Source organism: Nitrospira sp., from assembly GCA_030692565.1.
In the GTDB taxonomy this organism is placed as follows: Bacteria; Nitrospirota; Nitrospiria; order Nitrospirales; family Nitrospiraceae; genus Nitrospira_D.
The window spans coordinates 1-113,884 of sequence record JAUYAO010000054.1 but is presented as its reverse complement, the minus strand read 5'-3'; the positions used below and the strand labels follow the sequence as shown (position 1 = coordinate 113,884).

The window sequence follows — 113,884 nt, the reverse complement described above, 5'->3', positions numbered from 1 at the left end:
TCGATTCCGATACATGCTCAGAAGCATGGCGTTGCTCGAATCGACATAATCGACGATTCGAACATGGGTTTTACCCTCAACCAGGCGATGGAGTCGACCTGCATATTGGACCATCCGTCCTTCGAATGACAGCGGCGTTGCCAAGACAAGCGTATCCAATTCAGGCAGATCAACCCCTTCACCAACCAATGGTGCCGTGGCTACCACGAGCAGAGGCACGCCTTGGGTCCTGATCTCACGGATTCTTTCAAACGCGAGACGTCGCTCTTTGATGGACATATCGCCATCGAGTCGAATCACCACGAGCTGCGCCAAAGATGCCTCTGCTGTCGCCAGATTTTCAATTCCCTTCGTCAGCGTATCAAGATGGTCCTTCCGGTCAGAAATCAAGAGCGGAAATTGCTTCGCTGAAAGCGCCTTCACTACGTCCGCCGCAATCCGACTATTTCTTCCGGTATCATTGACAAGACTATGCATCAAGACATGATAGGCCGGTTTCTCTCCCACTTCGCTGGGTGGACGATACCCGGTCTCAAAGATCGTGACGGTTTTTTCGAGCTTGCCTTCATCGGCAGACACAATTTCATGTCTCACCGGACCACACTGCTGAAAGAGAATTGCCTCAAGGCCATCCTTTCGATACGGCGTGGCGGTCAGACCAAGCACGTACCGTGCAGGGAGCTGCTTAAGAACTCCTTCAAATGACACGGCCGGAATATGATGACACTCATCAATGATGACATGCGAGTAGCGCAGTGCAATCTCGTGAAGGTCCCCCATTCGAGTCAGTGTCTGAAGCATCATCAGATCAAGCTTCCCGGTTGTCTTCTTTATTGTGCCTCCAAGAATCCCGACCTCCTTCGGATTGAGCCCAAGGAACTTAATCAGGCTCTCCTTCCACTGGTCGAGAAGCGGTTGGCTGTGCACCAAGACGAGCGTGGACACGTGTCGTTCGACGATCAGCGCGCAGCCCACCACCGTTTTGCCAAACCCTGGAGGAGCAACGAGTACGCCGATCTCGCTTTTTTTGAGGGCCCTGACCGCTTCCTTCTGAGATTGTGTCAGTTCTCCAGCGAATTCTACTTTGATTCGTCTCTTGGCCAGCCGCTCATCGCGCATGACGACTTGCGCGCCCGCTCCCGATAAGATGTGGGTCACCCGGTCAAGCAGGCCCCGAGGCAACAGCAGTTCATCCGGACGAAGCTCTCCAGAAAAGATGAACCGCGGATGCGGATAGGTCTGCATCCGCATTCTTTGCAACTTGTAGAACGTTGGATTGGGAAAGCTCGCCGTTTTCCTGAGTCTCCCAAGAAGCTTTCCTGGCAACCCTGTGAGAGGCACGCGAATCATGGAGCCAACGGTGAGTTCGACGGTTCCTTCGATCGTGGGCTCCGCGTGATCTCTGCTCCCGCTTTCGGCATCCATGAGCGATCGATCCGTTATCCATGCCACATCGTCAAAGGCATCGTGCCGCGTCGAGGCTTTCGGGAAGCTTGGAAGGAATCGGTCGAGCAGCCGTTGCACCTCTTGACAGTGCGGCCGTTTCACGTGCGCCAGGTATTCCCACTGGTCTTGAATGACGGAAAGCCGCTCATCCAAGAAACAACTGTTGCCCGACTCTCGGGGTGTTTTCTGTAAAGGCAGCGCAATCAGGTTGCCGAACCCACCTTTGGGCACATAATCCTGGCTGGGGAACAAGCGGTCAAATGACTTCATGCTGAGCTGGTGCCGAGCCTCAAGACAACGGGAGAGAATCAGCGTGCCCACATTGCGAGCGAGTCGAGCTGGAACTTTTCCGTCAAAGAAAATCCACGCATGAGCCCCTTGTCCAGAACGGGATCGCTCCACCGCCACTTCGATTCCAAGCCCCTGTGCACTCTCTCTGTAGACACTGACATCCTCCTGCCATCCTGAGCCGTCAAAATCGCACGCGAGAAACGCACACGAATCATCCGCATCAATCGCATACGTTCCAATCGTCAACTGGCCCTGAAGATGTGCTTGAGCCGCATCTTCATTAAGAGGGAGAAACGCCTGATTGCCGCAATCGGTGCATCTGATCGTTGGTTTCTGACAAAGAGGCTGCACCCATTCGTTGCGGCAGGCCGGAGCGTAGCCGCTCTTTCCCGACTTGGCGTTTTCCCACCGCTTTGGATAGACGCTTTCACGGCAACGAAACAGCTGCAAGAACACGGCTATCTGTTCGTCTGGAGTGATCGGGGGTGAATCTCGAAGCGGCCGACCCAATAGGGCACTGTCGATAACCTGCGTCAGCGCAGTTTCCCGATCAGCAACACTCTTGAGCTCCTTGATAGCCTGAAGAACCTCAGCCCTTTCGACATCCAGCTGCTTGAGTCGAAGCTCGAGAGCCCGGAACTGCGGCTCTGAGAATTGAGAAGCCCCTGGAGCAGTCACACTCAGGCCACCTGCTTCTTCGGCAGTTTGGGCTCAACGGCAATTTGTCCTGCCATACCAAGAACGGCGAGCAGCTTGGCAATCGACTTCAACGAAATGCCGATATCCTCAGGATCTAACAATCGTTGCACCTGAGACGGTCCTGTGCCCAACATCTTCTGCAGCGCGTTCACGCCGATGCCTTGCGCCTTCATCATCGCCCGAAGCTTCATCACGAATTGACGTTTCATCGCCACGGCAATCACCTCTGCCTTGAACGCATCATCTTGTTCATTCAACCAACCATCGAATGAACTTCCACCCGCTCCGGATGCTTTCCTGGTTTTCATATTGCCTATCTCCTCTTTCAATAGTCCTTCAACCTTCGCCGAACAAGCGCAATATTGGCTTCAAGTACTCGCTGATCCTTCACCGCTGCATGGAGAAGGACCACGACCCTGCCACCGTCGAACGTATAGAACACCCGCTACCGAACCTTGCCCACCCTCTCCCGCAGTTCAAACAGCCCCTAGCCCAGTGGGCACGCATACGGCATGGGCAGCGCGGGGCCATTCATTTGCAGCACTTGAATCGCCTGCCCAAGCTGAAGCCGCTCACTTCAATTCAAAGACTGCACCCATTCTCTGACCGGCTCAGCCCCCTGGGGCGTCCGATAAAAGATGACCTTGTACGCAGGCGCAAATTGAGACGTATCCATCTCGATTTGCATCTTAGCACGGACACTACTAATATTAGTAGTTTTCGCGCAAGTCCTGCCAAGCCTGTTGGGGGGGGACCGCCCCAAAGAGCCTTGTCATGGAAGTGAGGTTACGGTCGCGTGCGTGGGTGTGCTGGATGCTGTTGTTCACTTCCAAGAGGCCTGCAACCGTGATCGCGGTAAAGAATTCGGGCCAGCTTTGCTACCTGGTCACACCGCCGCACACCAGGGAACATACTGAGCCGATACGAAAAGAGGGGCCCTCGCCTCGAAAAAGTCGAATTAGCCCAATAAAAGTAGGGGGTTTTTCTGCCAATAGCGGTTCTGTGGAAGTGACAAAACTCCTAAGTGCTTGAAAATGGTGAGCCGGCTGGGACTCGAACCCAGGGCCCTCGCCTTAAAAGGGCGATGCTCTACCAACTGAGCTACCGGCTCACGATGCGAAATGCTGTCATCCAGCCAGGCGATTGTCAACCCCATAGAGACCAGAAGTCGCCATGCCGGCTGGCTAGGAACGTGGTCGACGGCGGGAACACTTCAGCGGATTGCGCAGGGTGACGGTTTCGGTGCGCTTGGATCCGGTCGAGATCATATCGATACGGCAATCTGCCAGTTCTTCAATGCGTGCCAGATAACGCTTGGCTTCAGCAGGAAGCTGCTTATACGTGGTCGCCCCGGTCGTCGAGGACGTCCAGCCTTTCATGCGTTGATAGACCGGCTCGCACTGCATGAGCACGTCCAGGTCTGAGGGCATTTCCTTGTAGAGAATGCCCCCGTGTCTATACCCCACGCATAATTTTAATTCCTTACAACCGTCCAGCACATCCAATTTCGTCACTGCGAGCGACGTCAAGCCGTTTACCTGGGCGGCATGACGCACCACAACCGCGTCGTACCAACCGCATCGCCGCGCGCGCCCGGTGGTCGAACCAAACTCACGCCCGCGCTCCTGAAGGCCTTGACCCACGGCGTCGGTCAACTCCGTCGGAAACGGTCCGCTTCCGACCCGAGTCGTATAGGCTTTGGCGATTCCCATCACCGCATCGATCATCGTCGGCCCCACACCAGTCCCGGTGCAGGCCCCGCCCGCGGCAGAACTGGACGACGTGACAAAGGGATAGGTTCCAAAATCGACATCCAAATGGGTACCCTGCGCCCCTTCAAACAAGACCGTCTTATCCTTGTTGATCGCCCGATTCAACAGCGTCGTCGTATCGACGATATAGCTCTTCAGGCGTTCCGCATAGCCCATGTATTGATCGAAGACCTTGTCGACCTGAAACGTCTCGACTTTATAGAGCCGCTCCAAAAACCAATTCATTTCGACGAGATTTTCTTCCAGCTTTTTTCTGAACAACGCCGGATTCAACAAATCGCCCATGCGAATCCCGACGCGGGCCATTTTATCAGCATAGGAGGGCCCGATCCCGCGACCGGTTGTGCCGATCTTGCGCGAGCCCTTTGACTGCTCGGATGCCCGATCAATGGCCTTATGGTAAGGCAGAATCATATGCGCCCGTTGGCTGACGGCAAAATTCTTCCCAAAGGCAATACCCAATGGTTGAAGCCGATCCATCTCTTCGATCAACGCACCTGGATCGACGACCACGCCGTTTCCAATGACACACGTCGTCCCGCGATAGAGAATCCCCGATGGAATCAGATGGAAAATATAGGTCCCGCGCTCGTTGATGACCGTATGTCCCGCATTCGAGCCGCCCTGATAGCGCACGACAATATTGGCATCTTTCGCCAAAATATCGACGATCTTGCCCTTACCTTCATCGCCCCATTGGGCGCCAATTATGACGAGATTTCCCATACCACCACTTCCTCTCAGCCCGTTCAATCACGAAAAAATGGCTCTGACCCGATGGGGAGATCAGAGCCGCGGGGGCCCATCGTAGGTACCGCCCATCCGTTTGTCAAGCCGATCCCCGCCTAAAACACCCAGAAAAACACCCTACCCCCACTCCAGCCACTCCTGCATCAACACCGTTCCCACCCCGGTGGGCGTCGGTTCCAGCCGTCTCCCATGTTTCGCTTTCTTGACTGGGTGGGACCTGCGTGTTAGCATGCCGGAACTTCTCGCGGAGTACGTATCTCTAGACCAACGGTGTGGGGCTGTAGCGCAGTTGGGAGCGCGCGTGAATGGCATTCACGAGGTCGCCGGTTCAATCCCGGCCAGCTCCACCAAACCAACCTTCGGTTGAACCGCGCCCTCTAGATCGTTGAATGCATTTGCGCGCGGGTCACTACTTCTCATTCATCTCTCTATCTGATTGAACAATAGCCATGCTACAAATCGAATCAGTCCATAAACAATACTCCACGAGAATTCTGCTTGAGGGCGCATCGGCACACCTTCGCCCTGGTTCCCGAGTGGGATTAGTCGGACCGAATGGGGCCGGCAAAACCACACTCTTTCGGATGATCCTCGGGGAAGAATCTCCGGACAAAGGCACCATCCGCAAACGCCCGCGGCTCCGCATCGGGTACCTGCCGCAGGAACTCGAAACGATCATCGGCAAAAATGTGCTGGATGCCACCCATCGCGATCTCTACCCAGAACATGAGGCCGAGCGGATCCTCATGGGATTGGGATTTTCGGAAATCGATTTCACCCGTCAGGTCGAAAAACTGTCCGGTGGTTATCGGATGCGGGTGGCGTTAGCCCATCTACTGCTGACCAACCCTGACGTCCTCATGCTCGACGAGCCGACCAACCACCTGGACAAACCGACCCAACGCTGGTTCGAGCAATTTCTCCTGGACTCGGAAATGACGCTGCTGCTCATCAGCCACGACACGGCGTTTCTCGATCGCGTCGTGACCCATATCTGGGATCTTCGACACCACAAGATCGAAGAATATCGCGGCAACTATACGGCCTTCCAACGACTCCGCGCGGAGCGGGATGCCCAGCGTGAGGCCGCTGCGGGACGCCAGGCGAAAGAAGTCGCACGGGTTCAAACCTTCGTGGATCGTTTCCGCTACCAGGCCAACAAAGCCAGCCAGGTTCAATCGCGCATCAAGCAGCTTGAGAAGGTCAAGATGATCGAGATCAAGCGCGATCCGAAGCGAGTGAAGTTCAAGTTCCCCCTTCCCGCGGCGAGCGGCCGGCAGGTCCTCGAGCTGGAGGGCGCGGCCAAGCGCTATGGCGAAAAAGTAGTCTATGAGCGGGTTGATTGCTCGATCGAACGCGGGCAACGCGTTGCGCTGGTGGGAGAAAACGGAGCCGGGAAAAGCACGTTGCTCAAGATGCTGGCAGGAGCGCTGGAGCCGGATAAAGGCAAGAGAACGGTCGGCCATGGCGTGACGCTGCATTACTTCGCCCAGCACCAGGCCGAGACCTTGAATCCAGAACATTCGATTCTCCAATCCCTCTCGGAAGTGTCCCATCAAGCGGAGATGAACTTCCTCCGCGGGATCGCCGGCGCCTTTCTCTTTACCGGTGACGATCAAAAAAAACCGATCAAGGCGCTGAGCGGAGGGGAACGCAACCGCGTTGCGCTTGCACGCATGCTGGTCGAGCCGGCCAACACGCTGTTACTCGATGAGCCGACCAACCATCTCGACCCGGCGTCGGTCGACATGCTCACCGATGCCCTCTCGGATTTCCCCGGCACGATCATCTTTATTTCGCACGACCCTACGTTTCTGACGAGAGTCTGCACACGCGTCATTGAGATCGAAGAAGGCAAGGCCCGCAGCTTTACCGGCGACTACGAGTATTACTTGTGGAAGAAAGCGCAGGAAATCGACTCTATTAAGGAATCAAGCGACGACTTAAAGGGAGCGGAGCGCGGGAAAAACACCGGACCAACCAGGGCCATGGCGTCGCAAGCCCCAACTAAGTCCTCAGCCGGAGATCGTCGAGATTTGAACAAGACCCAGGCTAGACTGGAAAAGCAGGTCACACGCGCTGAAGCCGAGATCGCCGAGTGTGAGTCGAAGATTAAAGCACGAGACCTTGAGCTGGCTGATCCCTCTCTCTACAAAGAGAAGTCCACCGCATGGAGCGATCTGCAGATCGAGTATGATGGGTGGAAGAAGGACCTTGTTCGACTCACCGCCCGATGGGAAACACTGTCCGCTGAACTGGAAGACGTGAAGCAGAAGCTCACGGCCTTCGCCTAGCGAAATCCAGAAAACACCATGCAGAGATTTGAACGATGGGAGGCTAAAACGGAAGGGCCTGCATCTTCAGCTACACGGAGGATCTGATCGTTTCTTCGAGGTAGTAAAAAAGCCAGCGGTTCTTGTCTTTGGTCACCAGATCATCCCACACCACCCCTGTCAAAAATCCTTTTTCCCAATCCTTTACCCAGGCGACCGTTCCCTCCAACTTTTCCTGCTGGTCGGCGCCGTCTGAGTCTAAGAATGCGAGAGACACGGTCACTCGCTCATTGATGGGGAAACGATCCTTGGTGTGCAGGCCGGCGCCGATTTTATTCACATTGTCGAGCACAGCCGTACTGGCGCGGCCACCGCTTTTGGGGGCAATGAGAGCAGAACCCACCAAGGTCGCACGGACGAACTTGCGTCGCTCGCTGGCGACCGCGGCTGCAACTGATTGCTTCGACTCTCCGCGCTTCATAGGTCCTAAGTATAACCGATTAGAAAACTTTGTAAACCACCTAAAAAACCTTATGGGCGAGGCTTCGGCCGATAGTACTGCCGTTCTTTCAAGACGTCAGGGAGATGCGCCTGATCGACCTTGGCCTGGGGATCATCATGGACGTATCGATACCCTTTCCCATATCCAATCCCCTTCATGAGCGAATTCACGGCATTCCGCAAATGCAACGGGACCCCAAGATTTCCATGGGCTTGAGCATCCTCCTTGGCCTCCAAAAAGCCGATATAGGACGCATTGTCCTTCGGTGCAGACGCCAGGTAGGTCGTCCCATGAGCGAGATTGATTTGGGCCTCTGGAAGCCCGATAAATTGCACGGCCTGAGCCACGGCATTGGCCACCAAAAGTCCCATGGGATCGGCATTTCCGACGTCCTCCGAAGCAAAAATGACCATGCGGCGTGCGATGAATTTCGGATCCTCTCCAGCCTCCAACATTCGCGCAAGCCAATAGAGCGCACCGTTCGGATCGGAATCGCGCAGGCTTTTGATGTAGGCGGAAATGACGTTGTAATGCTCCTCTCCCGCCTTGTCGTACCGGAGCGCCTGTTTATTCAGCGCGACGGTCAGCAACGCCTCGTCAATGCATCTCGTTCCGTCCGCGCCGACAGGCGCCTGCGTCACCACAAACTCGGCAGCCGTCAATAACGCGCGCGCATCGCCGTTGCCGAATGCGACCAGGCGCTGCCGCGCTCCAGGCGACAGACGGGCCTTCAACTGCCCCAGGCCAATTTCTGAATCGCTGAGCGCCCGGTCAAGAATCTGGCCCAACGCTTCGTCGGACAGCGACTTGAGCACAACCAGGATCGAGCGCGACATCAGCGGGCTGATCACTTCAAATGAGGGATTCTCCGTCGTCGCCCCAACCAAAATCACCGTACCCCGTTCGACGTGGGGAAGAAAGGCATCCTGTTGGGCTTTGTTGAAGCGATGGATTTCGTCGACGAAGAGAACCGTCTTCAGCTGCTGCAACGCGAGCCGGTGTTCGGCAGCCTTGATGATCTCGCGCAGTTCAGGAATGCCGCCCGTCACTGCTGAGAATGCCACGAAATGCGCTTTCGTGTGGCGGGCGATGAGATGAGCCAGCGTGGTCTTGCCGGATCCCGGCGGGCCCCAGAAGATCACCGATGACAGACGATCGGACTCGATGGCCTTGCGCAGCGGCCGATCCTGTCCGACGATCTCATCCTGCCCGGCAAAGTCGGCAAACTCCCGCGGGCGCATCCGTTCCGCCAGCGGGGCTTCCGCCTTCCTGCCAGACTGGGGAGCAGCGAACAAATCAGGCTCTGGATCACGCGGGGTCGGCATCGATGGCTCCTGAAAATGAGCGGATTGTATACGCCATATGCCTTGATCGCAAACGGCCCCTTGACCAGCAACACCGCCGATGCTACGAAGAGCCCAACCTCGGAGAGACTTGTGCACACAACAGTGAACGGCATCACTTTGGCTTATAGTGACTCAGGCGCCGGCGTTCCAATTGTCCTCCTGCATGCCTTTCCGCTGAACCGCACCATGTGGGCTGAGCAGGAAGCCGCCCTGTCTTCGCAGTTTCGTGTGATCACAATCGATCTGCGTGGACACGGCGAATCCGATGCGCCGCTGTGGCACTACAGCCTCGATCAGGCTGCAGATGACGTCCGTGCATTGCTGGACCATCTATTCATCACGCAAGGCCTGTTCGTGGGACTGTCGATGGGCGGCTATGTCCTCTTGGCGTTCTACCGAAAGTATGCGGACCGGGTAAAAGGAATGGTACTGGCCGATACGCGAGCGCAGGCAGACACGCCAAAAGGCAAAGCGGGGCGATTCCAGATGGCACAAATCGCCTACAAACAGGGGCCTTCTGCTATCGCCGATATCATGATCCCAAAGTTATTGAGTCCCGCAACGATTCAGTCGAAACCTGAGATTGTTCAGCGAATCCGAACGATGATCGAAGGGAACCAGATCAGCGGAATTGCGGGAGATTTGATGGCGATGGCCGAGCGACCGGACTCAGTGCCGTTTTTGAAGCAGATCACCTGCCCCACCCAGATCATCGTTGGCGAACTGGATCAGGCGACCCCGCCGGCCGATGCGAATCTCATGGCCGAGCAAATTCCCCATGCCAGGCTGGCCATCATCCCAGGAGCCGCGCACCTGGCAAACATCGAACAGCCGGGAAAGTTTACCCGTCTTATTGAAGAATTTGGCTCAGAACTGAAGAAGTAGCTGACGGTTACTCTCCCAAGATCTAGTCTGAGGCGCCGCCACCGCTGCGGCGTATGAGCTTCAAAAACTCCAGCCTGGTCTGCTGCTGGGTCCGGAACGCGCCGAGCATAGAACTGCTGACGGCGACCGTGTTCTGTTTTTCCACCCCACGCATCATCATGCACAAGTGACGGGCTTCGACAACCACGCCCACGCCATGCGCGTTGAGCTTGGTCTTGAGGGTCTCCGCAATCTGCACGGTAAGCCGTTCTTGCACTTGAAGCCGGCGCGCGAAGGTATCGACAATACGGGGAATCTTGCTGAGGCCAACCACTTTCTTGTTGGGCAAATACCCCACATGCACCTTGCCATAAAAGGGCAACAGGTGATGTTCGCACATGCTGTAGAAATCGATGTCTTTCACGATGACCATTTCATCGTACTCAATCGGAAAGAGCGCCCCGTTCAAGAGGTGGTCGATGTCACGGTGATACCCCTGCGTCATGAACGCGAGCGCCTTGGCCACGCGCTCGGGAGTCTTGAGCAATCCGTTACGGCCCGGGTTCTCCCCAAGCGCCAACAAGGTCTCGGTGACGAGTGCCTGCAGCACGCCTAGATCTGCCGGTCGTTCCGCCCCACCCTCATGCTCAACCGGCTTCCGCCGTTGGCTCGCTGCTCGCTTGGCCATAATGTCTCCCTAGGATCTCGCCGCAACCGAAGCCGACCCCGTGTATTCGAAATAATTGTCCCTCGTCTCGATGACGGCGACTTTCTTCAGTTGCCCTTCCGGAATTTCCGCGACGAGCAAATCCCAGATCAGGAGCACCAGGTTTTCCCCTGTCGTTGTCTGCGTAGCAAATCCGGGGTCCTGGTTCAGATCCCGATGATCGAATCGGCTCACAATCCGGTCGGCGACGACCCGATCAAGCGCATCGATGTCCATCGATCGCCCGTTCTGCGCGGCACCGGGACTCCCGATCGTCACAAGCACCACATAGTTATGCCCGTGCCCGTTGGGATTGTTGCACTTGCCGAAGACCACCCGGTTTTCTTCAACCGATAAATGGTCGGTGTGCAACCGATGTGCGGCGCAGAATCGATACCGCCTGGTGATGCTGCCCTGTCCCATGTCATCCACACTGAAATCGGTGAAAAAGACGAAGCCAGGATTCCCCTCACGGGCAACCCTGGCTTCGTACTATCTAAAAACTGTAGGCAGAGTGCGCGTCCTCTTCCTTCCGGTCAATCCGCTTAGGCGCTGAAGGAGCTGCCGCAGCCGCAGGTCGTCTTGGCTTGCGGATTCTTGATCGAGAATCCTGAACCCTGGACGCTGTCGACGTAATCGACTTCGGCACCCTGCAAGAGAGGAGCGCTCTGAGAATCCATGATGACCTTCACGTCACCCTTTTCAATGACGGTGTCGTCTTCGCCCATCTTGGACTCAAACGCCATCCCATATTGGTAGCCATGGCACCCGCCGCCGCGGACATAGACGCGAAGGCCGACCACGTCCTTCTCTTCCGCCATGAGCTCTCGGATCTTCTGTTCTGCAACTGCTGAAATGGTAACCATTGTCTTCCTCCTGTATCTCCAGATCCGCAACCTGCGATCCGGGTTGGCTTAGTGTAACACCTCTCTACCGAATATCAACTCCCTGCGCCTCCGATTGTATGGCTGAAGGCTCCACAAATTTAGGATCCGCAAACTTGGACTCCGGAACCCGCACGACGACATCGCCCAATACTCTCGCCTGACAGCCCAGTCGATGCCATGGTTCACTCAAGTTTTCCCGATCCAACAAATCCTGCTCGTCGAAGTCGATCTCGGACAGCTGATCACGGCCGGACTGCACCTCAACCCGGCAGGTCGTGCAGGACGCATTGCCCCCGCAATCGTGATTCAGCAAGAACCCCAACTCCTTGGCGGCATCCAGCAAGGTCAGGTTTCTGGTCACCGTGCCGCTTTTCCCTTGGGGATGGATGAAAGTCACGCGCGGCATGATCGATCCTTATACCCCCACCGGCGCCGGCTTGAACGGACAACGCCCCAACCGGAGATGCTCTTCGTACTCTTTCTGGAACAACTTCACGCTGCTCTGCACCAGGACCGCGGCACCGGTCACCAGAGTGCAGTAGCCCGTGCCCTTCACAAACCCGCAGAGCTGCAACAGGCTATCCATATCTTTTTGCGTACCCTGGCCCTCTTCGATCTTCGCCATCAATGTGGCCAGATTGTTCGTCCCCATCCGGCAAGGCGGACATTGCCCGCAGCTCTCACCCTTGAAAAAATTCGAGTATTTCAGCGTCGCCGCCACCATGCAGGTCGCATCGTCGATCACAATCGTTCCCGCACTGCCCAATCCTGTTCCAGCTTTCTTGAGCGAATCGAAGTCCATCTGCAAATCAAGCTGATCGGCCGTGACCATCGAGAAGGCCGGGCCACCGGGGAATACGGCCTTGATCTGACGACCGCCCTTGACGCCGCCACCGCACTTCTCGATCAGTTCACGGATGGTCACGCCCATCGGCATTTCATAGACCCCCGGGCGATTCACCGATCCGCTCAGCGAGAACATCATCGTACCGGGACATTTCTCCGTTCCAACCTGCGTAAACCAGGATGCGCCCTTATACAGAATCCGCGGGATGTTACAGAGCGTCTCCACATTGTTCACCAATGTCGGCTTCCCGTAGAGGCCGAAATCCGTGGGATAAAACGGTGGTTTCTGACGGGGCATGGCCGGACGGCCTTGCATCGACTCCAACATCGCGGTTTCTTCACCGGCCACATAGCTTCCGTGGCCTTCGAATACCTGCAGTTCGACGTCGTACCCCTTCCCCAGCACATTCTTCCCTACCAGCCCTCGCGCCTTGGCCTCAGCCAACGCCTTTTTCAGATTCTCCCGCTCTTCTTCGTATTCGTGGTTCACATAGATGAAGGCGGCTTTGGCTTGAACGGTATGGGCGGCAATCAGGCATCCTTCGATCAATTGGTGGGGAAGCGCCTTGAGTAAGTATCGATCCTTGAACGTTCCCGGCTCATGCTCGCCGGCATTACAGACAAAATAGTGTTCCTTCACTCGATGATTGAGAACCTTGTCCCATTTGACCCCGGTCGGGAATCCGGCGCCGCCCCGGCCTCGCAGCCCGGCCTTCTTCAATTCGGCCACGACATCGTCGGCCTTGAAGCCGTCGACACACCGCTTCCACGCCTCATAGCCTCCCACCTTGAGATATCCTTCGATCTCCCAGGGTGCGCCCTCAAGCTTCTGGACTAGACGGGGTTCAGTCGCAATGGACATAGACATTCCTTCGAAAAAATCCGCGAGTTTAGAAGCCGTACTATACGGCTGACTACGCGTCTCCGTCAAGGCAACTCATGGGGAATAGGCCTGAATCTCAAGCAGTTAGGGCAAGGGCCCTATGGTCTTGGTAGGCATGTAGGGCAATCGGGGGAGGGTACCGACAGGAGAGATCCATTTCGCCGGCCGGGCTTTCCCGGACCGGCGACTTGGCGAAAACCAAACTACTTGAGATGGCTGCCGGCCCCCATGAAAAACAGCATGGGAATCGACAACATGAAGTTCACCCGGGATGCGAGGAGGGCCGTCCTCCCCCATTGCGCCATTTCAGCCGGCGCCGGGGTCCCCTGCGCCGCCGCCGTCACCGCTGCGATGATTTTTTTCTGATTCGGCCAGATGATCGCATGGACATTGGCCATCATAATGAGACCCAGCAGTCCGCCGATTCCCAGCGCAATGGCTCCGGTGCCGCCTTTGGCGTACATGTACCCGTACAGCCCGATGCCCGCCAGCACGGTGACCGAGGCCCCGTGGCGGAACCAGTTGAGCGCCGCCGGCATGAGCTTCGGAATCACGATATTTTTCGTGGGGCCATCGAGGCTCTTGAGGAACCCGGCGTTGATCAGGTTAAAGAAATACAAGATCCCGATCCAGGTGATGCCCGCGAGGAAGTGCACCCAGCGCATAATCATCCCGATCCAATCGACTTCACCTGCGCCGACCCCGGACATGCCGAGAAACACCCCTATCAAAACGACGGCCAGCGCGAATCCCGCACCGATCGTCTGCATCGGATCTTCAAGAAATTTCATAGTTCCCTCTCCTCACACGGTTTATTATTCGACTGCACGTGATGCTGCAGCCCCTTCACAGTTGTCACGCCACCGGCACAATACCGGCACACTGACACTACGCCATCAATCGATCCACATTCGCGCACAGCTCCCGCACCGCCGTCGCAGAAGCCTCCAATGCCGCCCGCTCATCCGCCGTCAACTCGTACTCAATGACCTGCTCGGCCCCGCCTCTGCCTAACTTCACAGGCACCCCGACAATGACAGCCTTCAACCCGTATTCGCCTTCACACAGCACCGCGGATGGTAGCACCCGCTTCTGGTCCTGCATGATCGCGTCGACCATATCGACTGCTGACGCAGAGGGTGCATAGAAGGCGCTGCCGGTCTTCAGCAACCCCACAATCTCAGCCCCGCCCTCGCGCGTGCGTTTGACGATCGCATCAAGCCGGTCCTTAGGAATGAGCTCCGACACCGGCTTGCCTTTGACCGTGGTGTATCGGGGTAGCGGCACCATCGTGTCACCGTGCCCGCCCAGCACCATCGCTTCGACATCAGGTCCCGGCACATTCAATTCGTTCGCGATAAACGTGCGCATGCGCGCCGAATCGAGCACGCCGGCCATGCCGATCACCCGGGACTTGGGGAACTTGCTGACCTTCAAGGCCACATGCACCATCGCGTCCAAGGGGTTGGTCACCAGCAACAAAATTACCTCGGGCGAACGGGCGATGAGCTCTTTCACCACCGACTGCACGATCTTGGCGTTGGTGGTCAGCAGTTCGTCTCGGCTCATGCCAGGCTTCCGCGCGATCCCCGATGTGATCACCGCCACCGAAGAGCCGGCCGTTTCCTCATAGCCGTTGGTTCCGATCACGCGGGTGCTATAGCCGCACACCGGCCCGGCCTGTGCCATATCCAAAGCTTTTCCCTGCGGAACGCCTTCGACGATGTCGACAAGCACCACATCATAACGATCCCGCTCCGCCAGCCGTTGCGCCGCCGTCCCACCCACATTGCCCGCACCCACCACCGTAATCTTCGGTCGCCCCATCTTCACACCTCAGCTCCTAAGTCTTGGCCCCTTCTCTCTCCACTCCCCATGCTTCTTGACGGGTTCAATGCATCCTTCACTGCGCGCATGCACCGAGCGCCGCCCGCAACAGCTCTTCCATCCATCAATCCCGCGCGCGGGGCGCGAGCACGACGGATGCGCTGAACCCGTCAATGCTCTCCCTCGTGCTCTGTCCAACCCGCCACCTTGAAATTGATCGTGCACACAAAATTATCCCCGTCATAGAAATTGACCTTGATCTTCTTCTTGCCGTAGGTCGCCGACAGGAACGCTTCAGGATCGTCCACCAGGGCCTGATACCCGCCTGCCGGATACTCGCCCAGGTCGTGAAAGACCACGATCATCCCGACCTTGACCTCTTGACGGATCTTGACCCAACAGCGCGGATAGACCTCCCAGAATTTGGCGTCGATCATGTCCTTGGTGGGCTCCGGACGATCCTCGCCAGGAACCACCGACTGGCCGAACTTCGCCAGCCGACGGACATAGGGATATTGATGCCCCGTAAACAATTTATAGAGCCACGGCGGAACCGCGGGTCGCGCAGATGTATCGGACATAGGCCTACGTCGTCAATCGTTGATAAATTCGTGGTAACCGGGCCGGCAAAGACTCCACCCGGTCGATCACGGCAAACCGCACATCGCCATACATACGCCGAACATACGCATCGGCCTCCCGGTCGATCGTGACACAGAAGGGATCGATCCCGGCCTGACGCGCCTCACGGAGGGCGGCCTTGGTATCCTCGAGCGAATAGTCGTCTTTGTAGTCCCCGTCCAGAGGACGGCCGTCACTGACCAGGACCAGTAATTTCGTCCTGGCCTCACAGGCCCGCAGCTTGGCTGTCGCATGGCGGATAGCCGCGCCGTCACGGTTCTGCTGTCTCGGCACCAAACCGCCCAGCCGATGTGCTGTTGCCCGCCCTAAGGGCTCGTCGAACTCTTTCACAATCGAGAACTCGACCTGCGCCCGCCCCTGTCCGGAATAGGCATATACCCCGTACTGGTCCCCGACCGCCTCCAGCGCTTCGCACAGAAGTACCAGACTTTCCTTCTCGATGTCGATCACCCGCCGCCCGCTGTCGAGTTGCCGGCTGGTCGACCCGCTGACATCCACAAGAAATGCCACGGCTACATCGCGCTCTTTCTTCTCATGCCGGACGTAGATACGATCGCTGCCTTCCATGCCGGCCTGCTGCTCCGCAACCCGACGGACCAGCGCATCGATATCCAAATCCTCGCCGTCGGCCTGCGCCGCCGTACGCCGGAATGCCGGGGGACGGAGACCTTCAAAAAACCGGCGGAGCGACTTAACCGCGCTTCGATGCGTCGAGAGCGCCGCCTCGACGGCCTCATCCGACCCGGATTCAGCCGGCTGCTCCACCACCTGACACCACTGCACACGATAGTCCTGGATCGTCACATCCCATTCCGGATACCGGATCCGTTTCGCCCCATGACCGCCGGCCTCTTCCAATGGCCGTTCCTCTACCGGCAACGCGAGCAGCTCATCCACAACCGCGGGTAGCGCACGTCCGCCGCCCATCACGTCGCTCATTGTCTCATGCCGTTCACCGCCTGAACGCTGCTGGCCGCCTTGCTCCTTGGACCCACCGCCGCCGCTGGCCACACGTTCGCCGGGAGCCTGCCCCTCGGCATCTGTATCCTTTTGCCCCGGCGCCTGATCCCGCGAAATGAACTCGGGATTCATCTCTCCCCGGTACACCCAATTGGTCATCGGACGATAGGGATCGCCGGTTTCTTCGGACCCCGTCGGCCCCACGCCCATTTCTTCCGCAACTTCCTGAACCGGATCACCCTGAATCATTTCAGCCTTGGGCGCTAACAGCTCCTCCATACGGACATACACCGCATGGACCAGACGCACGGTATCCCCCGCGGACGACCCCGGCGCCAACACCGGAGCGCACATCGGCCAGAGCGACGCCACTTCTCCCTGGACCGCCCGAGGCACCGCCGATTCAACTGATTCGCCAGTCGAGAGCCGCAGGAGACAATCGACGAGCAGTTCCTTCACCGTCAGTCCGTGCGCCGGATCGCGCGGGGTCACCGCCTCGCCCGCGACACGCTGGAGATCCCGTTGAAGGCCGGGATATTCCCGCTGCAAATGGGCCTCGACCCGCGCATCCTCTAGGACAGTCCACAGATCTTGAATCAAACGCGGGTGCGGATAGAGCCGAAACAACGCAGCCAGCGACGCCGGGTACTGCGGGCCGCGCCCATACCGGTCACAGACGGCCGTCACGACATCCTGAAGCAAGTCCAGGGTGAGACGATAGGTCCCGAACTCGATATGCCCCGCCTCATGCGCCGCCATCACCAGATAGAGCCGTACATTCTCATCGTAGGACTGATATTTCCTGAGCAGCGCCGGAAGCGCGATGATCCTCCCATCGGCACTGACCGTGGCGCGAGCCGGAATATCCGTCACCGTCTCCGGCAGGGCCTGAATCTGTACGTCCGACCCGCAGAGCCCTTGCACAAATAATTTGACCGTCCTGGCGACTTGCCGCAATGGCACACCGCTTAAGGCCTGCTCTACCGACGCCAGCGCCCGCTGCGACTCCAACCCGAAATACGCCCGAGCGCCATCGATACTATAGGCGAGCACTTCCATGCCGGCTTTGAACCAGTTCTCAAATCGCGTAACCGCTTCGGCTGAAGCTCCGATCATGCACACGATCTCCGGAGCGCGCCGCAGATACGCCAGCGTCGTCGCCGCATCCCGTTCAGCAATCAATCCCCCGTACTGCACCACTTTGAGTTGCCACTCGACCGAGGACAAGGTCCGCAGTAATGCCGGCGCTTCCGCAAGCCAGGCAATCGCCGACTCCGGCGACTGTTCCGCGATCAACGCGCCGAGCGACAAGACTTTCGGGCGCAGCGCCGGCTGCTCCAAATCACCGAGGATCGCAGGGCTGGTCCGGAGAAACTCCAACGTCCCCAGATAGTCGGGGTTCCCGATCGCATTCGGCTGAATCAGCTTCATCCCGAACGCGACCCACTGTCGCACCTCACTCAACGGCAGGACCGGCGCGATGGCGGCGAGCTGCCGGATATACTCCAGCCCCACCACCACATCGACCTGCGTCAACTCCACCCCGATTTCAAGCCACGGCGGTAACTGCTCCGCGGGAATCACGTCGAGAAGCAGCGGCGCCGTCCGGAGATATTCCAAAGTCACATTGGCATCTTGTTCGGCCAGTTCGGCCCCGACCGCGAGAATCACGCTGCGGGCCGCCGGCTGGTCCACCACCCCCAGAATGCGCGGGCTTTCCTTAAAATACTTCAAGGCAGACGCACCGGAGGATTCGACCAGGACAATCCCAAGATTGAGCCAGGGCAGAACCGGCGCAAGACCGGCACGGCGCGCTAATTCGGGCAGCGCCTCGACCGCAGCGCATCCGACCTTTTCAGACACATCGGTCAGTTCCTCCAAGAGTGACAGGACCGCCGCCACCGGCTCCGGCTTGCCGCCGAGTGCGCTCAATTGAGCGACCAGCTGCTCAGCCGAGGCCTGCCCCAGGTCGCCGCTCAACCGATTGATCAACTCTGTGGTCGCGTGAGAATCCGCCATCGCCCGTTTATCCGGATTGCTGCCAATTTTGCGAAGTGGTGGATTGTAAAGGACGCCCTGGCGCTTGTAAACTGTGCGCTCACGCGCTGGCGCAAGGCTAGAGGCACGGGGCTAGAGGGAAGAAGTCCTCGCTTTTCCTCTCGCCACTAGCCTCTGGCCCCTCGCCTATCGAAAGGATTTCGGAATGGCCGAGCCCAAGCAAGAGAGCCTCGAGAAGATGTGGAAATACGTCAAGGGGTTTGCCGAAAAGAGCGGCACCGCGATGCATCCCACTCCTGCCGTCACCGAAGCCGTCGTGAAAGGGCTGGCGATGCATATCGATGAGCTGGGGAAGCCCCTCTGCCCCTGTAATTTTTACAAGGACAAGCAGGCCGAAGCCAAACTCCGCCGATGGATGTGCGCCTGCGATGAAATGCAGATCTATAAATACTGCCACTGCCTCCTGTTTGTGCGGGAAGACGGCATGCCGATTACCGAATATCTCCCAGAAGGCCATGAGGGACGGGACATCTACGGGCTCATCACCGATCCGACCCCCGGCAAAGGCCGCGCGCTAAAACACAAGGCCGCCACGACAACCGCTCCTCCCGACGAACCGGCGCCTTCAGCAAAATGACCACCGTACGACCAGCCCAGCGTCTCTCGCTCGGAGTAGCGGTGCTGTTTCTGGCCAGCGGCATCTGGCTGAGTCACGGGGCTGCCGTGGAATCGAATCCCACAGCTCCTCCGGCATTCAATGAAAAGGAATTTGCCGCCTATAAACAAAAAGGCCATGGCACATTGGCAGGCCAGGCTTTCCTCGGGGCCTCGTCAGGGAAAGCCGTCACACAGGCCGGTGTACCGGTTCATCTAATTCCTGTTACGAGATACACACGCTATTGGTTCGACCACAGCGTAAGAGCTACCACCTGTTCGTCACCGAGTGATCCGCCGACAACATCCGATGCCGTACCGGCAACGCATCAGCCCTTAACCTGTGTCCAGGCCGCCCTCCGGCAACTGGAGCAGGACAAACGCATCCTTCCCTATCTCCGCACCACCAGAGCCAATCCAACCGGCCACTTCTGGTTCACCAAAATTCCAGCCGGCCGCTATTACATCGTCAGTGTGATCGAGGGAAGTTCACAAAAAGAAGACGGACCGGCAGGAATCGCATGGCTGAATATAGATCTTGAGGCTGGAGAAAAAGCGACCAATCTCGTCGTCACCGACTGTAAATCCAGCCTGTGCTAGGAAAGATTCCCCCGCGCTATCCACGATCCTGCGTTTGCAGATATTTCTTCGCTCTTTTCACTCTCTAGATTCCGTTGGCGATTGGTTTCACTGCGCGCATTGTCCGAACACCCCAATCACTCACTATAGGCCTAGGCAGGGGGAGTTGTTTCTATTGCGCGCATCCAACGAGGGTCTTCTGAGACCGCGCGTTGGGCGAGCACGAAACAACCCCGATGCCTAGGCCTCCCCCCTCACTCCCATCCGCTGACATCGTAGCCTTTCTCAATAAGACAGTGCACGACAGAGTCGGCATAGGCCGGATCAGGATTCGCCGGTTTGTATGCGCCAGCGGCCAGTCCGGTGATGAAACCCAATCCGCCGCCGGCGGCCGCGCCGATCGCAACACCCACACCGCCTCCGATCAAGCCGGCTGAAGCCCCGCCGACCGCCCCGATGATCAATCCCAACACCCCGCCGCTGGCGATACTCCCAGAGCGGTTCACTCCGGATTTCAACCCGGCCCGTTCCGCTTTGTCCTGACAGGCTGAAATATCCTGTTCCGCCCCTTCCTTCCCGCTCAATTGCAGATGCTTGTTTGAGCGCAACACCGGCCCCGGTGCCACACAGGCCCCAAAACTCAGCAGCAGTATCACTGCAACACATGTCCGCCACAATCGATTCGACACAGCTAGCACCCTCCGATTTCTTTCTTCTCTTCTCCCTTCGCCGGATGAATCGGTGAGGTTCCGACTGCGCGCATTGTCCGAGCACATTCTGATCGTGCGCGGACAGCGAGCAAGGAACCCCACCGATTCACCCGGCCTTCTCCATCACTGCCACCCCGTCACCTCATACCCCTTCTCATGCAAGCAACGATTCACAAAATTCGTATAGGCCTCCGGCGGATGAGATGGTCCGAATGTGGCGCTGAAGATTCCCGTGAGCAATCCCCACACAGCCCCGCTTGCAGCTCCGATCGCAGAACCATGCCCGGCGGCACCGGAGATGGCTCCACCGACCGCACCGGCAGCTGCACCGATGCCCGCGCCGGCTGCCGTACTGCCGGCTACACGTCCGGCTTTTCCGCTACCCTCTTCCGCACCGGCAGACTCGGCCAATCGCTTGCAGGCTTCGATATCCTGTTCTGCAATATCTTTCCCGACAGATTGGAAATGCGGATTGGGATACAAGACCGGCTTCACGCTCGAACAAGCCGACGTCGCCACACAGAGCGCACCAACGAAAGACACCGCCCATCTGTTCATGAGGCCACGGATCCTTTCCCTGCAATCAGGCCCAATCGCGCCAGCACATCCGCCGCGTTCAGCGTTGTGCACAGCACCCGTTTGTGCCGCCCTCCGGCCCCGGCATGAATCACCAACGCGGACGGCGGCACATTGAGCTGCTTTGCGAGGAACGCAAGCAAGGCCTCGTTTGCCCTGCCATCAATCGGGGGTGCCGCGACACGAATCTTGAGGGCATCACCGTGCAGACCGACACACTCGGACTTCGACGCCTTAGATTGGACCTGAATCGTGATGATCGCGCCGCCCTTGGTATCCTGCACGATCGGATGAGTCATGCGCGTATGAAATCGTGACGGCGTGGACTAGAAAATGGCTTTGACCAGTTCGTGAATGCTGCGCTGCATATCCCCGTCGTCAGTGATAGGGCGGGCAATGGCGACATCGCAAGCCTGCTCGGGTGTGACGCCCTGCTTGATCAACGTTCCGGCATAAATCAGCAACCGAGTGCTCACGCCCTCTTCCAATCCATGGTTCTTGAGGTTGCGGACTTTGCCGCCGAGCTTCACCAGCTTCTCGGCAATCTCGCGGCTGATCCCTGATTCTCGCTCGACCACGGTGGTCTCAATGGCCGCGGAGGGATAGTCGAACTCGATCGCCATGAACCGCTGCTTGGTACTTTGCTTCAAATCCTTCAGCACGCTCTGGTAGCCGGGGTTGTAGGAAATCACGAGCATGAAATCATCGGCCGCCTCAATGATCTGGCCCTTTTTCTCGATCGGCAACACTCGTCTATCATCGCTGAGCGGATGGATGATCACGGTGGTGTCTTTCCGCGCTTCAACCACTTCATCGAGATACACAATCGCGCCATGCTTCACGCCGACCGTCAACGGGCCATCCACCCACACCGTTTCCTGGCCCTTCAACAAATAGCGCCCGACCAGATCGGATGCCGTAAGGTCTTCGTGGCAAGCGACCGTAATCAACGGTCGGCCCAACTTATGCGCCATGTGCTGCACAAACCGGGTCTTCCCGCATCCGGTCGGCCCCTTCAGCATCACCGGCATTTTGCTCTTGGCGGCAATCGTGAACAACCCGACTTCGCCACGCACTTCCGCATAGAACGGTTCCCGGTCAATGCGAAAAGCCTGAATATCGAGTTCGCGTCCTGGCTGACTCATAGCTGATCCATCCTACTGTGAAGTATTTTGGGGCACGATAAACGGAACCGAGGGGGAAGATCAAGCCAGCCACCCACCGTGCGAACAGCATGTCCGGCTAGGCGACTTTGACGCCGTCTAACACTTCGCGGACCTTCTGAACCAACACGTTCGGCGTAAACGGCTTCTGAAGAAACGCGGTGTCCCGCTTGATTCCGCCTTGCGCGAATACGGGATGATCGGGATAGCCCGACATATACAGCACTTTGATTTCCGGCCGGACCGACGTGAGTTTTTCAGCCACTTCCGGCCCGCTCATCTGCGGCATCACGACATCGGTCAGCAAGAGATGAATCGGGCCAAGATGCCGGGTGCCGGTCAGCAGGGCTTCGATGCCGTGGCGGGCCTCGAGCACCGTATAGCCATGCAGTCGCAACGTCTCATGAACCAACCCCCTTACCGCCGGCTCATCCTCGACAAGGAGAATGGTCTCGCGTCCATGCACGCGGTCGGCATTCACGGGCGCGGTTTGGCCGGTCTGCGTTGTCCCATCCACTCGCGGGAAGAAAATCTTGAACGTCGTCCCTTTGTCGATCTTGCTCTCGACCCCGATCGTGCCCCCGCTTTGCTTCACAATCCCATAGACCGTCGACAGCCCCAGTCCCGTGCCTTTCCCCTTGGCCTTGGTGGTGAAAAATGGTTCGAAGAGGTGCGACTGCGTCTCCTCGCTCATCCCCTGCCCGGTATCTTTTACGGCCAAGAGCACATAGTCGCCGGGTTCCAGCGGCATCGTCTCCCGGCGTGGGCCCTTCCCGATCGACACGTTTCGCGTTTCGACGGTCAAACGGCCTCCGGTCGGCATCGCATCGCGGGCATTCACCGCCAGATTCATCACAATCTGTTCGATCTGCCCCGGATCAGCCTTGATGGCTCCTAAACCCTGATCAAGCTCGGAACAGAGTTCAATGATATCCTCGCCCAGCAGACGCCGCAGCATCCCGTCCATATTCGTGACGATCGCGTTCAGATCGACGACTTTCGTCGCAACAAACTGGCGGCGGCTGAACGCCAGGAGTTGACTCGTCAGACCGGCCGCACGATCCGCAGCTTTTTTGACCTCTTCCATTTCACGCTTGGCCGGATCGCTGGCTGCCAAGCGACCCAAAATCAGTTCGCTGTACCCTCGAATCACCGTCAGCAGATTGTTGAAGTCATGCGCGACGCCACCGGCGAGTCGCCCCACCGCCTCCATCTTCTGCGATTGCCTGAGTTGCGCCTCGGTCTGTTGCAGCGCGTCTTCCGCCTTGGTGCGCTCTCCAAACTGGCCGATTTTAAGTCCGATGTCCGTCACCATTTTCAGCAGCTCGTCATCCGGTTCCCGCACATACCGGCTGAAGAACTCAATCACGCCCTCGATCTCGCCGGCGATGCGAATCGGGAACCCGAACCCTCCGTGCAACCCGACCTGCGCCGCCACATCGGTCCGAAGAAACTGAGGGTCGAGTGCCACATCCGCAATCCAACAAGGCTGACCGCTCGCCCAGATCCGCCCCGGCAACCCTTCCCCTGACGCAAACGACTGATGCCACGCCGCCAAGGCGAACGCGTCGCCCTGGAATGTCGGAGCCTGCCATTGATCCAGGCAGCGAAGCACACCGGTCTGCCGATCAAACCGCCAAAAAACGCCAAGATCCCACTCCAGGCTTTCGCCGACGGCTTGAACGATTTTCGGAACGGCTTCTTCCAGTGTCGAGGACTCGGACAAGACCCGAGTCACCGCATATTGCGACGCCAACCGCCGCTCGGCCTTCCGCCGATCGGTGATATCGCGAACAAATGCGCTGAAGATATAGGCTTCGCCGATCCGGGCCGGAGATACGGACAATTCCACCGGGAACTCCCGGCCATCATGATGCCGTGCCGTGATCTCGATCCGGCGATTGAGCACCGGCCCGACGCCGGTCCGGAGAAACTCCCGCAGCCCATGGTTATGCGCCTCGCGGTCGCGTTCGGGAATGACCGTCTCCGACAAGATCCGCCCCAGCACTTCGTCGCGAGACCAGCCGAAAATCGCCGTCGCCTGGGCATTCCAATCGGTGATGACGCCCGCCGCATCGATGGTGATCACCCCGTCGAGCGCGGTATCGACAATGGCACGATTGCGCTCCTGGCTCTGAAGCAGCGCGGCTTCAGCCGCACGCGCCCAGGCGCTCTCCTGTTGGGCTTGGCGATACTCCGCCCGCAGCCGCACGGTCGACCACAACAGCAACGCCAGCAGCGGGAACCAGATGACCAGCGCCGCACCGCCGACCTTCCAGAGCACGACGGAGCGTATCGGCGCCAGAATCGCGTCACGATCGATCCGCACCAGCACCGTCCAGCCCAGACCGGGAAATTCTCCATAGCCCTTCGTCACCGCGTAGCCCGTCACCACTTGCACATGCCGACGGAGATGCTCCTCGATCACATAGCCCGGCTCCCCCGCCTGACTCAGTTTTACTGAGGGCAGCCCCAGTTCAAGCAGATTGACCTTCTCTTGTAGCGGAACCTTCGAGTCGACGAAGACCTCGCCGGACTTCGCGAGCATCTGATACTCAATCGCCCCACCAAACCCTTCGCGGCGTTGCAGCGACCGGATCGTCCGTGTCGTCACATCTTCCAACACCGGCACCGCCACCCGCGTCGTGACCACCCCCAGAAACATCCCCTCAGCATCCAGAATGGGAACCGTGAAGGCCACCGTTTCCATTCCCTGATCGGCCTCATGGCTCCCAACATCTCCGACGACCGCCTGCCTGGTCTCATGGGCGGTCCGAAACCATGCGCTCTGGCTGTAATCCTGCCCGATGAGAGACGACTCGGTGGCCGCGATCATCACTCCTTGCTGATTCGTGACCCCAAGCCAGTGATACATCGGCGCATAGGCTGTCTTTACCCACATGAGGTAGCTGACCAGATACTGTCGATCCGATGATCGAAGCGCGAAGGCACGGGCCAGCATGTGCACATCGCCATAGCGCTCAAACAACAACCGGTCCAACTTGTCCGACACTTCCGCCGCCGCGAGCGTCAACTGTTCTCCCGAGGCCCAGACCAGTCGCCGTTCGACATACCGGAGCAGCACCGCCCCGATGCCGACCGCGAGGATCGTGACCAAGACGATCAGAAACGGAAGCCACCCGTAACGGCGTGAGGAACGCGCAAGTGGTGAGGCGACAGGAAAGCTCATGGCTGCAGCGGACTCGCAATCCAACTCTTGATCATGGCCACGGGATGATACGCCTGCTTGGCGGCTCTGAGACCGGGAAGACCGGCATCGTCCATGGCATTGATATACTCGGCGCCGCCGTGGTGCGCGGCGCGACAGGTCTCGCGAAACAGATACTGCGCCAGACCGGGCACGGATCGGTCGGCGACTTCGACCAGCACCGCGAACGTCTCGGGCGCAAGCCGGTAGCCAAACGTATAACCCACCACCTGATCCTCCGCACAGGCCACGGTGCCGGCAAGCCCCAGCCGATCACCCAGCGCCCAGATCAGTGCATGGGCCGCTTCGGCATCCTCCAAGAGATAGCGTCCCATTGTATCCAGCGTTCCCTCTTGCTTCTGCGAAACCCATCGACGGAACAGGTTACGGCACGCGGGCTGATCGGCCACCGTATACGGACGAAGTGTCACCGACGCTGTTCGTTCAACCCGATTGCAAAGCGCCCGTTGCGACTTATAGGAATCTCCGGCGAGCTGCACCAGCGGGTCGGTCCGGTACAGATAGTCCGGAGACTTCTCCGACCATTGCAACGTACTGCCGGCGAGACGCGCCTTCTGATGATCCGTGACGTTCTCGATCCGGCTGACTGGAGAACCATTGTTCCATCGATGCAAATCGGCTAACCCCTCCCCCACCGATGCTTCAAGCGGTTTCGGCCCAAGCGGGGGCAGCGGCATAAACCATCCATCGGGAGAATGGGCGAACAGGAAGAAAACACCGTCCCGCTCCATCCACCAATAGGGCAGTGTCGTGGCCCATATATAGTGATACACAAACGCGTAGGCCGCTAGTGCCTCATGGCCCAGGCATTCGGACCGCTCCAACGCCTGCGTCATCCGGAGCGCATCCTCCAGTAGAAGCGGGCGGAGACGCCGGTCCGGCCGATGGAGACGCACGCGGGCCGTCACCTCCGGCAATGAGGCGAGCACGACCACATCCTCTTGAAAGCGACCGATTAAACGAGGATTGCTCGCAAGAAGCCGGAGCGTGGTCTCCTGCCGAAGGAGCGCCTGAACCAGCCCGGCATGCTGGCGAATCTCTCCGGGAACCGCCTCCCGCATGAAGGGGCACTTGGTATCCCACCCGAGCTCGACCTCGGTACCAGCTTCGTTCCACATCAACGCCAACGGATAGAGCCGGCAATCGAGCGGCCGGTGGTCATAGATGCCACAGCGTGAGGTTGCGGGATCGAAGGCAGGACACAGATACCCTTCGCTCTCGGCGTCTTTGACGAGCGCAATTTGAGATCCGACGGGATCCGCAAACAACGCGGGCGACAGTCCCTGCGCCACCGCAGCCCCGATTTCATCCCGTGTAAAGTAGGGGCGAAGAAAACTGTCCGACTCAGGAAACCGGCAACAGACATCGCATTGCACACACACGGAACCGGGAACGAATTGTGGCAGTGGATCGGACAGGGTCACTCGCGAATTGGACTCCATCTGAATAAACGCCATGACGGCCCATCATACGATGGGCTCGCCCATCGAGCAAGGAACGACCACTCGACCGCACATTCCATAGCCCCTCAGAATCCCCCTCTGCAGCGATCTATCGCACAGGCAACGAACGGCCTACCAACACGAACGCCCCCTTGTCCGCCCCTGCCCCCCGTGGTAGCATCGCCAGCACACGTCCTCGACATCCGAAGCTCGCACAACACCCCACTAAGGAACAGCCCTTTGGCTCATACACCGTCACCCTGTTCGTCCCTGGCGCCGGACCTCGCCATCCGCCGCTGTGCCGACATACGCACTCAGCTGGAAACCGCCGGCCTCTTTGCCTCGGCGACCGCACCGCAGGCGACGAATTCCTGGCGTGTCAGCCCTTGCCCGCTCTTTCTCTCATCAGAGCAGATCGCCTTCGTCACCAAACTAGGCCCCCAGCTCCTGACTTTCTACCGGGCTCAAAACCGCCTCTATCTCGAAAGCGCGAAGGGGACCCAGCCGAAATGGGTCGCGCAGTATCTCGACCAAGGCAAACCCGAAGCCTTGATTACCTATAGCCGGATGAAGCGCTTTCGGGATGAGCTGCCGGCAGTGATTCGACCGGATGTGATTCCGACCCAGGACGGCATGGTCATCACCGAGCTGGACTCAGTCCCCGGCGGGATCGGTCTGACCGCCTGCCTGTCGTCCATCTATAGCGGACTCGACGACAGGCCTCTGCCGCTCATCGGCGGGCGCGACGGCATGGTGCGGGGATTCGCCACGATGTTGAAAGCGATCCAGCGAGAACGGCTCGGCTGTATCGCCATCGTCGCATCGGAAGAGGCCAAAGAATATCGGCCGGAAATGACCTGGCTGGCTGCCCGACTGCGCGAGCAGGGTGTGCACGCCTACTGCGTGGAGCCGCGGGATGTGCGATTCACGGAAGACGGATTGCGACTTCGGACGGAAACGGGGGAAAACCCCATCGCCGTGCTCTATCGCTTTTACGAGCTCTTCGATCTCTTGAACATCCCGAAAGCCGAGTTGATTCAATACGCCGCCAAAAAAGAGTTGGTGGCGGTCACCCCGCCTTATAAACCGGCTTTGGAAGAGAAGTCGGCCTTTGCCCTCCTGCACCATCCGGTGCTCCGCCCATTCTGGGAAAAGGAACTCGGCGAAGCCACCCTGCTGGACCTCACAGCCATTATGCCTCGCACCTGGCTGCTCGACCCGGCGCCGATTCCGCCGTCCGCCACGATTCCCGGATTGCGCATGGGCGACCGCGCCGTCACCAATTGGCGTGATCTCGCCGCCGCCACGCAGAAGGAACGGCATTATGTGATCAAGCCGTCGGGGTTTTCCGAACTGGCCTGGGGCAGCCGGGGCGTGTCGGTCGGACACGATCTCCCGCAGGCCGAATGGGCCGCCGCCATCGACCACGCACTCGCGTCGTTTCCGACGACGCCCTACATTCTTCAGGAATTCCACAAAGGCCGCATCTACGAACTCGACTACTGGGATCCAACGGCCAATCAGCTGATGCGGATGAACGGCCGAGCGCGCCTGTCACCCTATTATTTTGTGGCGGACGGCAAAGCCGAATTGGCCGGAATCCTGGCCACGATCTGTTCGGCGGAAAAGAAAATCATCCACGGGATGAAAGATGCCATCATGGTCCCCTGCGCCCTGCAAGAGTCGTAACTCGACATCACCTCTTTTTCCCCAAAAGCCTCATTCCACTTTCACTGATTTCCATGGTAGCCTTAGACCATCATGGCGCTGACGCTCTATCATGTCGACTGGTGTCCCGACTGCGAAGTCGTGCGGGACAAACTCTCGGAACTAGACGTCGCGTACAACGACATCGTCGTGCCGGATATCCGTCCGATGCGAAAAGTGGTTCATGAGATCTCAGGTCAGTATTATGTGCCCGTCCTGACCGACGGGAACATCGTCTTGACCGAGACACACGACATCTTGGCCCACCTCGACACTCACTATGCCAAGACATCCTCGTAGGCCTATCAAGAATCCCTACGTTCCCGCACGATCGGCGACAGGGTGTGCCCACCCTTGTCGGGAGTGGTTTCATCTCTTACACAGGAGGCCATGACGCCCGTGGAGGAATGGAGACGCATACTCGCTGAGAGCATCGTGAAGCCGAAAGATCTGGCTGACCGATTCGGACTCGACGAGAAGGAAATAGAAGCCATCGTCGGTCCGTATCCCATGCGGATCACCCCGACCGTCCTCGGGACGATGAAGGAAAAAGGCGACGCCATCTGGAAACAGGTGGTACCCGAGATCGCGGAGCTGGACGATATCGACGCGGAGGACGATCCGCTCGAGGAAGACCTGATGAGTCCGGTCCCTCACCTCGTCCACCGGTACCCCGACCGCGTGCTCCTGATGGTCACCAATCAGTGTCCGATCTACTGCCGCTTCTGCACCAGAAAACGGCTGGTGGGAAAGCCCGGCTTTCTGAAGAAGGGCGAACTGGATCGCGCCATCGCCTATTTGCGCGAACATACCGAAGTGCGGGACGTCATTCTTTCAGGCGGAGATCCCCTCCTGCTGCCCGACTATCTCCTCGAACGGATCTTTAAAGCGTTGCGGAGTATCCCGCATCTGGAATTGATTCGCATCGGCTCACGGGTCCCCGGGACCTTGCCGGAACGCATTACTCCGAAGCTGTGCGAATTGGTAAAGAAATACCACCCGATCTATATGAACCTGCACTTCAACCACCCGGACGAACTCACGCCGGCGGTGAAAGCCGCCTGCGGCATGCTCGCGGATGCCGGGGTGCCGCTCGGCGCGCAGACCGTTCTATTGAAAGGGGTCAACGATGACCCCGAGGTGATGAAGCGCCTCGTCCATCAGCTGCTCCTGGCCCGCGTCAAGCCGTACTACCTCTATCAAGCGGATCTGACCAAAGGCACCAACCATTTCCGCACGTCGGTCGAGACCGGCCTGAACATCATCAAAGCCCTTCAAGGCCACACCAGTGGAATGGCGGTCCCGCACTTCGTGATCGATGCGCCCGGCGGCGGAGGAAAAATTCCGCTCCTCCCCGGCGACTACCTGGTGCATCTGGACGAAGACGGCGCCGTGCTGCAGAATTACGAGCATAAGACGTTCCGCTATCCGCAACCGAAACAGGGCCACGGACGCGAGTTGCCGATGGTCGGTGCGCGGACCGGCTTCGACTACGAAGCAAGCGAAAACAGTTACCCCGATCGCGACGGGTTCTCTCCGTGGGGCAACAGTTGCGGGGGAGATACGGACGCGCTGTGAGCAAGACACCGACCCAGGGCATTCTGCCCTATCAGGACATCAAGCAACTGATTGCCACCGGTGCCCTCACGGCATCCCCCGCGATCGAAGACCGGCAGATTCAACCGGCCAGTCTCGACTTGCGCCTGGGGCGCAAAGCCTATCGGCTCATCAGCAGCTTTCTGCCGGAACTCTCCCCGATATCCTCCCGACTCGACGTCCTCGACTTCTATCAATCGGATCTCGTCATGTACGAGATGGATTTGACGGAGGGAGCCATCCTGGAAAAGGGGCACGTCTATCTGGTGCCGCTGCTGGAACAGCTGAAGCTCCCCAAAACCCTGCGCGCCCGGGCGAACCCGAAAAGCACGACCGGACGGCTCGACGTCTTCACCCGCGTCGTCACGGATTTGAATGCGGGCTTCGACGAAATCAGAGCCGGCTACCATGGCCCATTGTTTCTCGAAGTCGTGCCTCGCTCCTTCGCCATTAAAGTCCGAACCGGACAGTCGCTGAATCAGATCCGGTTCGTGCGCGGCGAAGCCACCGTCAGCGACGCGGCGTTGCAGACGCTGCACAGCAAATCCCCGCTGCTCTATCACAATAGCCCGACCAGGAAAGCGCTGGGGCAGCGCGAGTTCCGCGCCGAGCGCGGACTCTTCCTGCGCATCGACCTGAAGGGCGACGACCGGACAGACTCAGGCATCATCGGCTATCGGGCCAAGAAGAATAGCCACGTTATCGATCTGGCTAAAGTCGGGCACTATACCGCCGCGGATTTCTGGGAGCCGCTCTACCGCCATCGACATGACAGCCTCCTCCTGGAGCCGGAAGAGTTTTACATCCTCGCCTCCAAGGAACGCATCCGTGTGCCGGCCGGATACGCCGCTGAGATGGTCGCGTATGAAGCGGCCTGCGGAGAACTGCGCACCCACTATGCCGGATTCTTCGACCCGGGCTTCGGTTATGGAGCGAAAGGGGAAATCAAAGGAACGCAGGTGGTGCTGGAAGTCCGCCCCCACGATGTGCCGTTCCTGATCCACGACGGGCAGACCTTTTTTAAGGTTGTATATGACCGCATGCTCGACGTACCCTCTCAGCTCTACGGCACCACATTGGGGTCCTCGTATCAAGGGCAGGCGCTCACACTCAGCAAACATTTCAAAGTGTAACTATGGCACCAACAGACCTTCCGACAAAAGATCCCGCTCCGGCTTCGTCGCCGGGCCACGTGGACGGCGAGACGAGCGAGGACAAGCAACTCAGCGTCGCCGGCATGATGACCGGCACCGCCCTGATCTTCATCGGCTTTCTGAATGTCTTTTTGTCGATCAGCGGCGGATTTGAAATCAATGCCGTCCCCCTCCTGATCTACTTCGGCGGAATCGCCGTGTGGGCCAACGCGGTGATTGAGAACCCTACCTGGCGCTATAGCGTCATGATCTGCGCGATCGCGATCGGATTGGGCTTCTTTCACTACGGCGAAGTGCTCTTCTGGCACAAACAGGTCGTCTTCTGGACCACCGTCGTCGTCGTCATGTACTTCATGTTCCGAGAGCCGAAGACACCGGACAGATAAACCCCGATGATGATTTCCGTCATCATCCCCACCCTGAACGAATCTTCAACCATCGCTCGCACGCTCACCCGCACTGTCGCCTTGGGATTCGACGACATCATCGTCAGCGACGGCGGCAGCACCGACCCCACCATTCCCATGGTCCAAGCCTGTTGCGCTAGGGTGCCCGCCGTACGGCTGGTCACCGCGCCGACCGGCCGCGCCCGCCAATTGAACGAAGGCGTGAAGGCCTGCCGCAGCGACGTGATCCTGTTTCTCCATGCCGACACGGAGCTACCCCCGACTGCCAAGACCGTCATAGAGTCGGCATTGGGCAATCCCCGCTGTATCGGAGGCCGGTTCGATGTCCGTTTCGATCAACCGTCCCGCTGGGGCGCCGTCATCAGCTGGTTCATGAACCGACGCTCACGGCTCAGCGGCATCGCCACCGGCGACCAAGCCATCTTTGTCCGCCGGCAGGTGTTTGAACGGATGGGTGGATTCCCGGATATCCCGCTGATGGAAGATATCGAGTTCAGCCGGCGCTTGAAACGCTTGGGGCCGACCGCCGCGCTCACGGATCGCGTCACGACCTCGTTTCGCCGTTGGGAGAAAAACGGGCCCCTGCGCACAATTCTCTTGATGTGGACGCTGCGCTTCCTGTATTGGCTGGGAGTCAGCCCTACTCGTCTCAACCACTGGTATCGTGTAGTCCGATAAGCTATGAGCAAACCAACGCCCAAGTCGTCGCAGCCTCCGACATCCAAGCCACAACCGGCCGCCCTGGTCATCTTCGCGAAAGCACCCGTACCGGGCCAGGTCAAAACGCGCCTCTGTCCTCCGTTGACCGCTGACGAAGCCGCCACCCTGCACGGCAGCTTTGTCATCGACATGCTCGAACGCACCAAAGTCGCCACGACAAAATTGAAGTTACCCGTCGATCGTTATCTGGCTTGCGCGCCCTCATCCACACTGGTCTTCTTTCAAATCATGGAAGAACGGCACAGCGTAAAGCTGATCGATCAAGTCGGCCACGATCTGGGCGCGCGCATGCAGCAGGCGTTTGCAACCCTCTTCGGGAAGAGCTATCAACGCGTCTTCATCGTCGGCACCGACGTCCCCTCGCTGCCGCTCGATCATTATAAGCAGGCCCTGGCTCTGCTGGATGCCCACGACGTCGTCTTAGGACCGGCACTGGATGGCGGATATTATTTGATCGGCCTCAAGCAACCTAGGCCTGAACTCTTCGTCGACATTGCCTGGTCGACAGATGGTGTGCTCGCTGCGACGCAGGGGAAAGCCGCCGGTCTCGGCTTGAAGGTGGCGCTCCTGCCTTCGTGGCGCGATGTCGACACCGTCGACGATCTTCAGGCATTGATAGAAGCCAGTGCTGCAGACGCAAAGAAACCGAAAAATGAACAGGCCTTTTCAGCACGCACGGCCGGCGCGCTGCAGCATCTCGCCAAGGGCCTGCGGACGAAGACATAACCACCGCACTCACCACGGACATCGACCATGAATACACGCGTGGCACTCATCACCGGCGGAGCCAAGGGCATCGGGCGTGGGATCGCGCTCGACCTGGCTGCACAGCATTGGAAGATCGCCATCTGCTACCGCACGAGCGAAGCCGATGCGCAAAAGACCGCACTGGCCATTACGGAGCGCGGCGGACAGGCGCTGGCCATCCGCTGCGACGTGTCAGACCCGGTTGCAGCGAAGAATCTCGTGGCTCAGGTCGAACAGAAGTGGGGCCAAATTGATGTTCTCATTAACGGCGCAGGTCCCTACCATCGCGTGAATCTGTTCGAAGAAACGGTCGAGGGGTGGAACGAGATGTTCGATGGCAATCTCCATCCCATCTTCTATCTGGCCAAAGCGGTTTCGCCAGGGATGAAAGCCCGCAAATCCGGCCACATCATCAACTTCAGCATGGCCAACGCCGATCAGATGATCTCGCAGCCTGACGTCACCGCACATTACATCGCCAAGGCCGGCGTGCTCATCCTCACCCGAACGCTGGCCAAGCTGCTCGCGTCGCACGGTATCACCGTGAATGCTATCTCGCCCGGATTCATCGATTCCGGCAGCGCGCCACCGGAAGAATTGGCCGGCATGACGAAGCGCATTCCTGCCGGCTATATCGGCACCATCGACGACACCGTCGCAGCCGTGCGATACTTACTGAGTGAAGAAGCGCGCTACGTAAACGGGGCGAACATCCAGATCAGCGGGGCATGGGGGATATGAGGGGCTGAGGTGACCGGGGTAGTTTCCGTGCTCGCTGCCCGCACGCCCAAGATCAGATCATACTTTCAAATTAGAGACGGCGTTCGGTCAATGCGCGCAAGATGAAACTACCCCGATCACCTCGCTTGAGGGAAGGGAGGGAAGGGAGAATAAATGAAGACTGATCAAGAACGCGAATCCCATCATCGATTCGTCCAAGCACTCCAGCATGAGCATCTGACCTGCTCCAAGCCAGGTTGTGGCGGAGCTATGGATATCGTCGACCTCACTCCGCACAACGCTCGTATCAAGACCTATGAAGCCACGTGCGAGCGCTGCCACTTGGTCGAAAAGATTACGGGCAAGGAAGAACATCAGCCGGCGTGGGACGTGGCCTCGATTACAATGATGGCCGAAGTCCATCTCCTCCACGACCAACCCACCTGCCCCTTCGACGATACTCCCATCACGTTTATCTCCATGCCCAATCCACGACGCAAGGCCCGTTACCGCCTCGCCTGCTTTTTCTGCGGCCGCCACACTGAAATGAACTGGCCGCCACCGGAAGCAAAGGGGTAGTTCCAAGTTCTCGCAGTGTGGGCGTCAACCCTGCGCCTTTCCTTTGAGCGCCACAACCTGCCCCCGAACATGGAGCAACAGCTCCTTCATTGGCACAAATATTCTTGCCGCGCGTTTCTGTGATCCGACTTCCATCTCCCAGATCCAATTTTCATCGGGCGTCTCCCGAAATAGCTCCACCATCGGCTTTTGATTATTCAGCTGATACGGCACCTTCTCTTGGATTTCTTTCAGAATCGCATCGGGCGCCGCACCCTTTCTTTTGAGCTGCATCGCCAAGTCGCTCGTCTTCCGAGAGTCCCCGATACGAAGATCCAGTTTGGCAATCTCCCGATCAAGCAACTCCTCCTGGCACGCGACGAAACTCTTGAGATCGAGCAAATGTCCGATCTCTAGTTTCATGGTGCCAGGAAAGAGACTACCCTCTTTTTCGATGAGCGCCTCGATTCTGGCCCGATAACTCTCCAGGAAGTAGTAGATAAAGAAAAACTCTTCGGCCGGCCACCAATGCCGTCGATGGACGAGGCGCGTCAGATTTTCAACAAGCCCGACTCTGGTCAGCCGATAGCGTGGCTGGGCTTGTCCTCCCAGTTGCTTCGCAAACCCCTCCTTGACCGAACCCGCGAGATACCGCGCGATCTGCGTATTCTCGACGGCAAGGCTCGAGCCCTCCATCGCCGACTCCAACCAGTTGGAAAACAACTCAATGAGAAACCGCAGATCCTTCTGGCGAAATCCCTGAGCTGAAAACCTGGCGTGGGCCCCGATGGCGGCGGCATCAAAGAGCGCACGATGCCGTCCCAGATGTGTCTTCTTGGCCTGCTTCATCGTTTTCACTCCAGATAATGACAGTGTCACTACATTACCATCTTCCTAAGCTTGCGAATAACAAGATTGATATTGCCGATTGGCCCACATTCTGGGCGCATGAATGACACTGTCATGCAATCGTACCCCCTGGACACGTCTCCCAGCGCTAGACTCAGCGTAGACGATCACTCATTCACCAGGAGGTTCACATGCGCATCTTCAAACGCATCAACGCCACGATCCAGTCCAACTTCAACTTGTTCCTTGACCAGATCGAGAATCACGAAGCCCTGGTCACGGAAGCGATGCATGAGGTGAAAGCTGCATCGGCCCAGGCCACTGCGCGGCTCGCCCGCCTTCAGCAGGATGAGGACAAACTGGCGGCCAGATTGACGGAACTCCGCAAAGATTGCGGCGCAATGGAAAGACCGGGCCCTCCAGGCCGGCACCCAGGATGAAAGCCGCGCCCTCGAGTGCGTCCGTCGGATGACGCGAGCCAAGGAAGAAGCAGGCTCGACCGAATCCCAGCTCACCAAAGCACGGGAGCTTCGCGCCAGACTCGTCGACGACCTCCGCGGAATCCAGTCCAAGCTGGATGAACTCCAGCGGAAGAAACACACACTCGCCACGAGACAGTTCCGCGCCGAAGCGATGAAGGCCATTCAATCGGATGGGACCAGCGCGCTGGACGAGATCACCGGCATCTTCAACCGCTGGGAAACGCGGGTATCGGAAGCGGAAGGCTACGTCGCAGGACCGGCCCTGCTCACCGACGACTTCGAACTCGCCTACCGGCAGCAAGAGGACCATGAAGAGCTCCGCGCCACCTTGCTGGGATTAATGACCGAACAGAAACAGTAACCGGACATCGCCACAGGAAGGAGGACGATCATGGAACGCTGGATGGACATTCAGAAACTCGGGCAGTTACTGCGCTGGATCGGCTCGCTCTTGCTCCTGGGAGCCAGCGCGAGCTTCATGCTGGAGGGCTGGCAAGACTTCGGTTCGCAATTCCGGTACTTCCTATTTCTCGGATATCTGTTGAGCCTGGCTGGACTCGGCCTCCTCCTGGGCGCGCGCGTCAAGGAGGACAAGGGCGCCAGAACGCTCCTAGGACTGGCCGTTGCCGGCATTGCCGCCCAATGCTCGCAGCTCGGCGCGATGATCCACTCGATGGTATCCGCCGACAACGGGTCCCTGCCTGGCGCGCTCCTCTATGAAGCGGCCGGGTGGAGTCAGATTGCCCTGAACGGGGCCGCCACGCTCCTCCTCCTCGGCCCCGTGGCGTTCCTAGGCTTCTCGGCCTTGAACCGGCCGCAAGCCCGCCTGCTCACCGGAGCCTATCTGCTGGCCTGTAGCAGTCTCCTCATCCCGGTCCGTCACGGGTTGCCGGTGACGATGGTGTTGATTGCCGTCGCCACGTTGGCACTGTGGATCGATTCGCGCTTTATCGCCGGCACGACAGTAGGCGGCACCAGTGAAGGCATCATCAGCCGCTTGCTGCTGCTCCTGCCAACCGGCATTGTGGCGGCGCGGACTGCATTTTATCCGCAAGACGATGTGTTTCTCGGAGTGACAAGCATGCTCGTCGGAGCACTGCTCTTCGAGATGCTGCCACGATTGATGAAGGAAGACACGGAACGAACACGCGTTCAGGCATTCAGCACAGTCCCGATCGTGTTGGGCTGGTGCGTGATCGCGTTTCAGTACTTCCCCACCGCGTTAAATATGACCGTAGCCGGGCCACTGGTCACCCTGTTGCCCTTGAGCGTCATACTGACCGGACTCTCGCTACGGTCGTTCGGCGGGGGGAACTCGTACAGGAAAGTCGCATCACTGTTGACGTTGATTGCGTTACTCTCCCAGCTCGGCACAGAAGCGACGTTGCTCTCGTCGTTCCTGTGCGTCGCGCTCGCCACCTTCATGGTGGTGGCGGGATTCCGGTACCAGGAACGGGTAGTGTTCTCTGCCGGGATCGTCGGCTTGATCTTCAGCATGGGCTACCACTTGAAGTTCGCCATGCAGCTGTATGCCCAGAGTCCATGGGCGTTTCTCGCGGCAGCCGGAATCCTCGTCCTGTTGAGCGCGTCGTATCTGGAAAAACATGCGACCCGCATGTTCGGCCGCGTGGTGCTCTTGAGGGAGGAAATGAAAGCCTGGAGGTAGCCGACACCGCGGCGTACGAGAGACATCCTCTCACACCAAGCCGGCGGGTACTCATGCGAGCGCCCGCCGGCTTGGTGTGGTCCCGACTCCCGCTAAGGCAATGCACCTACCTCCCGAACGCCTTCTTCAGCAGCGGCTCCATCTCGCCTTTCTTTTCCATCGGATCGAGAATGTCGGTGTCCCCGTAGAACGTCCCGTCGATGAACACTTTGGGCAGCGTCGGCCAATTGGTCATCTTCGTGAGGGCTTCCCGCTTGGTCGGCTGGGAGAGCACATCGATCAGTTCATACGGGTATCCATACTTCTCAAAAAACTGCATCGTCTCCCGTGTGAATCCGCACATCGGCATGGTCTTCGTCCCCTTGCCGTAGATCAGAATCTTATGCGCTTTCACTTCCTTCTGGATCTCATCTTCTATCGGTTCGGCCATCGTATCCTCCTATGCTTCGTCTTTAGTGCGAGCCGTCAACTCCAGCGCGTGAATACGCCCATCCTTCAACGGCACATCCAGCGCCTGATAGATGAGCCGGTGCCGATCCAGAAGATTCTTCTCCCGAAACGCCTCCGACACTACTATCACCTTCAAATGGTCCATCGTCCCAGTGCGATCGGTGACCGTCACCGCCGCATCCGGCATACTCTTCCGAACGAACTCGGTCAACACTTCCGGTGTAATCATGCACGGCCTCCGTCTGTTCAGGTGAGGATACCCGAGGCCCGACAGGAAACGCAATTCGCTTAGCCGGGCGCTCATCCACACACGGAACGACACAGATCCCTGCACATACCAATGACCACCTCAGCGAATCAAATCGCATCCAGGGTGGATTGGTTTGGCTGTCTCCCAATCGGAAGTCCTGCAACTCACCAGATACCTTCGATCTCCGCGAAACATCCGAGATCGTGACTGTTTTCCCGCCACAAGCAGCAACAATCTTCACCGGTACAGTCCTTGCGGTAGAGCTGATCGAGGCCGATGACATTCGCAGGAGGGTACATGTATCTCATGATGTTCCTTTGGACCACGGTCACTCTCATCGCCGCGATCGCCTTCCTTCGGCGCATGTGGTGCCCCATGGCGATGAATGCCCCCACAATAATACCGTTACACCTGGTGCCTATGAACCAACGGTGGTGGTGGATATCCACCAGCAAAAGTCATGGCAATAGGTTGAGCGCTCGCAATTCATTCATTTGCAGAGGGTTTTCATCGCTTCATGCGCGGCATCGGGATTGCTCACTGACCACAGCAGGAGAACGACCATGAACCAGACGGCCCCAACCCATTCCATCACCCACCATCAAGGAGGCTTCCATGTCTGAATTCAAATCAGGGTTCTTTGTCGGAGGAGATGCCTGCAACGGACGAGTCCTAGTCGTGGACGACGAGCCGGACATCCGCAAAGTCGTAAAGATGACGTTGCAGAAAGCGGGCTATGACGTGCTGGAGGCCGAGAACGGCGAGAAAGCCATTGAGACCATCAATAGCGGAGAAAACCGGCTGCTGCTCGACGTAATGGTGTGCGATATCCGTATGCCGAAGGTCAACGGGATCGAAGCGATTGCGTACTTCCGGCAAAATTACCCCCGCGTGCCCCTGATCGTCCTGACCGGATTCCCCGACACCGACATGGCTACGTCGTTACTCAGGCAAGGCGTGGTCGACTATCTGGTGAAACCCGTTGAAGGAGAAAAGCTGAAAGCCTCCGTCGCCCGTGCGATGGAGCAGCGTGAACTGGCGCCCTTATGAACTCGTCAGCGCCGCAGGTATCTACGCAGGATCCGGAGGGGAGGGCCGGTGTACGGTCCTCCCCGGCCTCACGAGACAAAGATGCCCTCAACCCTATGACGACCACCCACCCCACAGACGTGACGCCCACCAAAGTCGCCATTCTGGGAGCAGGCCGGGGCGGCACCGCGCTCCTCGATCTGCTCCACCAAATTCCGGCCATCGAGATCATCGGCATCACCGATTGCAACCCCGGAGCACCCGGCCTGCAGCGGGCCCGTGAACTGCGCGTGCCGGTGGTACCCCACATCACCGAGCTCATCCAGAACCACGGCGTGCAACTGATTCTCGATGTGACCGGCGACCCCGCCTTAGGAGCAACGCTCCGCAGTCACGCCCGGCCTGATGCAGATGTGCTGAGTGGATCCGCCTCCCGCATTCTCTGGGAACTCGTTCAACATGAATCGGCCTTGCAAGCGGAATTGCTGCATGCGGAAAAGCTGGCCGGCATCGGCTCCTTTGCCGCCGGCATCGCCCACGATATCAACAACCCGTTGCAATTGATTCTGGGGCTCGCGGAAAACCTTGCCGAAGAAACGGATCTCGAAATCATCCACACACAGGCGGCGGACATTATCGCGGCCGTCAAGCGTACCACAGCCATCTGCCGCGACCTCACGGCCTACGGCCGACGCTCCGCCTCTCACAACCATAGCCTGATCCCTCTCAACAACAAACTCGATGAGGCGCTGAGGATCGCCCGCTATGCTGTCGGGTTCCATGATATCGATATCGTCAAGCAGTATACCCCCGAAGCGGCAGCCACTGGACATCCCGACGAACTGCTCCATGTCTTCGTCAACCTCATCACCAACGCCATTCAGGCCATGGAGCGCGGCGGCACGTTAACACTTCGAACGACGATTGAGCAGGATCACGTGGCGATTCAGGTCGCCGATACAGGCTGCGGCATTCCCCCGGAGCTCTTCAACGAGATCTTCGAACCATTTTTCACCACCAAACCTCCCGGGAAAGGTACCGGCCTGGGCCTGTATAATATCAAGCATGTGATTCACCAGATGCACGGCACCATTGCCGTGACCAGCGACGTCGGCATCGGCAGCACCTTTACTATCACCTTGCCACGAACAGCACAGACGTGACCCCCATGACGACACCAAGGCCGGCACGCCCGCCACACGCACCACGCGAGACCCGATGGGGACTGAAAGCCAAACTGATCCTCTCGATGCTCTTCGTCGGTATCGTCCCGCTCGTCATCGGACTGGGCATGGCCTTCTGGCAGGGGTCGCAAGAAATCCGCGACGTCAACGGCGAAAGCTTCAAGGCGCTCGCAACCGAGGCCGCCCGCAAACTCGACCTCGTCACCGCTGAAGAAGTGGCCCGCACCTCCCGCATCGCGAACGATCCCGCAATCATTCAGGAGCTGGAACGACGCCGGGACGGCGCCTCGGCATTGCCCCCAGGATTGGGAAACCTCTCCGACGCCGAACAGACCGCACATTGGGCAGCACGCGACCCCGCCATGGTCAAGGCCGTCACTGAGAATCTGACGGCCGGGCTCTTGCGTGAGTATTACTCCGGCGCCCACAGCCAACCTGATCACCTCCTGCCGCAAGTCATGCGCTCGGCCACGAAGATGCTGTTCCTGACCGATAGTCATGGCACCCTCGTCGCCTCCATGAAGGCCAAACCGGACTACCGCCATGGCGACTCTCTCTGGTGGAAGGGCGCCTTCAATAACGGAGCGGGGAAACTATTTATCGAGGACGTCCACTTCCATGCCCAGGCCGATACGTATGCGTTCACCATTTCCATCCCTGTCATGGACAGCCTCCACTACGAAGTTATCGGCGTGCTGCATCGCGTGATCGATGCCAAAGAGTTTTTCTCCCCTTCCACCCACCCCATCCGGTTCGGGAAAACCGGGCATGTGATGCTGATCGATAGCCGGGGCATCGTGATGAGCTGCCCGATCCTCCCAACCGGCGTCTCACTATCCGACCAGAGCCTGATTCCCCTCATCACTCCGCTCCAGCCCGGCTGGACCCAGGCAGCGAGCGACGGACACGGAGGCAAGACGACGTCGATCATCGGCTTCGCGCCCCTGCCGGAGACCAGCCGCGCGACGAACGGATCGCTGAGCGGCGGCTCCTGGCATACCTTTGTCTGGCAATCGTCCGATGAACTGTTTGCGCCGATCCAACATCTCTTTACCTGGATGACGGTCTTTGGCGGCATCGCCGTCGTGCTCCTCGCGGTGCTGGGCTACGTCGCCGCCAGCCGCATCGTCACGCCGGTCCGCGCGCTGCAACAGGCCGCCCAAGCGATCGGACGAGGAGAACTCCAAACCGCCATCGACATTCGCACCGGCGACGAACTGGAGGATCTGGCCGACGAATTCACCCGCATGAATACTCAACTGGAAGCCGCATTTGCCGGCTTGACCGACCAAGTGACCTTGAAAACGCAAGAAGTGGATTACCTCCGGCAGTCCACCGATCAGATCCTGGATGCGGTCCCGACGCCCATCGTCCTGGTCGATGCTGGTGAATCCGTCAACTACGTGAATCAGGCCGCTCGTGAGACCTTCCACCTCGCGCCCGACGCAACGCCGCCGCTGTCACTGTTCACCGTACTTCCGCTCGACGCCGCCAGCCAAACCAAACTCCGCCAAGAATTTTCCGGGGACGCAGCCGGGGCACCGGACGCAGCCGCACCGGTTCTAAACAAAGCCCCACGGGATCCCCTGGCTCAAGCCGACGGCAACGAGGGGGGTCGTGACCGGGCGGAGCTCCGGATTGGCTCACGGACGTATCATTATCTGTGGTTTCGCCTGCCCAGCCGCCCGGGAGAAGAACCGCACAGCGGGCTTGTGCTCCGCGACATCACCGATGACAGCCGCATGCAGGACCAACTCATTCAAGCCGAGAAATCCGGCAGCCTCGGCGTGCTGACCGCCGGCATCGGACATGAATTGAATAATCCATTGTTCGGGATCCTGGGCCTGGGAGAAGCCATTCAGGATGAAACCGATCTCACCCGCGCCCAATCGCACGCCCGCGATATCGTCGCCCAAGGGCGCCGGATGGCCGCCATCATCCGGGACTTCACCGGCATCACCGCTCGGGACACCTCAGCCCAGCGCATTCCGGTGTGCGTGGAATCCACGATCGAGCACGCGCTCGCCGCCATGCAGACCGCCGCCGATCTGACTCAGATAGCCATCCAAAAGACCTTCGCCGGAGAGACCATGGTCATGGCCATCCCCGACCAACTCCAGCAAGCCATAATGAATCTCTTGATAAATGCCGTTCAGGCGATGAAAGGGGTCGGCGCCTTGACCATCGTCACCACGCAGACAGATCAACTAGTCACAGCCAGGATCACGGACAGCGGCCCTGGGATTGCCCCGCAATACCTCGCAAGAATCTTCGACCCGTTCTTTACGACCAAAGGACAAGGGGAAGGTTCGGGATTGGGCCTGACCGTCGCCCGGCGCATCATCAGGAAATTCGGCGGAGAGTTGCGGATCGAGAGCCGCGTGGGAGAGGGCACGACCTGTCTCATCACACTGCCGAGGATCCGCAATCAGCCACCTGAGGAGGGCACATGCATCGCTTCGTCACCACGCTCGGAACCACAGCCGTCACGCTCCTAGTCGCGGGGCTCTTGCTCGCGCCCATTCCGCCGCTGGCGAAAGAACCGCCGATCCTGCCGGGCATCTCGCCGGAAAAGGTCGCAGACTATGTGCATGCCATCATCCAGGCCGACCGAACTATTTACACCACGCTCGTAGTGACCCGGATGCAGGAAAAGCACATCGTCAAGGCCACCGAACATTGGGAACAAGACAACGCCCTGCCGCTCCCCGCCCAGTTCCTGCAACACTCCGGAAAGATGGTTGCCGAAAGCGGACGGGGCATCCGTTATCGCCTCATCGGCCTTTCCCCGATTTATCAACGGAACGCCCCGGCGACGGATTTCGAACGGAATGCCCTTGTCGCGTTGACCGCACAACCGGATCGCCCCGTCACCGGCATTGTGTCGAGCGGAAAGAAACCATTCTTTCAAGCCATCTATCCGGACCGCGCGGTCTCCGCGGCCTGCGTGTCATGCCACAACAACCACCCGCTGAGCCCCAAGCGGGACTTCAAAGCGAACGACGTCATGGGAGCCATCGCCATCACGATTCCGTTGGACTAACTGCCGGAGCGGGAGATGAACCGACGCGAGGGTGCGGACGTCAGGAGGATGGAGGAGCGCTCTGTGCCACAGCGGCATCGGGAACGAAATACTCTTCTCGATAAATCTGGATCGCCGTCATGAAGAGGCTAATGATGATCGGACCGACAAACAATCCCAGCAATCCGTATAGTCCGAGACCGCCGAGCACGGAGAGCACCAGCAGCAGCACCGGAATCTGGACATCCTGCCCAATGAGCCACGGCCGGAGAAACTGATCGACCATCGAGACCACGCCGACGCCCCAGGCCAACATGCCCAGCGCTTTTCCCATGGCACCGATGGCGAAGAAATACACCACCACCGGCCCCCAGACCAAGGCCGTGCCGCCGAAAGGAATCGGCGCCAGCACGATCGTCAGCGCCGTCAGCACCATCGGGAACGGCACACTCAACACGAGATACGCCAACCCGGCCAGCACGCCCTGCACCAGCGCGGTGACCAGCATGCCCTTCACGACCGCCCGGACCGTTTGATCGAGCCGCGTGAGAATTTTCTGTTTATGCGACTCGTCCATGGGGACGAGCTCGTACAGCGAGTCCATCCAGCGTTCGCCGTCTTTGAACAGGAAAAAGAGCACCATCAGCATGATGAAAAAGTTGCTGACGAGGACCACGGCATTCTTCAGGAGATCCCCCATCTGACTCACCAAAAACTGGCTCAGCCATTTGGCTCCCGACACCACGGAGTCCTCCATCGGCACCAGTTGCCCATTGCCGCCCGACACCAACGAACGCAGCCAGCTGCCGATCACCGGTACCGCCGCCAGCCGCTCGGGTAACTGCTGAACGCCCCCGGCGACAATCCACTCATGGATAATCTGCTCCACCGCCACCGCTTCCCGCACCAAGACCACGCTCATCAAGACCACCGGAACCACCACCACCGTCAGCACGCCGACGGTCAAACAACCGGCAGACAATGTATCGCGCCCGTTCATCAGCGCCGTCAATCGGCGATGCAATGGAAACACCCAATGGGCCAGCAACGCCGCCCACAGGACCGGGAAGAGGAAGGGCTGTAAGATCAGTCCGATCTGATAGAGCAACAGCGCCAGGAGAGCGAAGAAAACGACCGTAAAAAGTTGTGGACGAGTCATACGTGGCCGGGAGAGAGATGCTTCGCTGTCACGTTGATAGCAGATTTATGAAGCGTTGTCACGGGAGCGGTGAAGACCCACAGCATTTGAGACTAGAGAGTGCAATACTGACAGGCTGCTCAAAACGGCCGTCCAGCAAGGCCGCAACGAGTGAAGAGGCGAGACGTACTCCCGTACGTTGAACCTCTGAGCGATGTGAGAACGCCGCTGGCGGACGTTTTCAGCAGCCTGTCAGAGATCCGGCTTTTTCCCCAGAACCGCGACCGGGCGATTGCGATTGCCATTCATGTCCCGAACAGCACCCGGCAACCGCGGGACATCCTCCGGCCAGGTCGTGACGCCCATGTCACTGACACCCTGAAACTTCGCGCCTTCTTCCATCGAGAAGATCGGCGCATGCACTTCACCCATGATGATACCGGTCTTGAGCAATTGCACCCGATCGCTCGCGGTAATCGTCGCCTTGATGCGCCCGCTGCTGATCAATATACCGGCCGTAATCGTTCCCTTCACCACGCCATCTTCCCCGACAATGACTTGGCCCTTGGTGTAGATATCCCCTTCCAGACGGCCATCAATACGCACCGTGCCATCAACACGAATCTCGCCCTTGAGCTCCACCCCTTTGGCCAACAACGTGATATTCCCGTCATCCATATACCCGCTCTTTTTCATAGTTGCTCCCTATTGGCGAACACTCGCCACTCAGGATACCCCAGGGGGGGAGAGGCGCCTAGCAGTTTGTCAAAACGTGGCGCAGGAGAGTCGAGCAGCGACAGGCCCTTTGCGAGCCGCTAGGATAATCCGAGCCGGTGCTTCACTCGCTCCCACAGTCCTCCGCCATGAATCTCGCAATACACGCTCGGTTCCGTCCCTTCCAGAAACACCTCCGTCACCCGCTCAGGACACTGCGCCGTCGCCAACTGGCCCGTGCGCGGGTCGATCGCTCGTGAAATGATCCCGCTCGGGATGGGAAAATCGAGAGAGTCGGCAGGAATGAGCCGGCGCGCCACGTCCACCCAGATCGGCAAGGCGGCCTGTGAGCCGGTCAGGCGAATCGCCCGTTCGTCGTCAAATCCAACCCAAACGCCGATCACCAAGTCTGGCGTATAGCCGACAAACCACGCATCGCGATACCCGTCCGTGGTGCCGGTCTTCCCGGCAACCGGACCCCGCAATCCCCAGGCTCTCGCTTTCGATCCGGTTCCCCGATCCAGCACGCCTTTCAACAGTGACGTCGCCAGGTACGCCCCCTGCGCCGACACCGCCTGATGCCGGTCCACCATCGGGCTCCAGACTGTCTCTCCGGAGTCACGGACCAGATTGGTGAGGGCGACGGGCTTCACCACCACACCCGCATTCGCCAGGCCGCCATACGCCGCCGTGATTTCGAGAAGCGAGACCGAGGCGCTCCCGAGCGCGACCGAGAGATTGTCGGGCAACGCTCCCTGAATGCCGAATCCCCGCAACAGCCGGTTGATCGATCCGATCCCCAATCGATGCGCCGTGCGCACCGCCGGCACATTCAGCGACTGTTCGAGCGCCGCCCGCACCGTGACCTGTCCATGAAACTGGCGGTCGTAGTTCTGCGGCGACCAGGGTCCGGTCCCGGACTCGAAACTCACCGGCTCATCGGCCAACATCGTCGCCGGGGTGATCCCTGTACTCCCCTCAGCGCGAGCCGCCTCAAACGCCGCAAGATACACAAAGGGTTTGAACAAGGACCCTGCCTGCCGGTGCGCCTGCGCCGCCCGATTGAATTGACTTGTACGATACTCGCGCCCCCCGACCATCGCGCGGAGATGGCCGGTTCGCGCTTCGAGCACCACGAGAGCGCCCTGCAGCGGCGTCTCGCCCTCGCGCAACGCCGGGTACTGCTGCTCCAGCTTGGCCAGCCCTTTGTGCAGAGCATCAGTCGCGAGTTGCTGCATGTACGGATCGAGCGTCGAATAGATCCGGGCGCCTTCGGGAATGCCCATCCCGGTTCCCGCCTCCACCTGCCGCAGCAGATAGTCGACAAAATACGGGGCGTCCGCCACGACATCCTCTGGCAATGACACCTGGACCGGCCGATTCACCGCCTCCTTCCACGCGTCTTCGGTCAGCACCCCCTCATCGCGCAACCGGCGGAGCACCACATTCCGGCGATGGGTCGCATGCTCCAGATTTTTTGTCGGAGAGTAGGTGTTCGGCCCCTTGATCATCCCCCCGATCAGCGCCACTTCCTCGATCGAGAGGGCATCCAGGGGTTTCCCGAAATATCGATGCGCCGCTTCCCCGATCCCGTAAATCGACACCGAGCCGGCTTGCCCGAGATAGATCTCATTGAGATAACTTTCGAGGATCTCTTCCTTGCGGTACTTCCATTCCATCACAAACGCCGCCACCACTTCGCGCAACTTTCGTCCCAGGGTCCGTTGCGGCGAATAAAACAAATTCTTGGCGAGCTGCTGGGTAATCGTGCTCCCGCCCTGCACCACACCGCCGCGCGTCACATTCGCCCACAGCGCCCGGCCAATGGCAACGGGATCGACACCATAGTGGGAAAAGAACCGCCGGTCTTCCACCGCCAAAACCGTCTTGATGACCAAAGAAGGAATCTGATTGTAGGGCACCCACTCCCGCACCTGCCGCGACCCGCCACGCATGCCGCTCAGCAAGGGCGGTTCCAAAGCCACAAACGGAAGCGACTCCCGCTCCTGCATGGACATCACATTCGTGATCACGCCGTCTTTCAGTTCCACATGCACACGCCGGGGGGGCTGATGGCTCTCCTCCTGCGCATGCAGGTACAGATCGATGACATCCTGCGACGCCAGATAGTCGCCGGGCCCCTGCACATCCGAGACAGCGCGATAACCCAGCCGATGCAACCGGTCGAACACCCCGGTCTCGACCACCGGCTCTCCCGGCTTCAGCAGATGCGGCGCACCAAAGATCAAGAGGGGTGGATGTTCATCGCTCTTGGGGAGGGCAATGGATGCAGCCAACAGGGCTCCGTAGCCCGCCACGGCGATACCCGCCGCACAGACCAAAGCCACCATTCCACCCATCAGCCATTTCAGTACGCGACCGACTCTCGGCATGCCCCATCCCTTTCCACACCCAGCATACCCGAGGCCCATTGGAGAAGCGATCACGGTCTCACGGCATAGACTTCATGCCCCCTGGGCGCGTTCTAGACCGACCTATCCCCGCTCCAGCGGCCAATCGTAGAATCTGTCGCCGTAGCGCCCCCCCCCCTTCCGAGGTAACCCTTCCTGGTCTTACGCTTTCCAGCAATCCCGGTATCCTCTTAATCAAGACAGACGTGCTTCACCCCCAACCGAGGAGACCGACCATGAGCTGTTCACGTTGCTGCGGACTGATGGTGAAAGATAATTTGATGGATTTTGACGGCACGTCCGGTCATATGTGGATGAGTGCCCTGCGCTGTATGAACTGCGGGCATGTCCATGACCCAGTCATGGAACAGAATCGTCGTAGCATACAAGCCTCGCGACCAACCCCGGTGCTGGTCGCAGTCGGAGACGAGGCCGATTATCACGACGACGAGGTGCATCTGGGAATCGAATCGATCGTGGCCCAAGCGGCCTGATCTCAGACGGGGCACCAGCTAGAAACTTGAGGAGCGGCCGTGGCATCCATTCTAGTCATCGACGACGATGAGGCATTGCGGCTCCTGCTGCGGGAGATGCTGGAGGCTGACGGCCACGCGGTCCGTGCAGCCGCCAACGGACGTGAAGGGCTGGCCCTCTATCGGGCACAGCCGGCCGATCTGGTCATTACCGATATTTTGATGCCGGAGCAGGACGGGATGGAAGTGATTCTGGAACTCACCAGGGAATTTCTCGACGCCCGCGTCATCGCCATGACCGGCGCGTCGGGGGAGCAAAACTTCCTCAGCGTCGCCAAGCTCTTCGGAGCCCGCCATATTCTGGAGAAGCCCTTTGGGGCCGATCAAATTCGCCGCCTGGTGGACTACACGCTGGCTCACTAACTTTATCTTTGCCCGCTTCGCTCTACACCTAGTAAGAGACACCCGTCCCTTGATAGACTGGAGATTGATGAGCTTGTCTGCCAGGTAGAATCCTCTCCAGACGACGACACCTGACATCTTTACCAAATCCGGATACAGATCGACGATCTATGCCACCTATTATGCTCCTGAGTTGTGAGTCCATCAGCAAGAGCTATGGCGTGAAGCCCCTCTTTTCCGACCTGTCCATCGGCCTGGCCGAGGGGGATCGGGTCGGGCTCATCGGCCCGAACGGGTCCGGGAAGTCTACCCTGCTGAAGATTCTCGCCGGCATCGAGGACCCTGACGACGGCACCCGCTCGCTGCGCCGCCACGTCCGCCTGAGTTATGTCCCGCAGGAATCCACCTTTCCTCCCGACCTCACCGTGGAAGAAGTCTTAGCGCAAACCCTGCGCGAGGAAGGACTGGACCCGCACGAAGAGAGCGGCCGCATCGCCCGCGCCTTGAGCCTGGGAGAATTCCCTGACTCCGACCAGCACGTGCGAACCCTCTCCGGCGGATGGAAGAAACGCCTGGCGATTGCCCGCTCCCTCTTGATGGAGCCGGACGTGCTGATGATGGACGAACCGACGAACCATCTGGACGTCGAGGGCATTCTCTGGCTCGAACGCCTGTTGAAATCCGAAACCCGCGCCTACCTGGTGATCAGCCACGACCGTCGCTTCCTTGAATCGGTTGCGGAACGGATGATCGAACTCAATCGAATTTATCCGCAGGGCGTCTTCGAAGCCACCGGACACTACAGCGATTTTCTGGAAGCGCGCGAGGCCAATCTCGCCGCCCAGGCGAATGAACATGCCACCCTCGCCAATAAAGTACGGCGCGAAGTCGAATGGCTTCGCCGAGGGCCGAAGGCGCGCACGACCAAAGCCAAAGCCCGTATCGACGCAGCCGGAGCCCTGATTAGCGACCTAGCGGACCGCGACGGCCGCCGTGAACTGGCCCCGGCCGGAATCGACTTCACCGCCTCCGGGCGCAAATCCAAACAATTGATCGTCGCCCAGCAGTTAGGCAAGAAACTGGGATCCCGGCAGATCGTCAAGGATCTCGAACTCATCCTTGGGCCCGGTCAACGGCTCGGCTTGCTCGGCCCGAACGGCAGCGGGAAATCCACGCTGATGAAACTGCTGGCGGGCACGTTGAAGCCCGATACCGGCACGGTCACCCGCGCCGACAAGCTCCGGATCGTCACCTTCGAGCAGCATCGCGAGTCCCTGGACCAGCAAGTATCCCTCCGCCGATCCCTCGCGCCCGCCGGCGGCGATTCCGTCATCTATCAGGATCGTTCGATCCATCTCGTCTCCTGGGCCAAGCGATTTCTCTTTCGGCCCGAACAGCTCGATCTGCCCGTGTCACGGCTCTCCGGCGGCGAACAGGCCCGGCTCTTGATAGCGCGGCTCATGTTGCAGCCGGCCGATGTGCTCATGCTGGACGAACCGACGAATGATCTGGATATCCCGACGCTCGATGTGTTGGAAGAAAATCTTCTGGAGTTTCCTGGCGCGCTGATCCTCGTGACCCATGACCGGTGGTTGCTCGATCGCGTCTCCACCATGATGCTGGCGCTGGATGGAACAGGCAACGCCGAATGGTTCGCCGACTTTGCCCAATGGGAAGCGGCCCAGGAGCGAGGGACCTCCGGCTCTCCAGGCCCCGTGCCCACTCGCGCCGCGAGCAACAACGGCCCCAAGCCGAAACAGACCCGCAAAGGGCTCTCGCATGCGGAACAAAAAGAATGGGACAAGATCGAAGGCTTGATCGTCAAAGCGGAAGCCGCCGTGACCGCTTGCCAAGCCGCCACGGAAGATCCTGCTGTCACATCCGATGCCACGATGTTGCAAGCCCGGTACACCGCGTTGGCTGAAGCCCAGACCAGCGTCGAGCGCCTCTATGCCCGCTGGACGGAACTGGAAGAGAAGCGCACGCAGGCAATGCAGCCGTCTTAGGACGGTCCTGCCGCTTGTTGCTCTGTCGTAACCGGCAGCACTTGAGGCGCCAGCGATCCTACGGCCATTCCGATTGCGGCCGCTAGCAGCCCGACCAACTGCGGCGGCCACACGGCATCGGCTGAACTGAACCCTTCGAACCCCAACCAGCTCACAAGCCCGCCCGCAATGGCGACAATCGCGCCCTGCGTTGTGGCCTTCGACCAATAGAGTCCGGCCAGCAACGGGATGAACGCGACCACGAGCGTGACCTTGTACGTGCTCACCACCAGTTTATAGATGCTGGCGTCCGACCAGAGCGCAATGGCCAACACTGCCGCGGCAAAGGCGATCAACACCGTCCGCATCATCCGCAACAACTCCGCATCGTTCAGACGGGCCACCATCGGCTTGAAGACGTTTTCACTGAGCGCCACGGACGGCGCCAGCAGCGTCGCGCTGGAACAGCTCATCACCGCCGACAAGACGGCTCCAAAGAACACGATCTGCGCCGCGATCGGCGTATGTTCCAGAATCAGCGTCGGCAAAACCAGCTGTGAGTCGGTTTCCAGCAAGGCCAGAAAGCGCGCCGGATCGACAAGCGTGGCGGCATAGGCCAGAAACATCGGGATAAAGCAGAACGCGAAGTACAACGTCCCGCCCAGAAGAGACCCGCGCACCGCCGTTGCTTCATCCTTCGCCGACGTGATCCGCTGAAACACATCCTGCTGCGGGATCGACCCGAACATCATCGTCACCCACGCACCAAGAAACGGAATCCAGGCATTGAGGCTGGCTGGCGGAAAGAAATCCAGCTTCCCGGCGGCGGCCGCATGCGCAACAACCGTCCCGACTCCTCCCGCCAGTCCGCTGACGATCGAACCGATATACAGCAGGCCGCCCATGATGACGGTGATTTGCACAAAGTCCAGAATGGCGACTGAGAACATGCCGCCGAAGGTCGTGTAGGTCAGGACGATCAAGGCCCCGGCGATCATGCCCAGAGACTGGCTGATCCCCCCTGCCGTGACCACATTCAACACCAGGCCCAGCACCTTGAACTGCGCCGCCACCCAACCAAGATAAGACGCCACGACCGCCAGCGTGCACAAGACTTCGACCGTGCGGTTATAGCGAAGACGGTAGAAGTCTCCGACGGTCAGGAGATTCATCCGGTAAAATCGCGGCGCAAAAAACAATCCGGCGAGAATGAGACAGAGGCTGGATCCAAAGGGATCGGCCACAACACCCCGAAGGCCTTCCTTCACAAAGGTCGCGGAAATGCCGAGCACGGCCTCGGCGCCGAACCAGGTGGCGAAGACCGTCGCGGTCACCACCGGCAGCGGCAGGCTCCGACCGGCTACCGCAAAATCCTTCGTATTCTGCACACGCGTGGCCGCGTAGAGACCGATCCCGACGGAACACAGCAGATAGAGCGCGACAAATCCGACCAACATGCGCGCAGGATAAAATCATCGCCGGCGGCAATCAATCGTTATTTGCGGCGTGGTCGGGAGAATCTCTCCGAGGAAGATGTGAAACTCTTCGCTACAAGGGCAAGCCCGAGGTCAACCGGCACCCCACTAAAAATAGATCGCCTTGAGGCCCGATTTGCATCGGTCGCGTCCACCGCACGTCATATACCATTGTGGAGCGCCACCAGCCCAGTTTTGCACTATGGACCTCAATCCGCTGATTTGGCCGCAGAGCTTGTCCCATCAGCAGCAACATCCCGTGCGCGCTGCGGTTTAGCGTAAACACCTGGCCCTGTTGAACTCCTGCCGCACCAGATTCACCTGGTGCGACGATTTCATATGAGCAGGAGTGACAATCCTCAATCCTGGGTTCCTCCCGACGATTGATCACCGGTGCCAGGCCTCCCTGCTCATTGACCAGTTTTCTTGAAGGGGCACGATTTTGCATAATCCGATCTTCTCTCCTTATGCCTGATGGGACACATTCATGGTGAGGAGAGCAAGGGCCGTACCGACGAGGCGTTATCCAAACATTCTGCAGCACTTCCTTGATTTTCTTGTTCCTCGAAAAGATCCTCCTCATTGATCCCTACCAAACTCGAAGGGAAAGAAGGACAGTAGACACTGGGGACAACTACGTATCCCATTCAGACTGTAGAGATAATGCCGCTGTAGCCATTCCCCTACAGTCGTACGATCGCCTCAACTGAGAACGGCCATAGACTCCCCGTCTCCTGTCGGACGTGACGAAAGACTTCCCCCGCTCACTCAGCCTATGAGACAATCCCGCCACATTCATTCACTCCATCCTTCCATTCGCACCACAAGGAGCGCACGGATCATCATGAGCCTTCATCTCTTCGCCGTCAGACGCCTTCGAATAGCGCTTACTCTCCTCTTCTTTGGATCGACCATTGCCGTAAGCGTTCCGGACATAACTCAGGCACGCAAGGAGTTGCTGACGGCTGAAGAAAAGGACCTCCTGCATCGGGCCGAACAGATCCATCTGGAGACCTTAGCCCTGAGCAGCCATGGTCCCCTTGATGCCGGCGGCATCACGAAGGCGGTTGCAACGCGGTTCGAACGATTGGGATACCGCATCGTCACCGATGGCAGTCAGCCTCATGAAGTGACCGTCAAGGTCAAGTGCGAGGAACTCAAAACCTGGGAAGGGACAGGCCGCTCCGGTGGCGACGCCGACATGGTCGACGCCGCCGTACGACTCTGGAAAGGACCCGCTTGCCAGCTCACCTATCGCTTCGGCACCCGCTCGGGCGACTGGCGGCACGAAGTCCGGACACCGTTCAATAATCCGCAAGACGCGGCACGCCAAGCGGGGCAAACCGATGCAGGAGCGTACGCAATCGCGGCGCTCACCCAGCAATTACAGACCGATCCGTTTCCCTATTTGCTCGCGGCTGATTGGGGACAGTCCGTCCGGCTGATCAAGGCCTTGGATGAGTCCGGCGCGACGGTCACGCAAAAGCAGACCGTGATCGGACTCCTGGGTCAGATGATCGCCGTGGACGCCATTCCCCGACTGACCGCAGCACTGAAAGACTCCGATCAGACTGTGGTTCAAACGGCCGCAACCGCGCTGGGAACCATCGGCCATGAAGATGGAATCCCTGCACTGCTCGCACTCTTCAACACCGGCACGCCGGACCAACATCGCGCCGCCGCCGCCGGTCTTGGCCGCCTCGCACCGTTGCATCCCAACAGCGGAATTGTGCCGACCTTCATTGCCGCTCTCCCGAACGAACCGCTCCAGACTCAGATCATCCTGGTACGCGCCTTGGGCAAGACTACCGATCGTCGCGTGCTGGCCCCGCTCCGCACACTCCACCGTTCTGTGCTGAAGCAAGCACGCTCAGACAGCAGTCCGGAGACAAAGGAGCTGCTGGCCACCCTCGGGATTGCCCTCGACGGATTCGACGGCGTGCATACGGAAGAGTAGCGCTGAGGTTAGCGTTCGTCCTGCTCGATCGCTTCGAAGAGGCTGTTGACGGGAGAGAGAACCGACTTCGGATAGAAGAACCACTTCACAACATGTCGAATGAGATAGCCGGGATGCCCCTTGGCCCCCAACAGTGTCGCGCGGCGATTCCACTCGGCAATGCGCTCCGGACGGGCCTCAGGAAGCGAGAGAAACCATTTCGACAACGCCTCGTTATCCCCTGACCGGCGAACCGCCACGAGAAACTGGGGGACCGTCAGGCCGAAGTGACGGAGAAACGCGCCGTCGATGCCAAGCCGGCTGCCGAAGGCGACTCGATAGGTCAATGGAAGCTGCTGACCGAGAAACCGTCTGGCTTTCTCGGCGAACCGCGGCAACCAGACACAGCCGGCCAGTTGGTCTTGAGGACGAGGGAGTGGCATCTTATGTAGACCTAGGAACTGTTGGCTTTTTTGATATTGCGAAACAGGCAACCAGATGATCGTTCACCATCCCGACCGCCTGCATATAGGCGTAGATGATCGTGCTCCCGACAAACCGGAAGCCGCGCTTCTTCAGGTCTTTCGACAAGGTATCGCTCACCGCATTCGTGGCGGGCACATCCTTCATCCGTTTCCACCGATTGACGATCGGCTCACCCCCAACGAATGACCAGACATAGGCATCGAACGAACCGAATTCTTTCTGCACCGCGAGAAAGGCCTGCGCGTTGGTGACCGCCGACTCAATCTTGAGGCGATTGCGGATAATGTCGGGATTTTTCATCAGAGCCGCTTTCATGCGCACCGTGAAACGGGCCACCTTCTTCGGATCGAATCCCGCAAAGGCCTTACGATACCCGGCACGCTTTTTCAGGATCGTGTCCCACGTCAGCCCCGCTTGCGCCCCTTCCAACAGCAGCATCTCAAAATGCTTCCGATCGCGATGAACCGGCCTCCCCCACTCCTGATCGTGATAACGAACCATGTGCGGCTTCTCGCCGGCCCAGCTGCAGCGGATCTTGTTGTTCATCTCGACGCTCCCTCTCCTCAGAGTCCGGTCACTTGCTTCGTCCGGTATTCGCGCCTGCGACCTTGATCGACCACTTCGGTTTCATTCGTCCGAAATCCGTGCGGGCATGGCAACGCAACGCCTGTTTGGAATCAAATACCACCGGACCTTGAGGACTCCGCCAAAATACCACCCAATGCCAATAGGCCGTTCCCCGTTCGCGATGCCACTTGATCGCGAGCAGCGCAACAGCTGGCAACGATGTCCAGGAAACAAACGGCACCTCTCCGCTTGCCGCGCGAATGCGAAAGTGCTTCATGAGATGGCGCACCGGCTGCGTCTCGGACCAGAGCCGTGGATCGTCAGCAACGATTCCCAACCGGTTTGCCGCTTGCTTGGCTTGCGCGTAGCTCACTCCCGCCAAGGTCGCCACACTGGCGATACCGCAACCGGTCCGTTCACGTTGCACCACCGGCTTCACTGCAACTCCAGTTTCAGTTTCCGTCCGCCGGAGATGCTGAACCCCTCGCGCTGATAGAACGCCAGCGTCCGGTCGAACTCCGGCAAGGGTGGAGTCGTGACTTCCAGCCGCCGCCATCCGCGTGCCTGCCCGAGCAGCCTGGCCTGTTGCAGCAATGCGGCCCCTACTCCCTGTGAACGACACGTCGGCCGGACATAGAATTCGGGAATCGTCCCGTACGCACCCTCCGTGTAGAGCGCGTAACTCTGATACAGGGCGAGAAATCCGATCGGCACGTCGCCGTCACGGGCCAGCAGTACCGCATAACAGCCGTCTCGCAACCAGACCCTTGCTCGCGCTTCCGTGTCGGCCTGATGAAAGTTGAACACCTTATCGCTGACCGCCGCCATAATCTCGTGGAGCAGCTCCCCTACCAGCGTGGCGACGATAGCTGCATCTTCCGGCTGAGCCTGCGTAATCTGAATCGGCATCCGCTACCCCACGAACTCCTGAAAGAGGGCATACCCTTCAGGCCAATCGCCGATCCCGCTGTCGGCATTAATGTGTCCGACCTCGCCGACATCGACAAACCGGCTGCCCCAGGCAGTCGCACAAGCACGGGCATGGCCGATGGACCCGAACGAATCATTCGTACTCGCCACGACCAGCGCGGGAAAGGGCAGACGGTGCATCGGCACCGGCATAAACCCTTTGGCTGTAGCAGGGAAACTGGGGCAGGCCGGTTCGGGAATCGCAACGAGGAACGCGCCCTTGACCGGCGCCCGTGACGGCCCGGCCCAATGAGCCACAAGCAAACAGGCCAGACTATGGGCGACCAAGATGGGAGGAGCCGCGCAGCGCTGCACCGCCATATCGAGCGTACGCACCCACTCCCGGCAATCCGGCGCATCCCATTGGCCCAGATCGACCCGCCGCCATGCCGGATGGCGCTCTTCCCACAAGGTCTGCCAATGCCCAGGGCCGGAATTGCCGAACCCCGGCAAGACTAATACAGGAATCTCCATCACCCCACACTCACTCGGCCTGCTTCTGGCCGGTGACGGCAACCGTTGCATAGTAGACGGCCCGGCTCTGCGGATCTTCGGCACATTCACCGTAGTGCTGAAGATCCGCCTCGCTCACGACGCCCGTCGCCAGATACTTCTCCCGCAACTGTTGGGCGGACATTGCCATCATCTTCGCCAAACCCGAGCCGCCGGCAGACACCGGCGCATCGTTCTCCATAGCCAGCTGGGAAAGTCCCCGTGCTTGCAAGAGAGGCAACAGCGTGAGTCCCAGCGCGTAATCCATCCCGCGGCTTTCGTACATGCGATGAATCGACTGATTGATGTGCCGCATCGCCGCGAGTTGCGCAGCCGTTCCGACAATGCCCCGCGAGGCAGAGAAATCCGGCTCTTCCAGCACAATCCATCCGCCCGGCTTCAGCGCGGCCAGCATCCGGGACAGGGCGATCTCATAGTCCGGCAGATGAATGAGCACATAGCGCGCATGCACGAGATCGAATGATCCCTGGGGCAACGAGGCGGTACGAATATCCCCTTGCTGAACCTCAATATGCGCCGGACGTTGCGCCGTCAAAAATTTGGTCGAGAGATCGAGCGCGACGACATGCCCCGAAGGCCCAACTCTCTCACCCATCCACTGCATCAATGAGCCGGCGCCCGGTCCCACTTCCAGGCAACGCCACCCGGTGGCAAGACCGGTCGCATACAGGCGGCGGCAACTGGCCGGATCGAACTCCCGTTCAATCGCCTGCAACCGCGTGAGTTCCAGTTGATCTTCAGCCGACGTAAAGACGTAGTCAGGTTGGCTCATATCCGGGTACCCGTACGATGTACTACTCCAGCTTCTTGAAACAGTCCGCGCCCGCCACCGCCCGCAAGCGGCGACAAGTCATCACCCGGGTCGAGCCCGGCACGTCGTTCTTGATGACCACGACGTAGGACTCGCCCCCGGTGCATTCCACATCCCAGAAGACATTTCCCTTGGCGTCCTCACCTTGAAAGAACGTGCGCGCGACAGTGCGACAGCTATGGCCGCCGCTTTCGACGAACACCGCCAGGGCTTCGCTCCGCTCTACCTCAGACATCGCCGCAAGCCGATCCTGCGCCGGATTGGCCCAGAGAGGCAGGGGCCCCGCCTCCCACGCCAGCGCGAGCAACGCCGCAAACACACGGCCACCCCGCCGCCTAAACGTCGGCCCCATGGCTAGTTTCCCCTCCAGAAGGACTTCCCACAGACCACACAAATTTCAGCGCTCGTATCGGAGCCGAGATAGAATTCTTTCTCCCGGACATCGTGCGGGCAGGGCGGATGCTCTTTCCTCGCCCAGGCCTCTCGCAACGCTTCGGCATCGTCCGCTTCCATCAATCGCCTCACGCCTTACACACTATTAAGGCCGCGCTTCACTGCCCCCTAGCAGACACTCTATGACGGTGTTCGCATCGCCGATGGGATCGGCCGTAAAGGGAGACCGGTGCTTCTGGGTGACGGTCGTCGTCAATCGTTCGGCCGCCTGCCGGACAGAGAGTGGAAACGAGAGGTCTTGTTGGATTCTGCGCAGGTGAGCCATGGCATCCCCTGACCATGATAGAGACGCCTGCTGTCTCAGCCACGCTTCGTCGGCTAACGCGACCGCCCGCCGCGCGCACACTCTGGCTTTGCCGGCGTTGCCGGAATTCCAGGCCGCGACGGCTCCGACAAGTTCTCGTGTGATGGAGATCGGCCACGCCATAGAACCTACCCGGTGAAGGCAGCAGAGAGAAGGGGGAACCGTCGCCGGCTCTCGACCGGTCTCGGCCACCACCTCGCTGCGCTACCCCATATCGCGGAGCGTATGGTCAGGATTGCGATCGCGGGCGATGGTCTTCATGACTTGGTCGCCGAAGAGCACCACCACACGCCCGCGTTGATCCTTCACCACCATAGACGCCGACGGCGCTTTGAAGGTCGCGGGATCTCCGCCCAACCAGGCACTGCATGAAAACGGAAGCGCATCCAGGACCGTTTCCACGCGATACTCGTGGCGCAGCCGGTATTGCAGCACGTCGAACTGCAGCCGGCCCACCGCCGCGACCAGCGAGTCCAGGTCATTGAGGCTCCGCATGATCTGGACCGTGCCTTCCTGCGCCATCTGCTCCATCCCCTTGTCGAAGGCTTTTCGCTTGCCGACATCGGTCGGACGAAGCCGCGCAAAGATTTCCGGCTGAAACTGCGGCAGCGGTTTGAAGTTGAATCCGCCCGTCACCGAAATCGTGTCGCCGATGGCAAAGAGCCCGGGATTGATGATGCCGATGATGTCGCCGGGATAGGCCTCTTCCACCGTGCTCCGTTCCTGCGCGACCAGACTGTGCGGGCGCGAAAGGCGCACCTCTCGATTCAATCGATGATGGGTCACCATCATGTCCCGTTCGAATCGCCCCGAACAGACCCGGAGGAACGCGGTGCTGTCCCGATGCTTGGGATTCATGTTCGCCTGCAGCTTGAACACATAGGCGCTGAAGGGAGTCTCGACCGGATCGATGGTGCATTCGCTGCCATCCTCGCGGTCGGCCAGCCGGGCGCTGGGACAAGGCGCAAGCGTCACGAAGGCGTCGAGAAAACTCTCGATCCCGAAGTTCGTGAGCGCGGACGCAAAAAACACCGGCGTCACGTCGCCGTTCAGAAACTGCTCGCGCGAAAACGGATTGCCGGCGATCTCAAGCAACTCCAGGTCGTGCTGCACGGGTTCCATGACGTCCGGAGGAACACGGCCGCTGCGTTCGAGATCGGCTAAGAGCATATTCGCCACATCGACCTTCGTCGCGCCGCCATGCGCCGTCTTGCTGAACAGCTGGACGCGATGATCGGCCCGCGTCACGATCCCGACGAAATCGCTGCCGGAGCCGATCGGCCAGTTGACCGGACTCGCGTGAATATTGAGTGCCTGCTCGACTTCTGTCATGAGGTCGAGCGGAGGGCGGCCCGGCAAGTCCATCTTATTGATCAGCGTCAGGACGGGAATCCGCCGCAAGCGGCAGACGTCGAACAACTTGCGCGTCTGCGTCTCCACGCCTTTGGCCGCATCGATAACCATGATCGCGCTGTCGGCCGCCGTCAGCGTTCGATAGGTGTCTTCGGAAAAGTCCTGGTGGCCCGGCGTATCGAGCAAATTGATGATCGCATCCTTATACGGGAACTGCATGGCCGAGGCGGTGATGGAAATGCCGCGCTCCTGCTCCATGCCCATCCAATCGGAAGCGGCGGTCTTGCCACCCTTGCGGCCGCGGACCATGCCCGCCGTCCGAATGAGCCCGGAATAGAGCAGCAGCTTTTCCGTGAGCGTCGTCTTGCCCGCGTCCGGATGGCTGATGATCGCAAAGGTCCTGCGGCGCGCCGTTGCCGCGGCCAATTCTCCCTGACGTGTCTGGTCGATAGCCATAATGGGTGCGCAGCATATCACACCGCTACCGACGGCCAACAGTCGTCGACCAGGAGAAATCGACCGCCTCGCCGCTCGCGACGGCCATGCCAACCCTGTATGATGCCGCCCATGGCCGCATCTTCTCTTCGCATCGCGTTTCTGCATCTGGCGCCGATTCCCGGCGATCTCGCCGGCAATCGACGGCTGATCGACATCGCCATCATGCAGGCAGCACAGGCGGGGGCCAACTGGATCCTGCCCCCTGAACTCGCGGTCTGTGGGTATAGCTTTGTGGATCGGATCGGTACCGACTGGATCGCGCCCCAGCCGGATGAGTGGATGATGCAGATGGGCCGCCTCGCATCGCGACTGCGGATCACGTTGTTCCTCGCTGTGCCGGAACAGGACCTTCGCACGAAGCAGTTGCACAATTCGCTGTTCGTGATCACCCCGGACGGCAGGCTCTCCGGCACTCACCGAAAGATCAACTCGCTGCGCGTGGGATCGGAAGCCTGGTCGACGCCAGGCACAGAGGCGATCCCGATTCCAGCCGCCCCGCTCGACAAAGTCGGGCTGCTCATTTGCGCCGATGCGTATTCTCCAGGCATCGCCGACAGCTTGCGCCGACAAGGCGCGCGGATGCTGGTATCCGCCGCCGCCTGGGCACCCGGCTTTCATGGCCCCAACGGCGAATGGGAGCGCTGCACGCGCGACACGGGGCTGCCGCTGTTCGTCTGCAACCGGACCGGGCCAGACCTCACCATGGATTTCACGAAAGCCGAGAGTGTCGTGGTGCAGGACGGAACGCGACGGCTTTCCATGAGCGCGGCACGCTCAACGATCTTTCTGATCGAATGGGACCTGCTCGGGCAGGACCTGGCAGCGCCGTCGTATCAACGCATCGAGCTGTAAGCGATCGGTCCGTCTCTCTTTACCGGAAGAGGGGCCGCCCATCCAACCAATACCAATCGCGGCTCCTCACCGCGGCACACGACGCTCGCCGATACCCGCGCGCAACGCTTCGACATCGAGTTCATGTTCGAGCCGATGCAACACCTCGTCGCTGATCGTCCCGTCGTTCCGCAATTGAATCAATGCGAGCCGTTCGGCGGTCAACGTGTCGTGCCGCAACTGCCTGAATCGTTCACCGGCCTCGGACGAACAGTCCGCATCGATGGGACCGGATCCGGCAAACCGCTGAAGTTGGCGGCTGTAATGAACCCTTAACCGCTCGATCTGCTCTATCCACAGGCCGTCTCCCGCCGCTAATCCGTCCAATCGTCCCAATGCGGCGGAAGCCGCCCGTTCACGTGCGAGCATTTCTTCCCGCTCAAGGCCGCGGTCCTCCTTAAGCTGTAAGGCACGGATGATCGGCGTGAGCGAAAGTCCCTGCAATACGAGCGTCGCAAGAATTACGGCGAAGCTGACCAGGATGATCTCCGCGCGAAACGGGAACGGCATTCCAGCCGCCGTCGTCACCGGCAAGGCCAGCGCGGCCGCCAGCGTGACAATCCCGCGCATCCCGGTCCAGGCTGTGACGAAAATATGCGGCCAAGGCGGCATCGGATCGCGAGCCCGCAACGTCGCGCTGATCAGGCGTGGCAACGCCGCCGCCGCCGGGACCCAGGCGAGACGCACGACAATGGCCGTCAGACTGACCGCCGCGCCGGCCGTCAAGACTGTGCCGAACCGGTCGACCGGGATGGCAGTACGCAAGGCGCCGAGTTGGAGCCCGATCAATATGAAAATGAACCCGTTCAACACGAAGATCAGCAGGTCCCACACCGCCCGCGCCTGCAGGCGCGTCACAGGAGCGACCGCCGCGCTGAAATGCTGCCGCACATGCAGCCCTCCGGCCACACAGGCCAGCACCGCCGAGGCGTGCGTCACTTCGCCCAACACCCACGCCACATAGGGAGCGAGCAATGTGATGGCGATCTCCGAGAAACTGTCGGTCGTCGCGCGGAGCGCCCAACGCGATGCCATCCCGACGGCGACCCCGATCGCCACACCCCCGACTGCAGCCAGGACAAATTGCAGGAGCGTGTCGCCCAGCACGAAACTCCCGCCGACCGCGGCCCCGACAGCCGCGCGATAGAGCACCAGTGCCGTCGCGTCGTTCACCAGGCTTTCACCTTCTAAAATCGTCACCACGCGACGGGGAATGCGCAGACGCTTCCCGATGGCGGTAGCCGACACCGCATCCGGCGGGGAAACGATGGCGCCTAAGGCAATGGCTTCCGCCCATCCGAGGCCCGGCAGCACCGCGCGGGCGACCGCCGCAACCGCCGCGGTCGTGGCCAACACCAGGCCCACCGCCAGCCATGAAATCGGACGGAGGTTCTCCTTAAACTCCCGCCAGGAGGTAAAGTAGGCCGCCGCCCAGAGGATGGGCGGAAGGAACACAAGGAAGACCAGATCAGGACTGAGCGTGACCGTGGGAATCCCCGGGATCAAGCCGAGGATCAATCCACCGATGACCAATAAGATGGGATAGGGAACGACGAGTTTCTGTGCGACGGTGGTCAACAACAGCACCACCGCCAGCAACAAGATGATTATCTCGAGCTGATGCAGACCGTCCATCGCAGGCCTTTCGCAATTTCCTGGAACGCAGGACCTGTGCGCAGGCTACTGAGGGAAGGCGGGAGAGTCAACTGAATCGGGCCGCCGCACCCACGTCTTTCGGCCGGACGCGGGTGAGGGACCGTCAGCGGAACATCGAACAGCTAGAGCGATCACGCAACTGATTGAACTTGCGAGGAGAGAAACCGCTGGAGTCTGATGGCCGCGGTGGACGTCAGATGCATGAACTCAAGTCCAAATGTATTGTCCTTTGCCCATCGAACCGTCGCCCGCTCAACCGCCAACGGAGCCACCTGTTTCGGCAAGCGCAGCAGCACCGTGACCTGATCGCCCGGATTCATCGGAGCTTCGCTCGTAACTCGGGCGCCTTTGAGCGACACATCGTACACCACGCCGAGGCCGGCCCGTTTTTTCGCAAACCAGCGCGGCCGCGCCTTCTCCGCCAACGCACAGGAAAAGGGAACCGGAACGCGCATCCGCGTATGTTCACGGATATCAAGAAACAACTCATCGGGCATCGTGGCAGACTTCATCGGGCATCCTTTCGTTCAACTCACTGTGCCGACTGTACACAACTGCGATCGGTTCGAGAACGAAATTGTATGTTTGTGCAGATTTCTACTTACCCTTTTACTGGACACACCCAGGTTGTTCTTCCTGCGCTCCTCAGGCACGATGACCCTTCCCTGAAAACTAGACCACGCCGTGCTGGAAATTCGATGCTTCCTGCAGCCCGGTTTGGGCCGCCTGTTCGACAAACTCCTGGGGCGTTAAGTCCCCAAGTGAACCATGCGGCCGGTGCTCATTGTAATCGATTCGCCACGCTTCAATCTTCTGTCGCGCATCGTGTAACGACACGAACACCTGCGCGTTCAAACATTCATCCCGAAACCGTCCATTAAAACTCTCAATCACCGCATTCTCGACGGGTTTCCCGGGCCGAATGAAATCGAGCTTCACGCCGTGCTCGTGGGCCCAGGCGTCGAGCGCCTTGGAAGTAAATTCGCTCCCATTGTCCACGGTGATCATCTGCGGGTAGCCCGTCCGTTTCGCCACCCGTTCCAGGGCCGCGACCACCTTCGTGCCGCTCAGGGTGAAATCCGGCTCGATTATTTGACTCTGCCGACTCCAGTTATCCACGACGGTCAGCGCACGAAACCGCCGCCCATCCAGCAACGTGTCCGCCACAAAGTCCATGCTCCACCGCTCATTCAGCTGCCTCGGCTGAGGCGGCACCACCCGCAGGTGACTCGCGCGCTTTCGGCGGTGAGTGAGCCGCACGGTCAACCCTTCTTCCCGGTAGATCCGGCGCACCCGCTTTGTATTCACCACCCAGCCTTCGCGGCGAAGCATGACGTGCAGACGGAGATAGCCAAAGCGCGGGCGAGCTTGGGCCAGCTCCCGCAGCCGCATGCGAATCGCCGTATCGTCCCGCCCATGGTGTCGGTAATACCACGACGCTCGATTCAACCGCAGCAGCCCACACGCTCGCCGCACGCCGATCGCGAATTGCATGGTGACGGTCCGCACCAGCGCGCGCTTGCGGGTGGGCTTCAGGCCTTTTTTGCGAGCACCTCCTGCAGGATGACCTTGTCGAGCGTCAGGTCGGCCACCAGTTGCTTGAGCTTGCTGTTCTCTGTCTCCAGCTGCCGCAACCGCCGGACCTCGGCCACGGCCATCTGTCCGTACTTCTTGCGCCACACATAGTAGGTGGCTTCGCTGATTCCCAACGACCGGGTGACCTCAGGAATCGGGGCGCCGGCATCCACCTGCCGCAACGCCGTGGCAATCTGTCCCTCAGAAAACTTGCTCTTCTTCATGGCTACCCTCCTAGTTGGAGGGCTGCAGGGTAACCGAGTTTTCTAGTTTTGGCTGGTCTAGTTTTTCGGGAGGACGTCAACGATACCGGGACTGGACATTCGCCAACACGTCAATGGGTTCGTGGCCATGCGTATACGAAGAAGCCGAGAAACGCTCCCCGCTTTTTATGTGATAGCCCATTGTCGATTTCTGGTTTGCAGAACGACTATCCAACAGAGGCAGGTATCCGGCCCTGCGACATGCCACCTGTAACCCATTGGAGCACACCATGAAATACCTCTGTCTGGTCTATGTCGAAGAGAAGATCCTCCATGCCTTGCCAAACCATGAGCGGGTCGCCCTCTCGGACGAATCGATGGCCTACTGCGACCGGTTACAGAAGGTCGGCCAGCTGCTGGCGGCCTCCCCGCTCCATCCGGTCGAAACCGCCACAACCGTGCGGGTCCGCGAGGGGAAGGCCGCGACGACCGATGGGCCGTTTGCCGAAACGAAAGAACAGCTGGGCGGCTTTCTCATGCTCGATGTGCCGGATCTGAACGACGCGATCCGCATTGCCACGCATTTCCCCGCCGCCCGTTATGGCAGCGTGGAAGTCCGTCCGATGAAGGAACTCGGCTGCGCGTAATAGGCCTCCGCCATGAGCGATGACGCAACCACACAGGTCCGCACAAAAGCCGAGGAGGTGTACCGGTCCGAGTCGCGCCGGGTCCTCGCGACGCTTATCCGGCTGCTTAAGGATTTCGATCTGGCCGAAGAAGCCCTCCACGAGGCCTTCGCGGCGGCCATGGAGCAATGGGCGCGCGACGGCATTCCCGCCAACCCCCGCGCCTGGCTCGTCTCCACCGGCCGATTTAAAGCGATTGACGGTTTACGACGGCGCGCCCGTTACGATGCCTCGCTCACCGAGCTGGCCAAAGACATGGAAGCCGCGACCGGTGAGGCAACCGAACGAGAGGAGGACGGCATTGAAGACGACCGGCTACGGTTGATCTTCACCTGCTGCCATCCGGAGCTTAAGCCCGAGGCCCAACTGGCGCTGACGTTACGTGAAGTCTGCGGGCTCACGACCGAAGAGGTTGCCCGCGCCTTTCTCTCCTCCCCAACGACGTTGGCCCAGCGGATCGTCCGCGCCAAGGCGAAAATCCGCGATGCACGGATTCCCTACGAAGTGCCTCCGCCCGCCGAACGGCCGGACCGGCTGGATTCGGTCCTGCAGGTCATCTATCTCGTCTTCAACGAGGGATATTCTGCCTCCTCCGGCGCCTCGCTCACGCGAGCCGACCTCTCGGGCGAGGCGATCCGCTTGGGCAGACTACTACTGGAACTGTTGCCGGAACCGGAAGTCATGGGCCTGCTCGCGCTGATGCTGCTGCACGAATCGCGACGCCAAGCACGTACATCTTCCGAGGGAGAGATTGTGCTTCTGGACCAGCAGGACCGGTCGCGCTGGGATCGAGCCCTGATTGCGGAAGGCATCGCACTCATTGAACGGGCGCTCACCTCGCGGCGGTTCGGCCCCTACACCCTGCAAGCGGCGATCGCCGCCGTCCATGCCGAAGCGTCGAGCGCAGCTGCAACCGATTGGGCTCAAATCGTCGCCCTCTATGACTTATTGATGCGCGCGGCCCCCTCTTCGATCATTGAGCTCAATCGTGCGGTGGCCCTGGCGATGCGGGACGGCCCCGCCGCAGGCCTCGCGCTGGTGGACACCATCCTGGCGCGTGGCGAGCTGGGGGACTACCATTTGATCCACGCCACCAGGGCCGATTTCTGCCGGCGCTTGGGGCAGGCAGCGGACGCCCGCACCTCCTACGAACGGGCCCTCGCCCTAACAAAACAGGAGCCAGAACGGCGGTTTCTTGAGAAACGGCTGGCCGAGCTGGATTAACCGGAGTGCCTCTTGTCGATTTCGGACGCCGGGAACGACTAGAAGGTGAAAGGGAGAGGAGCGGCCATGAAATACCTGTTGTTAGTGCACCACAATGAAGAATCATTCAGCAAGATGAGTGAGGAGACCCGGCAAAGCATGCTGGCCGAATCGATCCAACTCTGTCACCAGCTGCATGGGAAGGGACAATATGTGCATGCCTCGCCGCTCCAACCCGTCGCTACCGCCACGGTTGTCCAGGTGCGTGACGGGAAACGGTCGGTGACTGATGGACCGTTCATCGAAACCCGCGAGCAACTCGCCGGCTATTTCCTGGTCGACGCACAGGATTTGGACGAGGCGATCGACGTCGCAGGACGGATTCCAGGCGCACGGATCGGAGCGGTGGAAGTCCGACCGCTTCGGGAGATTACCGGACTACCGGGGGAATTATACTGAGGACCCAGGAACAGGTCCTCCTGTCGATTTCTTAAGTCTCTATCGACTATACGGTAGCCGTTCAATCCTAAAGAGGAGACACTCCCATGCGATTCATGATCCTGGTCAAAGCCACCAAAGATTCGGAAGCGGGCGTCATGCCGAGCGAACAGCTTCTGACCGAAATGGGGCAATACAACGAAGAGTTGATGAAAGCCGGATTGCTGCTGGCCGGCGATGGACTCCACCCCAGCTCAAACGGAGCGCGGGTGCAATTCTCAGGGAACAGGCGTACGGTTATCGACGGTCCGTTCGCCGAAACCAGGGAGCTGGTCGCAGGATACTGGCTCTGGCAGTGTCGCTCAAAGGAAGAGGCCATCGAGTGGGTCACACGCTGCCCGAATCCGATGCCTGGCGAAGAGTCCGAGATCGAAATCCGCCAGGTGTTCGAAGCGGAAGATTTCGGGGCTGAGTTCACCCCTGAGCTACGGGAACAAGAAGACCGGATCCGGGCGCAGGCAGCGCACAACACATAGGGGGAAGTCATGCTGAAAACCATCGCCCTGATCGCCACGACCATGATTGCCGCCATCCTCATCTATGCCGCGACGAAACCTGATACGTTCCACGTCCAGCGTTCGGCCCACATCGCCGCACCGGCCGAGAACGTCTTTGGACTCATCAGCGATCTACATCAGTGGGCCGCCTGGTCGCCCTGGGAGAAGATGGACCCGGCGATGAAGAAGACCTATAGCGGCGCCCCCCAGGGGACGGGCGCCGCGCTCGAATGGGACGGCAATGCCGATGTCGGCACGGGACGCATGGAGATCGTCAGCGCGGTTCCTTCATCGCGGGTCGTGTTCAAACTCGACTTTCTGAAACCGTTTGAAGCCCACAACCAGGCCGAATTCACCCTGGAGGGTGGAGGGACTGCCACAACCGTGACCTGGGCCATGCATGGCCCTCAACCCTTCATGATGAAGGTCATGGATGTGGTGATGGGCATGGACAAGATGGTCGGAAAAGACTTTGAAACCGGCTTGGCCAATCTGAAACAATTGGCTGAGCAATAAACCAAGGAGGCCGCCATGCGTATGCTGAATTTCGTTAGCTCAACTCTGTGTTTACTACTCACTGTCTCGCCGGCCTTGGCCAAGGACAAGAAGGCGGAGAAAAAGATGGACCAGCAGGCCATGATGGAACTCTGGCAGAAGCTGGCCCAGCCAGGCGAGCCGCACAAATTGTTTGCCACACTGGCCGGAAGCTGGACCACCACGACCAAGGAATGGATGGAACCGGGCAAGCCCCCGACGGAATCGACCGGCACGGCGGAATCGAAGATGCTGTTGGACGGGCGCTTCCACTACCAGGAGTTCAACAGCCAGATGATGGGGCAGCCCTTCTCCGGTATCGGGATCGACGGCTACGATAACGTGACCAAGAAGTACGTGACGGCCTGGATCGATACGATGGGCACCGGGATCTTCATGATGGAAGGCACGGCTAGCGCCGACGGCAAGACCATCACGCTGAAGGGCTCACACCCCGAACCGGGCGGCGGGAAAATGTCGCATCGGGCCGTTTGGAAAATTCAGGACGCCAACAACCAAACATTTGAGATGTACGGGACGCACGGCCATGGCGGCAAAGAGATGAAGTTCCTGGAGATCGTGTATACGCGGAAACCGTGATGGTGCAGCATTGAAATAGATCGGGCAACATGCTTGACTAAGTGCTCAATGCCATCACCTAGGGAGGCCTCAGATGCAACGGACGATTGGAATGTTGAGTTTGGCCCTGATGCTGACCACGCTGAGCGGCTGCAGCTATCTCTTCTATCCGCGCGCCGGGGACTACGCGACGCAGGCCAAAGGCGCCAGCGGCGTCGAGACGATGATCAATCTCACGAATATGATGGAGGCCACGGCCGCCAAAGCCAAGGGCGGCAAGGGCGTGGACAACGCATTCGACGATCTCCACAACCAGCTCCATGCGCTGATGGATTCGTTCTGCGGCGTCACCAAGGAACAGGCCAAGACCCCGGCCTACGACCTGGCATTGACCCACAAGAAGGAACTCGGCGCTGTGTTCGGGCGTCTCTGGAAGTTCAAGGATGACCAACCACAGCGTGACCAGCACCTCGATCTGCTGAGTGCCGAACTAAAAGAATTGCGGGAGACGTTGCAAACCATAAAATAATCCGACGACGGAGGCCGGTCATGACACGCTCGACGACAACAGCCGGCAGCGGGGTCGTCACCCTGCTGATCGGCACCAGGAAAGGCGCGTTTACCCTCAAGAGCGACCGGGCGAGACGCACCTGGAAAGTCTCGCCCCCCAGATTCCTCGGCCACATCATCCACCACGTCGTAGCCGATCCGCGGGACCGGCGCACGATCTTGATGGCGGCCAGTACCGGCCATCTGGGACCCACGGTGTTTCGCTCCACCGATGCCGGAAAGACGTGGAAGGAATCCGCCGCGCCGCCGGCGTTTCCCAAAGTTTCGGAGAGCGAGAAAGGCCGTGCGGTGAATCACACCTTCTGGCTCACGCCCTGCCACGCGAACGAACCGAACGCCTGGTACGCCGGCACTTCGCCGCAGGGCTTGTTCCGGTCCGACGATGGAGGCGTCACCTGGAAGCCGTTCTCCTCCATCAACGACGATCCGCAGTACCGCGAGTGGATGGGCTCCGTGCAGGACGGCACACCCGACGGCCCGAAGCTGCACTCGATCATCGTAGACCCGCGCGATCCACGACATCTCTATTTCGCCATGTCCGGCGGCGGCGTGCATGAATCCGTCGACGGCGGAAAGACCTTCGCGCCGCTGATCCAGGGGCTCGACGTAGTGGAGGGATTCAGCCCCTCTGTCGTGACCTACCACGATCCCCACTGCGTGCGGCTCTGCCCGAGCAATCCGGATCGGCTCTATCAGCAGAACCATTGCGGCATCTACCGGCTCGATCGGCCCTCGAATACCTGGGTGCGGATCGGCAAGAACATGCCGAAGAAAGTCGGTGACGTCGGATTTCCCGTGATCGCGCATCCGCACAATGCGGACCAGGCTTGGGTATTCCCGATGGATGGCGCAACGGTCTGGCCGCGTGTGAGCCCGGATGGGAAACCCGCCGCCTATGTCACGCGCAACGCCGGGAAAAGCTGGACGCGCCAGGACAAAGGCTTCCCGCGATCGAATGCCTGGTGGACGGTGAAGCGTCAGGCGATGGCCAATGATAGGCACGAGGCAGTCGGGCTGTATGTGGGCACCACGCAGGGCGAAATCTGGGCGAGCCGGAACGAGGGAACGACCTGGACCTGTATCGCGCGGCATCTGCCGGAAATCTATTCAGTGGAAGCCGCAGCACTTGGACGATGACAGTCCACATCCCCAGTGCCTTGCAGTCCTATACGGCGCAACAGAGCGAGGTTCCAGTGGAAGGCGCTACGCTCACCGAGATGCTGGCCGCGCTGGACCGCCGTTTTCCCGGCATCCGGTTTCGCATCATCACGGAGCAGGATACGATCAGGCCGCACATCAGAATCTTTGTGAACGACGTGCAGTTCCAGGACTTGTCAGCGCCCCTCAGCAAGACCGATACTGTGTACATCGTCTGCGCCCTCAGCGGCGGATAATCGCGAGAGGAGAGATTATGCCAACCCCCGACAACGCTAAGCTCATCGAAGGTCAACGTCAGGATTGGAACCGCGTCGCCGGTGGATGGGAAAAGTGGGACCGCCTGTTCGACGAACAGATGGCCTTTTTGAATCATCGACTCGTCGCCGATGCCCGGCTTCATGCAGGGATGAATGTTCTGGATCTCGGCTCCGGCACCGGCTACCCCGCCTTACTGGGCGCACAAACCGTCGGAGTGACCGGACGTGTCACCGGAATGGATCTCGCGGAACAGATGCTGGCCGCCGCGGATCGAAAGGCCGCACGCCTCAGCCTGACCAATGTCTCGTTCAAAACCGGCGACGTGACGAGTCTCCCCTTTGAACCGAACTCCTTCGACGCCATCACCAGCCGCTTTTGCCTCATGTTCCTCCCGGAGATTCCGAAGGCCGCGGCAGAAATCGCGCGGGTCCTGAAACCGGGAAGCTGGGTCGCAGCCGCTGTCTGGTCTGCCTCTGAAAAAAATCCCTCGATCGGGCTCTCGATGGCCGCCATCAAGCAAGTGATCGAGCTGCCGCCGCCGGATCCAACCGCACCGGGCATTTTCCGATTGGCCAAACCGGGCGAGCTCGCCGGGATGTTTCAGCAGGCCGGACTAGTCGATGTGACGGATCACGAGTTCCTGGCGGAGTGGTCCTATGCCTCGGCTGACGAGTATTACACCAGCCTGATGGAGATTGCCGCGCCGGTGCAAAATCTCATGGCCAAGCTGACCGACACGCAAAAGCAGGACGTGAAACAGCGCATCACCCAAGCCGCGTCCAATTACACACGCGCTGGCCGGATTGTCTTCCCGATGGCGGTGCGAATTGTCGCGGGACGCAAACCGGTCTAGAACCGCTTTCACAATCTTCCTCCCCTTTGTAAGGGGGAGGCTGGGAGGAGTAGAGTCTCCGCCTGCGGCTCCTGCACAGTCGTCCGGACATAGCCTTGGTAGCCGGCTAGCGCTTCGACCTCCCCTACCCCTCCTTACGAAGGAGGGGGCAGACAGAGCATTAAGATATCGGAAACAGAATTTTGAGGTAGAGTCTAGTCTCATGGCCAAGACGGACGGCTTCAAGGATTTCGTGCTGGACCAGTTGGCTGACCTCCGGGGCCTGACCTGTCGCGCCATGTTCGGCGGCTATGGGATCCGCTATCGCGAGATGTTCTTCGGCATCATTCACAAAGGCCGGCTGTATTTCAAAGTCACGCCGGAGACTAGCGCGTCCTACCGCGCCCTGGGAGCGAAGCCCTTCCGCGTGACCAAGTCGATGACGCTCAAAACCTACTACGAAGTGCCGGCCGACATTCTTGAGGATGCCGCGCTGCTGGCTGAGTGGGCTGAGACCGCCAGTACCGTTCAGCGCCCTCAACCGGAGCGACGACGCGCCGCGTCCAAGACCCGCAACTCCAACCCAGCTCGAACAACCCGCGCCCGTTCATAGTCGACGGATCGGGCGAGCCCATAGCCGCCGGCTTGATGGGGACTTATAATGGTCCCAATGTCAGCCGGGATCAGTTCAATATTATCCTCTTTGCGCCTTGTCCAGGCACACATGGTCCATCATGTCCTGCTCCTGACAGCCTGCGTGCTTCTATTACTCGGCAATGGATCATTGGGAGCGGAGCCATCGCCTGCCCCCCTGCTCTGGCGTACGGTTCCGACCGTCAGTCCATCCGATCAACCCCTCCCTCCGAGGAAACCGTCGATTCTTCGCGAACGAGACATCGCCTTCGATGAGCTCCTGGTGAAAACGTTGAAAGATGCCGCAGCCAGGCCGCTCCCACCGATCGCGGTCGAGCTGTTCGACCTCGGGCGGTATGAGTTGGATGTGGTGTCCACCCTCTCGCGGATCAACGATACGAGCTTCATTCGCGGGCAGCTGAAGCCTCAAGACTCCGGCGAGTTTTCCCTCGTCCTCAACGGCGCCAGCGTGACAGGCACCGTTCACCTCGGGCCGCGCGTCTTCCAAATCGAGTCGCTTGGCAACGGACGTCACCGTTTGATCGAGATCGATCCGGAGCAAGAGTCGAAAGAGTAACGAGCGTGGAACCCCGATGCTGGCATGGCCGAACAACGCCCTCCTTCTGGCCGACGCGGTTCTCTTCATACATCTCGCCTTTGTTCTCTTCGTCCTGTTCGGCGGCTTGCTGGCGCTGAAGTGGCGGAACATCATCTGGTTCCATTTGCCTGCCGCAGCCTGGGGGGCCTTCATCGAGTTCAGCGGCTGGATCTGCCCGCTGACCCCGTTGGAAAATTGGTTGCGCGAAAGGGGCGGCGGATTGGGCTATGACGGTGACTTTGTCGGACGCTATCTGCTCATGCTCCTCTACCCGGATCATCTCACCCGCACCGGACAATTCGTCCTGGGAATCGTCGTGATGACGCTCAATCTGATGGTGTATGGGTGGCTGTGGAAACGCGGCCGTCTGATGAATTCCCACAAAGGTTCATGCGACTGAAGGAGACGGTCGGGAACGCAAGCATTACGAGCCTCACCTGAATTTGGATGCCTCTCCACACTGAGATTTTCTGATTCATCTGCCGTCCAGCCCTCTTTCGCTAAAAAGAGAGGGGGCCCCAGAAATTCGGACAGTGTGCTAAGTGGTAGCCTTGCTTAACCAACGCCCCCGAAGGGGGGGCGCACCAGAGGAGCGAGGCGATGAGGCGAACAAGACGCAATCATGGGGCGGCATTCAAGGCACAGGTGGCGTTTGCCGCGGTCAAGGGCGACAAGACGCTGGCGGAATTGGCGACACAATTTAGCGTGCATCCCACCCAAATCACGGAATGGAAACAGCACTTGCTGACGCGGGCCGTGGACGTGTTTGGCGGGACGAAGGCTCCGTCGGATGTGCCAGACCTCAAGGTCCTCCACGCCAAGATCGGGCAGTTGGCGCTGGAGAATGATTGTTTAGAAGGGGCGCTCATCAAAGCGGGCTTGCGGAGCGCAAAGCGATGATCACACGCACCCACGCACTCCCGGTGATACGGCAATGCCAGCTTCTAGAGCTGGCGCGCTCGACGGCCTACACGCAGCCTCGTCCAGTCTCCGCATCGGATCTGGCGCTGATGCGCCGAATCGACGAGCGGCATCTGACCGCTCCGTTTGCCGGAGCTCGGATGTTGCGCGACCTGGTGCGGGGCGAAGGTCACAGGATTGGGCGGAAGCGAGTACGCACCCTGATGGCCCGCATGGGCATCGAAGCGCTGTACCGCCAACCCCAGACCAGCCAGCGACATCCGGCGCATCGGGTGTATCCGTATCTGCTTCGTCATCTGGCGATCACTCGCCCCAACCATGTGTGGGCGGCAGATATCACGTACCTTCCGATGGCGCGGGGCTTGGTGTATCTCTTCGCGGTCCTGGACTGGGCGAGTCGCCGCGTGTTGGCGTGGCGGCTGTCCAACACGCTGACGACCGACTTCTGCATGGAGGCGGTCCAGGAGGCCCTGGCCCGCTATGGCACGCCGACCATCTTCAACACAGACCAAGGCTGCCAGTTCACGAGCCAGGAGTTCACGGGGTTGCTGAAAGACCATGGCATCCAGATCAGCATGGACGGCACCGGCTGCTGGCGGGACAACGTGTTTGTCGAACGGCTGTGGCGGAGCGTGAAGTACGAGGAGGTCTATTTGCGGGCCTATGACAGCATCAGCGCCGCTCGTCAGGGAGTGGGGCGGTACCTGACCTTCTATAACCAGACGAGGCCGCCCCGAGCGCTTGACGGCCAGACGCCCGAAGAGGTGTACTGCGACAACCTGACGACACGGCTCACGGCCGCGTCGTCAGACCACTGCGAGGCGCCACTTAAGAAATGGAATATGCTGTCCAACCAGCTGGGGCCACCTCTCCTTATGAATCCACTTGTTTTTTGGCTTAATGCTTCCAGTAGCTTTATCGCGGCCCAGCAAGTCCTGCAATGAACCGAAATAGACGAGTGGCGTCGTGGTGGAAACTCTTGTCGGGTCGCTGTCAGAATGGCGCGAGAGGAATTGCCAGCCGTCGAAGTCCACGTGGGATTCGAGGTCCGTCTGCCACGCATCCGCCACAGCAGGCTTGAAAGTCATCACCAGCACCCGCTTGGCCTTTAGTTTCTTGGCGAGCTGATAAGTGGTGAAGGTTTTACCGAAGCGCATCTTTGCGTTCCACAAGAAACGTGGCGCGGCATTTTTATTCTCTGCCCAAATCGAATTGAAGTAGTCAAAAGTCTTTTCGACAGCCTCGGTCTGTTCCCGCCGCATCGAGAAGGTTTCGTGATGCGTTCCCGTGAACTGCTGTCCGGTGCGAAGTTCAGTAAGAACGGTCTTCACGTCCTTGACCGAGCACCGTACCCACTCCAATTCGGTGTTCTCGAATCGCTTTTTGACGAGCGCCTCGCGGACGTCGTAGTCGCTAAAGATCGTGCCGTCGTCGCGCTCGCCGGCCACATCCAGCTCAATAGTGTAGTTTTTGATGTTGGCGGTCTTGAGTTGCTCGGCGATGCGCTGCTTCACGTCGCGCGTCGTCTGCCCCACCTTAAGGAGACCCTTGTGCGCCTCGTCCGCGATGGAGTAGGCGTAGATGCGGGGCCGGGCTTCCGGCTTCGGCTCAAGGATTTCCTCGATGGACTTACTCATCGTCGTCGGAAACCGCCTCGTCGGAATCGTCGCTTGTGAGATCCATCGGACGGACTATCTTCTCGATGAAGACGATCTCACTGGCGGTGAGCGCATATTTTTCGTAGAGATCCTCGTCCGTCCACTGCCTGGTCCACTTCTGGGTCGGCACGAACGTGTAAACCTTGCGCGTTGTGTGTTGGGATGGCTTGTGCAAAAGAATAAGGAGGCGAGTCAGTCGACAGGAGAGGTAGGACAGAACGCTCTCGGCCTCGGCCTGGGAGTCAAAAGGACCAATGCAGAGATACGTCTCCGACGAGATGCTGCCTCGATCCCCGACGAATGGCGTACTGATAATTCGATGCGGATAAGTGTCCTTGTTACCGGTCCTCGGCGCAGCATAGCTTGCGAAAAGCTTCCACTTGTCGATGAGGTCAGTGCCAGTCGTGATAGAGCTGTGTGTATCCCGTACCGCCGTTCTGATAGACCAACACGTCACCGGCGCGCTTAGATGCCCTACCCTTGAACGTTGTCTCTAGCCCGAACGGCTTTCTGGAACTAACCAGTCGGTCGAAACGCCTATTGTCAGGCAGGGACAGCGATTGCGACTGTCCACTCTCGACAGCAACGACCTTCCTGAAGATCGCCAGCCCTTCATTGAAGCGGATGAACACGTCCGCACCCTCTTCGAGAAGCGGGCGAGTGGTGGTCGAATCAGGCCAGTCCTTGAAGTGGGTTGTGACTCGGCAGGGCCCAGGATTGTCCCGGTCCCAGAGGAAGTAGCAAACGCCGCCCTTGAGGCCCACCCCCGGGAAGACGTCCGACGCGCTGAGATAGTCGTCAATTGAGCGCAAGCGATCGTCGGCGAGCATAGACTCTCTGAACTCATCCAGCCCCTTCCCGCCGGCGAACCAACGGGCGGGAATGACGAGTGACAGATAGCGCGGTTCGAGCTTTTTCGCCTGTTCTACAAAGAGGTGGTAGATCGGCGCCGCGCTCTTACCGTAGCCGCCGTCGTCCAATTGGTACGGCGGGTTGCCTATGATCACGTCGAATTGCATATTGCCTCCAAACAACTTGGTCACCCAAGTCTTGATATCGTTGGTGTGAATGAACGCGTACGCATGGGTTTCAAGCTCTTCACCACGGTCCAATGCTTTCTGACTTGCGCCGCAATACGTGCACTTGCCATTTACCCACGCGTGTTTCATGCGCTCGAACCAGATGTTGCCCGCATCGCTGGCGAAGCCCTTGGCGATGGAGTGCGTGCCCTTGGCGTGCTTCGAGCAATAGACACTCCGGCGTGCAAGTAAGCTGGTGAGGTGCGTGATGCCGATGCCGAACACCTGCTTGGTCAGGATGTGATCGACGCGTTCTTGGAGATCGGGAATTTTCTTCTCCAACCCTTTGGTGAGACGGCTGGTGATCTCGCGTAGAAATACGCCGGTTTTCGTGCAGGGGTCCAGGAACTTCACCGTCTTGTCGGCCCAGATGTTCACGCCGCCGTTGTTGGCGGCCCACGTTTCGGCCAGCGTGTCCAGCATCCTGTTCGCGAGCTCCGGCGGTGTGAACACCTTGTCGTTGGAGAGGTTGGCGATGCACGTCAGCACATCCGGGTTACGGCCGCGGAGTGTGAAGGCGGCTTGCTCGCTCATGCGTGCGTCCCCAGCACGAAGCGAGCGTGTTCAATACGCAGCATCTGGTAGGGCGTCATAAACCGCACGCCCAGGCCCACGCAGGCATCGGGTATTTTGATCCGGTTAGGCGAGTTGGACGGATGTTCGTGGGTCACGATCACATGATTGCCAGCCAGCGCGTGCGCAATCAGATAGAAGTCCGCCACTTGCAGAAAGGTGTTGATAGCGGCCGGTGTGTATTGCTGCCCCGTAGCCCAGGTGCTGACCTGGGTAAACTGCGGCGCCAGTGTCGGAGGCGTTCGCCGAAAGAGCGCATCGCCGTGGTTTCTGGCCCAGTCCGACAACTCGTCCTGGCCCGCCTCGATTTCATCGGCCACTTTGTCGATGGTGAACACCGATCCCGTGTTGCCCTTGTGCACCAGCCAGTCCCAGAACGCCGGGCAGAAATCCAGACCGTAGTGCAGGTTCTTCGCGGACATGAACACATTGGCGTCCAGCAGATAGCTCACGCCGTCACTCCCAGCTCGCGCGCCGCTTCGTAGAACGTGGCCGTCTTGCGCATCCCCAGCATGCGGAAGGCATCTGGAAACGAGGTCAACCCCTCCAGCGTGCTGGATACGATGGCGCGGGCAAAGCGCTTGCTGGTGCGCGCGCCCAGGCTGTGATAGAAGTCGCCGCCACTGCTGCTGCGTTCCTTCAGCGTGCGCAGCCGCTCCTGTTCCTCCCGGTAGTGCTGCCACAGCGCAACCTGGCTAATGAAGCCTGCGTCGAACAGGCGGCGCAAGGCCACCAGCGTGCTGACCTTAAACTCGCGTGCCAACCGCTGGATTTCGTCCGGAATCGGCGCATCAGGCTGGTGCGCTGCTCGCAGCTCCGCCATGGGCATCAGCAGTTCCGCCGCGACCTGGTTGCACCAGCGCTCGGTTTGCTGCTCGGGCACCTGCCCCACCTGCGTGTCCGACACGCCCGTTGCGCCCAGCCACACATGGGCCAGCTCATGCGCCAGCGTGAACATCTGCGCGGCCTTGCTGTCAGCGCCGTTCAAGAAGACCAGCGGCGCAAGGCTGTCCGCCAGCGCGAAGCCGCGAAACTCACCCACGTCCAGCTTGCGGTGGCTGTTGCTGCCCACCACGGAACTCACCATCACCATCACCCCGGCGTCTTCGGCCTTGGCGATCAACTGGCGCAACGCATCCGCCCAGGTGGGCATTTGGCGACGCGCCTCGGCGGACAAACTCAGCGTCTCGCGCAGACGTTGTGCCACCACCTCCGGCGCTTCCTGCAACCTGGCGCTGCCGACGAATGGCAAGGCCGGCAAGCCGTGCATACGGGCATGGTTGCGGTACCACTCCTGCCGTTGCTGGCATAGGTAAAGGGTGTCCAGCAGGTTGCTGCTGGGTTCGGCGAGCGCCTCGTCGCGCAGGATGCGAAAGTCCGGCACCGGCAGTGCCAGCGCGGGCGGCTGGGGCAGAAAAAAGTAGCCGATGGCGGTGTGCGTGAGGCGCGCGAAGTCTTCCAGTTGCTTGAGCGTGGGCTGAGCTTCGCCACTGAGCCACAAGGGCCACTTGTTGAAACGTGCCACCAAGTCGCTGTCGTCAAAGCGCGCGCGTTTCGCCGCCCAGCGAAGCACAGGTATGGAAGCAGCCACCGTCGTCATGCCTCCTCCCTAGGAGATGGGGCAAGTGCCACGTGCATAAACCCGGTGGCCAGCTCGCTCACCGTCATCGGCGGGTAGATCTTGGTCGGCATAAAGATTTCATGTTTTCCGAGGTTGGCAAAGAGGTCTCCCTCCGCACTGTAGGCCGACGCCTGCGTGAGTATGTCCAAGCGAAAATCTCGCCGCTGAAACTTCCCCTTGCCGAGGTAGCCCCACTCCGCAAAGGTGATCGGCTGGCCATCGCTGGTGCGCATCGACAAGGCGTCACCGTGGATGAGGTTCTGCGAAAGCACATAGAAAGCGGCCTGATACAGGTTATCCGACTCCTCGAGATTCAGATAGTCGGCTAGGATCTCCAGCATGTTAGAGCGGCACTCGGCGATGTTATCCGCCAAGATCTCAATCCCGTAGGTACACATCAGGGCGAGAAGAGCGTAGTGCCGCTTTTCAAAGTCGGACTTTCCAAACTTGAGTTCGACGGCAGCAAGCTTGCGCTGCAGAATCCGAACGAGGAAGTTCCCGCTCCCGCACGCCGGCTCCAAGAATCGGGAGTCAATGCGCTCGGTCTCGCCCTTGACGAGATCGAGCATTGCTTCGACCATCCACGATGGCGTGAACACTTCCCCGTGGTCAGAGACGCGTTGTTTGGACTTGACTAGGCTCATGGGTAAAACCATTCGGGGCACAGATCGTAGCCGTGCGGACGACAGCGGCAAAGGCGCTCAGCAAAGCGCACGAAGATGGGGCCGAGAGTGAGGCCGGAATATTCTTGCGGCTTGAGCCAGGAGCTGGCGTGGAATTGGCCCGTGGCGTCCCAGAGGCGCTTCCTACGGGTGACCGTGGCAGTATCTTTTTCAGTGTGTGCAAGCCAACGCAAGAAGCATCTCCTTGAGGTTATTGCGGGCTAACAGTGTTTAGTCCGACCCGCATAAGAGCCGGATCCACCAATTCTGTTCGTAAACCATACGCCATGACCGTTGCTGTTTCAATGAATTGCGACTGCGGGGCTATGTATCGCTGAGGCAAATACTGGTGTCGGGAGCTATTCTCAGTGCCGCTGTCAGCTGACAATCCCACTCACCCCTTACACCGCTCTTCGCTTGGACGAACGTGTAGTCGAACGTAATTTACGAGGTCGCGAAACCTGGACTTGCAGGTTCAGCCCCAACGCACCCATGACTCTCAGAACCGTATCGAACCCCGGGCTTCGGTCGCCGGAGAGCGCCTTGTACAGGCTCTCACGCGACAGTCCTGCTTCCCGCGCTACTTTCGCCATCCCCTTGGATCGCGCGACATTGCCCAAGGCCTTGGCGATGAACGCGGCATCGCCATTGGCTTCCTCGAACGTCGCCTCCAGATACGCCGCCACATCCTCAGGCGATCTCAGATGGTCCGCCGTGTCATACCGGATTGTCGTTGTCTTCCTCATCGTCACCCCTCCAAATTCCTCGCGAGCCGGAGCGCTCGTTGAATGTCGGCCTCCTGGGTCCGTTTATCTCCACCGGCCAACAGAACGATGACCTCTTCCCCTCGCTGTATGAAATACACCCGATACCCAGGTCCGTAGTCGATCCGCATTTCCGATACGCCCTCCCCGACCGGCTTGACGTCTCCGGGATTACCGTCTGCCAGCCGCTCGACCCTGACAAGGACGCGTGCTCGCGTGCGCACATCACGCAAACCGTCCAACCACCTGGCGAACACCCGTGTTGTGCGGATCTCGAACATAACCAAATGTAGCCATACGGCTACAGCTTGTCAATCAGGACTCCTCCGAGGTGCGGTACGGCCCTGCGGTCAGTCGTTCGGCCGACTATCGACATTGACTAGGTGACAATCAGGCGTCAATCATCCCTCCCCGATCCCCCCGGCAATATACCGATTGACCCGACAAGCAAAGGATTGGTACATACAGCCATCACATACCTTCTTGCCACACCATGACGAGGCCGCCATGCCGATAGATGAAATCGAGAAAAAAGTCAGTGACCGTTACGCCAAAGCCGCCAGCACGGGCGAGCAGATGTGCTGCCCGACCAGTTATGACATGGCGAACCTCAAATCGTTCATCCCAGAAGAGGTCCTCAAGATTTCGTATGGGTGCGGTACCCCGGCCGGACTGAACACAGTGAGCGCCGGAGAGACGGTCTTGGACATCGGATCAGGCGGCGGGATCGACTGTTTCGAAGCCTCGCGGCTTGTTGGCCCGACCGGGCGAGTGATCGGCATCGACATGACCGATACGATGCTGGAGATCGCCCGCAAAAATGCGGTCGTGGTCGCCACCAATCTCGGCTATCCCGCGTCCAATGTCGAGTTCCGCAAGGGGATGGCCGACGCGATGCCGGTCACCGACGACACCATCGACCTGATTATTTCGAACTGCGTGATCAACCTGGCTCCCGACAAGCGGAAAGTCTTTCGCGAGATGTTCCGCGTGGCCAAGCCGGGCGGGCGGTTCACGATTTCCGACATCGTCGCGGACCAGCCCGTGCCGCAATACCTGGTGCATGATGCGGAGAAGTGGGGCGACTGTTTATCCGGCGCGCTGACGCTGACTGACTATATGGCCGGGATGACGGAGGCCGGTTTTGTCGGACTGCATCTGATCAAGTCGTCCCCCTGGCAGCGAATCGACGGCATTCATTTCTTCTCCGTCACCTTGACCGGCTACAAGCTTCCCGCTGAAACGGCCGTGCGCCCGGCGCGCTACGCCACGCTTCGCGGCCCCTTCAGCCGCGTGGTGGATGAACGAGGCACGCCTTACATGCGCGGGATCCCCCAGCCGCTCACTCCGGAGCTGGCCGCCCTGCTGAGCCGGCCCCCCTTCGCCGCGCTGTTCGTATTCTCCGAGGCTCCCCTGTGGCTCAACCGGGAGGATCCGCGATGGACGGCTGTGTTTCCCGAACAGGTCCCTTGCACCTGGAAAGGCGACTACGCCCTCATGGCTGGCCCGTTTCTCGAAGCACACGATGATGACCACCATGTCTTCCGCCGCGGCGAGCCGGTTGAAATCTGCTCAAAAACGCTCAAGGTCCTTGAAGCTGAAGGCTACGCGCCGCACTTTGCCATTCTCAATCGCGCCAGCCAGCCCGTGGGCGGCGATGCGGTGAATTGCGCCCCGGCTGGCGGGTGCTGCTAAAGACGATGGCGCTTACCCTCATAGGCCGTCACAACCCCCTCGCTTCGTCGACTGAGCAGCTTCGCATTCTCGACGAGACGGCCGGCGTCACTCCGTTTGCAACCCGTCTCACCGAAGCCGGGTTGCCTTCATTTCAGGCCTCCGGGATCACGGTCTTCCAAATCAACGTTGGCAAACTCTGCAATCAGACCTGCCGACATTGTCACGTGGATGCCGGGCCCGACCGCACGGAGAGCATGTCGCGGGAAACGGCGGAGCTCTGCATCGCCGCCTTGGCACAGACCGATATTCCCACCGTCGACATCACCGGCGGGGCGCCGGAACTGAATCCGAATTTTCGGTGGTTGGTCGAGCACGCCCGCGCGCTGGGACGTCATGTGATGGATCGCTGCAATTTGTCGGTGCTGCAAATCCCCTCGCAGTCCGACCTCGCGGAATTTCTCGCCGCTCACCGCGTGGAAGTGATGGCCTCCTTGCCCTACTATCGGGCGAGTCAGACCGATGCGCAGCGCGGCGAAGGCATCTTCGACAAATCCATCGATGCGCTTCGACTCTTGAACAAGCTCGGATATGGACGAGAGGGAAGCGGGCTACTGCTCAATCTGGTGCATAATCCGGTGGGCGCTTTCCTGCCGCCGAAGCAGGATGCGATCGAAGCCCAATTCAGGAAGGAACTTCGCGCCAGGCATGGCGTAGAATTCAATCACCTCTACACCATCACCAACATGCCGGTGAGCCGGTTTTTGGAATTTCTGGTCGAGAGCGGCAACTATGACGGCTACATGGCGCGACTGGCCAATGCCTTTAATCCGGCTGCCGCGACAGGAGTCATGTGCCGCTATACGCTCTCGGTAAGCTGGGACGGCAAACTCTACGACTGCGATTTCAACCAGATGCTGGAGCTGCCGGTGGATCACGGGGCGCCGGGCCACATTCGTGACTTTGATCCGGCCCTCCTCAATCAGCGACGGATCGTCACCCGCAACCATTGCTATGGCTGCACGGCCGGATCCGGCTCCTCGTGCGGCGGATCCGTAGCATCGTAATCTCACAAGAACTCTCCGCACTCCCATTTTCTCATATGAAATCACACGCGACATCCTGACGAGGCCTCAGCCTGGCGGTTGCGTCGCAGGATCCACTCTGCTAGAGTGACGTCTCGTCACGACAACCCACTATCCCCCAAAACATCTATGGTCTGGAACCCCAACGATCCCTGGAATAAAAAGAACGATAAGCTCGACGATGCGCTGAAACAGGCGCAGTCGCAGCTGCAAGGGCTCATCCCGTCCGGCGGAATGAAAGGTCTGCTGCTTGTGGGATTGCTGGTCTTTGTCGCCTGGCAGAGTGCGTTCATTGTCGCCCCGGATGAAGAAGGGGTCGTCAAACGATTCGGCATCCCCGTTCGGACGGTTGGCCCCGGTCCGCACGGCAAGATTCCCCTGATCGAATCGGTCCTGCAGCCAAAAGTTGAAAAACTTCACCGTATTGAAGTGGGATTCCGTACAGACCGGCAGGGGCGCCAGCAAATGCTGGCACAAGAAGCCTTGATGCTCACCGGCGACATGAACATCCTGGCCATTGAGTTCATCGTGCAATATAAGATTAAGGAGTCTGCGAACTATCTGTTCAGCGTCGCAGAAATCCACGAGACGATCGGCAAAGCCGCCGAGGCCGCCATGCGGGAAGTGGTCGGTAAGGGTAAGATCGACGAAGCCTTGACGACCGGCAAAGCCCAAATCCAGCAAGATACCATGGTCCTTCTCCAGTCCCTTCTCGACCAGTATCAGTGCGGCGTCCAGATCGCAGCCATCCAACTCCAGGATGTCAGTCCTCCCGAAGCCGTGGCGGCTGCGTTCAAGGATGTGACGAATGCGAAGGAAGATCGGGAGAAACTGATCAACCAGTCTCAAAGCTATCGCAACGACATTCTGCCCAAAGCCAAAGGCGAAGCGGCGCAGGTCGTGAACCAGGCCAAGGGCTACGCCCAGGCGCGACTGAATCGCGCACAGGGAGAAGCCAACCGGTTCGTCGCCACGCTCAAAGAATACAACCAAGCCAAAGACATCATCAGCAAGCGACTCTATATTGAAACGATGGAAGAGATTTTGCCCAATATCGACAAGGTGATCATCGACGGAAAAGGCGGAGAGCGCGTCCTCCCCTATCTCCCGCTCGATCGACTCAAGTCGCGCACCAACGCTTCCGCGGAGGAGCAGAAGCCATGACGAAGCAAGGCCTGACTATCGCAGTGCTCGTCGTTGTCGGAGGCCTGTTTTTACTCGGGGCCTCACCGCTCTTCATCGTCGATATCACCCAGAACGCGATTGTGGTCGAACTCGGGAAACCGAAACGCAATCTCACCGAGCCGGGGCTCTATGTCAAAGTGCCGTTTATTCAAGAGGTCACCTACTTCGATAAGCGCTTGCTGGACTATGACTCAGAGGCGCAAGATGTGATCACGCAGGATAAGAAAACCCTTCTTCTTGATAACTACGCCAAATGGCGGATTGTCGACCCCCTCAAGGTCTACCAGAGCTTCCAAACCCAGCGTGGCGCGCTGCAACGGCTCAACGACATTATCTATTCTGAACTCCGGGTCGAACTTGGGCGCCATGAACTCCTGGAAATCGTCGCGGATCACCGAGCCGATCTCATGAAAATCGTGACCCAGCGATCACATGAGAAAGCCTCCGCCTATGGGATCGAGATTCAAGATGTGAGAATCAAGCGCGCAGACCTCCCCGAGCAAAACGAGAAAGCCGTGTTCGCCAGAATGCAGGCTGAACGTGAACGTCAGGCGAAGCAATACCGCGCAGAAGGCGCTGAGGAAGCGCAAAAGATTCGGTCCGAAGCGGAAAAAGACCGCGAGATCATTCTCGCGCAGGCGTACAAAGAGTCTGAGGAACTACGCGGCGCAGGCGATGCCAAGGCTTTCAAGGTTTACGCGGATGCCTATCGGCAAGATCCGAAGTTCTTTGAATTCACCCGCTCAATGGAAGCCTACAAGAAGACGTTCAAAGATAAGTCGACCCTGGTGATGAGCCCGGATTCAGAGTTCTTCCGCTACCTGAGACAGCGCTAACGCCCGCTACGAAAGCCCGACAATTTCTCCGCTCACCGGATCCAGGTCAATCCGTTCGCCGGCCGGTTTCTTCGGTAATCCCGGCATCAACTGAATCCCCGAGCAGACCGCGGTCACGAATCCGGCTCCCGCGAGAATGCGCAATTCTTTGATCGGAACCGTAAAGCCCGCAGGTCTTCCCTTCAGCGCCGGATCATGCGACAAGGACAACGGCGTCTTCGCCATACAAACGGGGAGCTCCCCAAATCCTAGAGACTCGGCCGCGTCAATCTGACGCTCCGCCTCGGGCTCAAAACTGACTCCCGCTGCCCCATACATCTTCGTGGCGATCGTTTCGATCTTCCTTCTAATTGGCCACTTCACATCGTAGAGATGCGTAAAGTTCGCGGGCTGTTCCACTGCACGAACCACCGCATCGGCCAGTCGTTCAGCGCCTCGCCCTCCATCAGCCCAATGAGTCGAGACTGCGGCATCGATCGCGCCAACTTCCCGAGACCGGTTCCGCACCCACTCCAATTCGGCAGGAACATCGTCTTTAAACGCGTTCACCGCAACAACGACCGGGATGCCATGAGCGCGCGCGTTGGCGATATGTTGTTCCAGATTCGCAAAGCCCTTCTCCAGGGCTGGCATGTTGGGCCCGGTCAATCCAGAGGGTAACGGCGCACCTGCTTTGGCGACTCCTCCGCCGCCATGCAGCTTCAGGGCTCGTAAGGTCGCCACCACGACAGCAGCCGCAGGCTTGGATCCTGACACGCGACACTTGATGTTGAAAAATTTTTCGGCGCCCAGGTCACTCCCGAATCCGGCCTCTGTGACGACGTAATCTGCACACTTGAGCGCCACGGCATCGGACAGAATGGAGCAATTGCCGTGGGCGATATTGCCGAACGGACCGGTGTGCACAAACGCCGGCGTTCCTTCCAAGGTCTGCACCAGGTTAGGCAGCAAGGCATCCTTCAATAAAACCGCCATCGCCCCAGCACAACCCAGTTCCTCTGCAGTTCCGACGGCACCGGATTGCTTCAATCCCACCATGATCCGGCCAAGCCGTTGGCGGAGGTCTGCTTGACTCGATGCCAAGGCCAACACGGCCATTATTTCAGAGGCCTCGGTAATCACAAACTGGCCCCTATGCCGCTGGGTCTCTTCCCCTATCATCACTTGGCGGAGCGCCCGGTCGCTGACTCCCAACGTTCTGGGCCAGGTGATTCGCTCTATATCAAAGCCACATTCATTGCCGTGGAAGAGATGATTGTCCAGGAAGGCGGAAAGGAGATTGTGGCTCGCAGCAACCGCGTGAGCATCGCCGGTAAAATGTAGATTGATCTCCTCCATGGGCAGCACCTGAGCATGGCCGCCCCCGGTACCCCCACCCTTAATTCCAAATACCGGACCAAGGGAGGGCTGCCGAAGGGTCACCGCCGCACGCTTACCTAACCGTGAGAGCCCCATAGCCAGCCCAATCGATGTCGTCGTCTTTCCTTCGCCGAGAGGAGTTGGGTTAATCGCTGTCACCAAAATATACCGCCCTAACGGGCGAGCCTTGAGGCGACCCAAAGCCCGCAATGAGATTTTTGCCTTGTTTGAGCCGAATATTGCGATTTCGTCGGCTTGGAGACCCAGTTGTTCAGCAATATGGAGAATGGGGCGAGGTCGAACGGATCGGGCAATTTGGAGGTCAGTCACAATACCCCTGTCAGACTACGATGTGAACGAAGGATGTACTGCGTAACGTACACCACACCTCTACGAGGAGGCTAGAGGGGGAAGAGCAGAAAAAAAGCGGGCTCGCGGTATCCCACGAGCCCGTCATAGAAGACAATATGGAGAGCCCTGAAAGGCCTACTCAAGAATATACTTGTTGGGGTCAAGCGCCTGCCCGTTGACCTTAACCATGTAGTGAAGATGCGGGCCAGTTGCCAAACCAGTGCTTCCCACTAACCCCACCACATCACCACGCTTCACCCGCTGCCCCTCCTTGACGAGGGATTTTGCCAAGTGACCATAAACCGTTTCAATCCCAAATCCATGGTCGAGTCGCACTAAATTGCCGAGCTTCGGATCAAACCCGACTGATGTGACTCTGCCTTGCGCTGGAGCCTGCACCGGGGCGTTGGCCGCAGCTCCAATATCAAGCCCATCATGCCACGCTGGCTTCTCCGTGAAGGGAGAAATACGAGGCCCAAAGCCAGAAGTCACCCAGCCCTTGACCGGCCAAATTGAGGGGGTAGCAGCCCATCGTGATGACCGCTGTTCAGCAGCCTGAGACAATTCGTTGAGAATCTGCTCCTGGCTAGTCGCTTCCCGAGACAACCACTCAAGTCCATCTTTAACAGAGGCAACCGCAGCTTCAGTATCTTTTTCACCTATGAGTGGTGCCGTTTGGCCAATTCCAACGGCAGACATCGCCCCATTATTGTTGGATAACGATGCGGCCTCATCTGATCCCTTTCCATTCGCCGAACCAGGAACCAGACTTCCTTCAGGCAAAGGAGTCTCTTCTCCACCTCGACCGTTGGCCATGTCACCGGACTTTGGAACTTCAATACCCAACATGACCCTGAGGCGTTGATTTACCTCTTTCATTGCCCCAATTCTCTTTTTCAAGTCATCAACCGCTGAAGAGAATGCCGCGGTCTGTTCCCGGGCGCTCATAGCCTCCGAGCGGAACGCGGAAAGCTCCCAGACTTCCCCAGTCCTGATGACATAGTGGGAGACAACAAGAAGATCGGCAATGATAATAATACATCCAACTATCAATAACTTACGAACGAATTTTCTCGGGAAACTAAAACGAATGGGTTTTGCCGTAGAGCCACGAAAAATTACGACTGTGTAGGCGTCACTGCTTTCCTGGTTTTGCGTTTGCCCCATGATGTTCACTCCCTCAATCTTGGGAGACCCTGACTCAGCTAGATACTGTCGCAGTCTACCCGTCTCTTCCTGAAGGGTCAACCCTTTTGATAGTAATGAAATCCGAGCTCGCCAACGTCTCTCACGCCACTACCTATTGGCCACTTCTCTCGTCACCCACTCTATATATTGTGATGACCCACAAACTAACGGAATGGCAATTACTTCAGGCAATTCATAAGGATGCAGCTGCTTTATCTTCTGCTCGAGCTTTCGGTATCGGAGCCTTGTAGTCTTCATGACTAGAATGGCCTCTTTCTCCTGAACTAGCTTGTCCTTCCACTGGTACATTGAGAGAATCCCAGGAATGACATTCACACAAGCGGCCAAGCGAGAAGTCAAAACTGCTCTTGATATCCGACTTCCTTCCTTCAAGCTAGGAACTGTCACAAAAACTACAATTATCTCACTCTTGGCAATCGGCATACTTAATCTCAAGAAGGGCTACTGAGTCATAACCAAACCATCAAATATTCAAACTTGAACCGGTATGTTCAACTGATCTAACATCATTTCTTAATAAAGAACGCAACTTCTATACCCCTACAACTATCGACAGACTATTCATGCATTCAGTAAAATCCATATGTTACAGTCTATCTGCCTGCTCATCTCCGCACCACCTATCGATAAAGTGTAATAACTGAAGCAGGCTGTCCACATTCTTGACAAGGATGTCAAAAAATTGTCGCTTTCCCCCAGACCGATAACTTGGCCAATTCGACAAAACAGAGCCCATAATGATTGATTGGACTCAATAGCTCATGAATTTGACAGGCATTTCGAGAGTCCCTTATGATGCAACCCCTAGTTCAAGAGGAGGATTTTGATGAGTTATTCCATTGGAGTGAAAGAACTGAAGACCAGACTCGATCAGGGCGATAAACTCGTTCTCCTGGACGTAAGGGAACCATGGGAGCATGCCTTGGCAAAACTGGAAGGGTCAATACTCATCCCCTTGGGCACACTGCCCCAGGCTCTGACTAAGCTGGATAAAAACACGGAGATCATCGCCTATTGCCATCACGGCATGCGAAGTGCTGACGCAACAGGCTTCTTGGTTCAGCAGGGGTTTGCTAACGTAAAAAACCTAGTAGGCGGAATAGATGCCTGGTCGATTCAGGTAGATAACGCAGTTCCGCGCTACTAAAAACCCCGGCCAGGCTTGCCAAATCTCCCACTGTGCATCAGGGCATTGCGATGCGGGAAGCGGATCATCTGAAGCTTCCCGCTAGCTCATCTTTTCCCTAAAAAATGCTACGGTTCGCTTCAACCCGTCAGGGAGATCCACCTTCATCTCCCAACCAAGCGCTTGTCGAATTTTAGCAGGATCGACAAGGCTCCTTAGTTGCTCCCCCTTTTTAGCGGGTCCATGCACTTCTTTTGATGTAGCGCCCGTCAAAGTTGCCAGCAACCTGAACAACTCATTGATGGACGTCTCGACGCCTGTACCGACGTTGTAAACCCCCTGAGTCTCCTGCCCCATTGCGGCAAGATTCGCCTCGGCTACATCGTCCACAAACACGAAATCTCTCGTCTGGCGCCCGTTCCCGTTGATGATGGGCTGCTCATTGTTCAACATCTTTTGGATAAAGATGGCCACAACGCCCGCCTCGCCCTCCGGATCCTGCCTTGGCCCATACACGTTGGCGTACCGCAGACTGACCGTTTGAATACCGCTGGTACGCTGGAAGTACGACAAGTAATGCTCCCCGCACAACTTACTGATTCCGTATGGCGAGAGCGGGTTCGTTGGATGGCTCTCCGGAGCAGGAAACATATCTTGCTCGCCGTAAATGGCCCCGCCCGAAGAGGAAAACACCACCTTCCTCGCCCCATGCTGAACCGCCTGATGCACCACATTCATCGTACCGAGAATATTTACCTGCGCGTCAAATACAGGGTCCGCAACAGAGTTTCTCACGCTCACCTGCGCGGCCAAGTGGATGACAACATTGGGCCGCTCATTTCGAAAGACCCGCTCCAACCGTGAGCTCTGAATATCTAATTTATACAGATTCGCCGCACGATTCACATTCTTCCGCTTTCCCGTGGAAAGATTATCCACGACGACAACGTCGTGCCCTTCCTCTACCAGGCGATCGACCACGTGCGAACCAATGAACCCGGCACCACCTGTCACTAAGACCTTCATGCAGTCCTCCAACGCTTCACACGCCACCGCTCAAATCTGACTCTTTCTTAGCATAAACGTTTTTATTAAACTCGAAAATACTAAGAAACTCGAGGTTCCCCTTCTTCCCGCGGATCGGAGAATCAAGAGTCGCCTTCTGAGTTAGTCCAAGCCCTTCAGCACAAGCCAGAATCCGTTGCAGCACGGCCTGCCGCTGCGCCTCATCACGAACGATTCCCCCGCGACCAACCTGCCCCTTTCCCACTTCGAATTGCGGTTTCACAAGAGCGACTACGATCGCCCCCGGCAGAAGAAACTGGATGATGGGAGGGAGAACCATGGTCAGTGAGATAAACGATACGTCGATGACCACGAGAGAGATCGGCTCAGGGATGAGCGTTCGATCCACATAGCGAATGTTCGTCCGCTCATGCAAAATGACCCGCGGATCTTGGCGAAGACGCCAGTCAAACTGTCCATATCCAACGTCCACGGCATACACCCGCGCCGCGCCGCGTTGCAGCAAACAATCGGTGAATCCTCCCGTAGAACACCCGACATCAAGGCAAACGGCTCCCTGCGCGTCAATGGCACAGGCCTCAAGAGCGCCAATAAGCTTCTCCCCACCCCGGCTCACGAACCGAGTCCCATGAGTAACTACGTCAATCGCCGAATCAAGCAGAACTAACTTTGCAGGCTTATCGGAAAGAACTCCATCAAGCCGAACTTCTCCGGCAAGTATCATCCGAACCGCCACATCCCGACTTTGAGCAAGCCCTCGCGCGACCAGCACTCGGTCGAGCCGATCTTTCACCGGGCGTACTTGATTGACCATGGTTGAATACGTAAGCGGACTATGTGTGAACCATCCGACCGGATGCAGAGCGCCTACGGCTCAAGAGAAGCCTCGTCAGCATCATCGCCGAGAGAAAATGCCCGTAACTGTTTCTTCCCGTTTGTATCCTGAACCAGCACCTCCACTTTCCGTTCAGCTTCTTCCAGCACTTTCAAGCAATTTTTCGAGAGGCGTATTCCTTCTTCAAAAATTTTGAGCGACTCATCCAACGAAAGATCGCCATGCTCCAATTGCCCCACAATCGCTTCCAACCGAGCCATCGCTTGTTCAAACTTCACTGCCGCCACAGTCGACTCCTCATAATCCAGTATTGATTAAGTATAGCGGCTCCTCTGTCGATTTTAAATCAGAGAATCCGGCACTCCTGCTTTCACGACACACAGCAATCGTCCATCGATCAGCTTCGCCTGCAGCTCTTCCCCAACGCTCACATCACCCACGCCCCGAATCACATCACCGGTGCGTGCGTGCTGGAGTACGCTATAGCCTCGCCCCAATGTCGCCAAGGGGCTCAGTGCGTGCAAGCGAGCGGCGCACGATTGGACCCGCTGCGTATGAGTCTCCACGATTCCGCGAGTACCCTGATGGAGCCGTGCCGCCAGTTGCGGAATAACGGCCAGTCCATGACGCACACGGGCGTAGGGGCTCCCGGCCATTAGTCCCTGGTTAGCACGAACCATTCTAGCCTGCCCAGCCTGCAGCACCAGACGAACTGCCGTCGACATCTCGTATACCGTCGCATCAACCCGCTGGATCTCTTCCTGCACTCGAACACGCACCGCGCCAATTTGATGGGTCGCCAATCGCAACCGCTGACGCTCTTCCTCCATCCGCCGACCCATCACTTGCTGAAGCCGAGCCGACAATTCAGCCAACCTGCTTACAATCTGAGCCAACACAGGCGCCACCGCTTCTGCAGCAGCCGATGGTGTCGGCGCGCGAAGGTCAGCAGCAAAGTCTGCCAGCGTCACATCCGTTTCATGCCCGACAGCGGAGACGACCGGAACTCGCGATGCGGCAATCGCCCGCACCACGACCTCCTCATTGAAGCTCCAGAGATCCTCAAGCGAACCACCTCCGCGCCCGACAATCATCACCTCTACCAAGCCGGACTCGCTGAGCAGCCGGATGGCGGCCGCAACCTGTTCGGCCGAACCCTCACCTTGCACCTGGACGGGAACAATAATGATGTGCAGCGTGGGACAACGACGATGCAGCACCGTCAACATATCGCGAATCACCGCGCCGCTCAGTGACGTCACCAGGCCCACCGTCCGAGGCAATTCAGGGAGCGGCCGCTTGCGGGCCTCATCAAACAACCCCTCTTCCGCGAGCCGCGTTCTCAGTTGTTCAAAGGCCAGCTGCAGAGCCCCGCGTCCCTTGGGCTCGACATACTCCACAATGATCTGGTATTCCCCGCGCGGTTCGTACACCGTCACTCGCCCACGGGCGACGACCTGGAGTCCATCCTCAAGCGCGAATCGTAGCCGCGTCGCAGTCGTCCTGAAGAGGACGGCGCGAATCTGACTTGACTCGTCTTTGAGCGTGCAATAGAGGTGACCGGAGGCAGGAGTGCGGAGGTTCGACACTTCCCCTTCCAGCCACACCTCGGTAAAACTGGATTCGAGCGTGGACCGAACAAGGCTGGTCAATTCCGAGACAGTATGAACCTGCCTGACCGAGGAGGCTGGAGAGGAGAGCGCCGTAGGTATTCTGAAGCCCGTGGTGAGATCTCCCTTAGTCGATGACTCGGATCCGTTCGATCGCAATCGCCTTTCCGAGTTGCGCATCCACCTCGATCAGCACTGCGCAAAAAACCGTGGGTCCGGAAGCAACTTCAAATCGCTTCGGCATCCCGGTGAGAAACTTCTCAATGGCGAGCTCTTTTTTTACTCCGATCACACCATGCAAGGGACCGGTCATGCCGATATCCGTCAGATAGGCCGTGCCCTTCGGCAGAATCTGTTCGTCGGCAGTTTGCACGTGTGTGTGCGTACCGACCACCGCCACCACGTCTCCGTCGAGATAATGTCCCATCGCCATCTTTTCCGACGTCGCCTCGGCATGCATGTCGACCAGCACCGCTGCCGCTTCCCGTTTCAGCTTCGCCACTTCCCGCTTGGCCACTTGGAATGGACAATCGAGCGTCGGCATATAGGCCCGCCCCATCAGCTGAAGCACCGCCAACTTTTCACCCCCGGGTGTTTCAACGACGTAACTGCCGTTGCCCGGTACTCCGGCCGGATAGTTGGCCGGACGCAAGAGGCGCGGCTCACGCGGGAAATACTCGAGAATTTCCTTCTTGTCCCAGGCATGATTTCCGGTCGTGATGACGGACAGGCCCATCTCGAAGAGTTCTTCCGCCAGTTCCGGCGTAATCCCGAATCCGCCGGCCACATTTTCCCCGTTCCCAATGACGACATCCACCTGCCGCTGCGAGACCACGCGCGGCACCATACGCCCCACGGCCCGGCGCCCCGGCTCTCCCATGATGTCGCCGATGTAGAGAATTTTCACTTCGCATACTCCACATACCGACTCTCTCGAATCACGGTCACCCGGATCTGTCCGGGATAGGTCAGCTCCTGCTCGATCTTCTTCGCCAAGTCTCGTGACAACTGGAACGATTCCGTGTCAGTAATATCTTCCTGCCGCACAATCACGCGAATTTCACGCCCCGCCTGAATCGCGTACGCCTTTTGGACGCCTTTATACGCGGTAGCGAGCGCCTCCAGCTTCTCCAGCCGCTTCACGTATGACTCCAACGCTTCGCGTCGTGCGCCAGGCCGCGCAGCAGACAGCGCTTCGGCAGCCGCGACTAACACGCTCTCCGGACAGATCGGCTCCACCTGTTCATGGTGGCCCGCGATCGCATTGACGATCTTCGCAGACTCACCGTACTTCTTGGCGATCTCCGCGCCGAGCATCGCATGCGGCCCTTCCTCCTCGTGACTGACCGCCTTGCCGATGTCATGAAGCAACGCCCCGCGACGCGCCAACTTCACGTCGAGCCCCAGCTCTGACGCCATGATTCCGCAAATATACGCGGCCTCACGGGCATGATACAGATTGTTCTGCCCATAGCTCGTCCGGTACTTCAACCGCCCTAACACTTTGATCAGTTCCGGATGGAAATCAGAGAGGCCCAGTTCAAAAATGATCTTTTCGGCTTCTTCGTACATCAACTTATCGATATCAACCTTCACCTTTTCGACAATTTCCTCGATACGCGTCGGATGGATCCGTCCATCATGCATCAATCGCTCAAGCGACACTTTGGCGATTTCACGCCGCAACGGATCGAACCCTGAGATGATCACCGCTTCCGGCGTTTCATCAATGATCAGGTCAATGCCCGTCGCCGCCTCGATCGCCCGGATATTCCGCCCTTCCCGACCGATGATCCGGCCTTTCATCGCGTCATTGGGGATCTGGACCACAGAGATCGTGGATTCCGCCACGTAGTCGCGCACGACACGCTGAATCGAGCTGGTAATAATTTCGCGGGCTTCCCGTTCGGAATTCTCACGCGCCTCTTCCAATGTCCGCTTGGCAAACCCGGCCGCCTCGAGGCGGGCCTGACTTTCCATTTCAACCATCAATTGCTTCTTGGCCTCATCACCCGTCATCCCGGCCACTCGTTCGAGCGCCTCGCGATGCTCACGCTCAACCTTGGCGCAGGCCGCTTCTTTCTTGGCGAGTCCTTCTTCACGCCGCGCAAACTCTTGATCCCGCTTCTGCGTGTCCGCTTCTCGCTTCTCGATCGCCGCAAGCTTCCGATCCAAATTCTCTTCACGTTGAACAAGCCGTTTTTCCGTCACGGCCAACTCAGCAAACCGGACCTTCTGCTCTTTTTCCAAATCGGTCTTGGCTTGGAAGATCAGATCCTTCGACTCGAGCTTGGCTTCCTTGATCAGCGTTTCGGCCTCACGCTGGGCGTTTTGGGTAATTTGCTTCGCTTGATCTTCCGCTTCCGTTCGTTTGGCTGTAGCGAGCTGACGACGAACCGCTTCAAGCAGTCCGGCACCGATCAGAGCCCCGATGAGTCCACAGAGTATGTAGGCAACGAGTGAGGTAGAAATGGGAGCACCCCCTTCATGGAGAAAACAGGCCAGATCGCCTATTCTCTGCAATCTGTTAGCAATGCAGCGCTATGCGAGGGTGGAGCGAAAACGAGGAAGGCTTAAACCGGGAACACGATCATCCCAAACGCGATCGCACACGGGAGCCAGAAGATCGACCACCTGTGTACCTGTATCCACTCCCATTCGGCCGAGACTCTCGAACCCACACTCTCATTCTCTGCCGACGAGGGATCACTGCAAGCACAGGCTGAACGTGCAACTCACGACCGACAGCGCGCGACACACCCACAACCATGTCCACACACTGATCTACGATCGTCCACACGAACCGCCGAACGGGGATCACCCACAAGGTGAGCATCCACCGTACTAGGACTGCATACACAGATACACCGCTGTTCTCTTGTGCGTTGATCATTCGACTATCTCGATCACACATTCTGTTCTGGATGACGTTCCTGGAAACCGATTCCTCATCACTCGACACACGCATAACGTAAAGACACTAGACCCACGATAACAAAGGCCTTTTCCGAAAGCAAGGTGAAACTCACCTGAAGAATGAAATCGGCATCTGTTCCTCGATGGATTCCATCAACGTCTCCATGCGGCGATCGACATCGGCCTCGCCTTGGGTCCGCTTCTTTTCCGACTCGAAGAATTGATGGGCCAGATTGATAGCCGTCAAAACCGCCAGCTTGGAGGGCGTCGCGGTCTTCATCCCCTCAGCCAACGTCCGCATGTGCTCATCCACGAAACTCGCAAGTCGGCGAATATACACATCATCCGCCTCACCACGAATGGAATACCGCTGGCCATAAATTTCCACATCAATGGTCTTAGTCAAGAGCCACCTCCTTGGAATCGTCCAAACATTCCAACAAATCGATCTCACCCATCACTCGCTCAATACGCGCCTTGATGTCCACCCGCTCCTGTTCCCACTGCCGATTCATGTCGTCTTGTGAGGAGAGGCGCTGGCGCGTCGCCTTCAGCTCATCTTCTAACAACGCATTCTTTTTCTTGAATTCTTGAACAAGTTTCACCAGCTCACGAATCCGGCTTTCCAATGCATCGAGACGATCCAACGCCATGCTCAAAATCTCCCAATAAACCCAATAGATTGTGGGGCACTATAAAAACTTCACTACATCTTGTCAAGAAACCGGACCGGCGCTGCCAGCCAATCGAAGATATTCTTTAAAGCTCCGCAAGACCCGCTTCACATACTGACGCGTTTCCTGAAACGGAATCAGTTCGACAAATTCATCCTGGCTGCGCCCGCGATGCTGGTCCGCCCAATTGCCGACGACAATCGGACCCGCGTTGTAGGCGGCAATCGTGTGGACCACATTCCCGGAGAACTGGGCCAACAATTGCTCGACATACCGGGCCCCGATCCGCACATTCGTCTCCTGATCAAAGAGATCTTCCCGGGTTACCGCAGGAAAATGATGCCGCTGCGCGACCTGATTCGCCGTGGCCGGCATAACCTGCATCAATCCGATTGCGCCGACCCGAGACACTGCCCGCACATCGTACTGACTCTCTTCCCGGATGATGGCCGCGACCAAATAGGGATTTACGCCATTCAATCCCTGCGTCTTGATCGTCGGGATCAAACCGGTGGGATACGCCACGCTCCAAAGACCAGGGGCCACCGTTCCACCGGTGCGCTCCAACTTTTCGCGAAACCGGGCACGGGCTAAACGCAGCGCGTGGTTATACGCTCCCACCTCGTTCAACCGCATCGAGAGCGTCATCAAGACATCTGGGTCACGAGTATATTGCTCGGTGAGAGCGGCCAGTTCACGCGCCGCATCGGCCTCAAGCCCCAACATCTTCAGCTCCAATGCTCGACGATAGGCCGGCTGCTGCTCCACCTCGGCGAATTTCATCAACGAAGGCGCGACGACCTCCATCGTGGGTGATTCTGCCGCCGCCGGCGGCGCAGTCTGGCCTCCAATGTCAACCACCGCATCAGGCGCCTGCTCCCTGGCCAACTGGCAGTAGTACGTGAACGGATACTGCCGACACAATTGCGCGTAGACATCGCGGGCTCGGCCGTTCTGTGTTTGCGTCAGAGAGCGGGCAATCCAATAGAGGGCTTGGGGTTCATAATCGCTATCGCGTTGATCGACGATATGCTGCAAGACCTCGATAGCCTCTTTGTACCGAGCCGTACGATACAGAGCCCACCCGACGCGCCAGGACGCTTCCGCCCGCTGAGTCGCCGGCTCTCCCGCCTTTGCCACCAACCGATACTTGGTAATCGCTTCATTGAACTGTTTCTGATCTTCCAGCCAAATCCCGGCAAAGATATTGATCTGTCCCTTCTGCTCCGCCGATAGTGACAACTTGTCCAGGGACCGGCTCAGCTCCAGCAGCTTCGCCCCCGCCGCCTGTCGCAGATAGACTCGCGCCAGCCAGACCGTAGCTTCATCGGACTCCGCCACGTGCTCCGCCATGAGCGCCCGAAACGTCTCGCGAGCCGGATCGTATTGCTTCAACCGTACCTGTGCGACTCCGAGCTTGAGCTTCGCACTCCCGCGATGCGCCGAGCCCGGCTCCATCGTCAAAAACTTTTTCAGCTCCTCAATCGCTTCCGTATGCAATGCCTGGCCGAGAAACGCCTGCGCCCGATTGAAATGATCTTCCGAGGAGGCCGTCCAGGGTTCCCCGCCAAGATTCGTGAGGAGCAGCGCCTCCGCCTCTTTCGCTTCCGGCGCATAGGCAAACCGGACCCAGAGTTGCTTGAGTGTCGTCCGTCCCTCAGCGATTTGGCCGGCACGAAGATAACAGGCCGCCATGCGCAGCCACGCTCGCGGCACGAGAGGATCTTTGTCTTTCTCGTTGTTCGCGACCGCTTTCGCCAGCCAGCCCAGCGCCTCTGGACAGCTCGCCGCTTGATACCAGGCTTCTCCCGCTCGGAGCGCCATGAGACTGCTCAAATTGGAATCCGGCACCGCCTGAACCACACTTTCAAACAGTCCCGCCGCCTCCTTTGCATCGCCCAGATGCAACGTCGCCTCACCCATCCATAAGCGCAGGTAATCATCCAGCACCGGAAGGTCGCGTTGCCCCGCCCGTAAAAACGGTATGGCCGCTGCGGGATTTCGCTCGACTAACAACACCCCGGACAATACCCCCGCGCGCTTTGCCCAGATCGAACCAGGAAAACGCTCCGTGATTAAGCGCAATCGCTCCAATTTGAGCGCCGAAACTTGATCTTTAGTGAGTTGGTTCCCCAAGCGCTCCTTAGGCTGGGCAGCAGCAAGAAAACACTCTTCCGCCGATTCGCAAGAACCGGCAGCGGAGGGATCCCCATTACTCACTTGCGAGGCCAGCGCCCCACCAGAAGAAGTCCCTAGCAGGGCAAGGATCCCTGCGGAAATAAGCAACGAGTGAGATGCGGTCTTCATAGCCAAAAGTAGTAACACATTATAGACCGCAGGGGTAGGAGGGATAGAGCTTGATTCCAGGCTTTTAGCAGAACGAATGCTGCCGATTGTCCCCACCCTGTGATACTCTGCCCTCATCAATGAACGTAGACATGTCCATGCCTGAACCTTCGCGCCCGCAAACAAACTTACTGAGTCTGACCGAGATCCAGATGGCCACGCTTGTTCGCGAGTTCGGCTGGCCCGGGTATCGGACCGGGCAGATTCTTCGCTGGCTGTATCAGCGCCGGGCTCGGTCCATCGCTCAGATGACCGATCTCTCGCAGAACGATCGTGAGAAGCTGGCAACCGTCGCAACGATTCAGCGCACTCAGAACTGCACCGTGCTCCAATCGTCCGACGGCACGCGCAAACTACTCCTGACCTTGGACGATGACCTTCGCATTGAAACGGTGCTCATCCCCGATGAAGACCGGCTGACGCTCTGCGTCTCAACGCAGGTCGGCTGCATGCTGGACTGCGGCTTCTGCCTGACCGGCACGATGGGGCTGAAACGCAATCTCAAAACGCATGAGATCGTCGATCAGGTCCTGACGGCTCAGGATCAACTCACCGGCGAAGAACGGCTCACCAACCTTGTGTTCATGGGCATGGGCGAACCGCTGGCGAATAGTGAGGCGCTGTCCGCCGCAATCCGGTGCCTGACAAACAAATCATGGGGACTGGGCTGGTCGCCGCGTCGCATTACGGTTTCGACCGCGGGACTTGCCACCCGGCTGAAAGATGTGGCCGCGCTGGGGGTGAATCTGGCGATTTCTTTGAACGGCACGACAGAGGAACAGCGGCAACGGTTGATGCCGGCAGCCAGCCAGATCGCCTCGCTCAAGACCCTTATGGCCGCCTGCCGGCGATATCCGCTCCCTCCCATGCGGCGGTTGACGTTTGAATACGTCTTGCTCGCCGGGGCAAACGACAGCGATGACGATGCCCGGCGCCTCGTGAAGCTGCTCGCAGGCATCCGGAGTAAAGTGAACCTGATTCCGTTCAACGAGTTTCCCGGAAACGCCTTCCGCCGCCCAACCGATGACCGCATCTTCACGTTCCAGGCCATACTGACCCGCGCCGGCATCGACGCGTTCATTCGCAAAAGCCGGGGGCGCGACGTGCTGGGAGCTTGCGGCCAATTGGGCAATATTCCGGCCGGACAGGTCTCGGTTGCCTTGACACAAATCGAATCCCGTTGTTAGCATGCCTCGTGCGACTCACCCAATTATGAAGTCACAACACCACCGTCACCGATCAATCCTGTTCACCGTACTCACTCTCTGCCTGTGGGCAGGCACGATCTACGCCGCTGAGCCACACGAATATCTCTTGTCCAACGGAATGAAAGTCCTGCTCGTGGAGGTCCCGAAGGCCCCCGTCGCGACCGTACAGGTCTGGTACAAAGTGGGTTCGCGCAATGAAGTGATGGGCCGAGCCGGGCTGTCCCATATGCTCGAACACATGATGTTCAAAGGCACGGCGAAGTATCCAAAGGGCTCCTTTTCCCGGATCATCCGGAAAAACGGCGGTGTCGATAACGCCTTTACCAGCCAGGATTTTACCGCCTACTTTGAGAACCTCGCAGCCGATCGCGTCGAGCTCGCTTTGGAAATGGAAGCGGATCGGATGCAGGGACTGATCCTCGACAACAACGAGTTTCAAACCGAGCGCGAAGTTGTGAAGGAAGAACGCCGGCTGCGCACGGAAGACGATCCCCAAGGGGCTCTAGTCGAGGCGCTCTTCGCGCAGGCCTATTTCAGCCACCCCTACCACTGGCCGGTCATCGGTTGGTTCGCCGACTTAGATGCCATGTCGCTGGACGATTTGCAGCGCCACTACGACACCTACTATTCGCCGAATAATGCCACGCTGATCGTGGTGGGCGATATCAAGGCGGACTCTTTACTCCCGACCATCAAGCACCTCTTCGAACCGATTCCCAAGGGTCCGAGTCCGAAGGCCACGCTGGCGGTCGAGCCGGAGCAGCGCGGCGAACGGCGTTTTCTCTTAAAACGTGAGGCGCAAGTCCCCTTCGTCATGCTGGGGTTCCGCGTGCCGAATTATTCCAGCGACGACTCCTACGCCCTGGACATTCTGGAGTCGATCCTGTCGCATGGAAAAAGTTCGCGCCTCTATCAGAGCCTCGTCTACGATCAAAAGAATTCCCTGGCCGTCGGGGCCGAATACAGCCTGATGCAGACCGATCCCAGCCTGTTCTACTTCTATGCCCTGGTGAATCCTGGCGCCAAAGTGGAGTCGGTCGAGGACGCGCTGTATCGCGAAATCACCCGACTCCAGAACGAGCCGCCGACCGAATTGGAACTGCAGCGGGCGAAGAATCAGGTGGAAGCCTCCCACGTATTTGAACAGGATTCGAACTTTCGATACGCCATGTTGCTGGGTCAATCAGAATCCATCGGAGCCGGCTGGCGGCGAGTCGATCAATTTTTAGAGCGCATCCGCGCGGTCACCGCCAAAGACATTCAACGAGTGGCCAAGCAATACCTGAATCCCGACAACCGGACAGTCGGCATTCTGATTCCTCAACCGCCTAAAGCGGCAGAGCCCCAACCGACCGCCGCACATGCCGGAAAGCCCTGATCATGATGGCCACGACTGCATCAAAAGGACCATTCACTCGGGTGAGCCAATGGCGTCGTACCGGCGCACTGCTGCTCACGACCGCCCTCTTCTCCCTCGCCACGACCCTATATGCGGCTGATATCACGCCGATAAAATTCACCACGCCGAACGGGATGACCGTCCTGGTCCTAGAGCAGCACTTTCTCCCGATCGTGGAGATTCATGCCCTGGTCAAGACCGGATCGGCCTACGATCCTCCTGAGAAAGCCGGCGTCGCGAATCTCGTCGCCAGTCTTTTGGATGAGGGAACCACCAGCCGATCCTCGAAACAACTGGCAGAACAAATCGATTTCATCGGCGGATCACTGGAAGCGAAAGCCGGAGAGGACTTCACGACCGCCTCAGCGCGCGTGCTGAAAAAAGATATCGACCTAGGCTTTGCGCTCCTCGCCGATGTGTTGATGCATCCCGCCTTCCCCAAGCACGAATTCGAGCGGGTGCGCTCACAGATCCTGGGAGAAATTTCCAGCGACAACGACGATCCCGGTCATGTGGCGATGAAGGCTTTCAACCAGCTGGTCTTTCACAATCATCCCTATCGATGGCCAGCACAAGGCACCGAAGACACCGTGGGCAAGATTACGCTGGCAGACGTCCAGAGCTTCTATGCGAAGGAATATCTCCCCAATCAGGTGATTCTGACCATTGTGGGGGATCTTTCCGTCGAACAAGCTACGGCCCTTGTGCAAAACCATTTCGGCTCATGGAAGAAGGGCAACCCCCAGACCCGCACGACAAAGAAACCGGCAGCGGTGGAGAAGAAGGCGGTTCAGCTCATTGAGAAGGACTTGACTCAATCCACGATTGTCCTCGGCCACGGGGGCATTAGCCGGAATAACCCCGACTACTACGCCGTCACCGTCATGAACCATATTCTGGGGGCCGGAGGGTTTTCGTCCCGGCTCATGGACTCGATCCGCGACAAGCAGGGACTTGCCTACGGAATCATGAGCCACTACGACGCGCGCATGCTCCCCGGCTCGTTCTGGGTAAATCTTCAAACGAGAACCGAAGCCACGAACCAGGCTATTGCAGGCGTGCTGACGGAAATCAAAGGGATCCGCGACAGCCCGGTCAGCGACCAGGAACTATCGGAAGCAAAGTCATTCCTCATGGGCAGCTTTCCGCTCCGCCTCGACTCAACCGCCAAGCTGGCCCAGGTGCTGGCACAGGTTGAGTACTACGGACTGGGATTCGAATATTTCAGCCAGTACCAGAAATGGATCGAGCGCGTCACGAAAGACGACGTCCTTCGCGTGGCGAAACAATACCTCGACCCGCAGCACTATGCGCTCGTCGTGGTTGGCAACGTGGCCAAAGCCAAGGTCCGCCAGTAACAGACTCCCCGGCACTGTGCCGCTATGCAACCTCATCCGCTCGAACACAAGCTTCTGCATCTGCGCGAGATCATTGCGGCCATGGATTCCGTCCTGGTCGCCTATTCAGGCGGGATCGACAGCACATTCGTCCTGAAAGTCGCCCACGACGAACTCGGAGATTCCGCCGTGGGTCTCACGGCCATTTCACCGACCTTCCCAGCGATCGAACTGGAAACAGCCACCCGCGTCGCGAAGGAAATCGGCGCGCGCCATGAGTTGGTGCATACCGACCAGTTGACAATCCCTGCTTTTACCGAGAACGATGCCGATCGCTGTTTTCATTGTAAGACCGACCTCTACCAATTGCTGGGCACGCTGAGAGAAACGTATGCGTCGGCCGTCATCGTGGACGGAACCAATCTCGACGATCTGGGCGATGATCGTCCCGGCATCAAGGCCGCACGCGAATGGGGCGTTCGCAGCCCGCTGCTGGAAGCTGGGCTTACCAAATCAGACATTCGACGGCTTGCGAAAGACTTGGGGCTCTCGAACTGGGACAAACCAGCTGCCGCCTGCCTGTCCTCACGCATCCCCAGAGGCATCACGATCACGAGAGAAAAGCTCAGCCGGGTGGAGCAGGCCGAAGAGGTCCTGTTTGCAGAAGGGTTCCGGCACTGCCGTGTGCGCGATCACGGCGAAATCGCCAGAATCGAAGTCGGTCAGAATGAACTGGCTCGAATGCTCGAGGGAGAACGAGGGACGAGAATCAGCCGACGCGTGAAGGAACTCGGCTTTCGGTTTGTGACGATTGACTTGGAAGGGTATCGGCCGGGCGGGGTGAGCATAGACCCACCGCGCCCGGCCAAGTAGAGCAAACGAAACTTGATTAGGAGTGAGACTTCGAGAGGGCGCTGAGCGCTTCGTCGGCGAACTTTCGGTGATCGGCATCCGCGAGACTGCGCTGCACCACTTTCTCCGCTACCATCAGCGCCAACTCCGTGGTCTGATTGCGGATGTCCTGCACGGCCTTCCGGCGCTCATGATCGATCTCGCGCGTGGCCTCGCCCTTGATGCGCTCCGCCTCCGTGCTCATCCGCTGTTCGTTTTCATCCAGCAGGCGCTGTGCCCGCTCCTGAGCCGCCGCCAGAATGGCCTCGGCTTCCTTCGCCGCTGCACTGAGCTTCGCCTCATAGGTCTTCAGCGCACGCTCAGACTCTGCGCGGTGACGTTCAGCCTGGTCGAGGCTGTCCTTGATCTTCTTCTCCCGTTCTTCGAGGACGCTCAGGATGCCGGGAAAGGCAAACTTATAGAGCACGAAGAACAGAATCCCGAAGGACAGAATCTCCCAGAAAATCAGCGACGAGAAAAAACTCGATTCAAACTGCGGCATTGTTCACTCCCAACAAGTTGAGGTTGAGGCTGAGCGCCAAGGCGCCACACCGCAGGCTCGGCCTATCCCCGTCCTTACTTGCGAAGCCCCATGATGATGAACGCGATGACGAGCCCGTAGAGCGCGATGGCTTCCACGAGCGCGAACCCGATCCACATGTACTTACCGACGCGAGCTTCCGCTTCAGGCTGGCGGGCCACGGCTTCAATCATCTTGCCGAAGATGTACCCGATTCCGACACCGGCACCGGCAAAACCCGCCGCCGCCAATCCCATACCCAACAATGCTGCTGCTGCTGAATCCATTGTGTCCTACTCCTCCCTTGTCTGGTTGAGACGCGATCAATGCGCGTGGTCATCATGGCCGTGCAGATGGAATGCGTCGCCCAAATAGACGCACGTCAACACGGTAAAAATATAGGCTTGAATAAACGCAATGCCGACTTCCAACCCGTTCATCGCAATCGTGAACGCAAACGGCAACCAGCCGATAAGCAGCCCGCCGCTGATCGCCAAGCCAAAGAGCACCCCGAGAATGACGTGTCCGGCCGTCATGTTGGCAAACAATCGAACGGCCAACGAAATCGGCCGGGCTAACTGGCTGATCAATTCGATAGGAATCATCAACGGCAAGAGCCATCCCGGCGTACCCGGCGGCACGAGAATCCCCAAGAACTTGGCGCCGTGCAGCAGAAACCCCATGACGAGACTCAGCCCGTACACCACACAGGCAAACACCGCCGTCACGACGATCTGACTCGTGACCGTATAGGAACCGGGAATCATCCCGATGAGATTACAGAAAAGAATAAAGAGGAACAACGTGGCGATGAGCGGGAAAAACCGCATCCCGTCCTTCCCCATCGTATCCAGGATGATGCCCCGGATGAAATCCACCAGCATCTCCGCCAGGCTCTGCAATTTGCCCGGCACTAGCTGCCGCGCCGCCCCTGCCTTGAGCATCAAAAACGCGACCAGAGCCACCACGACCCACATGATGATGACCGCTTTGTTAATGGAGATATCGATCCCACCAACAGAGAGAGGAATGTAGTTATGCAATTCAAACGGATGAAGCGGACTTTCTTCCACGGCTACCCTTTACTTTCTGTGTCAGGCGGTGAACCTGGCCACCGCATGGCCGACCGGTATGCGTTCCGTATCCCGGCGATCACTCCGAGCACCAACCCCACCACCATCCCCCAGGGAGTGGAATCAAGGAGGTAGGTATCCAACACCCAGCCCAACCCGCCTCCGACGATCAACGAAGCTAGCAGGTCGGTTCCAATCCGAACCGCCTGGCCGAGCCCCGCATAAAACGGATCTTGAGAAGGGGGCATTCCGTTACTCGCCGGTTAGTGCTCAGACACGAATCTGAATGAGGACTCAACCGATTGCGAGCGCGCAATTCAAGCAGAATCCTCATTGAAATGTCAAGCCGTTAGAGACTCTGTCTCTCGCGAAAGCGCTACGGTATAGTATGCCAACCAAAACCGGTCGGACTTTCTGAATTCATGGCAACGACACGACCATCCCCCACAGCCTTTCTGCACGGAGCCCCGCAACCCTTGAGCCTAAGCCGGCGAGGCTTGACCCCCAGCCCGTTCGAGCTGTATGCCCGCGTTGCCTCAAGCCAACAGGCCTCGTTTCTCTTTGAAAGCGGCAAAGGTCCGTCAACCAGCGGACGCTACTCCTTCTTCGCAACCAATCCCTACCAAGTCTTTTCGGGCACGCGACACGACTGGACTAACCGCTCAGCCGATGGGCACATACAAACCGGCCAGAACCCGTTCGGAACTCTTACGCGCCTGATGCAACAATCAGTCATCTCCCGCCCCCCTGGAACTCCGCCGTTTTTCGGCGGAGCCGTGGGTTATTTGAGTTACGATCTGGTGCGGCAATTCGAGTCATTGCCGAACCATGCCGACGACGATCGGCATTTTCCAGATTTGGAGTTCGCCTTTTATGATCTTGTCGCGGCGTTTGATCATACCTCGGGCGAATGGCATTTCATGTTCTGCCCCCCGCTCGAACGATTCCTCGGAGAGACCCGAGAGCAGCTCTACCGGGAGGGTTGCGATAGACTCGCCGCGTTGGAAGCGCACGTATCCACGCCTCAGCCCCACCTTCAGCCGGCGGATTCCTTAGCGCCTGTCAGCTTTCACCCACAGCAATCCCGGGACTCCTATATGGACCGGGTCCGGCGCTGCCAGGAATATATCGCCGCCGGTGATTTGTATCAGGCCAATCTCTCCCATCGCTTTTCGGTCACAAGCGACAGTTTCACGAAGCAGGCAGGACTCGCGACAGAGCTCCAAACCTATGCACGCTTGCGCCGCATGAACCCGTCCCCGTTCTCCGGCCTGTTGCGCACCGGGGACACCAGCATGATCAGCACATCACCGGAACGGTTAGTTCGGCTGGAGGGCCGTTCAGCCGATACTCGACCAATCGCCGGCACCCGGCGGCGAGGCATAGACGACTCCGACGATCGTCGCCTGCAGAAAGAACTCCTGGGCAACGAGAAGGAGCGCGCCGAACATTTGATGCTCGTCGATCTGGAACGAAACGACCTGGGGCGCGTGTGTGAGTTCGGCTCCGTCCACGTCGACGAATTCATGTCCATCGAGCAATATTCCCATGTCAGCCATCTGGTGTCGCATATCTCTGGGCAACTGCGGGCCGAGGTAACAGGCTTCGATCTATTGAGAGCCGTCTTCCCGGGCGGCACCATTACCGGCGTGCCCAAGATTCGCTGCATGGAAATCATCGACGAGCTGGAACCGGTGCGGAGAGGCCCCTATACCGGGTCGATGGGCTATCTAAGCTGGAGCGGGGATCTCGACTTCAACATTATCATTCGCACATTGGTACTCCTTGAAGGACAGGGCTCCCTCCAAGTCGGAGCCGGGATTGTGGCGGACTCGGATCCCGCCAAAGAATATGAGGAGACGATGCACAAGGCACAGGCTTTTCTGAGTGCCTTGTCGTAGCATGCACTATGTGGATATTTCTCAACGATCGATTCGTCCCGGAACAGGATGCGACAATCTCCGTCTTCGATCATGGCTTTCTCTATGGGGACGGCGTCTATGAAACGATCCGCTCTTACGGGAGCCGGATTTTCATGCGAGATCACCATCTGTCGCGCTTACAGCGTTCGGCCGACGCCATCGGCCTGACAATCCCCATCCCGTTGAGCGAGTGGCCGCACCTCTTGCGCGAAGCGATGGACCGCAATCAACTGGGAACTGAGCAGGCCGACGCCTATCTCAGAATTACCGTGTCCCGCGGCGCGGGAGAGATCGGCCTCGATCCGGCCCTCTGCCCGACGCCCACCGTCGTCATCATGGCGAAACCGCTCCATCCGCCCGCTGCCGAGCTGTACCGGCGCGGCGTGTCACTCATTGTTGCCCGCACGAGACGCAACCTGCCAAGCGCGCTCTCCCCGCAGATCAAGGCCACCAACTTCCTGAACAACATTCTGGCGAAACGCGAGGCGATTGCCGCGCGGGTCTTCGACGCGCTCTTTCTGAATTGGGAAGGCCATCTCACCGAATGCACCGTGAGTAATCTATTCTTTGCAACGCAAGGCCAGCTGTACACTCCATCCGTCGACTGCGGTCTTTTGGATGGCATTACGAGATCGATTCTGTTGCAGATGGCGGAAGAGCTGAAGATTCCCGCGTGCGAAGGGCGATTCACTCCGGAAGAGCTGCTGCATGCCGACGAATGTTTCCTGACGAATACCAGCATGGAAGTCATGCCGGTCGTATCCATCAACCAGCAACCCATTGGGCAGGGCATCCCAGGGCCCTTGACCCGTCAATTGCACCGTCATTTTATCGACAATCGAAGTCGCTATTTAGAACCGCTCGACTAACCTCTTCCGATCAAACCATTGCTTTTATTGCAATACTCTCATGACAAGAGGGGGCACAAGACGTGCAGATCCTTGACACCCAGGTGCAGGCTGCTATCGTTTGACCATGCCTAACACAACAAGAGCGCGAAGGAACGACCAATTGAAAACCTCTCAACTACTTCTCGGAACGGCCCTCGTGGGATCCCACTGGATTCTTTCAGGGCTTCCTGCAGCACAGGCTGAGATCTACCAATACATCGATGCCAACGGGACCATCTCGCTGACCAATGTGCCGACCGACCTACGCTACCGGCGAATCACCTCGCAGCCAAACAGACTCCATCCCGTTCTGTCAGAGCGGGAGCTCGAACCGATGATCAGCCGGTATTCCCGACAGCACCAATTACACCCCGCCCTCATCCGGGCGGTCATTAAAGCGGAATCAGGGTTCGACCCCATGGCGGTGTCACGAGCCGGCGCCATTGGCCTGATGCAACTGATGCCACAAACAGCCGTTCGCCTCGAAGTGCGGGACCTCTATGATCCTGACGATAATATCGGGGGGGGGACAAAGTATCTCCGCCAATTACTCGACCGGTTTAGGGGAAATCTCCCGCTCGCGCTGGCCGCGTACAATTCCGGAGAACATACGGTGGATCGCTATCGCGGGCTCCCACCGATCGACGAAACCCGCCAATACGTCCGGAAAGTCATTCGCTATTATCGGACGTTTCTGATTAAGGACGGCGCGATGACCGGGCACGTGATCGCTGCTGCCGAATCTGCAGCGCCACAACCACTCCCCGCTTCTTTGCCGGCCTCGGCTCAGTAGGATCACTGGCGATCCGCAACTGACTGTGCTGCTTCCAGCCTGGCCGTTTCGACTCGGGGCAATCTGAGCGAAAATGCGCCCCGACGCTGTTCTCACGCCATAATGCGGCTTCCGCGACACAATGCGCGACCTGCACCATGTTCTTCACTTCCAGCTCAGCCCTCGTCGTAGAGAACCTGGCAACGAGCTGTGTCCAGCGGGACAATTGACCCGTGGCGCGAATGAGCGACTCACGCGACCGGATCACCCCGACCTGTCCCCACATCGTCCGGCGGAGCGAGCTCCTGAGCTTCTCTACATCTTCGAGCGTCGCCTCTCCTGCGGGCTGAGGTATCTCTGCGTGCGAAGACAGCTCGGGGAATTCGTGCCCCTGAGCAAACGCAATTGCCGTGACACCAGCCCGCATCCCAAAGACCAGTCCCTCCAACAGCGAATTGCTCGCCAGGCGATTGGCCCCGTGCACGCCGCTACAGGCCACCTCGCCGGCCGCAAACAATCCCGGCAGCGTGGTGGCCCCATTCACGTCGGTCCACACTCCGCCCATCATGTAGTGGGCGCTGGGCGAAACAGGAATCCACTCTTCAGTGATATCGATATCTGACCGCAGACAGGTCGCATAGATCGTCGGGAATCGACGCTTGATGAAATCGGCTCCCAGATGCGTGACGTCGAGATACACATGCCGGGCGCGCGTCGCCGCCATCTCGGCCCAGATCGCCCGCGATACGATATCCCGTGGAGCAAGGGCCCCGAGCGGGTGGTATCGCTGCATAAACAACTCGCCCTTATTATTACGCAGCTGCCCGCCTTCTCCGCGCATGGCTTCGGACAGGAGGAACGGCGGACTGGAAGGGAGATAGAGCGAGGTCGGATGAAACTGGACGAATTCCATATCCTGCAGCATGGCTCCTGCCCGAAACGCCATCGCCATGCCATCGCCGGTGGCATTGGGAGGGTTCGTCGTTCGGGCGTAAATCTGTCCGGCGCCGCCCGTGGATAACACGACGGCTTTCGCGGGAATAATGAATTGCTTCGACGATGATTCATCGAGCACGACCGCCCCGCAACAACGCCCCTCCTCCACCACCAGATCAACTGTAAAGTGATAGTCGAGCCGTTGGATGCGCTTCTGACGCGCGACCTGCGCCATCAGGGCTCGCACCATTTCGTTGCCCGTGGCATCTCCGCGTGCGCGCAAAATGCGGCTTCGGCTATGCGCCGCTTCTCGAGCAAAGGCAAACTTTCCATCCGTCTTGTCGAATTTGGCGCCCCACCGGATCAATTCCTGAATCCGCGCCGGCCCTTCCTCCACCAGCACCCGAACCGCCTCGGGGCGACACAGCCCGTGGCCGGCCTTCAACGTATCGGTCCGGTGAATCGCGACATCGTCCTCTTCACTAAGCGCCACCGCCACGCCCCCTTGCGCATAGATCGAATTACTCTGCAGCGGATGCCCCTTTGTCAGCATGATGACACGACCTTCCCGGCTCAACTCCAGAGCCGCGCGCAACCCGGCCACGCCGCTCCCGATGACCAGAAAGTCGGCTTTAGGGAGAGCGGATCTTTCCCGCGACTGAGCTGCTGACTGTTTCATTGGGGCAGCGGTTTCTGCGGGACTGCGGGAAGGTCGGATAAAGCCTGGCGCACCTTCATTCCAAACGGCAAATCACCTTGCACGCCACGAAGAAGAATCGATTGTTTGCCCACCCACTGCAAGCGGGCATGTCCACGCTGACGGATACCGGCGTCGTCAGGATTTTTCTTCCACACCCCCTGCCAATGCACATACACGTCAATATTTTCCCCGTCGATCATGATGCGCTCGGTTTTGAAGTCCAGTTGAATGGATTGAAACAGTTCGAAATCCTGCGCGGCCTCCGCTTGGATTTGCTCCAACGACTCCGCAGGCAACATCACATCCTGAAACGCAGACCGGTCTCGATGCTGATACGCTTCCCGTAACGCTTCCACCGCACGATCGATGCGGGTAAAACGCTCATGATCCTCAGGATACTGGAGCGTCTTCGATGAGCAGGCCACGGCTGTCAGTAGTATCGCCACGCCGCACCAATGGAGCACGCGCAAACGAAACCGTGAGGCCGGATGAGTCGTATTCATAGAGTTGCAGTATAGGAACGTCCCGTGGATCGGTCAAGGCGCGGGGCCGCTGTCAACCCGGCGGGAAACCAGATCACCACAATCATTCACGGCCAGTCACCGCCTGGCTTGCTTTTTGGCCAAAATGTCTCTAGACTCGCCCGTCTTTGGAGATTCATTGCATGTCGAGCGTGTTAAAAAAGCGGCGGAAAAAAATGCGCAAACACAAGTACAAGAAGTTGCGCAGACGCCAAAAATTCTTACGTCGTAAGAGCTAGCTCACCCCGTTCACCGGGAGGAGGACATTGTGCCGGAAGGCAAGAAGGTTCGCATCCGCGTCCGTACGGTGAATTGCACCTACGTGGGGGACTTTCTTGTTCCGCCAATGCGCCATCGCGTCTCGGATGCGATCAACGAGGAAGTGCGGCTCTTTATCAGCCTGACGGACGTGGTCATCAACGATACGGATCGTTCTGACTACGTGGCCCTCAACAAGAACCTGATCGAGTCCATCGCACAGCTCTAGCGCCTTGTCTTTCGCCCACTCTCGGGTGCATCCCGTCGACCCAGATCCCTATTATTATGGGGACAACACAGGGGGATAGGGTGCCGCTCTTACACCGAAACTCCCAGACACATGTCGCCCTTTAGACGATTTCTTCCATTTGTACGCCCGTACCTGCCGCGCATGATCGTGGCGGGACTCCTTGTGATGGGAGTGGCCGCCATCAACCTCGCCTTGCTGCGCCTGGCCGGCACACTCTGGGACATCATTACCGTCCAGCACGATCGCGATCGCATGACGGAATTGATCGGGCTGTTCATCGGCCTGGTCCTTCTGCAAGGCCTCTGTTCGATGGGGCACAGCTACCTGACCACCTGGATCTCCCAGCGAGTCGTCGCCGACTTCCGCACCCATCTCTTTGCGCATCTCCAAAACCTCGCGGTCAGCTTCTTCGCGAAGAGGCGAACGGGGGAATTGCTCTCCCGCCTGATGAACGATGTCACCGTCATTCAGTCCATCGTCACCGAGACACCGATCGACACCGCCAAGCAGCTGGTCACCTTCATCGGCGGCATCGGATTCTTGCTGGCGATGAATTGGCGGCTGTGCCTCCTCATCCTGCTCCTGCTTCCGCTCTTGGTGCTCGTCGCCAAATTTTTTGGCCGCAAGCTGAAATCCCTTTCGACCTCGATCCAGGATCAAACCGCCGCGCTCAGCATTCTCTTGGAAGAGGTCATTTCGGGTATCCGCATCGTGAAGTCCTTCGTGCAAACCAAGCGGGAAGAAGGCCGTTTCTTGACCCAGGTCCAGCTTGGCTTGTCTCTCTCACTCAAACGAGCCGGCATCATGGCCCTCTTCGTTCCCGTCATCAGCCTGCTGACGTTTTCAGCTGCCGCGGCTGTGCTGTGGTATGGCGGCACCCAAGTAATCGAAGGCACCGTGACACCGGGCGATCTCTTCGCCTTCGTCCTGTTCGCAGGCATCCTGATCGGACCCTTCAGTTCGGCGGCTCGAGTGTTTGCGCAAATCAAGGAGGCCCAGGGCGCCACCCAGCGTGTATTTGAAATCCTCGACGCCGAAGCAGACATCCGAGATGTGCCGAATGCGCACGTCCTCTCCGCAGTGAAAGGCCATGTGCGCGCCGAGCAGGTCAGCTTCAGTTATGACCCGCGAACCCCGGTGTTGTCGCATCTGTCATTCGAAGCGCAACCGGGCGAGCTCGTCGCCTTTGTCGGGCCGACGGGAGCCGGTAAAACCACCGTCATCAATCTCCTCCATCGTTTCTACGACCCTATCGAAGGCCGCATCACCGTGGACGGGCACGACCTGAAGGAGGTCACGGTGGATAGTTGGTACCGGCAGGTCGCGCTCGTCCCGCAAGAAACCATCCTCTTCGGCGGGACCATTCTCGACAACATTCGTTATGGGAACCCCGAGGCGAGCGAGGCGGCGGTGCAGGAGGCGAGCAAGGCTGCGCACGCGCACGAATTTATTTCGGCCTTTCCGGACAAATACCTGACCGTGGTGGGCGAGAAGGGAATCAACCTGTCAGGCGGCCAACGGCAGCGCATTGCCATCGCCCGGGCGATTCTCAAAAACCCGCGCGTCCTGCTGCTCGATGAAGCCACCTCCTCGCTCGACACCGAGTCGGAACGGCTGGTCCAAGAAGCGCTGGAACGACTGATGGAGGGACGGACGACGTTTGTCGTCGCGCATCGACTCTCCACGATTCAGCGTGCGGACCGTATCCTTGTCCTGGATAAGGGACGAGTCGTGGAAGAAGGCACCCACGCACAACTCCTTGAGCGCAAAGGGCTCTATCACTACCTCTATACCATCAGATTCGCCGAACAGACATCCTAGGAGCTGTAAATATATAAAGGTATCAACTTGTCTTCACGTTTGGCTTGATGTGGTAGTTCCACTCACCATGAAACTTGTTGGGTTCCAGGGTCACGCGCTGCATCTCTTCATCGCTGACTTCGCGCCCGGTTGGGTATTTGCGCCGATCCAGCCGACAGATGACTGTCAATCCCTTCGCCGTGGTGGTCCCGGCGATAAGATTGACGATGGTTTCGTAATCCCGCAAGGGCTCCCCGCGCCAATTTGACGAGATAAAGGAAAACAGCCGGTGCTCGATCTTGTTCCATTTACTCGTACCGGGAGGAAAGTGAGACACCGCAATGTCCAGCGCGGTCTGAGCGGCGAATTTTTGCAATTCCAACTTCCACAGCCGCAATCGCCACCCGTTGCTACCACCGCCGTCGGCAGTAATCAGGATCTTTTTTGCATCCGGATACAGGCGTCGGCCCTCCGTGCGCCACCAGCCCCGAATGGAGGCCACCGCAAAGGCACCGGTGTCATGGTCGGTCCCCACGTTGACAAACCCGGCGTTGCGTCCAATGTCATAAATGCCATAGGGATAGGCGCGAGGCACCTGCGGACTGGGAAAATCGTGACCGTGAACCGGCGTGGGCTGCTTGGCCGCACGCCATTGCTGGCCGGCATTGTGGTAATTCCCAATGAGCTCCTTCTTTTTCGTATCGACCGAAATGACCGGGATGCCTTGCCTTAGGCATCGTTTGACCGCGACGTTGATGTGCCGAAACTGCGCATCGCGATCCGGGTGATCCGCACCCTCCTCAGTTTTGCGATTGCGCTGCAGGCTATAGTCCAGGTCGTGAAGAATCTGCGCGACCTTCATGTGGCTGACGGGATGGTGCTGTCGACCCAGTTCTTCGGCAATGGTCCGCGTACTTTTGCAAATCCATCGCAGCGCAGACTCAGGGTCTCCGCGCGTTTGCTCATCAATCAACCCTTCGAGCGTCTGCACCAAGCGGGGATCGGATTGGGTGATGGATTTGCGCCCCGCGCCCGGTCGACGGATACGGCCGACCAACGGCGTGCCCCGTCCGTGGAGTTCGCGAATCCCTTTGCTAATCGCCTTGCGCGACAAACCACACGCGCGCCGCACCGCAGCTATCCCTCCATAGCCCAAACTTACCGCTTCAGTGGCAGCCATGATGCGCCGCGTACGTTCGTCCAAATGCGGCCATGCGGTACGAAACTTCCGCTTCAATTCGGTCAGCCTGTTCATGCTCGCAAAGCATACGGCAATGATCTTTCAATTGATACCTTTATTTATTTACAGCGCCTAGGAGCCTGTCCGACATTAGCCTCCACGCACTTGCGTGCAAGCACGGAGTCGTGTATCAGCGAGGTAGCATCGTGATGAGTGAGGAGGCGACGTGATGACGACTCGGATGTGTCGTCCCTATGACCCCGAAGAGCTGT

General features: G+C 58.8%; 118 protein-coding genes, 2 tRNA genes and 1 pseudogene (1 of these 121 cut by a window edge). 54 read left to right on the top strand and 67 right to left on the bottom strand.

Annotation, left to right across the window (positions count from 1 at the left end; genetic code table 11):
- The 4 genes from Q8N04_14690 to Q8N04_14675 form a co-directional block, all read right to left on the bottom strand.
- On the bottom strand, positions 1-2,415 hold the 5' portion of the coding sequence (locus Q8N04_14690) for a DEAD/DEAH box helicase family protein (protein MDP3091924.1). 123 nt of this gene lie to the left of the window's left edge; 2,415 of the gene's 2,538 nt are visible here — the first part of the coding sequence; its start codon is at positions 2,413-2,415; its stop codon lies beyond the left edge, outside the window.
- A gap of 2 nt (positions 2,416-2,417) precedes the next feature.
- Positions 2,418-2,744 (bottom strand): helix-turn-helix transcriptional regulator, encoded by a 327-nt coding sequence (locus tag Q8N04_14685; GenBank protein ID MDP3091923.1) that lies wholly within the window; start codon positions 2,742-2,744, stop codon positions 2,418-2,420.
- A 727-nt stretch (positions 2,745-3,471) separates the two neighbouring features.
- A tRNA-Lys gene (locus tag Q8N04_14680) sits at positions 3,472-3,547 on the bottom strand.
- 73 nt (positions 3,548-3,620) lie between these two features.
- A complete protein-coding gene (locus Q8N04_14675; protein ID MDP3091922.1) occupies positions 3,621-4,934 on the bottom strand; it encodes an adenylosuccinate synthase in 1,314 nt (437 codons plus the stop codon).
- Positions 4,935-5,232: 298 nt separating this feature from the next.
- Between Q8N04_14675 and Q8N04_14670 the strand changes: the two genes are divergently transcribed.
- Positions 5,233-5,308: transfer RNA gene (locus Q8N04_14670), tRNA-Ala, on the top strand.
- 99 nt (positions 5,309-5,407) lie between these two features.
- The gene (locus tag Q8N04_14665) at positions 5,408-7,252 is read left to right on the top strand and encodes an ABC-F family ATP-binding cassette domain-containing protein (protein ID MDP3091921.1); all 1,845 of its coding nucleotides are present in this window, start codon (positions 5,408-5,410) and stop codon (positions 7,250-7,252) included.
- A gap of 70 nt (positions 7,253-7,322) precedes the next feature.
- Here Q8N04_14665 and Q8N04_14660 read toward each other — a convergent pair whose 3' ends face one another.
- Both Q8N04_14660 and Q8N04_14655 read right to left on the bottom strand, forming a co-directional pair.
- Positions 7,323-7,712: a PilZ domain-containing protein gene (locus tag Q8N04_14660; protein ID MDP3091920.1), complete on the bottom strand. Its 390-nt coding sequence runs from the start codon at positions 7,710-7,712 to the stop codon at positions 7,323-7,325.
- Positions 7,713-7,762: 50 nt separating this feature from the next.
- Positions 7,763-9,058 carry a replication-associated recombination protein A gene (locus Q8N04_14655; protein ID MDP3091919.1) on the bottom strand — a complete coding sequence of 432 codons (1,296 nt, stop codon included), beginning with the start codon at positions 9,056-9,058 and terminating at the stop codon, positions 7,763-7,765.
- A 111-nt stretch (positions 9,059-9,169) separates the two neighbouring features.
- On the opposite strand from Q8N04_14655, the gene Q8N04_14650 reads away from it, so the two are divergent.
- Positions 9,170-9,964, top strand: coding sequence for an alpha/beta fold hydrolase (locus Q8N04_14650; GenBank protein ID MDP3091918.1), 795 nt, complete (start codon positions 9,170-9,172; stop codon positions 9,962-9,964).
- 22 nt (positions 9,965-9,986) lie between these two features.
- Here Q8N04_14650 and folE read toward each other — a convergent pair whose 3' ends face one another.
- The 9 genes from folE to Q8N04_14605 form a co-directional block, all read right to left on the bottom strand.
- The gene (gene folE, locus Q8N04_14645) at positions 9,987-10,631 is read right to left on the bottom strand and encodes a GTP cyclohydrolase I FolE (protein ID MDP3091917.1); all 645 of its coding nucleotides are present in this window, start codon (positions 10,629-10,631) and stop codon (positions 9,987-9,989) included.
- A gap of 9 nt (positions 10,632-10,640) precedes the next feature.
- Entirely contained in the window at positions 10,641-11,072 is a 432-nt protein-coding gene (locus Q8N04_14640; protein ID MDP3091916.1) for a 6-carboxytetrahydropterin synthase, read from the bottom strand.
- A 122-nt stretch (positions 11,073-11,194) separates the two neighbouring features.
- On the bottom strand, positions 11,195-11,515 hold the full coding sequence (gene erpA / locus Q8N04_14635) for an iron-sulfur cluster insertion protein ErpA (protein MDP3091915.1): 321 nt from the start codon (positions 11,513-11,515) through the stop codon (positions 11,195-11,197).
- A gap of 64 nt (positions 11,516-11,579) precedes the next feature.
- Positions 11,580-11,942, bottom strand: coding sequence for a 2Fe-2S iron-sulfur cluster-binding protein (locus Q8N04_14630; protein ID MDP3091914.1), 363 nt, complete (start codon positions 11,940-11,942; stop codon positions 11,580-11,582).
- A 9-nt stretch (positions 11,943-11,951) separates the two neighbouring features.
- The gene (gene nuoF / locus Q8N04_14625) at positions 11,952-13,244 is read right to left on the bottom strand and encodes an NADH-quinone oxidoreductase subunit NuoF (protein ID MDP3091913.1); all 1,293 of its coding nucleotides are present in this window, start codon (positions 13,242-13,244) and stop codon (positions 11,952-11,954) included.
- Between the two features lie 224 nt (positions 13,245-13,468).
- Positions 13,469-14,056: a urate hydroxylase PuuD gene (locus tag Q8N04_14620; GenBank protein ID MDP3091912.1), complete on the bottom strand. Its 588-nt coding sequence runs from the start codon at positions 14,054-14,056 to the stop codon at positions 13,469-13,471.
- A 97-nt stretch (positions 14,057-14,153) separates the two neighbouring features.
- Positions 14,154-15,092 carry a malate dehydrogenase gene (gene mdh, locus Q8N04_14615; protein MDP3091911.1) on the bottom strand — a complete coding sequence of 313 codons (939 nt, stop codon included), beginning with the start codon at positions 15,090-15,092 and terminating at the stop codon, positions 14,154-14,156.
- Between the two features lie 170 nt (positions 15,093-15,262).
- Positions 15,263-15,673 (bottom strand): hypothetical protein, encoded by a 411-nt coding sequence (locus Q8N04_14610; protein ID MDP3091910.1) that lies wholly within the window; start codon positions 15,671-15,673, stop codon positions 15,263-15,265.
- A gap of 4 nt (positions 15,674-15,677) precedes the next feature.
- Entirely contained in the window at positions 15,678-18,713 is a 3,036-nt protein-coding gene (locus Q8N04_14605; GenBank protein ID MDP3091909.1) for a VWA domain-containing protein, read from the bottom strand.
- 184 nt (positions 18,714-18,897) lie between these two features.
- On the opposite strand from Q8N04_14605, the gene Q8N04_14600 reads away from it, so the two are divergent.
- Both Q8N04_14600 and Q8N04_14595 read left to right on the top strand, forming a co-directional pair.
- A complete protein-coding gene (locus tag Q8N04_14600) occupies positions 18,898-19,329 on the top strand; it encodes a ferredoxin-thioredoxin reductase catalytic domain-containing protein (GenBank protein MDP3091908.1) in 432 nt (143 codons plus the stop codon).
- Positions 19,326-19,946 (top strand): hypothetical protein, encoded by a 621-nt coding sequence (locus Q8N04_14595; GenBank protein MDP3091907.1) that lies wholly within the window; start codon positions 19,326-19,328, stop codon positions 19,944-19,946. Before Q8N04_14600 ends, Q8N04_14595 begins: the two co-directional genes overlap by 4 nt.
- A 233-nt stretch (positions 19,947-20,179) precedes the next feature.
- On the opposite strand, the gene Q8N04_14590 is transcribed toward Q8N04_14595, so the two are convergent.
- From Q8N04_14590 to Q8N04_14565, 6 genes are all read right to left on the bottom strand, one after another.
- Entirely contained in the window at positions 20,180-20,581 is a 402-nt protein-coding gene (locus Q8N04_14590) for a hypothetical protein (protein MDP3091906.1), read from the bottom strand.
- A 177-nt stretch (positions 20,582-20,758) separates the two neighbouring features.
- Positions 20,759-21,193 carry a glycine zipper family protein gene (locus tag Q8N04_14585; GenBank protein MDP3091905.1) on the bottom strand — a complete coding sequence of 145 codons (435 nt, stop codon included), beginning with the start codon at positions 21,191-21,193 and terminating at the stop codon, positions 20,759-20,761.
- Positions 21,190-21,510: a DUF167 family protein gene (locus tag Q8N04_14580; GenBank protein ID MDP3091904.1), complete on the bottom strand. Its 321-nt coding sequence runs from the start codon at positions 21,508-21,510 to the stop codon at positions 21,190-21,192. The genes Q8N04_14585 and Q8N04_14580 overlap by 4 nt, the downstream gene beginning before the upstream one ends.
- Positions 21,511-21,537: 27 nt before the next feature.
- Entirely contained in the window at positions 21,538-22,356 is an 819-nt protein-coding gene (locus Q8N04_14575) for a CbbQ/NirQ/NorQ/GpvN family protein (GenBank protein MDP3091903.1), read from the bottom strand.
- A 97-nt stretch (positions 22,357-22,453) separates the two neighbouring features.
- Positions 22,454-25,564 (bottom strand): PAS domain S-box protein, encoded by a 3,111-nt coding sequence (locus Q8N04_14570; protein MDP3091902.1) that lies wholly within the window; start codon positions 25,562-25,564, stop codon positions 22,454-22,456.
- On the bottom strand, positions 25,561-27,060 hold the full coding sequence (locus Q8N04_14565; GenBank protein ID MDP3091901.1) for a phosphatidylglycerol lysyltransferase domain-containing protein: 1,500 nt from the start codon (positions 27,058-27,060) through the stop codon (positions 25,561-25,563). The genes Q8N04_14570 and Q8N04_14565 overlap by 4 nt, the downstream gene beginning before the upstream one ends.
- 225 nt (positions 27,061-27,285) lie before the next feature.
- On the opposite strand from Q8N04_14565, the gene Q8N04_14560 reads away from it, so the two are divergent.
- From Q8N04_14560 to Q8N04_14520, 9 genes are all read left to right on the top strand, one after another.
- Complete coding sequence (locus tag Q8N04_14560) at positions 27,286-28,734, top strand: hypothetical protein (protein MDP3091900.1); 1,449 nt, start codon at positions 27,286-27,288, stop codon at positions 28,732-28,734.
- A gap of 72 nt (positions 28,735-28,806) precedes the next feature.
- Complete coding sequence (locus Q8N04_14555) at positions 28,807-29,052, top strand: glutathione S-transferase N-terminal domain-containing protein (protein MDP3091899.1); 246 nt, start codon at positions 28,807-28,809, stop codon at positions 29,050-29,052.
- A gap of 90 nt (positions 29,053-29,142) precedes the next feature.
- Positions 29,143-30,330 (top strand): KamA family radical SAM protein, encoded by a 1,188-nt coding sequence (locus tag Q8N04_14550; protein MDP3091898.1) that lies wholly within the window; start codon positions 29,143-29,145, stop codon positions 30,328-30,330.
- Positions 30,327-31,481: a 2'-deoxycytidine 5'-triphosphate deaminase gene (locus tag Q8N04_14545; protein MDP3091897.1), complete on the top strand. Its 1,155-nt coding sequence runs from the start codon at positions 30,327-30,329 to the stop codon at positions 31,479-31,481. Before Q8N04_14550 ends, Q8N04_14545 begins: the two co-directional genes overlap by 4 nt.
- A gap of 2 nt (positions 31,482-31,483) precedes the next feature.
- Positions 31,484-31,888, top strand: a complete 405-nt coding sequence (locus Q8N04_14540; GenBank protein ID MDP3091896.1) for a hypothetical protein — start codon at positions 31,484-31,486, stop codon at positions 31,886-31,888.
- Between the two features lie 6 nt (positions 31,889-31,894).
- The gene (locus Q8N04_14535; protein MDP3091895.1) at positions 31,895-32,587 is read left to right on the top strand and encodes a TIGR04283 family arsenosugar biosynthesis glycosyltransferase; all 693 of its coding nucleotides are present in this window, start codon (positions 31,895-31,897) and stop codon (positions 32,585-32,587) included.
- Between the two features lie 3 nt (positions 32,588-32,590).
- On the top strand, positions 32,591-33,355 hold the full coding sequence (locus Q8N04_14530; protein ID MDP3091894.1) for a TIGR04282 family arsenosugar biosynthesis glycosyltransferase: 765 nt from the start codon (positions 32,591-32,593) through the stop codon (positions 33,353-33,355).
- A 27-nt stretch (positions 33,356-33,382) separates the two neighbouring features.
- Entirely contained in the window at positions 33,383-34,117 is a 735-nt protein-coding gene (locus Q8N04_14525; protein ID MDP3091893.1) for an SDR family oxidoreductase, read from the top strand.
- Positions 34,118-34,270: 153 nt separating this feature from the next.
- Positions 34,271-34,675, top strand: a complete 405-nt coding sequence (locus Q8N04_14520; protein MDP3091892.1) for a hypothetical protein — start codon at positions 34,271-34,273, stop codon at positions 34,673-34,675.
- Positions 34,676-34,699: 24 nt separating this feature from the next.
- Here Q8N04_14520 and Q8N04_14515 read toward each other — a convergent pair whose 3' ends face one another.
- A complete protein-coding gene (locus Q8N04_14515) occupies positions 34,700-35,503 on the bottom strand; it encodes a hypothetical protein (protein ID MDP3091891.1) in 804 nt (267 codons plus the stop codon).
- A gap of 191 nt (positions 35,504-35,694) precedes the next feature.
- Here Q8N04_14515 and Q8N04_14510 point away from each other — a divergent pair, with 191 nt between their 5' ends.
- The 3 genes from Q8N04_14510 to Q8N04_14500 are packed head-to-tail and all read left to right on the top strand — an operon-like array spanning position 35,695 to position 37,651.
- A complete protein-coding gene (locus tag Q8N04_14510; protein MDP3091890.1) occupies positions 35,695-35,943 on the top strand; it encodes a hypothetical protein in 249 nt (82 codons plus the stop codon).
- A 28-nt stretch (positions 35,944-35,971) separates the two neighbouring features.
- Positions 35,972-36,346, top strand: coding sequence for a hypothetical protein (locus Q8N04_14505; protein ID MDP3091889.1), 375 nt, complete (start codon positions 35,972-35,974; stop codon positions 36,344-36,346).
- 30 nt (positions 36,347-36,376) lie between these two features.
- Positions 36,377-37,651 carry a hypothetical protein gene (locus tag Q8N04_14500; protein MDP3091888.1) on the top strand — a complete coding sequence of 425 codons (1,275 nt, stop codon included), beginning with the start codon at positions 36,377-36,379 and terminating at the stop codon, positions 37,649-37,651.
- A 106-nt stretch (positions 37,652-37,757) separates the two neighbouring features.
- Here the strand turns inward: Q8N04_14500 and Q8N04_14495 are convergent, their stop codons facing one another.
- Complete coding sequence (locus Q8N04_14495; protein MDP3091887.1) at positions 37,758-38,081, bottom strand: glutaredoxin domain-containing protein; 324 nt, start codon at positions 38,079-38,081, stop codon at positions 37,758-37,760.
- A gap of 9 nt (positions 38,082-38,090) precedes the next feature.
- Complete coding sequence (locus Q8N04_14490) at positions 38,091-38,330, bottom strand: BolA family protein (GenBank protein MDP3091886.1); 240 nt, start codon at positions 38,328-38,330, stop codon at positions 38,091-38,093.
- Between the two features lie 636 nt (positions 38,331-38,966).
- Between Q8N04_14490 and Q8N04_14485 the strand changes: the two genes are divergently transcribed.
- The 4 genes from Q8N04_14485 (at position 38,967) to Q8N04_14470 (ending at position 43,607) form a co-directional block, all read left to right on the top strand.
- On the top strand, positions 38,967-39,401 hold the full coding sequence (locus tag Q8N04_14485) for a response regulator (protein MDP3091885.1): 435 nt from the start codon (positions 38,967-38,969) through the stop codon (positions 39,399-39,401).
- Between the two features lie 95 nt (positions 39,402-39,496).
- Positions 39,497-40,543, top strand: a complete 1,047-nt coding sequence (locus Q8N04_14480; protein ID MDP3091884.1) for an ATP-binding protein — start codon at positions 39,497-39,499, stop codon at positions 40,541-40,543.
- Positions 40,544-40,548: 5 nt separating this feature from the next.
- Positions 40,549-43,062, top strand: coding sequence for an ATP-binding protein (locus tag Q8N04_14475; GenBank protein MDP3091883.1), 2,514 nt, complete (start codon positions 40,549-40,551; stop codon positions 43,060-43,062).
- Positions 43,014-43,607 carry a DUF3365 domain-containing protein gene (locus Q8N04_14470; GenBank protein ID MDP3091882.1) on the top strand — a complete coding sequence of 198 codons (594 nt, stop codon included), beginning with the start codon at positions 43,014-43,016 and terminating at the stop codon, positions 43,605-43,607. Before Q8N04_14475 ends, Q8N04_14470 begins: the two co-directional genes overlap by 49 nt.
- Before the next feature lie 40 nt (positions 43,608-43,647).
- On the opposite strand, the gene Q8N04_14465 is transcribed toward Q8N04_14470, so the two are convergent.
- The 3 genes from Q8N04_14465 to Q8N04_14455 form a co-directional block, all read right to left on the bottom strand.
- Positions 43,648-44,745, bottom strand: a complete 1,098-nt coding sequence (locus Q8N04_14465) for an AI-2E family transporter (GenBank protein ID MDP3091881.1) — start codon at positions 44,743-44,745, stop codon at positions 43,648-43,650.
- Between the two features lie 231 nt (positions 44,746-44,976).
- Positions 44,977-45,420, bottom strand: coding sequence for a polymer-forming cytoskeletal protein (locus Q8N04_14460; protein MDP3091880.1), 444 nt, complete (start codon positions 45,418-45,420; stop codon positions 44,977-44,979).
- A gap of 119 nt (positions 45,421-45,539) precedes the next feature.
- Entirely contained in the window at positions 45,540-47,831 is a 2,292-nt protein-coding gene (locus Q8N04_14455) for a PBP1A family penicillin-binding protein (protein ID MDP3091879.1), read from the bottom strand.
- Between the two features lie 254 nt (positions 47,832-48,085).
- Here Q8N04_14455 and Q8N04_14450 point away from each other — a divergent pair, with 254 nt between their 5' ends.
- The 3 genes from Q8N04_14450 to Q8N04_14440 all read left to right on the top strand — a co-directional run bounded on the left by Q8N04_14450 (position 48,086) and on the right by Q8N04_14440 (position 50,730).
- On the top strand, positions 48,086-48,343 hold the full coding sequence (locus Q8N04_14450) for a hypothetical protein (protein MDP3091878.1): 258 nt from the start codon (positions 48,086-48,088) through the stop codon (positions 48,341-48,343).
- A 39-nt stretch (positions 48,344-48,382) separates the two neighbouring features.
- Positions 48,383-48,745, top strand: a complete 363-nt coding sequence (locus Q8N04_14445; GenBank protein MDP3091877.1) for a response regulator — start codon at positions 48,383-48,385, stop codon at positions 48,743-48,745.
- Between the two features lie 149 nt (positions 48,746-48,894).
- The gene (locus Q8N04_14440) at positions 48,895-50,730 is read left to right on the top strand and encodes an ABC-F family ATP-binding cassette domain-containing protein (protein MDP3091876.1); all 1,836 of its coding nucleotides are present in this window, start codon (positions 48,895-48,897) and stop codon (positions 50,728-50,730) included.
- On the opposite strand, the gene Q8N04_14435 is transcribed toward Q8N04_14440, so the two are convergent.
- Positions 50,727-52,166, bottom strand: a complete 1,440-nt coding sequence (locus Q8N04_14435; GenBank protein MDP3091875.1) for a sodium:solute symporter family protein — start codon at positions 52,164-52,166, stop codon at positions 50,727-50,729. The two genes, Q8N04_14440 and Q8N04_14435, sit on opposite strands and share 4 nt — an antisense overlap.
- Positions 52,167-53,028: 862 nt before the next feature.
- On the opposite strand from Q8N04_14435, the gene Q8N04_14430 reads away from it, so the two are divergent.
- Positions 53,029-54,141 (top strand): HEAT repeat domain-containing protein, encoded by a 1,113-nt coding sequence (locus tag Q8N04_14430; GenBank protein MDP3091874.1) that lies wholly within the window; start codon positions 53,029-53,031, stop codon positions 54,139-54,141.
- Between the two features lie 8 nt (positions 54,142-54,149).
- Here Q8N04_14430 and Q8N04_14425 read toward each other — a convergent pair whose 3' ends face one another.
- From Q8N04_14425 to Q8N04_14380, 10 genes are all read right to left on the bottom strand, one after another.
- Positions 54,150-54,563: a DUF5069 domain-containing protein gene (locus Q8N04_14425; protein MDP3091873.1), complete on the bottom strand. Its 414-nt coding sequence runs from the start codon at positions 54,561-54,563 to the stop codon at positions 54,150-54,152.
- 1 nt (position 54,564) lies between these two features.
- Entirely contained in the window at positions 54,565-55,152 is a 588-nt protein-coding gene (locus Q8N04_14420) for a DNA-3-methyladenine glycosylase I (GenBank protein ID MDP3091872.1), read from the bottom strand.
- A 28-nt stretch (positions 55,153-55,180) separates the two neighbouring features.
- On the bottom strand, positions 55,181-55,612 hold the full coding sequence (locus Q8N04_14415; protein ID MDP3091871.1) for a hypothetical protein: 432 nt from the start codon (positions 55,610-55,612) through the stop codon (positions 55,181-55,183).
- Positions 55,609-56,082: a GNAT family N-acetyltransferase gene (locus Q8N04_14410; protein MDP3091870.1), complete on the bottom strand. Its 474-nt coding sequence runs from the start codon at positions 56,080-56,082 to the stop codon at positions 55,609-55,611. The genes Q8N04_14415 and Q8N04_14410 overlap by 4 nt, the downstream gene beginning before the upstream one ends.
- 3 nt (positions 56,083-56,085) lie before the next feature.
- The gene (locus Q8N04_14405) at positions 56,086-56,616 is read right to left on the bottom strand and encodes an alpha/beta hydrolase (protein MDP3091869.1); all 531 of its coding nucleotides are present in this window, start codon (positions 56,614-56,616) and stop codon (positions 56,086-56,088) included.
- Between the two features lie 10 nt (positions 56,617-56,626).
- Complete coding sequence (locus Q8N04_14400) at positions 56,627-57,427, bottom strand: class I SAM-dependent methyltransferase (protein ID MDP3091868.1); 801 nt, start codon at positions 57,425-57,427, stop codon at positions 56,627-56,629.
- Between the two features lie 22 nt (positions 57,428-57,449).
- Positions 57,450-57,818 carry a hypothetical protein gene (locus Q8N04_14395; GenBank protein MDP3091867.1) on the bottom strand — a complete coding sequence of 123 codons (369 nt, stop codon included), beginning with the start codon at positions 57,816-57,818 and terminating at the stop codon, positions 57,450-57,452.
- A 2-nt stretch (positions 57,819-57,820) separates the two neighbouring features.
- A complete protein-coding gene (locus Q8N04_14390; protein ID MDP3091866.1) occupies positions 57,821-57,979 on the bottom strand; it encodes a hypothetical protein in 159 nt (52 codons plus the stop codon).
- A 25-nt stretch (positions 57,980-58,004) separates the two neighbouring features.
- The gene (locus Q8N04_14385) at positions 58,005-58,346 is read right to left on the bottom strand and encodes a hypothetical protein (GenBank protein ID MDP3091865.1); all 342 of its coding nucleotides are present in this window, start codon (positions 58,344-58,346) and stop codon (positions 58,005-58,007) included.
- An 81-nt stretch (positions 58,347-58,427) separates the two neighbouring features.
- Positions 58,428-60,032, bottom strand: a complete 1,605-nt coding sequence (locus Q8N04_14380; protein MDP3091864.1) for a peptide chain release factor 3 — start codon at positions 60,030-60,032, stop codon at positions 58,428-58,430.
- 111 nt (positions 60,033-60,143) lie between these two features.
- On the opposite strand from Q8N04_14380, the gene Q8N04_14375 reads away from it, so the two are divergent.
- On the top strand, positions 60,144-60,926 hold the full coding sequence (locus tag Q8N04_14375) for a carbon-nitrogen hydrolase family protein (GenBank protein ID MDP3091863.1): 783 nt from the start codon (positions 60,144-60,146) through the stop codon (positions 60,924-60,926).
- Between the two features lie 66 nt (positions 60,927-60,992).
- Here Q8N04_14375 and Q8N04_14370 read toward each other — a convergent pair whose 3' ends face one another.
- The 3 genes from Q8N04_14370 to Q8N04_14360 all read right to left on the bottom strand — a co-directional run bounded on the left by Q8N04_14370 (position 60,993) and on the right by Q8N04_14360 (position 64,420).
- Complete coding sequence (locus Q8N04_14370; protein ID MDP3091862.1) at positions 60,993-62,600, bottom strand: Na+/H+ antiporter; 1,608 nt, start codon at positions 62,598-62,600, stop codon at positions 60,993-60,995.
- Between the two features lie 152 nt (positions 62,601-62,752).
- Positions 62,753-63,133: a PilZ domain-containing protein gene (locus Q8N04_14365; protein ID MDP3091861.1), complete on the bottom strand. Its 381-nt coding sequence runs from the start codon at positions 63,131-63,133 to the stop codon at positions 62,753-62,755.
- A 160-nt stretch (positions 63,134-63,293) separates the two neighbouring features.
- Positions 63,294-64,420, bottom strand: a protein-coding gene (locus tag Q8N04_14360; GenBank protein ID MDP3091860.1) for an IS3 family transposase whose coding sequence is annotated in 2 segments (ribosomal slippage) — positions 63,294-64,159 and positions 64,159-64,420 — 1,128 coding nt in all. Because the reading frame shifts where the segments join, the coding sequence is not laid out codon by codon here.
- Positions 64,421-64,689: 269 nt separating this feature from the next.
- Here Q8N04_14360 and Q8N04_14355 point away from each other — a divergent pair.
- The 14 genes and pseudogenes from Q8N04_14355 to Q8N04_14290 all read left to right on the top strand — a co-directional run bounded on the left by Q8N04_14355 (position 64,690) and on the right by Q8N04_14290 (position 74,136).
- Positions 64,690-65,046: a YciI family protein gene (locus Q8N04_14355; GenBank protein ID MDP3091859.1), complete on the top strand. Its 357-nt coding sequence runs from the start codon at positions 64,690-64,692 to the stop codon at positions 65,044-65,046.
- Between the two features lie 12 nt (positions 65,047-65,058).
- Positions 65,059-66,309 (top strand): RNA polymerase sigma factor, encoded by a 1,251-nt coding sequence (locus Q8N04_14350; GenBank protein MDP3091858.1) that lies wholly within the window; start codon positions 65,059-65,061, stop codon positions 66,307-66,309.
- 66 nt (positions 66,310-66,375) lie between these two features.
- Positions 66,376-66,747: a YciI family protein gene (locus Q8N04_14345; protein MDP3091857.1), complete on the top strand. Its 372-nt coding sequence runs from the start codon at positions 66,376-66,378 to the stop codon at positions 66,745-66,747.
- Between the two features lie 86 nt (positions 66,748-66,833).
- A complete protein-coding gene (locus Q8N04_14340) occupies positions 66,834-67,262 on the top strand; it encodes a YciI family protein (GenBank protein MDP3091856.1) in 429 nt (142 codons plus the stop codon).
- Between the two features lie 9 nt (positions 67,263-67,271).
- A complete protein-coding gene (locus Q8N04_14335) occupies positions 67,272-67,799 on the top strand; it encodes an SRPBCC family protein (protein MDP3091855.1) in 528 nt (175 codons plus the stop codon).
- Between the two features lie 15 nt (positions 67,800-67,814).
- A complete protein-coding gene (locus tag Q8N04_14330; GenBank protein MDP3091854.1) occupies positions 67,815-68,417 on the top strand; it encodes a DUF1579 domain-containing protein in 603 nt (200 codons plus the stop codon).
- A gap of 73 nt (positions 68,418-68,490) precedes the next feature.
- Entirely contained in the window at positions 68,491-68,925 is a 435-nt protein-coding gene (locus tag Q8N04_14325) for a hypothetical protein (GenBank protein MDP3091853.1), read from the top strand.
- 20 nt (positions 68,926-68,945) lie between these two features.
- Complete coding sequence (locus Q8N04_14320; GenBank protein MDP3091852.1) at positions 68,946-70,103, top strand: sialidase family protein; 1,158 nt, start codon at positions 68,946-68,948, stop codon at positions 70,101-70,103.
- Complete coding sequence (locus Q8N04_14315) at positions 70,100-70,360, top strand: MoaD/ThiS family protein (GenBank protein MDP3091851.1); 261 nt, start codon at positions 70,100-70,102, stop codon at positions 70,358-70,360. The genes Q8N04_14320 and Q8N04_14315 overlap by 4 nt, the downstream gene beginning before the upstream one ends.
- Positions 70,361-70,377: 17 nt before the next feature.
- Complete coding sequence (locus Q8N04_14310) at positions 70,378-71,235, top strand: methyltransferase domain-containing protein (GenBank protein ID MDP3091850.1); 858 nt, start codon at positions 70,378-70,380, stop codon at positions 71,233-71,235.
- 202 nt (positions 71,236-71,437) lie between these two features.
- A complete protein-coding gene (locus Q8N04_14305; protein MDP3091849.1) occupies positions 71,438-71,827 on the top strand; it encodes a TfoX/Sxy family protein in 390 nt (129 codons plus the stop codon).
- 111 nt (positions 71,828-71,938) lie between these two features.
- Entirely contained in the window at positions 71,939-72,424 is a 486-nt protein-coding gene (locus tag Q8N04_14300) for a hypothetical protein (GenBank protein MDP3091848.1), read from the top strand.
- Between the two features lie 16 nt (positions 72,425-72,440).
- Complete coding sequence (locus Q8N04_14295; GenBank protein MDP3091847.1) at positions 72,441-72,845, top strand: DUF2784 domain-containing protein; 405 nt, start codon at positions 72,441-72,443, stop codon at positions 72,843-72,845.
- A gap of 200 nt (positions 72,846-73,045) precedes the next feature.
- Positions 73,046-74,136, top strand: a pseudogene (locus tag Q8N04_14290) (IS3 family transposase).
- Positions 74,137-74,172: 36 nt separating this feature from the next.
- On the opposite strand, the gene Q8N04_14285 reads toward Q8N04_14290, so the two are convergent.
- The 8 genes from Q8N04_14285 to Q8N04_14250 all read right to left on the bottom strand — a co-directional run bounded on the left by Q8N04_14285 (position 74,173) and on the right by Q8N04_14250 (position 80,004).
- Positions 74,173-75,003, bottom strand: a complete 831-nt coding sequence (locus tag Q8N04_14285) for a GIY-YIG nuclease family protein (protein MDP3091846.1) — start codon at positions 75,001-75,003, stop codon at positions 74,173-74,175.
- Positions 74,996-75,154, bottom strand: a complete 159-nt coding sequence (locus tag Q8N04_14280; GenBank protein ID MDP3091845.1) for a hypothetical protein — start codon at positions 75,152-75,154, stop codon at positions 74,996-74,998. Before Q8N04_14280 ends, Q8N04_14285 begins: the two co-directional genes overlap by 8 nt.
- A 262-nt stretch (positions 75,155-75,416) precedes the next feature.
- Positions 75,417-76,637, bottom strand: a complete 1,221-nt coding sequence (locus tag Q8N04_14275) for an Eco57I restriction-modification methylase domain-containing protein (GenBank protein MDP3091844.1) — start codon at positions 76,635-76,637, stop codon at positions 75,417-75,419.
- A complete protein-coding gene (locus Q8N04_14270; GenBank protein MDP3091843.1) occupies positions 76,634-77,128 on the bottom strand; it encodes a DUF4411 family protein in 495 nt (164 codons plus the stop codon). The genes Q8N04_14275 and Q8N04_14270 overlap by 4 nt, the downstream gene beginning before the upstream one ends.
- Positions 77,125-78,276 (bottom strand): ImmA/IrrE family metallo-endopeptidase, encoded by a 1,152-nt coding sequence (locus Q8N04_14265; protein ID MDP3091842.1) that lies wholly within the window; start codon positions 78,274-78,276, stop codon positions 77,125-77,127. The genes Q8N04_14270 and Q8N04_14265 overlap by 4 nt, the downstream gene beginning before the upstream one ends.
- A complete protein-coding gene (locus Q8N04_14260; GenBank protein ID MDP3091841.1) occupies positions 78,273-78,941 on the bottom strand; it encodes an N-6 DNA methylase in 669 nt (222 codons plus the stop codon). Before Q8N04_14260 ends, Q8N04_14265 begins: the two co-directional genes overlap by 4 nt.
- A gap of 419 nt (positions 78,942-79,360) precedes the next feature.
- Positions 79,361-79,705 carry a putative addiction module antidote protein gene (locus Q8N04_14255; protein MDP3091840.1) on the bottom strand — a complete coding sequence of 115 codons (345 nt, stop codon included), beginning with the start codon at positions 79,703-79,705 and terminating at the stop codon, positions 79,361-79,363.
- Positions 79,706-79,707: 2 nt separating this feature from the next.
- Positions 79,708-80,004 carry a type II toxin-antitoxin system RelE/ParE family toxin gene (locus Q8N04_14250; GenBank protein ID MDP3091839.1) on the bottom strand — a complete coding sequence of 99 codons (297 nt, stop codon included), beginning with the start codon at positions 80,002-80,004 and terminating at the stop codon, positions 79,708-79,710.
- Positions 80,005-80,230: 226 nt separating this feature from the next.
- Here Q8N04_14250 and Q8N04_14245 point away from each other — a divergent pair, with 226 nt between their 5' ends.
- From Q8N04_14245 to hflC, 4 genes are all read left to right on the top strand, one after another.
- Complete coding sequence (locus tag Q8N04_14245) at positions 80,231-81,418, top strand: methyltransferase domain-containing protein (protein MDP3091838.1); 1,188 nt, start codon at positions 80,231-80,233, stop codon at positions 81,416-81,418.
- Positions 81,419-81,423: 5 nt separating this feature from the next.
- Positions 81,424-82,464: an arsenosugar biosynthesis radical SAM protein ArsS gene (gene arsS / locus Q8N04_14240; GenBank protein ID MDP3091837.1), complete on the top strand. Its 1,041-nt coding sequence runs from the start codon at positions 81,424-81,426 to the stop codon at positions 82,462-82,464.
- Positions 82,465-82,611: 147 nt separating this feature from the next.
- Positions 82,612-83,646: an FtsH protease activity modulator HflK gene (gene hflK / locus Q8N04_14235; GenBank protein ID MDP3091836.1), complete on the top strand. Its 1,035-nt coding sequence runs from the start codon at positions 82,612-82,614 to the stop codon at positions 83,644-83,646.
- Positions 83,643-84,503, top strand: a complete 861-nt coding sequence (hflC, locus tag Q8N04_14230) for a protease modulator HflC (protein ID MDP3091835.1) — start codon at positions 83,643-83,645, stop codon at positions 84,501-84,503. The genes hflK and hflC overlap by 4 nt, the downstream gene beginning before the upstream one ends.
- A gap of 6 nt (positions 84,504-84,509) precedes the next feature.
- Here the strand turns inward: hflC and Q8N04_14225 are convergent, their stop codons facing one another.
- Both Q8N04_14225 and Q8N04_14220 read right to left on the bottom strand, forming a co-directional pair.
- Positions 84,510-86,192, bottom strand: a complete 1,683-nt coding sequence (locus tag Q8N04_14225) for a formate--tetrahydrofolate ligase (GenBank protein ID MDP3091834.1) — start codon at positions 86,190-86,192, stop codon at positions 84,510-84,512.
- A gap of 156 nt (positions 86,193-86,348) precedes the next feature.
- A complete protein-coding gene (locus Q8N04_14220; GenBank protein MDP3091833.1) occupies positions 86,349-87,380 on the bottom strand; it encodes a peptidoglycan DD-metalloendopeptidase family protein in 1,032 nt (343 codons plus the stop codon).
- Between the two features lie 868 nt (positions 87,381-88,248).
- Here Q8N04_14220 and Q8N04_14215 point away from each other — a divergent pair.
- The gene (locus Q8N04_14215; protein ID MDP3091832.1) at positions 88,249-88,569 is read left to right on the top strand and encodes a rhodanese-like domain-containing protein; all 321 of its coding nucleotides are present in this window, start codon (positions 88,249-88,251) and stop codon (positions 88,567-88,569) included.
- Positions 88,570-88,650: 81 nt separating this feature from the next.
- On the opposite strand, the gene Q8N04_14210 is transcribed toward Q8N04_14215, so the two are convergent.
- From Q8N04_14210 to Q8N04_14170, 9 genes are all read right to left on the bottom strand, one after another.
- A complete protein-coding gene (locus Q8N04_14210) occupies positions 88,651-89,574 on the bottom strand; it encodes an SDR family oxidoreductase (GenBank protein MDP3091831.1) in 924 nt (307 codons plus the stop codon).
- 16 nt (positions 89,575-89,590) lie between these two features.
- On the bottom strand, positions 89,591-90,388 hold the full coding sequence (locus Q8N04_14205; protein ID MDP3091830.1) for a TlyA family RNA methyltransferase: 798 nt from the start codon (positions 90,386-90,388) through the stop codon (positions 89,591-89,593).
- 53 nt (positions 90,389-90,441) lie between these two features.
- On the bottom strand, positions 90,442-90,696 hold the full coding sequence (locus Q8N04_14200; GenBank protein ID MDP3091829.1) for an exodeoxyribonuclease VII small subunit: 255 nt from the start codon (positions 90,694-90,696) through the stop codon (positions 90,442-90,444).
- Positions 90,697-90,750: 54 nt separating this feature from the next.
- A complete protein-coding gene (xseA, locus tag Q8N04_14195; protein ID MDP3091828.1) occupies positions 90,751-92,061 on the bottom strand; it encodes an exodeoxyribonuclease VII large subunit in 1,311 nt (436 codons plus the stop codon).
- 85 nt (positions 92,062-92,146) lie between these two features.
- Entirely contained in the window at positions 92,147-92,926 is a 780-nt protein-coding gene (locus tag Q8N04_14190) for a TIGR00282 family metallophosphoesterase (protein MDP3091827.1), read from the bottom strand.
- Positions 92,923-94,542 carry a ribonuclease Y gene (rny, locus tag Q8N04_14185; GenBank protein ID MDP3091826.1) on the bottom strand — a complete coding sequence of 540 codons (1,620 nt, stop codon included), beginning with the start codon at positions 94,540-94,542 and terminating at the stop codon, positions 92,923-92,925. The genes Q8N04_14190 and rny overlap by 4 nt, the downstream gene beginning before the upstream one ends.
- Positions 94,543-95,044: 502 nt before the next feature.
- Positions 95,045-95,341 (bottom strand): cell division protein ZapA, encoded by a 297-nt coding sequence (locus Q8N04_14180; GenBank protein ID MDP3091825.1) that lies wholly within the window; start codon positions 95,339-95,341, stop codon positions 95,045-95,047.
- A complete protein-coding gene (locus Q8N04_14175; GenBank protein ID MDP3091824.1) occupies positions 95,334-95,588 on the bottom strand; it encodes a hypothetical protein in 255 nt (84 codons plus the stop codon). The genes Q8N04_14180 and Q8N04_14175 overlap by 8 nt, the downstream gene beginning before the upstream one ends.
- Positions 95,589-95,651: 63 nt before the next feature.
- Positions 95,652-97,745 (bottom strand): transglycosylase SLT domain-containing protein, encoded by a 2,094-nt coding sequence (locus Q8N04_14170; GenBank protein ID MDP3091823.1) that lies wholly within the window; start codon positions 97,743-97,745, stop codon positions 95,652-95,654.
- Between the two features lie 308 nt (positions 97,746-98,053).
- On the opposite strand from Q8N04_14170, the gene rlmN reads away from it, so the two are divergent.
- Genes rlmN through larE form a run of 4 tightly spaced genes read left to right on the top strand, consistent with a single transcriptional unit; the run spans position 98,054 to position 102,772 of the window.
- Positions 98,054-99,142 (top strand): 23S rRNA (adenine(2503)-C(2))-methyltransferase RlmN, encoded by a 1,089-nt coding sequence (gene rlmN / locus Q8N04_14165; GenBank protein ID MDP3091822.1) that lies wholly within the window; start codon positions 98,054-98,056, stop codon positions 99,140-99,142.
- Between the two features lie 25 nt (positions 99,143-99,167).
- The gene (locus Q8N04_14160) at positions 99,168-100,541 is read left to right on the top strand and encodes a pitrilysin family protein (protein ID MDP3091821.1); all 1,374 of its coding nucleotides are present in this window, start codon (positions 99,168-99,170) and stop codon (positions 100,539-100,541) included.
- Positions 100,542-100,582: 41 nt separating this feature from the next.
- Entirely contained in the window at positions 100,583-101,920 is a 1,338-nt protein-coding gene (locus Q8N04_14155; protein ID MDP3091820.1) for a pitrilysin family protein, read from the top strand.
- A gap of 24 nt (positions 101,921-101,944) precedes the next feature.
- The gene (larE, locus tag Q8N04_14150; protein MDP3091819.1) at positions 101,945-102,772 is read left to right on the top strand and encodes an ATP-dependent sacrificial sulfur transferase LarE; all 828 of its coding nucleotides are present in this window, start codon (positions 101,945-101,947) and stop codon (positions 102,770-102,772) included.
- 16 nt (positions 102,773-102,788) lie between these two features.
- On the opposite strand, the gene atpF is transcribed toward larE, so the two are convergent.
- The 4 genes from atpF to Q8N04_14130 form a co-directional block, all read right to left on the bottom strand.
- Positions 102,789-103,292, bottom strand: a complete 504-nt coding sequence (atpF, locus tag Q8N04_14145) for a F0F1 ATP synthase subunit B (protein MDP3091818.1) — start codon at positions 103,290-103,292, stop codon at positions 102,789-102,791.
- A gap of 74 nt (positions 103,293-103,366) precedes the next feature.
- Entirely contained in the window at positions 103,367-103,597 is a 231-nt protein-coding gene (gene atpE, locus Q8N04_14140; protein ID MDP3091817.1) for an ATP synthase F0 subunit C, read from the bottom strand.
- Between the two features lie 36 nt (positions 103,598-103,633).
- Complete coding sequence (locus tag Q8N04_14135) at positions 103,634-104,383, bottom strand: F0F1 ATP synthase subunit A (GenBank protein MDP3091816.1); 750 nt, start codon at positions 104,381-104,383, stop codon at positions 103,634-103,636.
- 2 nt (positions 104,384-104,385) lie between these two features.
- The gene (locus tag Q8N04_14130; protein MDP3091815.1) at positions 104,386-104,631 is read right to left on the bottom strand and encodes an AtpZ/AtpI family protein; all 246 of its coding nucleotides are present in this window, start codon (positions 104,629-104,631) and stop codon (positions 104,386-104,388) included.
- Between the two features lie 174 nt (positions 104,632-104,805).
- Between Q8N04_14130 and Q8N04_14125 the strand changes: the two genes are divergently transcribed.
- From Q8N04_14125 to Q8N04_14115, 3 genes are all read left to right on the top strand, one after another.
- Entirely contained in the window at positions 104,806-106,284 is a 1,479-nt protein-coding gene (locus Q8N04_14125) for an anthranilate synthase component I family protein (protein ID MDP3091814.1), read from the top strand.
- Positions 106,285-106,292: 8 nt separating this feature from the next.
- Positions 106,293-107,174: an aminotransferase class IV gene (locus Q8N04_14120; GenBank protein ID MDP3091813.1), complete on the top strand. Its 882-nt coding sequence runs from the start codon at positions 106,293-106,295 to the stop codon at positions 107,172-107,174.
- Between the two features lie 142 nt (positions 107,175-107,316).
- Positions 107,317-107,988, top strand: a complete 672-nt coding sequence (locus Q8N04_14115; protein MDP3091812.1) for a lytic transglycosylase domain-containing protein — start codon at positions 107,317-107,319, stop codon at positions 107,986-107,988.
- On the opposite strand, the gene nadB is transcribed toward Q8N04_14115, so the two are convergent.
- Both nadB and Q8N04_14105 read right to left on the bottom strand, forming a co-directional pair.
- A complete protein-coding gene (nadB, locus tag Q8N04_14110) occupies positions 107,894-109,582 on the bottom strand; it encodes an L-aspartate oxidase (protein ID MDP3091811.1) in 1,689 nt (562 codons plus the stop codon). The genes Q8N04_14115 and nadB overlap by 95 nt on opposite strands.
- A complete protein-coding gene (locus Q8N04_14105) occupies positions 109,579-110,106 on the bottom strand; it encodes a hypothetical protein (GenBank protein MDP3091810.1) in 528 nt (175 codons plus the stop codon). Before Q8N04_14105 ends, nadB begins: the two co-directional genes overlap by 4 nt.
- Before the next feature lie 286 nt (positions 110,107-110,392).
- Here Q8N04_14105 and Q8N04_14100 point away from each other — a divergent pair, with 286 nt between their 5' ends.
- Together Q8N04_14100 and Q8N04_14095 are read left to right on the top strand one after the other, a co-directional pair.
- Positions 110,393-110,611 carry a hypothetical protein gene (locus Q8N04_14100; protein ID MDP3091809.1) on the top strand — a complete coding sequence of 73 codons (219 nt, stop codon included), beginning with the start codon at positions 110,393-110,395 and terminating at the stop codon, positions 110,609-110,611.
- Between the two features lie 111 nt (positions 110,612-110,722).
- The gene (locus Q8N04_14095; protein MDP3091808.1) at positions 110,723-112,453 is read left to right on the top strand and encodes an ABC transporter ATP-binding protein; all 1,731 of its coding nucleotides are present in this window, start codon (positions 110,723-110,725) and stop codon (positions 112,451-112,453) included.
- A 22-nt stretch (positions 112,454-112,475) separates the two neighbouring features.
- On the opposite strand, the gene Q8N04_14090 is transcribed toward Q8N04_14095, so the two are convergent.
- Entirely contained in the window at positions 112,476-113,687 is a 1,212-nt protein-coding gene (locus Q8N04_14090) for an ISAzo13 family transposase (GenBank protein ID MDP3091807.1), read from the bottom strand.
- Positions 113,688-113,884 lie beyond the last annotated feature (197 nt).

What these genes read in the sequence shown, in the direction of transcription:
- Q8N04_14685 (MDP3091923.1), bottom strand. Translation starts at nt 2,744, where the DNA reads ATGAAAACCAGGAAAGCATCCGGAGCGGGTGGAAGTTCATTCGATGGT.
- Q8N04_14675 (MDP3091922.1), bottom strand. Translation starts at nt 4,934, where the DNA reads ATGGGAAATCTCGTCATAATTGGCGCCCAATGGGGCGATGAAGGTAAG.
- Q8N04_14665 (MDP3091921.1), top strand. Translation starts at nt 5,408, where the DNA reads ATGCTACAAATCGAATCAGTCCATAAACAATACTCCACGAGAATTCTG.
- Q8N04_14660 (MDP3091920.1), bottom strand. Translation starts at nt 7,712, where the DNA reads ATGAAGCGCGGAGAGTCGAAGCAATCAGTTGCAGCCGCGGTCGCCAGC.
- Q8N04_14655 (MDP3091919.1), bottom strand. Translation starts at nt 9,058, where the DNA reads ATGCCGACCCCGCGTGATCCAGAGCCTGATTTGTTCGCTGCTCCCCAG.
- folE (MDP3091917.1), bottom strand. Translation starts at nt 10,631, where the DNA reads ATGGCCAAGCGAGCAGCGAGCCAACGGCGGAAGCCGGTTGAGCATGAG.
- Q8N04_14640 (MDP3091916.1), bottom strand. Translation starts at nt 11,072, where the DNA reads ATGGGACAGGGCAGCATCACCAGGCGGTATCGATTCTGCGCCGCACAT.
- erpA (MDP3091915.1), bottom strand. Translation starts at nt 11,515, where the DNA reads ATGGTTACCATTTCAGCAGTTGCAGAACAGAAGATCCGAGAGCTCATG.
- Q8N04_14630 (MDP3091914.1), bottom strand. Translation starts at nt 11,942, where the DNA reads ATGCCGCGCGTGACTTTCATCCATCCCCAAGGGAAAAGCGGCACGGTG.
- nuoF (MDP3091913.1), bottom strand. Translation starts at nt 13,244, where the DNA reads ATGTCCATTGCGACTGAACCCCGTCTAGTCCAGAAGCTTGAGGGCGCA.
- Q8N04_14620 (MDP3091912.1), bottom strand. Translation starts at nt 14,056, where the DNA reads ATGAAATTTCTTGAAGATCCGATGCAGACGATCGGTGCGGGATTCGCG.
- mdh (MDP3091911.1), bottom strand. Translation starts at nt 15,092, where the DNA reads ATGGGGCGACCGAAGATTACGGTGGTGGGTGCGGGCAATGTGGGTGGG.
- Q8N04_14610 (MDP3091910.1), bottom strand. Translation starts at nt 15,673, where the DNA reads ATGTCCGATACATCTGCGCGACCCGCGGTTCCGCCGTGGCTCTATAAA.
- Q8N04_14605 (MDP3091909.1), bottom strand. Translation starts at nt 18,713, where the DNA reads ATGGCGGATTCTCACGCGACCACAGAGTTGATCAATCGGTTGAGCGGC.
- Q8N04_14600 (MDP3091908.1), top strand. Translation starts at nt 18,898, where the DNA reads ATGGCCGAGCCCAAGCAAGAGAGCCTCGAGAAGATGTGGAAATACGTC.
- Q8N04_14595 (MDP3091907.1), top strand. Translation starts at nt 19,326, where the DNA reads ATGACCACCGTACGACCAGCCCAGCGTCTCTCGCTCGGAGTAGCGGTG.
- Q8N04_14585 (MDP3091905.1), bottom strand. Translation starts at nt 21,193, where the DNA reads ATGAACAGATGGGCGGTGTCTTTCGTTGGTGCGCTCTGTGTGGCGACG.
- Q8N04_14580 (MDP3091904.1), bottom strand. Translation starts at nt 21,510, where the DNA reads ATGACTCATCCGATCGTGCAGGATACCAAGGGCGGCGCGATCATCACG.
- Q8N04_14575 (MDP3091903.1), bottom strand. Translation starts at nt 22,356, where the DNA reads ATGAGTCAGCCAGGACGCGAACTCGATATTCAGGCTTTTCGCATTGAC.
- Q8N04_14570 (MDP3091902.1), bottom strand. Translation starts at nt 25,564, where the DNA reads ATGAGCTTTCCTGTCGCCTCACCACTTGCGCGTTCCTCACGCCGTTAC.
- Q8N04_14565 (MDP3091901.1), bottom strand. Translation starts at nt 27,060, where the DNA reads ATGGCGTTTATTCAGATGGAGTCCAATTCGCGAGTGACCCTGTCCGAT.
- Q8N04_14555 (MDP3091899.1), top strand. Translation starts at nt 28,807, where the DNA reads ATGGCGCTGACGCTCTATCATGTCGACTGGTGTCCCGACTGCGAAGTC.
- Q8N04_14550 (MDP3091898.1), top strand. Translation starts at nt 29,143, where the DNA reads ATGACGCCCGTGGAGGAATGGAGACGCATACTCGCTGAGAGCATCGTG.
- Q8N04_14540 (MDP3091896.1), top strand. Translation starts at nt 31,484, where the DNA reads ATGGCACCAACAGACCTTCCGACAAAAGATCCCGCTCCGGCTTCGTCG.
- Q8N04_14535 (MDP3091895.1), top strand. Translation starts at nt 31,895, where the DNA reads ATGATGATTTCCGTCATCATCCCCACCCTGAACGAATCTTCAACCATC.
- Q8N04_14530 (MDP3091894.1), top strand. Translation starts at nt 32,591, where the DNA reads ATGAGCAAACCAACGCCCAAGTCGTCGCAGCCTCCGACATCCAAGCCA.
- Q8N04_14525 (MDP3091893.1), top strand. Translation starts at nt 33,383, where the DNA reads ATGAATACACGCGTGGCACTCATCACCGGCGGAGCCAAGGGCATCGGG.
- Q8N04_14520 (MDP3091892.1), top strand. Translation starts at nt 34,271, where the DNA reads ATGAAGACTGATCAAGAACGCGAATCCCATCATCGATTCGTCCAAGCA.
- Q8N04_14515 (MDP3091891.1), bottom strand. Translation starts at nt 35,503, where the DNA reads ATGAAGCAGGCCAAGAAGACACATCTGGGACGGCATCGTGCGCTCTTT.
- Q8N04_14510 (MDP3091890.1), top strand. Translation starts at nt 35,695, where the DNA reads ATGCGCATCTTCAAACGCATCAACGCCACGATCCAGTCCAACTTCAAC.
- Q8N04_14505 (MDP3091889.1), top strand. Translation starts at nt 35,972, where the DNA reads ATGACGCGAGCCAAGGAAGAAGCAGGCTCGACCGAATCCCAGCTCACC.
- Q8N04_14500 (MDP3091888.1), top strand. Translation starts at nt 36,377, where the DNA reads ATGGAACGCTGGATGGACATTCAGAAACTCGGGCAGTTACTGCGCTGG.
- Q8N04_14495 (MDP3091887.1), bottom strand. Translation starts at nt 38,081, where the DNA reads ATGGCCGAACCGATAGAAGATGAGATCCAGAAGGAAGTGAAAGCGCAT.
- Q8N04_14490 (MDP3091886.1), bottom strand. Translation starts at nt 38,330, where the DNA reads ATGATTACACCGGAAGTGTTGACCGAGTTCGTTCGGAAGAGTATGCCG.
- Q8N04_14485 (MDP3091885.1), top strand. Translation starts at nt 38,967, where the DNA reads ATGTCTGAATTCAAATCAGGGTTCTTTGTCGGAGGAGATGCCTGCAAC.
- Q8N04_14480 (MDP3091884.1), top strand. Translation starts at nt 39,497, where the DNA reads ATGACGACCACCCACCCCACAGACGTGACGCCCACCAAAGTCGCCATT.
- Q8N04_14475 (MDP3091883.1), top strand. Translation starts at nt 40,549, where the DNA reads ATGACGACACCAAGGCCGGCACGCCCGCCACACGCACCACGCGAGACC.
- Q8N04_14470 (MDP3091882.1), top strand. Translation starts at nt 43,014, where the DNA reads ATGCATCGCTTCGTCACCACGCTCGGAACCACAGCCGTCACGCTCCTA.
- Q8N04_14465 (MDP3091881.1), bottom strand. Translation starts at nt 44,745, where the DNA reads ATGACTCGTCCACAACTTTTTACGGTCGTTTTCTTCGCTCTCCTGGCG.
- Q8N04_14460 (MDP3091880.1), bottom strand. Translation starts at nt 45,420, where the DNA reads ATGAAAAAGAGCGGGTATATGGATGACGGGAATATCACGTTGTTGGCC.
- Q8N04_14455 (MDP3091879.1), bottom strand. Translation starts at nt 47,831, where the DNA reads ATGCCGAGAGTCGGTCGCGTACTGAAATGGCTGATGGGTGGAATGGTG.
- Q8N04_14450 (MDP3091878.1), top strand. Translation starts at nt 48,086, where the DNA reads ATGAGCTGTTCACGTTGCTGCGGACTGATGGTGAAAGATAATTTGATG.
- Q8N04_14440 (MDP3091876.1), top strand. Translation starts at nt 48,895, where the DNA reads ATGCCACCTATTATGCTCCTGAGTTGTGAGTCCATCAGCAAGAGCTAT.
- Q8N04_14435 (MDP3091875.1), bottom strand. Translation starts at nt 52,166, where the DNA reads ATGTTGGTCGGATTTGTCGCGCTCTATCTGCTGTGTTCCGTCGGGATC.
- Q8N04_14430 (MDP3091874.1), top strand. Translation starts at nt 53,029, where the DNA reads ATGAGCCTTCATCTCTTCGCCGTCAGACGCCTTCGAATAGCGCTTACT.
- Q8N04_14425 (MDP3091873.1), bottom strand. Translation starts at nt 54,563, where the DNA reads ATGCCACTCCCTCGTCCTCAAGACCAACTGGCCGGCTGTGTCTGGTTG.
- Q8N04_14420 (MDP3091872.1), bottom strand. Translation starts at nt 55,152, where the DNA reads ATGAACAACAAGATCCGCTGCAGCTGGGCCGGCGAGAAGCCGCACATG.
- Q8N04_14410 (MDP3091870.1), bottom strand. Translation starts at nt 56,082, where the DNA reads ATGCCGATTCAGATTACGCAGGCTCAGCCGGAAGATGCAGCTATCGTC.
- Q8N04_14405 (MDP3091869.1), bottom strand. Translation starts at nt 56,616, where the DNA reads ATGGAGATTCCTGTATTAGTCTTGCCGGGGTTCGGCAATTCCGGCCCT.
- Q8N04_14400 (MDP3091868.1), bottom strand. Translation starts at nt 57,427, where the DNA reads ATGAGCCAACCTGACTACGTCTTTACGTCGGCTGAAGATCAACTGGAA.
- Q8N04_14395 (MDP3091867.1), bottom strand. Translation starts at nt 57,818, where the DNA reads ATGGGGCCGACGTTTAGGCGGCGGGGTGGCCGTGTGTTTGCGGCGTTG.
- Q8N04_14390 (MDP3091866.1), bottom strand. Translation starts at nt 57,979, where the DNA reads ATGGAAGCGGACGATGCCGAAGCGTTGCGAGAGGCCTGGGCGAGGAAA.
- Q8N04_14385 (MDP3091865.1), bottom strand. Translation starts at nt 58,346, where the DNA reads ATGGCGTGGCCGATCTCCATCACACGAGAACTTGTCGGAGCCGTCGCG.
- Q8N04_14380 (MDP3091864.1), bottom strand. Translation starts at nt 60,032, where the DNA reads ATGGCTATCGACCAGACACGTCAGGGAGAATTGGCCGCGGCAACGGCG.
- Q8N04_14375 (MDP3091863.1), top strand. Translation starts at nt 60,144, where the DNA reads ATGGCCGCATCTTCTCTTCGCATCGCGTTTCTGCATCTGGCGCCGATT.
- Q8N04_14370 (MDP3091862.1), bottom strand. Translation starts at nt 62,600, where the DNA reads ATGGACGGTCTGCATCAGCTCGAGATAATCATCTTGTTGCTGGCGGTG.
- Q8N04_14365 (MDP3091861.1), bottom strand. Translation starts at nt 63,133, where the DNA reads ATGAAGTCTGCCACGATGCCCGATGAGTTGTTTCTTGATATCCGTGAA.
- Q8N04_14355 (MDP3091859.1), top strand. Translation starts at nt 64,690, where the DNA reads ATGAAATACCTCTGTCTGGTCTATGTCGAAGAGAAGATCCTCCATGCC.
- Q8N04_14350 (MDP3091858.1), top strand. Translation starts at nt 65,059, where the DNA reads ATGAGCGATGACGCAACCACACAGGTCCGCACAAAAGCCGAGGAGGTG.
- Q8N04_14345 (MDP3091857.1), top strand. Translation starts at nt 66,376, where the DNA reads ATGAAATACCTGTTGTTAGTGCACCACAATGAAGAATCATTCAGCAAG.
- Q8N04_14340 (MDP3091856.1), top strand. Translation starts at nt 66,834, where the DNA reads ATGCGATTCATGATCCTGGTCAAAGCCACCAAAGATTCGGAAGCGGGC.
- Q8N04_14335 (MDP3091855.1), top strand. Translation starts at nt 67,272, where the DNA reads ATGCTGAAAACCATCGCCCTGATCGCCACGACCATGATTGCCGCCATC.
- Q8N04_14330 (MDP3091854.1), top strand. Translation starts at nt 67,815, where the DNA reads ATGCGTATGCTGAATTTCGTTAGCTCAACTCTGTGTTTACTACTCACT.
- Q8N04_14325 (MDP3091853.1), top strand. Translation starts at nt 68,491, where the DNA reads ATGCAACGGACGATTGGAATGTTGAGTTTGGCCCTGATGCTGACCACG.
- Q8N04_14320 (MDP3091852.1), top strand. Translation starts at nt 68,946, where the DNA reads ATGACACGCTCGACGACAACAGCCGGCAGCGGGGTCGTCACCCTGCTG.
- Q8N04_14315 (MDP3091851.1), top strand. Translation starts at nt 70,100, where the DNA reads ATGACAGTCCACATCCCCAGTGCCTTGCAGTCCTATACGGCGCAACAG.
- Q8N04_14310 (MDP3091850.1), top strand. Translation starts at nt 70,378, where the DNA reads ATGCCAACCCCCGACAACGCTAAGCTCATCGAAGGTCAACGTCAGGAT.
- Q8N04_14305 (MDP3091849.1), top strand. Translation starts at nt 71,438, where the DNA reads ATGGCCAAGACGGACGGCTTCAAGGATTTCGTGCTGGACCAGTTGGCT.
- Q8N04_14300 (MDP3091848.1), top strand. Translation starts at nt 71,939, where the DNA reads ATGGTCCATCATGTCCTGCTCCTGACAGCCTGCGTGCTTCTATTACTC.
- Q8N04_14295 (MDP3091847.1), top strand. Translation starts at nt 72,441, where the DNA reads ATGCTGGCATGGCCGAACAACGCCCTCCTTCTGGCCGACGCGGTTCTC.
- Q8N04_14285 (MDP3091846.1), bottom strand. Translation starts at nt 75,003, where the DNA reads ATGAGTAAGTCCATCGAGGAAATCCTTGAGCCGAAGCCGGAAGCCCGG.
- Q8N04_14275 (MDP3091844.1), bottom strand. Translation starts at nt 76,637, where the DNA reads ATGAGCGAGCAAGCCGCCTTCACACTCCGCGGCCGTAACCCGGATGTG.
- Q8N04_14265 (MDP3091842.1), bottom strand. Translation starts at nt 78,276, where the DNA reads ATGACGACGGTGGCTGCTTCCATACCTGTGCTTCGCTGGGCGGCGAAA.
- Q8N04_14260 (MDP3091841.1), bottom strand. Translation starts at nt 78,941, where the DNA reads ATGAGCCTAGTCAAGTCCAAACAACGCGTCTCTGACCACGGGGAAGTG.
- Q8N04_14255 (MDP3091840.1), bottom strand. Translation starts at nt 79,705, where the DNA reads ATGAGGAAGACAACGACAATCCGGTATGACACGGCGGACCATCTGAGA.
- Q8N04_14250 (MDP3091839.1), bottom strand. Translation starts at nt 80,004, where the DNA reads ATGTTCGAGATCCGCACAACACGGGTGTTCGCCAGGTGGTTGGACGGT.
- Q8N04_14245 (MDP3091838.1), top strand. Translation starts at nt 80,231, where the DNA reads ATGCCGATAGATGAAATCGAGAAAAAAGTCAGTGACCGTTACGCCAAA.
- arsS (MDP3091837.1), top strand. Translation starts at nt 81,424, where the DNA reads ATGGCGCTTACCCTCATAGGCCGTCACAACCCCCTCGCTTCGTCGACT.
- hflK (MDP3091836.1), top strand. Translation starts at nt 82,612, where the DNA reads ATGGTCTGGAACCCCAACGATCCCTGGAATAAAAAGAACGATAAGCTC.
- hflC (MDP3091835.1), top strand. Translation starts at nt 83,643, where the DNA reads ATGACGAAGCAAGGCCTGACTATCGCAGTGCTCGTCGTTGTCGGAGGC.
- Q8N04_14220 (MDP3091833.1), bottom strand. Translation starts at nt 87,380, where the DNA reads ATGGGGCAAACGCAAAACCAGGAAAGCAGTGACGCCTACACAGTCGTA.
- Q8N04_14215 (MDP3091832.1), top strand. Translation starts at nt 88,249, where the DNA reads ATGAGTTATTCCATTGGAGTGAAAGAACTGAAGACCAGACTCGATCAG.
- Q8N04_14210 (MDP3091831.1), bottom strand. Translation starts at nt 89,574, where the DNA reads ATGAAGGTCTTAGTGACAGGTGGTGCCGGGTTCATTGGTTCGCACGTG.
- Q8N04_14205 (MDP3091830.1), bottom strand. Translation starts at nt 90,388, where the DNA reads ATGGTCAATCAAGTACGCCCGGTGAAAGATCGGCTCGACCGAGTGCTG.
- Q8N04_14175 (MDP3091824.1), bottom strand. Translation starts at nt 95,588, where the DNA reads ATGGCGTTGGATCGTCTCGATGCATTGGAAAGCCGGATTCGTGAGCTG.
- rlmN (MDP3091822.1), top strand. Translation starts at nt 98,054, where the DNA reads ATGCCTGAACCTTCGCGCCCGCAAACAAACTTACTGAGTCTGACCGAG.
- Q8N04_14160 (MDP3091821.1), top strand. Translation starts at nt 99,168, where the DNA reads ATGAAGTCACAACACCACCGTCACCGATCAATCCTGTTCACCGTACTC.
- larE (MDP3091819.1), top strand. Translation starts at nt 101,945, where the DNA reads ATGCAACCTCATCCGCTCGAACACAAGCTTCTGCATCTGCGCGAGATC.
- atpF (MDP3091818.1), bottom strand. Translation starts at nt 103,292, where the DNA reads ATGCCGCAGTTTGAATCGAGTTTTTTCTCGTCGCTGATTTTCTGGGAG.
- atpE (MDP3091817.1), bottom strand. Translation starts at nt 103,597, where the DNA reads ATGGATTCAGCAGCAGCAGCATTGTTGGGTATGGGATTGGCGGCGGCG.
- Q8N04_14130 (MDP3091815.1), bottom strand. Translation starts at nt 104,631, where the DNA reads ATGCCCCCTTCTCAAGATCCGTTTTATGCGGGGCTCGGCCAGGCGGTT.
- Q8N04_14125 (MDP3091814.1), top strand. Translation starts at nt 104,806, where the DNA reads ATGGCAACGACACGACCATCCCCCACAGCCTTTCTGCACGGAGCCCCG.
- Q8N04_14120 (MDP3091813.1), top strand. Translation starts at nt 106,293, where the DNA reads ATGTGGATATTTCTCAACGATCGATTCGTCCCGGAACAGGATGCGACA.
- nadB (MDP3091811.1), bottom strand. Translation starts at nt 109,582, where the DNA reads ATGAAACAGTCAGCAGCTCAGTCGCGGGAAAGATCCGCTCTCCCTAAA.
- Q8N04_14105 (MDP3091810.1), bottom strand. Translation starts at nt 110,106, where the DNA reads ATGAATACGACTCATCCGGCCTCACGGTTTCGTTTGCGCGTGCTCCAT.
- Q8N04_14095 (MDP3091808.1), top strand. Translation starts at nt 110,723, where the DNA reads ATGTCGCCCTTTAGACGATTTCTTCCATTTGTACGCCCGTACCTGCCG.
- Q8N04_14090 (MDP3091807.1), bottom strand. Translation starts at nt 113,687, where the DNA reads ATGAACAGGCTGACCGAATTGAAGCGGAAGTTTCGTACCGCATGGCCG.